Origin of the sequence: Pantoea sp. UBA7232, assembly GCF_002473195.1 — a bacterium.
Classification (GTDB): Bacteria; Pseudomonadota; Gammaproteobacteria; order Enterobacterales; family Enterobacteriaceae; genus Pantoea; species Pantoea eucrina.
In genome coordinates, this window is record NZ_DKTK01000004.1 from 1 (window position 1) to 115,343 (window position 115,343).

The following is a 115,343-nucleotide window of genomic DNA, read 5'->3' on the forward strand; positions in this document are numbered from 1 at the left end:
GGGATTCAACCCGGGCCGCATTAATGCGGCCCCTACGACAATATTCGATTCCGGCCCCTGTAGGGGGCGCATTCATGCGCCCCTGGCCGGACGCAGTGCCGGGATTCAACCCGGGCCGCATTAATGCGGCCCCTACGGCAATATTCGATTCCGTATCCCGCAACGGGATTTAACCCAGGCCGCTATCAGTAACCCGTTTTGCTGCCGCTGGTTGCGTGGCCCAGCGTGCTGAGCAGGTTTGCCAGCAGGCTGGAGGCACCAAAGCGGAAATGACGGGCGTCGGCCCAGCCCTCACCGAGGGTGTCGTCAGCCAGCTTCAGGTAAAGAGCGGCATCTTCTGCGGTGCGCACGCCGCCGGCTGGTTTAAAACCCACCTGCTGCTGCACGCCTTTATCGCGAATAACCTGCAGCATGATGGCGGCAACTTCCGGCGTGGCGTTCACCGGCACTTTACCGGTTGAGGTTTTAATAAAATCAGCGCCGGCATCAATCGCAATTTCTGATGCCGTACGGATCAGCGCCTCTTCTTTCAGCTCGCCGGTTTCGATAATCACTTTCAGCAGCACGTCCGCTGCCGCACACGCCTCTTTGCACGCTTTAACCAGCGCAAAGCCGGTATCACGATCGCCAGCCATCAGAGCGCGATAGGGAAATACCACATCCACTTCGTCAGCGCCGTAAGCGATAGCGGCGCGCGTTTCCGCCAGAGCGATCTCAATATCCGCATTACCATGCGGAAAATTGGTCACGGTCGCAATGCGCACCTCAGGCGTACCCTGTTCGCGCAGCGTTTTACGGGCGATCGGGATAAAGCGCGGATAGATGCAGATAGCGGCAGTGTTGCCCGCAGGGGATTTGGCCTGATGACACAGCGCAATGACTTTTTCATCAGTGTCATCGTCATTCAGGGTAGTGAGATCCATCAGTTGCAGCGCGCGCTGCGCAGCAGCATTAAGGTCAGTCATAACAGGCTCCGGATGTCAGGCCAGCAGCGAGCTGCCGGATAATGTGATTATTTTAACAATTGTCGGGAACTGCCATTGCGAATCAGATCACATAAAAAAGAGATAGCAGCTCGAAATTACATAGAAAATCTGCTTAAGATCTCTTTTTGACGTGAATGCATGGCTAAACAGATCGCAACGCAGATGTAATTATTATCACAAAATCGCGCGCTGAATGGTATCACTCTGATAGATCGCCGGACGGCGATCGGGAAGAAAATGCAAATATACGCAGGCTGTTCTGCCACAGCGCATCGGCAATCACGTCAGCCGGTTCAGGACGCAGCGTGCACAATACCTCAAACACATTGCGCGCCCGCTCAGGCCGGTTGGGCTCTCCCTGAAAACCCTGCAGCGGCATATCCGGTGCGTCAGTCTCCAGCAGCAGCGACGCCAGCGGCAGGCTGGCAATGGTATGGCGGGTTTTGCTGGCGCGCTCCCAGGTAATGGTGCCTCCCACGCCGATGGCATAGCCGAGCTGGATAAAGCGCTCTGCCTGCTGCTGGCTGCCGGCAAAGCCGTGCACGACGCCACACCGCGGCAGATTATGGCGTCGCAGCAGCATCGCCAGCTGATCGTGGGTGCGGCGGGAGTGCAGGATCACCGGCAGATCAAAACGTTTTGCCAGAATGAACTGCGCGTTCAGCAGTCGCGTCTGCTTGTCGAAATCGGGATCGTTCATATAGAGATCCAGTCCGATCTCACCGATCGCTACGCAGTTGCTCTCTGCCTGTGCCAGATACTGCGCGAGCAGATCCAGATGATCGTCCTGATGACGGGCAATATTGATCGGATGCAGGCCCAGCGCCGCATAGAGCGCCGTGTGATCTTTTGCCAGCTGCATAACGCGTGCAAAACGACTCGCTTCTGTCGATGGCACAATAATGCGCTCTACGCCGGCGGCGGCGGCGCGGGCAATGCTTGCGACCGCATCATCAACAAACGGCGGGAAATCAAAATGGCAGTGCGTGTCGATAAATTTCATGCCAGCGATCCTTCATCCCAGGCAGCATCGTTCCCCGCCAGCGGCGGCGTGTGTAACGGCCGCGCGTCCGGCGCGTTTGCAGCGGCGGCGGGCGGTGCAATCGGCAGCGATCGGCGTGCCGGCTCTGCATCACTCAACCACTGCCCCAGCGTAGCCAGAAAATAGCGTCCGCTGCGCCGGCCAAGATGATAATCGTGGTTTAGCGCGGCCACGCGGCTGCCGAGCGCCATGCTGGCCAGAGGACGCGGCGGGCAAATCTCCACAATGCGCAGATTACCCGGCGGCTGTTCAATAAACTGCTGGATCTCGCGATAGCTCGCTTCATGATGATGCAGGATGTTGATCATCGGCTGCAGCGCACTGTCACCCAGCCAGCGCTCCATCCGCTGGAACCATTGCGGCGTATAGAACATCTGCGAAGGCGTGGTCCGGATCACCACAATGGTATCCGCGCCGCGTCGCGCGGCTTCACGCACCGGAATGGCGTCGCTGATGCCGCCATCCAGATAGCTGACGCCATCCATCAGCACGCCGCTGCGATAAAAGCCAGGAATGGCGCTGGACGCTTTGATGATGTCATGCCAGGTCAGCTCATCAGGCCTGAAATAGCGTGCCTGATAATCGTCACTGCGGCAGGCGCACATATAAAATTCGCTGCCACCGGCAAACAGTTTCTGCGCGCTGCTGAACGCCAGAGGAAATTCACTGCGGGTAATATCGATTAGCCAGTCGAGATCGGTAAGATGTCCACCGCGTACAAAGCGCAGCGGATCGAAAAACTGCTTACTGGTGGTATAGCGGGTAATAACACGTCGGGCATAGCCCGGCTGAGCGCAGACAAAGGCGGAGAGATTTTGCGCGCCGGCGGAGGTGCCCAGCATCAGATGAAAAGGGTTAAATCCGGCCCGCTGGAATGCGTCCAGTACGCCTGCGGTGAATATTCCGCGCTGGCCGCCGCCTTCACAGACAAGTGCAATTTTACGGGATTTAAATGGCTGAAGCGCCAGCGGTTCGAAGGAACCGAGTGAGACCGGAATGCGTATACCCAATGGCGTACCCTCAGTAGTTGCTGCTCTGAGGGAGGCCAGAGCGGCATCCCGGAGAACCAGTCATTGTCATTCCCTGACCCACTGCACGGGCAGCTGCGACGGCAGACAATGCCGTCAATGACTGGCCTCCGCTTTACATCACTAGCGGGTTACTGCAATTGATGTGTCTGGTCAGAGTTTTTTGCGCCCGGTAAACAGGCTAACCAGGAACAGAATAATACCGACAATAAAGACAATTTTAGCTGCCCATGCTGCCGTACCTGCCAGACCGCCGAATCCTAAGGCTGCCGCGATCAGTGCAATGACCAGAAAGATAATACCCCAACGAAACATAAGCCTCTCCTTTACCATAGTAGAAATCGAACTGCTTATTCTTCACTTCACTGTTTTATTGCGGAACAGCATCAGAGCGATGCCGTTCCGGCTGCGTTAAGATTTCGCCTTGAGGTCATTCTTCACGCTTTTCACGCCTTCAATGGCTTTTGCGATCTTCTCAGCACGGTCAGACTGTGCCTGATTCGCAACTTCTCCTGACAGCTGAACCACGCCATCGGTGGTTTCCACCTTCACATTGCGCGATGGAACAATGTCGTCTGCTAACAGCTTAGCTTTAATTTCGCTGGTTGTGGCGGCATCACCGGCATAACCTTTCAGCGAGCCTTCTTTATTGTCTCTGACGTGTAGTTTGTCACTGACGGATTTCACTCCTTCAACTTTCTGCACCAGAGCGACAGCCTTTTCAGCCTGATCCTGCGAGGCAACGAAACCGCTTAATGTCACCACACCCTGCTGCGTTTTGACGGAGATATCCGTGCTTTTAATCGCGTCATCATCAACCAGCGCCGCTTTGGCTTTGGCCGTGATGCCGCTGTCATCCATAAAACCATCGACTTTTTTCATAGAACTATCGATTTTGGAACCCGTCGAGCTGGTATCAGCAGCAAATGCTGCACCGCTTAACAGCGCCGTACCGGCCAGTGCAGCAATCAGGGTCTTGGCAATCTTAGTCTTATTCATCGATATGATCCTTCTATCAGTTAATTCACCCGCAAGCGCGAATGCACAACAGCCAACGGCGCCGTTGCCTTGATGGACGTAACCAAACTCGCAGGCCTGTTTTTTCGTACGACAGAATAATCATAGTAGGGATTACAGCTTTTGCTGGCTTTTGTGGTTGATATCTCGCCAGAAAGTCAGAATGACAGCGTAATTAAGAGGAGTCTGTAACAAAAAAAGCAGGACCAGTAATGACTGGTCCTGATAGCGAGGCGGGATCAGTGTTCGCGGGTTTTGCGGAAAACCACGTCAGGATAGCGCTCCTGCGTAATATTCAGGTTAACCATCGTAGGCGCGATATAGGTGAGGTTATCTCCCCCATCCAGCGCCAGATTGACCTCATTTTTACGCTGGAAGTCGTCAAACTTCTTCGCGTCGCTGCACTCTACCCAGCGGGCGGTGGAGACGTTGATCGCTTCATAGATCGCTTCAACGTTGTATTCGCTCTTAAGGCGGGCGACAACCACATCAAACTGCAGCACGCCGACGGCGCCAACAATCAGATCGTTGTTATGCACCGGGCGGAATACCTGCACGGCGCCCTCTTCAGAGAGCTGAACCAGACCTTTCAGCAGCTGCTTCTGCTTAAGCGGATCGCGCAGACGGATGCGGCGGAACAGCTCTGGCGCAAAGTTCGGAATGCCGGTGAACTTCATCGCTTCACCCTGGGTAAAGGTGTCGCCAATCTGAATCGTGCCGTGGTTATGCAGGCCGATGATATCGCCCGGGAACGCCTCTTCAACGTGCGAACGATCGCCTGCCATAAAGGTCAGCGCATCGGAGATCACCACATCTTTGCCGGTACGCACCTGACGCAGTTTCATACCCTTTTCATAACGACCCGATACCACACGCATGAACGCCACGCGGTCGCGGTGTTTGGGATCCATATTCGCCTGAATCTTGAAGACAAAACCGCTGAACTTCTCTTCACGCGCTTCCACAATACGGGTATCGCTTTTACGCGGCATCGGCGCAGGTGCCCAGGAGACCAGGCCATCCAGCATATGATCGACACCAAAGTTGCCCAGCGCAGTGCCGAAGAACACCGGCGTCAGCTCGCCGTTGAGAAACAGCGACTGCTCAAATTCGTGTGAGGCGCCCTGCACCAGCTCCAGCTCATCACGTAGCTGCTGTGCCAGCTCTTCGCCCACCGCCGCGTCGAGATCGGGATTATTCAATCCTTTTACAACGCGCACGTCCTGAATAGTATGGCCTTTACCGCTCTGATAGAGATAGGTTTCATCTTTATAAAGGTGGTAAACCCCTTTAAACAGCTTGCCGCAGCCGATTGGCCAGGTAATGGGGGCGCAGGCGATCTTCAGCTCGCTCTCAACCTCATCCAGCAGCTCCATCGGATCGCGGATGTCGCGGTCCAGTTTGTTCATAAAGGTGATGATTGGCGTATCGCGCAGGCGGGTTACTTCCATCAGCTTGCGGGTACGATCCTCAACCCCTTTCGCGGCATCAATAACCATCAGACAGCAGTCAACGGCGGTCAGCGTGCGATAGGTATCTTCCGAGAAGTCTTCATGCCCCGGCGTATCCAGCAGGTTGACCAGGCTTTCACGATAGGGAAACTGCATCACCGAGGTGGTGATTGAAATACCACGCTGCTTCTCCATTTCCATCCAGTCTGATTTAGCATGCTGGCTGGAGCCGCGGCCTTTAACAGTACCGGCAGTCTGGATAGCCTGTCCGAACAGCAGGACTTTTTCGGTGATTGTGGTTTTACCAGCGTCCGGATGCGAGATAATCGCAAAGGTACGGCGGCGCGCCACTTCTTCTAAAAAGGGAGCATTAGACATGAGTGCGTTCTTCTTCAGGGCGGCGCGTCTGTAACGCGCGGCAGATAAATCGTTCCGGAACCTGTCCGGTGGGTAACAGTGCCAGTGGCAACGCCGTGGCGTCACTGCACAGCAGCGGTTCGCGGCTGCGCTGGCGGTGCTCCGGTTATCCGGTCAGCGTTGAGGCGGCATAGCATACAATATTTCAGCAGGCGGGGAAATCATGACTGTAGCGCGCAGGTAACCGCTTACGGCTCCGTCCGCATCCGGTTATGGCAGGCGAATGGCACTCAGTTAACAATGAGAATTCGTCGCATTCAGAATGTTGAATAATTCCATTTGTATTCAATGATATAAATTAAAATATTGTATAAAAAAGCCTTCACATAAAAGCGGATATTGCTGCATAATTCGCCGTAAATTTTCTGACTGCTTAATAAGGACGCAGCTATGTTAACTGCTGAAATGACCTCTCGCCTGAACGATCAGCTTAATCTGGAGTTCTTCTCTGCCAACCTCTATCTGCAGATGAGCGCCTGGTGCAGCGATAAAGGATTTGAAGGGGCCGCCTCTTTCCTGAAAATGCATTCGCGTGAAGAGATGGAGCATATGCAGCGCCTGTTTGATTATGTCAGCGACGCGGGTTCTATGCCGGTACTGGGCAGCATAGCGGCACCGGCTGTGAGCTGGAACTCTCTGAGCGACGTGCTGAGTGAAGCGCTGAAGCATGAGCAGCTGATCACGCAGAAAATCAATGAACTGGTACACACCGCGCTGACATCGCAGGACTACTCTACTTTTAATTTCCTGCAGTGGTATGTGGCAGAGCAGCATGAAGAAGAGAAATTGTTTAAAACCGTGCTCGATAAACTGGCGCTGGTGGGTAACAAAGGTGAAGGTCTGTTCCTGGTGGACAAGGACCTGGGCCGCATGAACGTGGAAGGTCACGGTCAATAATAAAAAAGATGACATACAGCAAGCAGCAGCGCCCGGTTTTGCCGGGCGTTTTTTTTATGCTGAAAGCGTGCGCTCAGAGGGCGATGAGCCTGCAGACGGCCAGGAGTGCATAAACGCGCGCCCTGCATTGTCACGTCGCCACTCACGGCGCCATCTTACTCCAGCGCTTTCAGTCGCAGCTCTGAAGGTTGCGGGCGGCCAAACAGGTAACCCTGAAACAGCGTGCAGCCCTCTTCACGCAGCTTCGCAAACTGTTCGCTGTTCTCCACGCCTTCCGCCGTGATCTGAATATCCAGGCTGCGGCTCATGCCGGTTATTGCCCGGATGATCGCCAGCGCTTCGCGGCTGTCGCCCATATCGTTGATGAAAGACTTATCGATTTTGATCTTATCGAACGGGAATGAGCGCAGATAGCTCAGCGAAGAGTAGCCGGTGCCAAAATCATCCAGCGCAATCTGTACGCCCAGCGCTTTAAGGTTCTGCAGCGTCCGGATATTGCCCAGCGTATCGTCCAGCAGCACCGACTCCGTGATCTCCATCTCCAGCCGATGCGGTGCCAGACCTGACTCCTTCAGCGCCCCCTCAACCACCGACACCAGCGAGCTGTTTTTAAACTGCAGCGGTGAGAGATTCACCGAAACGGACTGTTCGGTGTTCCAGCTCTGCGCTTCGCGGCACGCCTCATACAGCGCATAGGCACCCAGCATATGAATCAGCCCGGTCTCTTCAGCAATCGGGATGAAATCCACCGGCATGATTAAGCCTTTGACCGGATGGTGCCAGCGCATCAGCGCTTCATAACCAATAATGCCGCTCTGACTGGTAATGGGCTGATAGTAAAGTCTGAGCTGCCGCCCGGTAATCGCATCACGCAGATCGTTTTCAATGATGCGCCGGCTGCGCGCCTGGTCATCCATCTCTGGCGTAAAGTGCTCATAGCGGTTACGGCCGTTACGCTTCGCCTCGTAGAGCGCCATATCGGCGCAGCGCAGCATATGTTCCGGCGTGTTGACGGCCTGGGTGGTCAGGGCGATCCCCACGCTCAGGCCCACGGTAAGATTATGCCCTTCGACATTCATGGGCGGATGAATCGCCTCGATCAGGCGCTGCGCCACCGTGGCCGCTTCGTCAGCGTTGTGGATATCGGGCAGCACAATAGCAAATTCGTCGCCGCCGATGCGGGCCAGCGTATCACGCTCACGCAGCACGCTGCGCAGCCGCTTAGCCACCGCGCGCAGCAGATCGTCACCAATCTGGTGGCCAAGCGCATCATTCACGTTTTTGAAATTATCGAGGTCGAGACAAAGCGTGGCGCTGATCTGGTTCTGTGCCGTGTCGTTACGCAGCGCTTCGCTGAGTTTTTGCCGGAACAGAATGCGGTTAGGCAGGCTGGTCAGGTTGTCGTGATGCGCCATATGGTGAATACGCGCATCCGCTTCGCGCTGGTCAGTCACATCTTCCACGATCAGCATGACATAATTTTGCCGCATATCTTTGCCGGTGATGGTGGTGGCGCGGGTATGCAGAACCCGCTCACCGCTGGCAGTCAGCAGCAGCTGCTCGCGGGCGTGAATGCCTTCACTGCGCAGCGCAATATCCGCCAGGCTATTAAAGTAGTCGCTCAGTTCGGCAGACATGCACTCGTGCGGACGCTTATGCATGAGCAGCGATCGGCTCAGCCCAAACAGCTGCTCAGCCTTGGCATTCACCATCAGAATTTCGCGGCTGATAGCATCCTCCACAATCACGCAGGAGGGGATGTTGCTGATGATGGTGTCGAGAAAGGTCGACAGCTCCGACATTCTGCTGCTCTGCGCCTGTGCCAGATCGCGCGCGCGCAGAAGCTGCTGCTCATGTTCACGCCGCTCCGTCACGTCGCGCGTGATTTTGGCAAATCCGATCAGGCGTCCACTCTCATCATGAATCGCGTCAATTACCACGTGCGCCCAGAAAGCCGATCCATCTTTCCGGTAGCGCCATCCCTCATCTTCAAACCGCCCGGTTTTTAGCGCAATGCCGAGGTTTGCATCCGGCAGATGGAGCTGGCGCTCCTGCGCGCTGTAAAAGAGTGAGAAGTGCTGCCCCACAATCTCATCTGCGCGATATCCTTTAGCGCGCTGCGCCCCGGCGTTCCAGTTAACGACTCGCCCCTTCAGGTCCAGCATGTAGATAGCGTAATCGGTGACGCCCTCCACCAGCAGCCGAAACGTTTTTTCATGTTCGCGCTGCTGGCGCAGCAGCGCCTGCTGTTCAGTGCAGTCGCGGGTAATTTTTGCGTAGCCAATCAGTTTCCCGGCGTCGTCGCGAATTGCGTCGATGATAACGTGCGCCCAGAAAGCGGAACCATCTTTACGATAGCGCCACCCCTCATCTTCAAAACGTCCGGTTTTAAACGCGGTCGTAAGATTCTTTTCCGGTAGATGGTTCAGACGATCCTGCGCGCTGTAAAAGCGGGAGAAGTGCTGTCCGACAATTTCCTCTGCCACGTAGCCTTTTGTCCGCTGAGCCCCGGCATTCCAGTTCTCAACGTTGCCCTCCAGATCCAGCATATAAATCGCATAGTCGGTTACGCCCTCTACCAGTAAACGAAAGCGCTGCTCCTGTTCACGCTGCCTGCGCTGCTGCGCCTGCTGCTGCGTGTAGTCGCGGGTGATTTTGGCAAAACCCAGCAGCTCGCCCTGCTCATCCCGGATAGCGTCAATCACGACGTGAGCCCAGAACGCGCTGCCATCTTTGCGATAGCGCCAGCCTTCGGTTTCAAACTTACCGGTTGCGGCAGCAACAGAGAGACCGCGCTGCGGCGCGCCGTTTTTGCGCTCCTCTTCGCTATAAAACAGCGCAAAATTTTTACCAACGATCTCATCTGGCGTATACCCTTTGGCGCGCTGCGCACCGGTATTCCAGTTAGCAACGGTACCGTCAGGTTTGAGCATGTAAATGGCGTAATCTACGACGCTCTGCACCAGCAGCCGATACATTACATCAGAGTTATTGTTCATATTTTGTGCCTGTTCCGGCCTGATACAGCATCGGCTTTTCAGAAGATTCTTAATTATTTCAGACTTAAACGCAAAAGTGCAGCGCTGACAAGCGCTAATCGATTTCAGACAAAATCTGGCAGGAGTGTTATCGGCAGTGGCGAGAAAACGTTCAGAGAAATACATCATTCCTCGTGGCTACCTGCTATTTATGGCAGGTCAGTCGGGGAAGAGCATGCAGGAAAGCCGCATACCGGAGAGAGCCGGTATGGGCAGAGAGACGAGACGCTGTCGCTGGCCTATCGGGCTGCCAGCTGCTGCATAACCGGCAGCCACAGGTCGGTCATCATCCCTTTGCCGCCGGTAAGCGGGTCGCGCGGGGGCAGAGGAACGCGCTGAATTTGCTCTCTGGCTGCACGCAGCCGCGAGGGTTCATCGCGTATTGTTTCGGGCGTCATTCCTTCCGGATAAGCGCCGACCATGAAAAAATCGTCTGACGCGTAAACCTGTTTATGCCCGACGCCTGCCGGGATCAGCACGGCATCACCTTCACGCAGCACCACCATACGCCCGCTGTCGCCGCCCAGCAGGATCTCAGCCCAGCCCGCCCCGACGCCCAGCACCTCATGCGTATTCGGATGATAGTGGGTATAAGGGAATACCGGCGCGCGCCATGCGGCAGGCCAGCCGCTGGCGGTAAAGGTCGTTTCAAACCAGCGTGCGCTATCTTCCGTGTCATCCGGCACCACACGCGGCCAGATAATCAGCGGCAGCAGGCTGTTCGGCACGCCGCCGCTGGCGTGAGAGAGCCGCAGATGCTGCGGGTTAAAGGAGGCGCCTGCTGAAAAGGTGCCGGCAGCAAACGACATCGATAACAGCAGGCTGGAAGAACAGGACGCCATGAACGTGCTCCGACAAATAATGTTAATTAATTGTGGCAATTTCAGGCGGTAATGCAATGTGGCAATATCTGAAAAAATCCCTGTTAATTAGTCGCTTAGTAACTTAAGCCAAATTTTTCGTTTCGGCGTTGCCGGTTTGTGATAGCGATCGCTCTCCGGGAGAGAGGTTGCGGTGCGCGCTCAGGCGGTTTTATCCAGATCGCACTGGCTGCTGACAAAATCGGGCAGTTCATTTACGCGCTCAGGTGGCAGCGGCCTGCCGAGCAGGTATCCCTGCAGCGTGTCGCAGCCAAGGCCGGTCAGAAAAGCCTGCTGATCGGGCGTCTCCACCCCTTCCGCGACCACTTTCAGATCCAGCGACTGCGCCAGCGCGACAATAGCGGAGACGATAGTGGCGTCCTCGGAATTTGCCTGCAGCTCATTCACAAACGCGCGGTCGATCTTCAGTTCACTGGCGGGCAGTCGCTTCAGATAGAGCAGGCTGGAGTAGCCGGTTCCGAAGTCATCAATCGACGCCTTTACCCCCATGCTGGTGAGTTCAGTCAGGATACGCACGCTCTCTTCCGGATCGCGCATCGCCGTGGTCTCTGTCACCTCCAGCGTCAGCTGCTCTGCCGGGATCTGATGCGTTTTCAGCGCCTGCGTCACGGTGGTAATCAGCCCGGACTGCTCAAACTGCAGCGCAGAGAGGTTCACCGCAACTGACCAGGCGGTATGCCCCTCCTGATGCCAGCAGTGCAGCTGGCGGCACGCTTCGTTGATCACCCAGTTACCTATATTTATGATTAAACCGGTTTTTTCTGCGCCAGGCAGAAACAGATCAGGCGTAAGCAGACCGCGCTGCGGGTGCTGCCAGCGCAGCAGCGCTTCAAAACCGAGAATCGGCCCGCCGGGGGCACAATACTTCGGCTGGTAAAACAGCCGCAGTTCACGGTTATCCAGCGCCTGCCACAGATCGTTGTTAAGCTGCAGCTGCGACTGCGCCAGAACATTCATTGAGGGCTGGAAGAAGGTGTAACCGTTGCGGCCATTGTGTTTGGTGTGGTACATCGCGGCATCAGCGTTAAACATCAGCTCGCGCTCATCTCTGCCGTCGCCAGGATAGACGGCAATCCCGATACTTAAAGAGACCACCAGCTCATAACGCGATATGGCAAACGGCCGGTCAACGGCCTTCACCAGCATATCGGCCACCGAGGCGGCGTCATTGGGATCGTCAATCTCCAGCAGCAGCACAAACTCATCTCCGCCCATTCGCGCCAGCGTATAGTGCCCCTGCATCTGGCTCATCATACGTTCCGTTACGCTCACCAGCAGTTTATCGCCGATATGGTGCCCGAACGCATCGTTAACCGCTTTAAAACCATCAAGATCCATAAACATCAGTGCAAACTGCGACTTCTCGCGATTGGCTTTGTTGATCGCCTGATCGAGCCGATCCTCCAGTAAAATGCGATTGGGCAGCCGGGTCAGGTTGTCATGCAGCGCCAGCTGGGCCAGTTCACGGTTCGCCTCTGCCAGCGAGCGCGCCAGAATTGACGTGCGCGCCTGCATACGCGCATCCAGCATAGAGACCAGCAGCGTAATGCCGAGTATCGCCAGCGTCACCACGGTGACAATCATCGCCAGCCAGTCGCTGTTTACCCCGTGATGTGTGACGTGGCTGCTCGCCGGAAATCCGGCCGCCGCCATACCGGTGTAGTGCATGCCGGCAATGGCACACCCCATAACAACCGAGGCGCCAAAACGCAGCAGCGTTACCCGGCCATAGCTGTGGCGCAGGTGAAAGGCCAGCCAGAGCGCAGCCCCTGATGCGAGCAGCGCAATCAGCACCGAGACGGCGATCCAGCCCCGGTTCCAGATAATACCCGGCATAAACATCAGCGCCGCCATGCCGGTATAGTGCATAGCCACTACGCCCGACCCCAGCACCAGCGCGCCGCCAGCCAGTCGCCGCCACGGCAGCTCTCCCACGCAGACCAGCCGCAGGGCAAAAATCGAGGCGAGAATAGCAACCAGCATGGAGGCTGCAGTGAGCACCGGATCATAGCTCATCTCCATATCGAGATTCATGGAGAGCATGCCGATAAAATGCATCGCCCAGATTCCTACGCCCATGGCAAAACCGCCCCCCAGCAGCCAGATGAGCGCGACGCGACCTGACGAGGAGGCGACCCGGCCTGCCATATCCAGCGCAGTAAAGGAGGCGAGCATGGCGACAATAATTGAAACGATAACCGTGAATGAGTCGTATGACGTTACCAGCATAGGGAAGTCCGGATTAACGCTGTTTCCAGCTATAAAGTCGTGTAAACGGCATCCCTGCAGCTTTTGAACCGCTATCGCCCTTCCTGAACGAGGCAGAAATCCAGCCCTCTTCCCGCGCCAGACGACAGCAGGCTGGCAGCAAGGCCAGCCACTGTTATGACTCTATTATCGGCCTGCGGGCAAAAATAATGAGTAGAAAAAGCGTGTCAGAGATTAGACGTACTACCAGGCTGAACTATAGTAAATAAAACTGATGTAAATCATAAAGCAACCTCAGTGCTAATCTGGGGGAAGCGCCATGTATCGCCTTAATTCTCTTTGCCAGCGGCATTTTACGGGTTCGTTTTTTATTAACAGGCCAGGTGGAAAAGCATCGACTCCGGATAATCAGTAAGGAATGATTATGAAACTCAAGCTTTTTCTTATGACCGCAGGCCTGTACACAGGATTGACGTCCGTAACGGCCCTGGCAGCCACCACTACCGGGGCGATCAACGCCACGCTCACGCTGACGACCGGTTGCCTGGTCAACGGTCAGTCAGCCACCACCGGCGTCAATTTCGGTACCCTGAACTTTGGCAGCAGCGCAGCTACCTTTGATACGCTGAATGCCACGCTGGTGGGCGCGGCCGGCAGCGGTATCTATGTGCGCTGCACAACCGGACAGACCTTTAATGTACAGGTCACCAGCAGCAACGGCGCGCCGGGCACGATTTACGGCACCGTCAGCGGCCAGCCGCGCTACCTCATTCTGGGCTCGGATAATACGCGGGGCATCGCCTATACCCTCTACAGCGACGCCGCCTTTACCACCGCGATAGCGAACAACACCAACATTGCCGCCAGCGGCACCACCGATCCGACGCTGGGCACCAACTATGCCATCTATGGTCGGGTCGTCGGCGGCGGCTTCAACCCGCTTATCCCGGCGGGTACCTATACCGACACCATAAACGTGGCGGTGAATTACTGAGCGCGGGCGCGCGCAGTGAGGCTATCCCTCTCTCTCTGGCGGGCGGCGGGGCTGATAGCAGCCTTCGCCTGCCTGCCGGCAGATGCGCTGCCTGTGGCAAACTTTCAGGTCGCTGCGTCCATCGTGGCGGGCTGCGTGGTGTCGGGCAGCAATACGGGCGTGTTTGGTACGCTCAACTTTGGCTCGCACTCCGGCGTGGCTACGGGAAACTTCAGCGCAAGCTACCTGCAGAGCACAACGCTAAACCTGGCATGCACGCCAGGCACCGCCGTCAGCATGAGTATTGACGGCGGCGCTAACTACACCTCTGTCCGCAATCTCAAACACACCAGCAGCAGCAATACCGTTGCCTACCGGCTCTTCAGTAACGCTGCGCTGACTGCGCCTATACCCATTAACAGCGCTATAGCGCTGAACTATAGCAATGCGAATACGATTACGCTGCCTGTTTATGGTCAGCTGACGCTGCCTGGCACCGCGCAAGCCGGAACCTATACCGACACGCTGACCGTCACCCTGAGCTGGTGATGCTGAAAAAAAAGGATGAACCATGAGAAACCTGTGCGCGCTGCTTTTGCTGTTAATCATCCCCTCAGTCCGGGCCGCCAACTCGCTGATGATCTGGCCCATTGACCCCGCCATAGCCTCTGAAGATAAAGCCAGCGAGCTCTGGCTGGAGAACCGCGGCAGCAGCAGCACCATTATGCAGGTACGCATTTTTGCCTGGCAGCAGCGCGAGGGCCAGGAGCAGTATCAGACGCAGCAGCAGGTCGCCGCCAGTCCGCCTATGGTGCGGCTGGAGCCGGGGCAAAAACAGCTGGTACGCCTGATCAAACAGACGCCGCCCCCTGCCGGTCAGGAGAGCGCCTATCGCGTGGTACTTGATGAGATCCCGTCGCCGCGTAAGCCCGGTGATAATCAGGCCGGGCTTAACTTTCAGATGCGCTATTCCGTTCCGCTGTTTGTCTACGGCAGCGGTCTGACGCGCGACAGCGCAAAAGCGGTGCTGAGCTGGCGCGAAGTCAGCAGCGGCGGCAGGCGCTGGCTGGAGCTGACCAACAGCGGCAGCGGCCATGCGCGCCTGAGCAATGTCCGCGCCGGCGGAGCCGCCCTGGGCAACGGCCTGTTTGGCTATGTGCTGGCACACAGCAGCCAGCGCTGGCCGGTCAGCCAGCCCCTGCGCGGAGAGCTGGCAGCCGATGTCAACAACCGCGCCTGGCGCAGTACTGCCGCACGCTAATGACGCCTGCGCCCTCGCGTTATCTGCTGCTGGGCAGCGTACTGATGATCCTGCCCGCGCACGGGCGTGCGGAGAGCTGGTCTGCGCTGCCGCCTCCGCCCGCGCTGGAAAGCAGCGCACAGGGGCAGCAGCTGATGCTGGAGTTAATTATCAATCAGCGCGCGCGCGGCGAAATTGTTGCCGTTGAACATCAGCAGGATCATTTCTGGCTGCGCCGCAGCGATCTGCTGCAGGCGGGCGTGGCGGCGGAAAAGCTGCCGGATGAGCGGGTCGATCTTCGGCAGCTGCCTGGCGCGGATGTCACCTATGATGAAACCCGGCAGCGGCTGCTGCTGACGGTGCCGCCGGCCTGGCTGCCGGCGCAGCGGCTCGGGCAGGCTGAGCAGCGTCCCCGCTTTCCGGCGCGCGCCAGCAACGGGGCGCTGCTGAATTACGACGTTTATCTGACCCACACCGACCGGGCCGGCTCACGTCTCTCCTCGTGGAATGAGTTACGGCTGTTCGGCCCGGCAGGACAGTTCTCCTCTAACGGCGTCTATACGCAGCAGCTGAATGGATCGCTCAGCGGTCAGCAGGAGGGATATCTGCGTTACGACACCTGGTTCAGCAATGAGAATGAAGACGCCGCGCTCAGCTGGCGGGTGGGCGACCTTATCACTGACGCCCTGAGCTGGAGCAACAGCGTGCGGCTGGGCGGGGTGCAGATAGCGCGTGATTTCAGCGTGCGTCCCGATTTAGTAACTTATCCGCTGCCTGCCTTCAGCGGCCAGGCGGCGGTGCCCTCCTCGGTCGATCTGTTTATTAACGGCTATCGCAGTGCGCAAACGGCGGTGCAGCCCGGTCCGTGGTCGCTGACCAACATCCCCTTTGTCAATGGTGCCGGGGATGCGGTGATCACCACCACCGATGCGCTGGGGCGTCAGGTCACCACCACGCTGCCCTTTTACGTGTCGGCCAGCCTGTTAAAAAGTGGCCTGTCTGATTACGCCTTCTCTGCCGGCGCTGTCCGGCAAAATTATGGTGTGAAGAGTGCCGACTACGGCGCTGCCGCTGCCAGTGGCTCCTATCGCTACGGTATCAGCGACTGGCTGACGCTGGAGTCGCACGCTGAAGGCAGTGATGACGTTGTCATGGGCGGTGCGGGCGGCCTGCTGAAAGCGGGAAGCCTGGGCGTTATCAACGCGGCGGTGGCGCAGAGCGACGCGCAGGGCCAGAGCGGCACGCAGTACAGCTGGGGATATCAATATAACAACAGCTGGTTCAGCCTTGGCACCCAGCACATTCTGCGCGATACCACGTTCAGTAATCTGGCGCTGATCGGCAGCCGCAGTGAAAGCGCCGACAGCCGCTATTCACTCGCGCGTCGCAGCGCACAATATACGGCCAGCCTGTCGCTCAGCGACTACGGCAGTCTGGGACTCGCTTATCTCGATATCAGCGGCGGCTACGGTGAGCGCACGCGTCTGTGGAACCTGACCTGGAGCAAAAACCTGTGGGGCAACAGCAGTCTCTATATCTCAGCCAGCCGCGATCGCGACCTCGGTAGCTGGGACGGAGCGATTTCACTGGTGATCCCGTTTGGTGAACAGAGCAGCGCCTCTGTCAGCGTGGAGCGCGATCGCCAGGGGCGCAGTAACCAGCGGCTGTATGCCTCGCGGGCAATGCCCACTGAGGGGGGAATCGCCTGGGACGCCTCCTGGGCACGCCAGGGGGGAGACAGCGGCGATTATCGTCAGGGCAGCCTGCGCTATCGCAATAACCGGATCGATACGTCAGCCGGATTCTGGGGCGATGATGACAATACAACGCAATGGGCAGATCTCTCCGGTGCGCTGGTGCTGATGGATAACCGCCTCTTTGCTGCTAATGATATCAACGACGCCTTTGTGCTGGTGAAAACCCGCTATCCCGGCGTGACCGTGCGCTATGAGAACCAGACGATGGGGAAAACTGACGGCCAGGGCTATCTGCTGGTGCCAGCGGTCAGCAGCTACTACGGCGCAAAATATGATATCGATACGCTGGATCTGCCTGCCAGTGTCGCCGCGTCCCGGGTTGAGCAGCGCATTGCCGTGAAGCGTAAAAGCGGTTTTCTGCTCGACTTCCCGATTGAGCCGCTGCGCGCCGCCAGCGTTATTTTGCACGACACGCGCGGTCAGCCGCTGCCGCTTGCCAGTCAGGTGCTGCGCGCAGGTAAAGAGAGCAGCTATGTGGGCTGGGATGGCATCGTCTGGCTGGAGAATTTGCAGGCGCGTAATACGCTGCAGGTTATCACGCCCGATGGCCGTCAGTGTGAAACCACGTTCAGCGTCGCGCGCGGCGAACCAGAGGCGCTGAAGACCTATGGCCCGCTGGTCTGCGCGCTACCTCTCCCGCAGCCCGGCGCCGGTGCGCTGGCGCAGACACCCTCAGCAGGATTACAACATGATTAAGTTACTATTGATGCTGGCATTGCTGCTGCCCGGCGCCAGCTATGCGCTCTGCCCGCTCTCCGCTTCGCCGGCCAGCTTTGGCAGCCAGACCACTTTTTCTGTGCAATCTCAGGTTATCCCCACGTCCGCCAATACGAATGTCAACTGCGGCTCCGCCACGCTTAATCTGCTGGGCAACGACTACATTGCCTATGCGTTTACCGCTGCCAGCTACCTGAACGGGACCCGCGCCACGCTGAAAGCGAGCGCCGGCGGCAGCGATAACGTTCCGATCCAGCTTTGTGTCGACAGCGCCTGCGCCACCGAACTGCGTCAGGGCAACAGCTACCGCTGGAACGCCTCGGCGCTGCTGGCGCTGGGCAACAGCCTCAACTTCACTATCCCGCTCTATTTCCGCACCGTGCCGGGCCAGGTGATTGCGGCAGGCACATACACCACCACCCTGACGCTGACAGTCAGCTACAGCGTCTGTACCAGCGCCGGCGTGGCCGGAATATGTCTGGGAACCGTGCAAACCAGCAGCGGCACCGCCCTGCCGCTGACCGTGACGCTGGTGGTCACCAACGACTGCACCACCATTACCGCCCCGAACCTCAACTTTGGCAGCGCGCCGCTGGCGGGTAGCTTCTCTGCCGTTCAGCAGACCATCAGCGTGGTCTGCTCTAAAGGGAGCACCTATAGCGTTGGGCTGAGCAACGGCAATAATTTCAGCGGCACCGCGCGGCAGATGGCAAATGGAGCCAGCCGGCTGGCCTATGACATTTATAAAGACGCGGCCACGACCTCGCGCTGGGGACCCTCCGGCAGCGATCGCTGGAGCAGCACAACGTCAACCTCGCTTAATCCCGATACGGTAACGCGCAACTTTACCTACACGGCCCGGATACTGACGACGCAGGCGACGCCGGCAGCCGGAAACTACACGGATAACGTGGTGGTGGACGTGGCGTTTTAGCGGGGGAGAGAGCCGGCCGCAGGGCGCGGCCGGAAAAGCATCAGAGTGAGGCGCTGGCGGGCGTTACCGCGTGGCGCTGCTGATACTGTCTCACCATCCGGCCAATCAGCAGTGTGCCTGCCAGTCCGCAGACGGCAGCAAATGAGAGCCAGATGCCGGGCATCGCTTTATCGCCGGTGGCATGAATAAGGTAGCTGGAGATGGCTGGCGTAAAGCCGCCAAACAGTGCGGTCGCCAGGCTGTAGGCCAGGGAAAAGCCGGATGCGCGCACCTCTGCCGGCATAATCTCTGCCAGATAGACCACCATGGCACCGTTGTAGCTGGCATAGAGAAAAGAGAGCCACAGCTCCGCTTCGACCAGATGCGCAAAGCTCGCGGAACCGGTGAGCCAGTGCAGCACCGGCCAGGCCGTCAGGATCATTAGCACGGTAAAGATAATCAGCAGCGGCCGCCGTCCGACCCGATCGGAAAGTGCCCCCATAACCGGCAGCCAGAAGAGATTGGATATCCCGACAAACAGCGTGACCAGAAAGCTCTGCTTATCGCTCATCATCAGCACCGTTTTGCCAAAGGTTGGCGTGAAAGCGGTGATCATGTAGAACATAACGGTGGTGGTGACCACCATCAGCATGCCCGCCAGCACCAGCGCCCAGTTCTGTCCGACTGACCGCACAATCTGGCGCATCGAAGGATGCGTTTTACGCTGGCTGAACGCCTCTGTCTCCTCCAGCATGCGGCGGATCCAGAACAGAAACGGCACAATCATACAGCCCACCACAAACGGAATACGCCAGCCCCATTCGGTAACGGCCTCTTTTGCCAGTATATGATTCAGCCCCAGTCCCAGCAGCGCAGCGAAAATCACCGCCACCTGCTGACTGCCCGACTGCCAGCTGACCCAGAACCCTTTACGTCCTTTGGGCGCAGCTTCTGCGAGATAGACTGAGACGCCGCCGAGTTCTACCCCCGCGGAGAAGCCCTGCAGCAGGCGTCCGAGCAGGATCAAAATTGGTGCCGCAGCGCCAAGCGTGGCGTAACCCGGCACCAGCGCAATGGTCAGTGTGCCAATCGCCATCAGCCCCAGCGTCAGCAGCAGGCCTTTGCGCCGGCCGTGATGGTCGATATAGGCACCCAGCACAATGGCGCCCAGCGGACGCATAAGAAATCCGGCGCCGAAGGTCATCAGCGTCAGCATCAGAGAGGCAAAGGGATCGTCGCCGGGAAAAAAGGTTTTCGCGATGGCGGTGGCGTAGTAGCCAAAGACCATAAAATCATACATCTCAAGAAAGTTACCGCTGGTAACGCTAAAGATGGTTTTCGCCCCGCTGCGCGCAGGTTTTTGCAGAGATAACTGGCTGCTCATACTGTCCTTCCTGGTTTTTTACCCGTTGTAGCCTGCTCAGCCAGGAATGAATGTGATCTGAATCACCATTGTGCTTTACAAAGACTGACAAAAGGTAACAGGAAATTAACAATGCAGGGCGGTTCTGACAGCCGCTCTGCAGAAAGCAGATATAAAAAAAGCCGCTGTTATCAGCGGCTTTCTCTTCGGCAAAACAGTCCGGCTATTTGCCGGCCGTTTCCATTCCCATCAGGCCAATCTTCAGATAGCCCGCTGCGCGCAGCTGGTCCATCACCGCCATCAGCGTGGCATAGTCCACTGATTGATCGGCCTGGAAGAAGATAGTGGTCTGCTTATCTCCCGCGGTCTGCGCAGTCAGCGCGTTTACCAGCGTCTCTTTCGTCACCGCATCATTGCCGATATAGATCTGCTTATCCGCTTTGATTGAGAGATAGACCGGCTTCTCCGGACGCGGCTGCGGTGCGCTGGTGGACGCTGGCAGGTTAACGCGTACATCTACCGTTGCCAGCGGTGCCGCCACCATAAAGATAATCAGCAGCACCAGCATAACGTCGATAAACGGCGTGACGTTAATCTCATGCATTTCGCTGTCGCCAGCGGCCTCATCGTTTAAACGCATCGCCATAATGATTATCCTGCGCGCAGCTTATGCGTAGCGGCCGGACGGCTGGTTTCCGCCGCGACGTGCGCCGTGCCGAGATCGAGATCGCGGCTTTGCAGCAGCAGCACCTGGGCTGCGACGTCACCCAGCGACGCTTTATAATTGGCAATCATGCGCGCAAAAACGTTGTAAATAACCACGGCAGGAATAGCGGCAACCAGGCCGACTGCTGTCGCCAGCAGCGCTTCAGCAATGCCAGGCGCGACCACGGCAAGATTGGTAGTCTGCGTTTTAGCGATGCCGATAAAGCTATTCATAATGCCCCATACGGTACCGAACAGGCCGATAAAAGGCGCCACGGAACCGATGGTTGCCAGAAAACCATTGCCGCGCCCGGCATGACGACCGAACGCCCCTACCCGACGCTCAAGGCGAAAACTGGTGCGATCCTTGATGCCCGCCAGATCGTCTGTGCCCGCTGACAGCGTCAGCTCCTCGCGCGCATCGGCCAGCAGTACAGCACTGTGACTGCTGGCTTTAAAGCTCTCTGCCGTACGGTAAGCGTCAGCCAGCGAGCGTGCTGCGCCCAGCGCCTGCTGCTCTTTTTTCAGGCGACGTTTCGCGGCGCTCAGTTCAGCATATTTGCCAAAAAAGATGGCCCAGGTCACGACGGATGCCAGTAACAGGCCAATCATGACAATTTTAACCACGATGTCGGCATGCTGGTACATCCCCCAGACGGAGAGGTCTGTCTGCATTAAATCACTGGCTACCACGCTGCATCTCCAGATTCTGTTGTAGAGTTCACGACTGAAGAGACGATCATAGCAAAAAAAAGGATCTAAGTGATAGTCGTTCTCATTACTATTTACAAAGCAGCGCCTGCTGCTGCTGTGCCTGCACTGCCGGGCTGGTGCCACTCTGATAATCGGTAAACAGGCTCAACCCCTCCCCTGATTCGTGGTAACGTGAATGCTTTGTAAGATGGGTCAGGACAGGCAGTGATGGCTACGAAAAAACTGGATACCGCGCTGGTGAGCGCAGGACGTAATAAACGTTATACGCAGGGCGCGGTGAACAGCGTAATACAGCGCGCCTCATCCCTGGTTTTTGATACCGTCGCGGATAAACAGCGCGCCACCGCCGGGCGGGCTGAAGGCGAACTCTTTTATGGCCGTCGCGGCACGCTTACGCACTTTTCGCTGCAGGATGCGATGACCGAACTGGAAGGTGGCGCAGGCTGTGCACTCTATCCCTGCGGCGCAGCCGCCGTTGCCAACGCCATTCTGGCGTTTGTTGAAGCGGGCGATCACGTGCTGATGAGCGGAGCGGTCTACGAACCGACGCAGGATTTCTGCAGCAAAATCCTCACCAAAATGCAGGTCACCACCACCTGGTTTAATCACTGTATTGGCAGTGAGATCGGTGAACTGGTGCAGCCCAATACCCGCGTGGTGTTTCTTGAGTCGCCGGCGTCGGTGACGATGGAAGTGCAGGATATCCCGGCGATTGTTGCCGCCGTACGTGCCAAAGCGCCCGAGGCGATTATCATGCTGGACAATACCTGGGCGGCGGGCGTGCTGTTTAACGCGCTGTCGTTCGGGATTGATATTTCTATCCAGGCCGGCACCAAATATATCATTGGTCACAGCGACGCCATGATTGGCACCGCGGTGGCCAACGCCCGCTGCTGGCCGCAGCTGCGTGAGAACTCTTACCTGATGGGGCAGATGGTCGATGCGGATACGGCCTATATGGCGAGCCGCGGTCTGCGCACCTTAGGCACCCGCCTGCGCCAGCACGAAGAGAGCGCGCTGCAGGTGGCGGAGTGGCTGACTGGCCGGCCTGAAGTGGCGCGGGTCAATCATCCGGCGCTGGCGCAGAGCCCGGGACACCGTTTCTGGCAGCGCGACTTCAGCGGCAGCAGCGGCCTGTTTTCATTTGTGCTGCATGAGCGGCTGGATGCGCAGCAGCTGGCAAATTATCTCGATCGCTTCCATCATTTCAGCATGGCCTATTCGTGGGGCGGTTATGAGTCGCTGATTCTGGCCAGCCAGCCCGAAGAGCTGGCGGCGATTCGCCCGGCAGGCGGCGTCGACTTTACGGGCACGCTGATACGTCTGCATATCGGTCTGGAGCACGTCAGCGACCTGCTGGCCGATCTGCAGGCGGGTTTTGACCGCTTAACGAATTAAACCAACCTTCAACCATCCGTGGCTCGCCGTGTCAGATCAACGCGCCGGCGGCTGCGGAGGGCTACTATAAAAGCCTTGTAACTCGACGGGATAGCAGATGGGTGTTTTACATGAGATTGTCCAGGCGCTCTGGCATCAGGATTTTGCTGCGCTGGCCAATCCGGATGTCGTATGGATCGTCTACGGCGTGATGTTTCTGACGCTGTTTCTGGAAAATGGCTTGCTGCCGGCGTCGTTTCTGCCGGGTGACAGCCTGCTGCTGCTGGCGGGCGCCATGATTGCTAAAGGCGTAATGGACTTTGTGCCGACCATGGTGATCCTGACCACTGCCGCCAGCCTCGGCTGCTGGCTGAGCTATCTGCAGGGGCGCTGGCTGGGCAATACAAAGCTGGTCAAAAGCTGGCTGATGCATCTGCCCGCGCAGTACCATCAGCGCGCCTGGCATCTGTTTAACCGCCACGGCCTGATGGCGCTGCTGGTGGGCCGTTTCCTGGCGTTTGTGCGCACGCTGCTGCCTACCATGGCGGGTATCTCCGGACTGCGTAACAGCCGTTTTCAGCTGTTTAACTGGTTAAGCGGCGTGTTGTGGGTCGGCATTGTCGTTACGATGGGCTACGGCATCAGCCAGGTGCCGTTTATCAAGCGGCATGAAGATCAGGTTATGGCTATTCTGATGATCCTGCCGCTGGTGCTGCTGTTTACCGGGCTGGCCGGCAGCATTTTGGTGATCTGGAAAAAACGCCGTCAGAAAACCTCTTAATTATCACGCCGCGTCAAACGGCAGCGTCTGCACCGTTTGACGCGCGCGGCTGACCTCTTCACCCGGTGTTGTGCCAAACAGCCGTTTGAACTCCCGGGAAAACTGTGACGGACTCTCATACCCTACCCGCAGCGCGGCTGTACTCGCCTTTACGCCATCCTGCAGCATCATCAGCCGCGCCTGATGCAAACGATAGCGTTTGAGGTACTGCAGCGGGGACGTCTGCGTTACCGCCTTAAAGTTGTGGTGAAAAGCGGATACGCTCATGTTGACCTCGGCCGCCAGCGTCTCAACGCTCAGGCTGCCGGCAAAGTGCGTTTCTATCCGCCGCAGCGCGCGCGCAATCTGACTGAACTGCGTCTGCCGGTTAACCAGCGACAGCAGCGCCCCGCCAATCGGACCGGTGAGCACATAATAAAGGATTTCCCGTACCAGCTGCGGGCCAAGCACCCGTGCATCGCGCGGATGGCTCATCACATCCAGCAGCCGCTCTGCGGCACACAGCATCTCTTCGCTCAGCCAGGCAGAATGAATACCCGAGGTCTGCACCGCGGGCTGAAACTGCTCATCATCACCGATATCCAGCAGCAGATCCTGCAGCGAAGCGGTATCCACGCTCAGACACATGCCCGCCAGCGGCGCATCGGGCGTGGCTTCCGTTTCGCACTCAACCGGCAGCGGCACCGTCAGCATCAGATATTTACTGGCGTCATAGTGAAAGACCGTGCTGCCGAGGTAGCCGGTTTTGCGTCCCTGAAACAGGATCACAATGCCGGGCTGATACATCATCGGCGTCCGCGGCAGCGTTTCGCTGGCGTAAATGAGCCGGACATTTTTCACTGCACAGTGCGGTTTTTGCGGGTCGCACATTAGCGCGATGACCCGGCGGGCAAGCTGGCGACACAGGGCGTCATGGGACATGGCGGCTTTCCGGATAAAAAATTCAGTGTGCCGCAACGCTGCACAAAGCTCTACTCCCCTGGAGGATCAGGCAAGATTTTTGCAGAAAAGGGTCAGAGTCCGCTCTGGCAGAGCGATCCGCACTGCACGTTTGTTGTCTAGACTTAAGCACACAGTTTTTCCATTCAGCGATCGCAATGAAAAAGGAGCCCCTATGGCAGATCAACCTATTATCAAACTGCGCGACGGCAATATGATGCCGCAGCTTGGCCTCGGTGTCTGGCAGGCAAGTCAGGAAGAGGCGCATACCGCCGTACTGAAAGCGCTGGAAGTGGGTTATCGCTCTATCGATACCGCTGCCGCCTATAAAAATGAAGAGGCGATTGGCAGGGCGCTGAAGGATACGCCGGTAGCGCGCGACGATATCTTCGTCACCACCAAGCTGTGGAATGATGACCAGCAAAATGTGCAGCAGGCGATGGAGACCAGCCTGGAGAAACTGCAGCTCGACAGCGTTGATCTCTACCTGATGCACTGGCCCTGCCCGGAAAAAGATCACTACGTTGCGGCATGGGAGAAGATGATTGAGCTGCAGCAGCAGGGCCTGACCAAAAGCATCGGCGTCTGCAACTTCCATGAGGCCCACCTGAAACGCCTGATTGATGAAACCGGCGTGACGCCCGTCGTGAATCAGATTGAGCTGCATCCGATGCTGCAGCAGCGTACGCTGCACGCCTGGAACGCACTGCATCAGATCCAGACTGAGTCCTGGAGCCCGCTGGCGCAGGGCGGCGAAGGGGTGTTCGATCAGGCGATTATCCGCACGCTGGCGAAAAAGTATGGCAAGAGCGCGGCGCAGATTGTGATCCGCTGGCATCTCGACAGCGGCCTGGTGGTGATCCCGAAATCAGTGACGCCGGCACGCATTGAGGAGAACTTTAACGTCTTCGATTTCCGGCTGGAGAAAAGTGAGATCAGCGAAATCACTAAACTGGATAAGGGCCAGCGTCTGGGTCCCGATCCGGAGACGTTTAACGGCTAGAGAAGCACAATGATTGCGGCCGCCCTCACGGCGGCCTTTTTCTTTTTCAGGAAAGCGGATTAACGACCATCTGCCCTGCCGTACCGCGATCGGCCAGTTCCAGCGTCTGGCTGTAATAGACAAACGGGAAGTGATCGCTGGCGCTTTGCGGAAAACTCACCAGCAGTTCCACACTGCCGTCAACCCAGACGGTATCTTTCCAGCCGCGATCTTCGCCCATCGACTGCGCGCCGTTGACGCTTTTGATAAGGAACATGACGCCCTGAATATGCAGCGACTGCGGGCGATCGGCGTGAATAATCCAGCGCTCAAACGTTCCCTGCTGCGTTGTGGTATCGATGCGGTTCATATCCCACAGCGCGCCGTTAATGCCCGGTACGCTGTCGCCAATACGAAATTCGCGCGTCCGCACCGCCACGCCGTCGAGGATCTGATCGGCCAGCAGTCGCATCGGCAGGTTATCGGTGACCAGCGGCAGCAGCCCGGTCGGGCGCAGCGTCAGCACCAGCGTGTTGGTCAGAATGGATGAGGGTTCAAACAGGCCGCGCAGGCGATCCATAATCCCTGCCGCCGTGCCCGCCGTGATTGACACTTCATCCCCCTGCGACATATCCACCAGCACCTCACGCCGTTCGCCTGGCGCCAGAGAGAGCGTCTGCACCGCGACCGGCGAAGGCAGAAACCCCTGATCGCTGGCAATAACGGTAAAAGGGCGACCGTCTGAAAAACGCAGGTCAAAGCGGCGCGCATTGGCGGCATTCAGCAGGCGCAGGCGCACCCAGCCGCGGGAAACATCCACATAGGGATTCTGCACGCCGTTAACCAGCAGCGTATCACCAAGAAACCCGCCCTCTGATGGCGGGTTATAGACCGGGGTGGCGAAGTTATCGAGGCGCTTATCCTGAATCACCAGTGGAAAATCATCCACGCCGTAGTGCTTAGGCAGCGGCAGCGATTTGCTGACCTCATCTTCAATCAGCCACATTCCCGCCAGGCCGTTATAGACGTGCGGTGCCATATGATTCGGCGTGCTGGCGTGATACCACAGCGTCGCCGCCCCCTGCCGGATGGGCAGCACCGGCGACCAGTCAGCACCCGCTGACATCATGCGCGGCGCCCCACCCATCAGCGCGCCCGGCACCTGCAGGCCGCTGACCGTCATCGCCACCGGCTCATTAAGCCGGTTGCTGTAGATAAGCTTGACGTCATCACCGCTGTAAACCCGCACCGTCGGCCCCAGATAGAGGCCGTTAATGCCCCAGACCGGAACTTTGCTGCCGCTGCCCGTAAACGACCAGTGGCTGCGCTGCAGCGTCAGAAACAGCGGCTGTCCGCGGCGGGATTCAATCAGCGGCGGGACCGGCAGCGGGACATCGCCAGCAGGAGTAGCGGCGCGGGCTGAAAAAGTCAGTGCCGGGGAGGCCAGCGCAACGCCGGCAGAAAGCTGAATAAAGTGACGTCTGCTGCAAGACATAAAACTTCAGACCTTTTGAGCGGGGCGTAAAACGCCGTGTCCATGTTGTTGTTGTTAATTTTGCTGTGGTGCACGGGGGTGGCATCCACCACCCCCGGATAGGGCTCAGATTTTACCGTTTTTTTCGCGTTCAGCGACTTCTGCGTTTAACTCTTCCAGCTTAGCAGACATTATTTCACGGCAGTGGGTCGCCAGCTTACGCACAGAGGTGGTCTCAAACTGTGCGGTATCGACCGGTGGCAGCATCTCTACAATCACCAGGCCATTCTTCCAGCGATTCATATTAATTTTGCCATGCGTATTGGAGACGACGATCGGGATAATGGGTACGCCAGCGGCGACGGCAGCGTGAAACGCGCCGGTCTTAAACGGCAGCAGGCCACGTCCGCGGCTGCGCGTGCCTTCCGGGAACATCCAGAATGAGATACGCTTCTTTTTAAATTGCCCGACAATCTCTCCGATAGTGCCGTGCGCTTTCGCCCGGTTGTCGCGATCGATCAGCAGGTTGCCTGTCAGCCAGTAGAGCTGCCCGAAAAACGGGATCCACAACAGGCTCTTTTTGCCCACGGTAACGGTGGTCGGCTGTACGATTTTCGCCGCCGTGATCATGTCATAGTTGTTCTGATGGTTTGCAATATAGATAGCATTACCGTAATTCGCCGCCTCAGGAGGCTTACGCAGCTCAACTTTAACGCCCAGCACTCCGGAGAGCCGGCCAAAAAGATGGCCAAACGTCGCGACATGGCGCGGGTTGCGCGGCGAAAACAGGCACCAGATGCTGCCGAAGACACAGACCAGTACGGAATAGATGATAATAATTATCGCGCGTAAAATTAGTAACATAGCGTCCTCAAAAAAGTACTCCTTCGCAGATAACCCGATTACTCTGCACTTGCGTCACGCTTAGGGCGTGCCGGCGCGTTGACTTCAACGCTGTCAATACGCTGCAGGCCGCGTGATACGCTGCCGCGACGGCCGCGATCGGCACGCACTTTCTGCAGATCTTCATCGCGCAGGATCAGCTTACGTTTACCCACATAGAGGGTAAGAGTGCTGCCCGGCGTCAGAATCAGTAGCCACTGCAGCCGGTCGGCACCGGAGGCAGCATCTGCGGCAGGAATTGAGATAATTTTATTGCCTTTGCCTTTAGACATTTGCGGCAGGTCAGCCACCGGGAACATCAGCATTCTGCCCGCCTGGGTGATTGCCAGCAGCATGTCATCGCCGGAATTGACCGCCAGCGGCGTCATGACGCGCGCATTCTCCGGCAGCGTCAGCAGCGCTTTACCGGCGCGGTTGCGCGATACCAGATCGGCAAAGGTACAGATAAAGCCATAGCCGGCATCAGAGGCCATCAGCAGCTTCTGATCGTCCGCTTCCATCAGCACCTGCTCCATCACTGCGCCCGGCGGAAGCGTCAGCTTGCCGGTCAGCGGTTCCCCCTGCCCGCGCGCCGACGGCAGCGAGGTGGGATCGAGCGTATAGCTGCGGCCGGTGGAGTCAATAAATGCCACCGGCTGATTGCTCTTGCCGCGCGCCGCCGCCCGATAGCTGTCTCCCGCTTTATAGCTCAGGCCGGCAGGGTCGATATCGTGCCCTTTGGCGCTGCGCACCCAGCCCATCTGCGACAGCACAATGGTCACCGGCTCAGCGCTCACCAGCTCATTTTCACTCAGCGCTTTCGCCTCTTCGCGCTCGTGCAGCGGCGAGCGGCGCTCGTCGCCGTATGCCTGGCTGTCAGCCTGCAGCTCTTTCTTCAGCAGGCTGTTCATTTTCCGCTCAGACGCCAGCGTGGCCTGCAGCTGATCGCGCTCTTTCTCCAGTTCGGCCTGCTCGCCGCGGATCTTCATCTCTTCGAGTTTCGCAAGATGACGCAGCTTCAGCTCCAGAATCGCTTCGGCCTGCGTTTCGCTGATTGCAAAGCGCGACATCAGGACCGCTTTGGGTTCATCTTCACTGCGGATAATGTGGATCACATCATCAATGTTCAGAAACGCGACCAGCAGCCCCTCAAGGATATGCAGGCGGCGCAGCACGCGCTCCAGCCGGTAATTCAGACGGCGCGTGACCGTATCGCGCCGGTAGACCAGCCACTCAGAGAGGATCTCCAGCAGGTTTTTCACTGCCGGACGGTTATCCAGACCAATCATGTTCAGGTTAACGCGGTAGCTCTTCTCCAGATCGGTGGTGGCGAAGAGATGGTGCATGACCTGATCGAGATCGACGCGGTTAGAACGCGGCACAATCACCAGCCGCGTCGGGTTTTCGTGATCGGATTCGTCGCGCAGATCCTCAATCATCGGCAGTTTTTTGTTACGCATCTGGGCGGCGATCTGCTCCAGCACGCGCGCGCCGGAGACCTGATGCGGCAGCGCAGTGATCACTGCCTCACCCTCTTCTTTTTTCCAGACGGCGCGCTGACGTACCGATCCACGCCCGTTCTGGTAGATCTTGCGGATCTCTTCACGCGGCGTGATGATCTCTGCTTCCGTCGGATAGTCAGGACCCTGCACAATATCCAGCAGCTCATCCAGCGTGGTTTTGGGTTTGTCGATCAGCCGCACCGCGGCTTCAGCCACTTCGCGCAGATTGTGCGGCGGGATATCCGTTGCCATGCCGACGGCGATACCGGTGGTGCCGTTAAGCAGAATGTTGGGCAGCCGCGCCGGCAGCATTTTGGGTTCCTGCAGCGTGCCGTCAAAATTCGGGATGTAATCAACCGTGCCCTGGCCCAGCTCGCTGAGCAGCACTTCCGCATATTTAGAGAGGCGCGATTCGGTATAGCGCATCGCGGCAAAAGATTTGGGATCGTCCGGTGCGCCCCAGTTACCCTGACCATCAACCAGCGGATAACGATAGGAGAACGGCTGCGCCATTAATACCATCGCTTCGTAACAGGCGCTGTCGCCATGCGGATGATATTTGCCCAGCACGTCACCGACGGTGCGCGCTGACTTCTTAAATTTGGCGCTGGCGCTCAGGCCCAGCTCTGACATGGCGTAGACGATACGGCGCTGCACCGGCTTCAGACCGTCACCGATATAGGGCAGCGCGCGATCCATAATCACATACATGGAGTAGTCCAGGTACGCTTTTTCGGTAAACTTGTGCAGGGCAAGACGCTCTGCACCATCCTGCGTCATTTCGCTCATTACGTTTGCATCCTCACTTCGTGGCCCGCACCGGCGGGTCATTTGGCGAGGATAGTACCTTATTCACGCGAGTTAGTCACAGAGAAGCCGTGTCTCTGCGGCAGAAAGGTTTGCGTTAAAAAACAACAGCGCAGCAGGCGGATCCGGCCGCTTTTGCCCTTTGATAAAACCGCTGATTTTGCTGCAGAAAACCCGGTGTGACGTCATACCGCATCAGGGCACTTTACCCAGCCACGCTTGCTGGATCGCCGCATATTCGCCCGTGGCAGTCGCCAGATGCAGCCACTGATCCACGTAGAGTTTCCAGCTCATATCATCGCGCGGCAGCATGTAAGCTTTTTCACCATACTGCATCGGCTTATCCGGATTAATGGCGCATAGCGACGGATAGTGCTGCTGCTGAAACTGCGCTTCAGACGCGTCGGTGATCATCACGTCCGCTTTTTTATCCGCCAGCTGCTGAAAGATGGTCGTATTCTCTGCCAGCTGCAGCGTAGCCTGCGGCAGATGGCTGTGCACGAACGCTTCGTTAGTGCCTCCGGCAGGCTCGATGACCCGCACCTCACGCCGGTTTATCTGCGCAATGGTCTGATAGCGCGCTTTGTCCTCGCAGCGCACCAGCGGGATTTTGCCATCTGTGCCGAGCGGCCGCGCAAACCAGGCGATTTTCTGACGCTTCAGCGTGACCGATACGCCGCCCAGCGCGATATCGCACTGGCGGGCAACAAAATCGGCGCTCAGTTTTTTCCAGGTGGTCGGCACCCACGCGACTCTGGCGCCCAGGCTGGCGGCCAGCGACTCCGCCATGCTGATATCCAGCCCTTCATATTTTCCATCACTGCGCAGAAAGCTGTAGGGCTTATAGTCGCCAGTGGTACAGACGCGCAGCGTCTGCTGCTGCTGAATGAGATCGAGACGTGACTGCGCCTGAGCCGTGCCCGCTACCAGCAGCAGCGCGATAGTGATCTGTTTTTTCATAGCCTCTTCTTATTTTAATTCCGGGTTGCGCACAGAGTGTTTCACACGCCGGAGCATTATTGCTTTATAAGCAACAGTATTGTGACCCGTGGCACGTTTTTCCCCGCAACTTTCGCGCGTAGAGTGTGCCGTATCAAACTAACATTCAGGTGCAAAACAGTATGAGCAACATTCTGATCATTGACGGTGGCAAAACCTTTGCTCACTCAAAAGGCGAACTTAACCATACGCTGACCGACGTCGCGGCCAGTCAGCTGCGCTATCTGGGTCATCAGGTCTCTGTCACGCTGGCCGACAGTAACTACGACGTCGCAGAGGAGATCCAGAAGTATCTGGACAGCGATGTGGTGATCTATCAGATGCCGGGCTGGTGGATGGGCGAGCCGTGGACGGTGAAGAAATATATCGATGAGATCTTTACCGAAGGTCACGGCAAACTTTACGCCAGCGATGGCCGCTCACGCAGCGACGCCAGCAAAAAATATGGTTCCGGCGGCCTGATTCAGGGTAAAAAATATATGCTGTCGCTGACGTGGAACGCGCCGCTGGAAGCCTTTACTGAAGCCGATCAGTTCTTTGAAGGCGTGGGCGTGGATGGCCTTTATCTGCACTTCCATAAGGCCAACCAGTTCCTCGGAATGGAGGCGCTGCCCACCTTTATCTGCAACGACGTTATTAAACAGCCCGATGTGCCGCGCGATATTGCGCGTTATCGGACTCATCTCAGCGCAATCTTTGCTTAACTGTAAGCACAACGGTAAAAGAGGAAGCGCTATGTTAACAGTCGTCGCTGAAATTTGTGTTAAACCGGGCCGTCGTCAGGCGGTGCTGGATGCTATCAATGAGCTGATTCCGGCGGTACTGCAGGAAGAGGGTTGCCATCAGTATGATGCGCTGCTCGACCATCAGGCGCAGGTGCCATGGAAGCAAAACTCACCTGACTCCATCTTTATGCTGGAGCAGTGGGCCTCGCTGCGCGCGCTGGAGCAGCATCAGCAGATGCCGCATATGGATGCACATCGCGCCCGCATCAAAGACGACGTGGTGGATGTGAAAATCCTGGTGCTGGAACCGGCCAGCTGACCCTCTCCTCAGGCAACGCTCTGGCTATGCCGGAGCGTCTGCCGCCCGAATGCTTAAATCAGCTGCTGACGCTGGATTTTCTCCTGCAGGAAATCGAGAAAGCAGGTGACGCGCGAACTCAGCGTCTGGTTGCGATAGTAGACGGCGTGCACCGGCAAACGTAGCTCCCGGGTTTCGCTCGCCAGCACATCCATCAGCCGCCCCTGTTCGCGATCTTCCCGGCTGACAAAATCAGAGAGCCTGACAATACCCAGCCCCTGCAGGGCCAGCTGGCGCAGCGTTTCGCCGCTGGAGGCGGTCAGGGTGGGTTTAATACGCAGAAACTCCCCCTCCTGCTGCCAGACGGGCCAGATGTTATGGGTATCCAGCTGGCTGAACCCGATCAGCTGGTGCTGGCTCAGCGCGGCTACGCTATCGGGTATGCCATGTTTTGCCAGATAGTCCGGACTGGCTACCAGTCGCGTCGCGCTGCTGCCTAACACCCTGGCGCGCAGCGTCGAGTCGCGCAGTTCGCCAATGCGAATAGCGATATCCGTTTGCTGTTCCAGCAGATCGATAACGATGTCGTCGGTGTTGAGTTCAAGTTCAATTTGCGGATAGCGTTGCCGGAACTCCGCCAGCAGCGGCACGATGACGTGCAGCATAAAGGGGGTATTGGCGTTAATGCGCAGTCGCCCGGCAGGCGTCTCACGGCGGCGGGCTATCTGCTCTTCGGCCCGCTCAACGGAGGTGAGGATCTGGCGGGCGTGCTCAAGAAAAATCGCGCCCTCATCGGTCAGCGCCAGACGGCGCGTGGTGCGGTGCATCAGCGTGGTCTGTAACTTACTCTCCAGCCGGCTGAGCGCGCGGCTGATACCGGAGGTGGTCTGCTCCAGCTGTTCTGCAGCGGCGGTGATCGAACCGCTGTCGACCACCGCCACCCAGGCGCGCAGCTCTTCGAGAGTAATTTTCACCGTGTTATCCTCAGCGCGCGTCGCCGTCATTAAACGTCGAGATCGGCGAGATCGCCTTTCTCCTGTAGCCAGTTGCGGCGATCTTCGGAGCGTTTCTTCGCCAGCAGCATATCCATTACGCGCAGAGTCTGCTCAATATCCTCATCGGCAATGGTCAGCTGTACCAGACGCCGGGTATTTGGATCGAGCGTGGTTTCGCGCAGCTGCAGCGGGTTCATTTCACCCAGCCCTTTAAAACGCTGTACGTTCGGCTTGCCTTTTTTCCGCTTCAGCTGCTCCAGCACGCCCTCTTTTTCATCTTCATCCAGCGCATAATAGACCTCTTTACCGAGGTCGATACGATAGAGCGGCGGCATCGCAACATAGACGTGTCCCTGCTGCACCAGTGAACGGAAGTGCTTCACAAACAGCGCGCACAGCAGCGTGGCGATGTGCAGGCCATCGGAGTCCGCATCCGCCAGAATACAGATTTTGCCGTAGCGCAGCTGGCTCAGATCTTCGCTATCCGGGTCGATACCAATCGCTACGGAAATGTCATGCACCTCCTGCGACGCCAGTACCTCATCAGAAGAGACTTCCCAGGTGTTCAGGATCTTTCCCTTCAGCGGCATAATCGCCTGGTATTCGCGATCGCGCGCCTGCTTGGCTGAGCCGCCCGCTGAGTCACCCTCAACCAGGAACAGCTCGGTTTTATTCAGATCCTGGGCGGTGCAGTCTGCCAGCTTGCCGGGCAGCGCCGGCCCGCTGGTGAGTTTTTTACGCACCACCTTTTTCGCCGCACGCATACGGCGCTGCGCGCTGGAGATCGCCAGCTCAGCCAGCATTTCTGCCGCCTGCACGTTCTGATTCAGCCACAGGCTGAACGCATCTTTCACCACCGCCGACACAAAGGCCGCGCACTGGCGCGAGGAGAGACGCTCTTTGGTCTGACCGGCAAACTGCGGATCCTGCATTTTTACCGATAACACATAGGCGCAGCGATCCCAGATATCTTCCGCTGACAGCTTAACGCCGCGCGGTAAAATATTGCGGTATTCGCAGAATTCGCGCATGGCATCCAGCAGTCCCTGGCGCAGACCGTTTACGTGCGTTCCGCCCTGCATGGTCGGGATCAGGTTAACGTAGCTTTCCGTCAGCAGCTCGCCCCCTTCCGGTAACCACAGCAGCGCCCAGTCTACCGCTTCCACGTCACCGGCAAAGCTGCCCGTAAACGGCGTTTCCGGCAGCGTGGGCAGCCCATTGACCGCCTCACTCAGATAATCGGTCAGACCATCCTGATAGAGCCAGGTCTGCTCGCTGTTGTTCACCTTATCTTTAAAGACAATCTCAACGCCGGGACAGAGTACCGCTTTCGCTTTAAGCAGGTGTTTCAGGCGCGATACGGAGAAGCGCGGGCTGTCGAAGAAGCTGACGTCAGGCCAGAAATGCACGCTGGTGCCCGTGTTACGTTTGGCGACCGTACCTATCACTTTCAGGTCTTCAACCTTTTCGCCATGCTCAAAAGCGATACGATACACTTCACCATTGCGCCGTACGGTCACTTCCACCCGCGTGGAGAGCGCGTTGACAACCGAGATGCCTACGCCGTGCAGGCCACCGGAAAACTGATAGTTTTTACCGGAGAATTTACCGCCTGCGTGCAGCCGGCACAGGATCAGTTCAACGGCCGGTACGCCCTCTTCCGGATGGATATCGACCGGCATACCGCGCCCGTCGTCGATCACTTCCAGTGACTGATCGGCGTGCAGGATCACCTCGACCCGGCTGGCATGGCCCGCCAGCGCTTCATCCACGCTGTTATCGATAACTTCCTGACCCAGATGGTTTGGCCGGGTGGTATCGGTATACATCCCCGGACGGCGACGCACAGGCTCAAGGCCGGTCAGGACCTCAATCGCGTCAGCATTATAGTTTGATTGGCTCATTGTATTTGTCTGATGAACAAGAGAAAAAGGAGCCCATGACGCAGCTTAGGAGAGGGATAAACCCAGAAAATCTACTATCTGCGTAAAATGGCGTTCAAATCCGATAAAGGCGTGATTGCCACCCGCTTCAACCGTCTGCCGGCATGCGCTGTAGTAATTCAGTGCCTGGCGATAGTCGAGGATCTCATCGCCGGTCTGCTGCAATAGCCAGAGCAGATCGGGCGCATCAAGCGGGTCAATCTGCATCACTTTCAGATCGTAAATATGGCGTGACTCTAACACATATTGCTGGCCGGTGTAGGGATTACGGTTTTCGCCCAGATAATCCGTCAGCAGCTCAAACGGGCGTACCGCCGGATTCACTACCACCGCTGGCAGCATAAAACATTGCGACAGCCAGGTCGCGAAATAGCCGCCCAGCGATGAGCCAACCAGCCCCAGCGGTTCGCCGGTATGCTGCATCACCAGCTCTTCCAGCAGGCTGGCGGCCTCCTCCGGAAAAGCGGGCAGCTGAGGCACCAGAACATTTATGTGCGGCTGCGCTGCGGCGCACCACGCCTGCAGCTGCGTCGCTTTGGCTGACTGCGGCGAGCTATTAAATCCGTGCAGATAGAGCAGCGTGGCCATTAATCAGTACCCATCTGAGTCAAGGTCCGGCCGGAACATATCGCTTTGCAGGCGATTCACTTCCGTCTCCAGTGAGCCATCCGCCGCTAATGTCAGCCAGCGCCAGCCGGGGGCCAGCGTGTCGATGGTGAAACTGGTGCAGTGCGGTTTGAACTGGACGCAGGTAGAAGGCGAGGCCAGAACCCGGCGCCCCTGCCAGTGAAGATCAAGCTCCTGATGAATGTGGCCACACACCAGATGCTGCGCCTGCGGAAAAGCCTGTAACACCGCTTCCAGCTGGTGCGGGTTACGCAGGCTATGCTGATCGAGCCAGGTACAGCCGGAAGGCACCGGATGATGGTGCAGCAGGATGAGCGAGTGCCGCTCAGGAAACCGCGCAAGTGACGCTGCCAGCCACTCCAGCTGATAGTCGCTCAGCATGCCGTGTGGCACGCCAGATACCTGGCTATCGAGCAGCAGCAGCTGCCACTGCTCCCCCAGCAGAACGTGTTTATCTGCCGCTATGCCTGCTTCGGCGAGGGTATTCACCATGGCTGGCTGGAAATCGTGATTACCGGGCAGCCAGACGCATGGCTTTTGCAAGCGGGCAATACCGGCAACAAAATGCTGGTACGCTTCCACGGTATGATCCTGCGCCAGATCGCCGGTCGCGATAATCAGATCATATTCGTGCTGCTGTGCCGCGATAGCATCCAGCACCGCATCGAAGCTCGCCCAGGTGTTAACCCCCAGCAAAGATTGGTGCTTCCCCGCGAAGAGATGGGTATCAGTGATCTGCAGGATCCGGATTGCGGATCCTGGTGCCGCAGGAAAAGTGAGCAGGCTATCCAAAGCGTTTCCTTAATCTCCACGCCATCAATGCGTCAGACGCGTTTAGCAAACAGGCACGGCCAGAGCACCGTGCGCCAGGCAGTAGCGCAGCCAGTCAGCCAGAAACTGGTTAATCTGATGTTTTTCATCACGCTGATGCAATTTTTTATTAGGATAATCATAGCGTGCTTTAAAGCGATAGATCTGCTGTGTGGAACACACTTCAGCGACCATCGCATCGTGATAGAGCCGCACTGACATCGCGGGCAGACTCCAGTAGCTTACCGCCGGCGCCACCTGCCGGATTTCAACCAGCGTGGTATAACGCGTTGATTCTTCAATCGTCAGCTGATAACGGGCGCCGTTGACCTGATAGAGCACCGAGGCGCCTGCTTCATCACTGCGCGGCAGCAGGCGACGCAGCTGCGCGAAGTTCGTTTCGCACAGGCGCATCATTTCGGGAAAATCAGGGGTATAGCGCTGTTTCATTTTACCTTCCACTCACGTCGTAGTGTTTCATGGTGCAACGCCAGCCATTGCAGCGCAATGACAGAAGCTGCGTTATCAATAATCCCCTCTTCCACCCAGCGATAAGCCTGTTCGCGGCTCACCACATGTACGAGAATATCCTCATTCTCTTCCTCCAGCCCATGGTTCCCTTCTGCCAGGCTGGCATCCACTTCACCCACCAGCACCGACAACCGTTCAGAGGTGCCGCCAGGGCTGGCTAAATAACTGATAACCGGTTTCACGCGCCCGACATTCAGGCCCGCTTCTTCCTGTGCTTCGCGTCGTACGACCTCTTCCGGCGTTTCTCCGGGCTCAATGATACCTGCCACCATCTCCAGCAGCCAGGGTGTGGCGCTGGAATCAAGAGCCGGAATGCGGATCTGTTCGATTAAGACGACTTCGTCGCGCAGGGGATCATAGGGTAGCAGCACGGCGGCGTGTCCGCGCTCGAAAACTTCACGCACCACTTCACCACTCATTCCGCCATTAAAAAGGCGGTGGCGAAAGCGATAGCTGACGATGGAAAAAAAACCGTCATAACGGGTATCGCGTGCAATAATTTCTACATCGTTTTTTGTGAAAGTCACAGGGGATTTTTTTTCGCCCGCCATCGTCTGGTTCCTTATGCAGATTGGGATAGAGCATCGAAAAGCCAACCCTTGTGCTCCATCCGAGTGGTTCTTTCTGAATTATTTACGTAAATTAGGGAAAGAAGGCACGTTCAGCCAACCTATCTCTGACAGCGCCTCTGTAAAATCGGCGATTATTTTTTTGGCTTAGCAGCAGCACTTTTCGCGTCACAGGCTGCAACAAAAGGAATGCAAATGAAAAAACTGCTCCCATTTTTTATTGGACTGAGCCTGGGCGGATTCAGCCTTGCCAGCCAGGCAGAAAACCTGCTGCAGGTTTATCAGCAGGCGCGCCTGAGCAATCCCGATCTGCGTGCCTCTGCCGCCGATCGCGACGCTGCGTTTGAAAAGATCAACGAAGCGCGCAGCCCGTTGCTGCCGCAGCTGGGCCTGGGTGCAGATTACACCTATAACAACGGCTATCGTGATAACAGCGGACTGAACACCACTACCAAAAGCGCCTCGCTGCAATTAACGCAGACGATTTTTGATATGTCAAAGTGGCGCAGCCTGACGCTGCAGGAAAAAACTGCCGGCATTCAGGATGTCACCTACCAGGTCGCGCAGCAGGATCTGATCCTCAATACCGCTACCGCCTACTTCAACGTGCTGAATGCGATTGATACGCTCTCATATACCGAAGCGCAGAAACAGTCCATTTATCGCGAGCTGGATCAAACCACGCAGCGCTTTAATGTCGGCCTGGTGGCGATTACCGATGTACAGAACGCCCGCGCCCAGTATGACAGCGTGCTGGCGAACGAAGTGACGGCCCGAAACACGCTGGATAATGCGGTTGAATCGCTGCGTCAGATCACCGGGATGGACTACCTCTCCCTGGCCTCGCTGAGCATCGATCGCTTTAAAACAGCACGGCCTGATGCGGTCGCCAGCCTGTTAAAGCAGGCTGAGAGTCGCAACCTTAACCTGCTCTCTGCGCGCCTGAGCCAGGATCTGGCTCGTGAGCAGATCCGCTATGCTGAATCGGGCCATATGCCTACGCTGGATCTGACGGCATCGACCGGTCTGTCTAACAATAAATATAGCGGCAGCCGGGCGAATCAAAGCATCACCAATAACGACTCGATCTCGGGTTCAAATCAGGTCGGCCTGAGCTTCTCATTACCGCTCTACAGCGGTGGTTCAGTGACCTCGCAGGTGAAACAGGCGCAGTACAACTTTGTCGCCGCCAGCGAACAGCTGGAAGGCGCGCATCGCAGCGCGGTGCAGACCGTACGCTCCTCGTTTAACAACGTGAATGCGTCAATCAGCAGCATTGATGCGTACAAACAGGCAGTGATCTCTGCGCAAAGCTCACTCGACGCCTCTGAAGCCGGCTATCAGGTGGGTACCCGTACGATTGTTGATGTACTGGACGCGACCACTACGCTGTTTAACGCTAAACAGCAGCTCTCTAACGCGCGCTACAGCTATCTGATTAACCAGCTGAATATCAAATATGCGCTGGGTACTCTCAATGAGCAGGACCTGCAGCAGCTGAACAGCGCGCTGGGCAAAGAGGTGACGACCTCACCTGAAGTCGTCGCGCCGGAAAACAGCCAGCAGACTGCACAGGCCGACAGCGCACCGCAGGCGGCAGCTTCCGCTCCGGCGGCGTCTGTTCAGCCGGCAGCGCGCAACAGCGGCAATCCATTCAGCCGCTGACAGCAAAAGGGGCCCCTGCGGCCCCTTTCGCATTTGAACGTATAGCTACGTAAAGATCCGCGCCCTGTCAGGCTTCACGCTTTAAATCCCCCCTCGCATCACCTATCCTGACTGCAACTCTGGGTACAGGATAATCACTATGAAACGGACAAAAAATATCCGTCATGCCGCTTTTCGTAAAGGCTGGCAGGCACGTCATCTTACGCCCGTCGCGCTGGCGGTCACTGCAGTATTTATGCTGGCAGGCTGCGAACAGAGCGACGAAACAGTTTCGCTCTATCAGAATGCTGACGACTGTGCGAAAGCCAATCCGGATCAGAGCGGTCAGTGTAAAGCCGCTTATAACAATGCGCTGAAAGAGGCGGAGCGCACCGCGCCTAAATATGCCTCACGCGAAGATTGTGTGGCGGAATTTGGCGAAAATCAGTGCCAGCAGGCACCGGCTCAGGCGGGTGCGGGCACCACCGCAAACAATGCCGAAGCACAGCACAGCGGCGGCTTCTGGATGCCGCTGATGGCTGGCTACATGATGGGACGTATGATGGGCGGCGGCGCCGGTTTTGCTCAGCAGCCGCTGTTTTCCCCTAAAACGCCTGCCAGCCCGGCTAACGGACAGTTCGTAGACGCCGCCGGTAAAAACTATGGCTCAGCGACCTCTGGACGTACCATGAACGTGCCTAAAACCGCCATGGCACCTAAACCGGCCACGACCTCGACCATTACCCGAGGTGGCTTTGGTGAGACGGTCGCGAAGCAAAACAGTATGCAGCGCAGCAGCGCCAGCGGCACCAGCAGTCGCTCGCTGGGAGGCTAAGCGCCGTATGCAACGTATTGCTATCAGCGAACGCCCGGGCTGGCGCGCAAAAGCCACTGAATATGGCTTTCAGTTTCACACGATGTATGGTGAGCCCTACTGGTGTGAAGAGGCCTATTATCAGTTCACGCTGGCACAGGTAGAGACGCTGGAAAGCGTTACGGCAGAGCTGCATCAGATGTGCCTGCAGGCGGTGGAAAAAGTGGTTAACAGCGATGCGCTGCTGACCCGCTTCTGCATTCCGAAACACACATGGGAGTTTGTCCGCGAATCCTGGGCTCAGCGTCAGCCTTCGCTCTATTCCCGTCTGGATCTGGTGTGGGATGGCAGCGGTGAGATCAAGCTGCTGGAAAACAACGCCGACACGCCGACGTCACTCTATGAGGCCGCTTTTTTTCAGTGGATCTGGCTCGAAGATCAGCTCAAAGCGGGCAACCTGCCGGCGGGCAGCGATCAGTTTAACAGCCTGCAGGAGAAGCTGATTGAGCGGTTTGCGGTTCTGCAGCAGCAGCACGGCTTTAACTGGCTGCACTTTGCCTGCTGCCGTGATACGGAAGAGGACCGCGCGACGGTACAGTATCTGCAGGATTGCGCCACAGAAGCGGGACTTCCCGGCGAGTTTCTCTATATCGACGAGATTGGACTAGGGGAAAAAGGCCAGTTTACCGACCAGCACGATCGCGTCATCAGCAACCTGTTCAAGCTCTACCCCTGGGAGTTCATGCTGCGCGAGGTGTTCTCGACCAAGCTGGCCGATGCCGGCGTACGCTGGCTGGAACCCGCCTGGAAAAGCATCCTCTCCAATAAAGCCCTGCTGCCGCTGCTGTGGGAGATGTTTCCGGGCCATCCCAATCTGCTGCCCGCCTGGTTTGCAGATGACAGCCAGGCGCCGCAGATGGATAAATATGTGGTGAAGCCGCTCTTCTCCCGTGAGGGCGCCAACATCCGTATTATTGAAAACGGCAATGAAATTGCGCGCGCTGACGGTCCCTATGGCGAAGAGGGTATGATTATCCAGCAGTTCTGCGCGCTGCCCCGATTTGGCGACAGCTATACGCTGATTGGCAGCTGGCTGATAGACGATCAGCCGGCGGGGATTGGCTTACGCGAAGATCGGGCGCTGATCACCCAGGATCTGTCGCGCTTCTATCCGCATACTTTTATCGGCTAACCTGGTGGCGCATTCCGGTGCGCCCCCTTCCGGCCTGCGACGCCGCGGGCCGTTATCCCACCTGCGCTGACAGCATACTGATTGCGCCCATCTCCATGCCCTCAACCGGCACGCTGACCGCCTCACCCGCTGCGCGTGCGCCCAGAATATAGAGCAGCGGCAGATAGTGTTCAGCGGTCGGATGCGAAAGCGCCGCGCCCGGATGCTGCTGATAGTTAACCAGCGGATGATCGGCTGCCAGCGCGTCGCTGGGCAGATTATCGCGCACATACTGGTTAAACGCTTCGGCCCATGGATACGCCGGCGCACTCCCCTGCCACTGCAGCTTGCGCAGGTTATGTACCACGTTGCCGCTCGCAACCAGCAGGATCCCCTCATCGCGCAGCGCAGCCAGCTTACGTCCGGCCTCAAAATGCCATGCGGCGGGCCGGGTACTGTCCACGCTGAGCTGCACCAGCGGAATATCCGCCTCAGGATAGATTTTGGCCAGCAGGCCCCACGAGCCGTGATCGAACCCCCAGCTCTCATCTTTTTCTGCCGCCGGCAGCAGCTCCGTTACGCGCTGCGCCAGCGCAGGCGATCCGGGTGCCGGGTAGCGCACGTCAAACAGCGCCTGCGGAAATCCGCCGAAATCGTGAATAGTGCGTGGCTGTTCCATGGCGGTTACCCGCGTTCCGCGCGTGTACCAGTGCGCGGAAATCGCGAGAATAGCGCGCGGGCGCGGCAGATCTCTGCCCAGCTGCTGCCATACCCGGGTATAACGGTTCTCTTCCAGCACGTTCATCGGGCTGCCATGACCCAGAAACAGAGCAGGCATACGGCCATCACACATTTTCACACCTCATCGCTGTTGCTTTCATAAGCGTCACAATACGCGCTTGCCAGGCCACTTAAACGCGGAGAAGCGTGATAATGTCTGTCAGCAAATTTGAATAAGCGTGAACGACATAACTTTACGCTTAATAACTCGATATTTTATAAGGTTAATTATAATGTAACTGGTAATCATTATCATCATGGAGCTTGCTATGTCGGTGCCTTTACTGCTCACTATTCTGGCCGGTGGTGCCACCTTTATTGGCGCCCTGTTTGGCATTCTCGGTCAAAAGCCGTCAAACCGTCTGCTCGCCTTTGCGCTCGGCTTCGCCGCCGGCATTATGCTACTGATTTCGCTGATGGAGATGCTGCCAGCGGCGCTGCATACTGCGGGAATGTCACCGATGCTGGGATACGGTATGTTTATGCTCGGCCTGATCGGCTATTTCGCGATGGATCGCCTGCTGCCGCATCAGCATCCGCAGGATCTGATGGCCACTCAGGGTCGTCCGGTTAACCTGAAGCGAACCGCTGTGCTGCTGACGCTGGGCATCAGCCTGCACAATTTTCCTGAAGGGGTCGCCACCTTTGTTACCGCCAGCAGCGATATGGAGCTGGGGCTGGGCATCGCTTTAGCCGTGGCCATCCACAATATTCCTGAAGGACTGGCGGTTGCCGGGCCGATGTACGCGGCGACCGGTTCCAAAGCCAAAGCGCTGTTCTGGGCCTGTATTTCTGGTATGGCGGAAATTCTGGGCGGCGTCATTGCCTTTCTGCTGCTCGGTCCGGCGCTGTCGCCGGTAGTGATTGCTGCCATTATGGCCGCCGTCGCAGGGATTATGGTCGCACTTTCGGTGGATGAACTGATGCCGCTGGCGCGCGAAATCGATCCGCACAATAACCCGAGCTATGGCGTGCTGTGTGGGATGACGGTGATGGGGCTGAGTCTGACGCTGCTGCAGACCGCCGGCGCGGGCTGATTTCCCGCCCTCCGGCTGGTCTGCTTTTGTATGCCAGCTTTAGCTGGCCTGACGGGTCTCACGCTGGCGGCGGTAAGCCACCAGATCTTCAATGGTCACCACGGGCATATCATGCTGCTGCGCAAACGCGATCGCTTCAGGGGCGCGCGCCATGCTGCCATCGTCGTTAGTCAGCTCGCACAGGACGCCAGCTGGCCTGAAGCCCGCAAGCGTGACCAGATCGAGCGTGGCCTCGGTATGACCGCCGCGCGTCAGTACGCCACCTTCGCGCGCGCGCAGCGGGAAAACGTGTCCCGGACGGTGCAGGTCAGCCGGTTTAGCGTTATCAGCAATCGCGGCGCGGATAGTGGTGATGCGGTCAGCTGCAGAGACGCCGGTGGTCACCCCCGCTGCGGCTTCAATCGTAACGGTAAATCCGGTGCCGTAAGAGCTGGTGTTGTTCTCTACCATCATCGGCAGATCGAGCTGCTGGCGGCGGGCCTCATTGATGCAGAGGCAGACAATACCGCTGCCGTGGCGGATAGTCAGCGCCATCTGCTCTGTGGTCATGGTCTCGGCGGCAAAAATCATGTCGCCTTCGTTCTCGCGATCTTCATCGTCAAGAACCATCACACCGCGACCGTTACGCAGTGCGTCAAGTGCACGTTCTACACGCTGTTCCGGCGTGCCAAATTCAGAAAGAAGCGTCTGATTCATGGTAATTAACCTTAAAATATTATGAGTTACCAGAACCAGGGCGAGCTTAGGAGTGCGTGAAAAATACACATGGCAAAAACGTGACGCGGGCATAAACCCGGCTGATGTCGTTACCCTCTCCCATCCGGACTTTAACCGTCGGCCCCGGAATCACACCGGATCTGCTGTCCTTTTGCACGGTAGCAAAAGCGCTCGCGGGCTTTCAGCAGAAGCTGATTTACCGCCGGTGGGGAATTTCGCCCCGCCCTGAGAATAAGCAAAATCACTATAGCGTTATTCACCGGGACGGGCAATCGACAAAAGTGCAATTGCTTTTGCACATCATGCGTTGCGGATTTCGGGTTTAACCTTTTTGGTTCTGGCATTACACTTACTTCTTGTACCGTCGGAAAACGTGCTGCTCACAGCCACCGCAATCAGGAAATAACCATGATCGACACAAAAAAAATTGAACAACTGGCGCGCCAGGTCCATGAAGCGATGCCGAAAGGCATCCGCGACTTTGGCGACGACGTGGAGAAGAAAATCCGGCAGGTTCTGCAGGCGCAGCTGACCCGTATGGATCTGGTTAACCGTGAAGAGTTTGATGTGCAGACTCAGGTCCTGCTGCGCACCCGCGAAAAGCTGGCAGCCCTGGAGCAGCGTCTGGCTAAACTGGAGAGTGAAAGCCCGGCGGCACCGGCGCCAGCAGTGGTGACGCCCGATCCGGCCGGTAAAATCGATACGCCACAGTAAATATTATCAGCCGGGTGGCTGCTGCCCCCGGCTGTCTGCTCAGTGACTGCGGATCGTTTTAATAATGTTGGTGGTGGAGATGCCATCTTCAAAGTTAAGCACGCGTACGTCACCGCCGTTGGCCCACACTTCTTTGCTGCCTGCGATCTCTTCCGGCTTGTAATCTCCGCCTTTCACCAGCAAATCCGGCAGCACATCGGCAATCAGACGCTGCGGCGTATCTTCTTCAAACAGTACGACCCAGTCCACCGCTTCGAGTGCGCTCAGCACGATCATCCGGTTCTCCTGCGGATTAACCGGCCGGGTTTCGCCTTTAAGACGTCGGGTTGACGCGTCGCTGTTCACCGCCACAATCAGCCGATCGCCCAGCTTGCGGGCATTGGCGAGATAAGAGACGTGTCCTGCATGCAGGATGTCAAACACGCCGTTGGTCATCACCACTTTCTCGCCGCGCTGACGCGCCTGAGCCACGGCGGTTTTCAGCTCGCTCTCCGTCATCACGCCAAAGCCGCTTTCGGGACGTGCATGAATAGCGTTCTCCAGCTCCACCGTACTGACGGTGGAGGTTCCCAGCTTGCCCACCACGACGCCTGCCGCCGCGTTGGCAAGGAAACAGGCGTTTTCCAGCGTGTCACCTGCCGCAAGGACCGCGGCCAGGACGCCAATAACCGTATCGCCGGCACCGGTCACGTCATAGACTTCCTGCGCCTGCGTCGGCATATGCAGGGGCGCTTTACCCGGCTGCAGCAGCGTCATGCCGTTTTCAGAACGGGTCACCAGCAGCGCTGAGAGCGCATAGTCAGCGATCAGCTGCATTCCCCGGCTGACGATGTCCGCTTCGGTTTTACATTTGCCGGCAACGGCTTCAAATTCAGACAGGTTTGGCGTCAGCAGGGTTGCACCGCGATAGCGCTCAAAGTCGGTGCCCTTCGGGTCGATCAGTACCGGTACACCCGCTTCGCGGGCCAGCCCGATCATGGTCTGGACGCTGCTCAGGGCACCTTTAGCGTAGTCTGACAGCACCAGCGCGCCAGCCTGTGACAGCGACTGACGCATACGATCGTGGATGGGCTGCGGATCGACCTGATCAAAGCCCTCTTCAAAATCCAGCCGGATCAGCTGCTGGTTGCGCGACAGCACGCGCAGCTTGGTGATGGTGGGATGCGTTTTTAGCGCCACAAAGTCACAGCTGACGTTAACCTGCTCCAGCGTGCGGCTCAGTACCTGCGCGGCATCATCCTCACCGGTCAGCCCAATCAGACGCGATGCGGCACCCAGCGCGGCAATGTTCATTGCCACGTTGGCCGCGCCGCCCGGACGCTCCTCAATGGTATCCACTTTGACGACCGGCACCGGCGCCTCGGGTGAAATGCGGCTGGTCGGGCCATACCAGTAGCGGTCTAACATCACATCGCCAACAACCAGTACGGTGGCCTTGCCAAACGCGGGCAGTGTTACTTTCATTTCAGAGACTCCAGACTACGCTCAAAATATTGCGCGGATAATACCATATACCCGCCGCAGGGTAAGATGCCGCCGCACGCCTCAACTGTCTGGCTCAACCGTGCCCAGCCAGCGCTGCCAGCTGGCGTTGACAATGCCGCGCTCGCGGGCAAAACGATCCGGTGCCACGTGACCCGGCAACGCCTGCAGGGCCAGATGATGCAGCGCATCACGCAGCGTGACGTAAGCATGCGTCAGCGCCTGCGCTTCCTGCGCGGGCATAATATCGTGCTCCGCCATCAGAGCAAAAATGCGCACGTTATCTGACCAGCGCGTCAGGGCCGGCCGATCCGCTGCTGACGCTAAGACCAGATACTGGGCAATGAATTCAATATCGGTAATACCGCCTGCATCTGTTTTTATCTCCCAGCGCCCTTTATGTTTGTTGCTCAGGTGCGCACGCATCTTTTCGCGCATTTCACGTACCTCAGCCCGCAGCGGTGCTATTGCACGGGGCAGGCTGAGAATAGCGTGGCGGATCTGCGTAAAACGCGCCATCAGCGCCGGCTCACCAAAGACAATACGCGCACGCACCAGCGCCTGATGCTCCCAGGTCCAGGCATCATTACGCTGATACTCTTCAAAGGCGTCGAAGGTGCTGACCAGCATGCCTGCTGAGCCAGAAGGACGCAGGCGGGCATCCACCTCATACAAAATACCGGAGGCGGTGCGGGTGCTGAAGAGATGCATGATGCGCTGCGCCAGACGCAGATAAAACTGCCTTCCGTCGATGACGCGTTCACCGTCAGTCTCTGCACTCTCCGGACAATCATGCAGAAACACCAGATCGAGATCGGAGCTGTAGCCAAGCTCCCAGCCCCCCAGCTTGCCATAGCCGACCACGGCAAAGCCGCGCTCATCGTCACGCGTCAGATGTGATGGCCGCCCATAGCGCTGTACCATCATCTGCCAGGCCTGCTGCACCACCGACTCGATCATCGCCTCTGCCAGCCAGGTTAAGTGATCGCTTACTTTCATTACCGGCAGCGTTCCGGCGATATCTGCTGCGGCAATACGCAAGAGCTGCGCCTGTTTGAACTGGCGCACCGCCTCCAGCTGCTGCTCTTCATCCTCTGCCGGAATACGCAGCAGATATTGCCGCAGTTCGTCACGGTAGGCGTCAGTGGCAGTGGGCTGATACAGCGTGGCGGGGTCGAGCAGCTCATCCAGCAGCAGCGGATAGCGCGCCAGCTGGCTGGCAATCATTGGTGAGGCGGCACAGAGACGGATCAGGTGACGCAGCGCGCCGTGATACTCAGTCAGCAGCTCAAGATAGGTGCTGCGCGTCAGCACCCCCAGCAGCAGCGGCGTCAGGCGCTCCAGTACGCTGTCGGCATCCTCACGCGAAGCGATCTCCCCCAGCAGGCGCGGCATCAGCTGGTCGAGCGCCAGCCGGCCACGCGGCCCGATTGTGCGCCGGCTGGCATCCTGCCGGAAGTCATTAAGCACGTAAAAAAAACGCTGCCGCTGCGTTTCATTCAGCTGCGGCACCACCGGCGTCAGCTCATGCTCCTCCAGCGTGTCCTGCCAGAGTGCCGCAAATTCCGCCAGTTCCGGCTGGTCATCAACGTCCGGGGCATCGTCGCCAATCAGCTCATCAAACACCGCTCGTACGGCGGCCATGTGCGCCGTTAGCTGTGCCGTCAGCGCTTCCCAGTCAGCGCAGTTCATCGCCCACGCCAGACGCTCCCGGTTGAGCGCATCCTGCGGCAGCGTCTGCGTCTGCTCATCATTGATGCTCTGCAGCAAATTCTCCAGCCGGCGTAAAAAAAGGTAGGCGTCATGCAGCTGACTGACCTGCTGCGGACGCAGCAGCTCCAGCTCACCGATGGCCTGCAGCACTGGCAGCAGTGAGCGCGACTGAAGTGAGCGCTCACGTCCACCACGAATCAGCTGAAATACCTGCACAATAAATTCGATTTCGCGGATACCGCCGGCACCCAGCTTGATATTATCTTTCAGGCCGCGACGGCGCACTTCACGCGCGATCATCCCTTTCATGTTACGCAGCGACTGAATCACGCTGAAATCGATATAGCGGCGATAGACAAACGGCCGCAGCATCTGCTGCAGCGCCTGGCTCCACTCGCCGCGATCGTCGCCCATCAGACGCGCTTTGACCATGGCGTAGCGCTCCCAGTCACGCCCCTGCTCCTGATAGTAATCTTCCAGCGCCGCAAAGCTCATCACCAGCGGGCCGCTATCGCCGAACGGACGCAGTCGCATATCCACGCGGTAAACAAAACCATCGACGCCAGGCTGATCCAGCACTTTTATCAGGCGCTGCCCCATGCGGGTAAAAAACTGTGCGTTGTCCAGCTCGCGTCGCCCGCCGCGCGTGACGCCGCTCTCCGGCCAGGCAAAGATCAGATCGATATCAGAGGAGAAGTTGAGTTCTCCGCCACCCAGCTTGCCCATGCCGAGGATCAGCAGCGGCTGCGGCTCGCCCGCCTCGTTGCAGGGCGTGCCAAAATCGCGACAGCAATCCTGCCACACGCGATCGCGGGCGGCAGCGATCAGGCTTTCTGCCAGTACGCTAAGCTGCGTCAGGCTCTGTTCGGTCGTGGCGTGCTGCAGCGCCTGCATCCAGGCGATACGCACCAGCATATGCCGGCGGAACAGGCGCAGCTCACGCATCAGCGCGGCCTCGCTATCCGCATGCTGCAGCGCCTGCTGCAGCCACAGAGCATAGTGCTGCCATTCATCAGGCTGAGGAGGCTGCTGCTGCAGTTGCTGCCACCATGCTGGCTGCTGCTGCAGGTTATCTGCGATAAAGTCACTGAAGGCCAGCGCGCCAGCCTGTTCAGACGTCAGCGCCGGCAGCGACAGCTGCAGGCGTTCTGCGATGCCGGCCAGCTGCGCCTGCATCAGCGAAGGTAACGGTAACTGCATCCTCTCTCCCTGAATTTTTACATAGTGTTGTTAACGCCTGACGCCGCTGCTCAGCCAGAATGGCGGCTGGCGCATGACCATCGTAGCGAGCTGAATCAGGCCGTGCTGCTGTTTTTCCCGGATGGCGAGCTGCAGCTCCTGCCATCCCGCCATCCACTGACACACCTCTTCAGCCGGATACGCCGCCGCCAGCAGACAGACAGCCAGCAGCTGCCGCTGCAGACGCGTGGCCTTATCCTGAAACTCGCTGACCAGTTTTACATCCGTAAAGGTTTCCCGCAGATCCGCTGCCACGCGGCTTAGCATGATGTCGCAAAAGCGTTTATAAGAGCCCTGCAGCTTGATCTGGTTTTTGCTGTCGATCCACGGCTGCCACTGCGCTTCTGCCAGCCAGCACGTCAGCGCCATCTGCGCCTCGACTGAGGTGGCAGAGAAACAGAGGGTTTCCGCACTGATAGCATCATCCTGCAGCAGCTCCTCAAGACGGGTCAGCTTCTGGCGCAGCTCGCTGTTAGCCTTACGCGGCACCAGCGCACCAAACAGCGAAAACGCCTGACGCAGCGTTTCCAGCGCCTCCAGCACGGCGTGTCGCGCAGCCGGATTACCGCGCAGCCAGACCTCTTCATGATACTGCCAGTGATCCAGCGCGGCGCTGAGCGCGGCGATCATCCCCTGCTCTACTGTCGCTTTTGGCGTCACTTTCAGCAGCGGCAGCGCCCGAACCGGACGCAGCGCGTCGCCCTGCGCCAGCTGATAGCCACGCGCGGCTTTGCTCAGGCTGCCGGGACGGAGTCCGCCGCCCGCTGCCAGCGTCTGCGCGAGCCTGAGCAGATCGGCAGGCGTGCCCTGTTTAAGCTCCAGCTCAACTTCACACAGCGGTTCGCTAAGCTCGCCGGCCGCCACGCTGCCCTGATCGAAGGCAATTTCAATCGTGCTGTTACCTGCCTCTACCGTCCAGGTTTCGCGCCGGAAATGCGTGCTGAATAGTGGCTGCAGCCGCTGCTGCAGGGTGGCAATATCAGTACCCTGCGGCCAGATCTCTGCCGGCAGCCGGGCGATATCAAGCTGCGGCGCCGTTATATCCACGTTGTACTCCGGGCGCTGATGCAGACCGCCCAGCGTCTGACCCGCCGCCTTAAGCGTCATCTCATAACGCTTGTCCACACCCCGGATGCGCAGCCCCATATCCCAGCGGCGCAGCTGGTTGTCGTCCGTTTCATAATAGATATTCGTCAGCTCGCGGGCGGCTTCATGCTGATGCGGCCAGGCGGCCAGTGTCTCTGCCAGGGTGGCGGCAGCCTGCGGGGTGGCAATGAACTTTAATTCGATTTCAGTGGTCATAATTTTTTATTTACTACGCTGCTGGCACTTATACGGTTAATCTGGCGAGAGTAATGCACCACAAGCACGCTGTCTCGGCTTTCTTGTGCTTTTACGCCCCTTTTCGCGCCGGATTGAGACCAGGATAGTTCTCATTCAGATTTATGCGAGGCAACTCCAGACTGTGCCGGTAAATTTACGCCCATCAAGAAAATACGACATCGAATGAAAAAAATTACACTTGCCGCCCTTTCTTTGCTGGCTTTCAGCGCCATCACCCCCGCTCACGCTGCTGATGAAAAGCGTTATATCTCCGATGAGTTATCAACCTGGGTACGCAGCGGTCCGGGCGATCAGTATCGCCTGGTCGGTAAGCTGAACGCCGGGGAAGAAGTTACCGTACTGCAGACCAACAGCGATGCGCAGTATGCGCAAATCCGCGATGCAGAAGGCAAAACCAACTGGATCCCGCTGTCGCAGCTCAGCGCGACCCCAAGCCTGCGCACCCGCGTGCCACAGCTGGAGCAGCAGGTTAAAGATCTGACTGACAAGCTGGCTAATATCGACAACAGCTGGAATCAGCGCACGTCAGAAATGCAGAACAAAGTCGCTAACAGCGACGGCACGATTGATGGTCTGAAACAGGAAAACCAGAAGCTCAAAAATGAGCTGATTGTGGCGCAGAAAAAAGTGAGCGCAGCCAACGTACAGCTGGATGACAAACAGCGCACCATCATTATGCAGTGGTTTATGTACGGGGGCGGCGTACTGGGCGTTGGCCTGCTGCTGGGCCTGCTGCTGCCACATATGGTGCCGCGCCGTAAAAAGAAAGATCGCTGGATGAATTAATCTGCCGTACGCCAGCCGTTTGTCCGGGGGGGATCGCCAGATGCCCCCTTTCGCATGCCCGCTTTTCCACCAAAGTATGCAACAATTACGAAACAGGCGCCTGACGCGCAGTTATCTGAATACCTCTGGAGTTGTTGAGTGAAAACCTTTCTGGTCGGTGGTGCGGTGCGTGATGCCTTACTGCAGCTGCCGGTAAAAGATCGTGACTGGGTGGTGGTTGGCGCCACGCCTGATGAGATGCTGGCGCAGAACTATCAGCAGGTAGGCCGCGATTTTCCGGTCTTTTTACATCCGCACAGCCGTGAAGAGTATGCGCTGGCGCGCACTGAGCGCAAACAGGGCAGCGGCTACACCGGCTTTATCACGCACTTCGCGCCCGACGTCACGCTGGAGCAGGATCTGCAGCGGCGCGATCTGACCATTAACGCCATCGCGCAGGCGGAAGATGGCAGCCTGATCGATCCCTGCCACGGCCAGCGCGATCTTGCCAGCCGCACGCTGCGTCACGTTTCGGCAGCGTTCAGCGAAGATCCGCTGCGCGTGCTGCGCGTGGCGCGCTTTGCCGCCCGCTATGCCCACCTTGGCTTTCGCATTGCCGCTGAAACGCAGGCGCTGATGGCAGAGATGGCTGCCAGCGGCGAGCTGGCGCATCTGACGGCAGAGCGCGTCTGGAAAGAGACGGAAAATGCATTGCTGACGCGCAATCCGCAGGTCTATTTCCAGGCGCTGCGCGACTGTGGCGCACTGCAGGTGCTCTTTCCGGAGATCGATAATCTGTACGGCATTCCTGCCCCGCCGAAGTGGCACCCGGAGATCGATACCGGTGTGCATACGCTGATGACGCTGACGCTGGCGGCCGCGCTCTCTGATGAGCTTGACGTGCGCTTCGCTACGCTGTTTCACGATGTCGGCAAGGCGCTGACTCCTCCGGAGAAGTGGCCGTCGCATCACGGTCATGGCCTGGCGGGTGTCCCGCTTGTCGCCGCTCTGTGCCAGCGGCTGCGCGTCCCTAATCACGTACGCGATCTGGCGCTGATCGTGACAGAGTTCCATGACATCGTGCACACCATTGAGCGACAGTCAGCGGCGGCGCTGGTGGCGCTGTTTGATCGCATCGACGCCTGGCGTAAGCCGGAGCGGGTGGAAAAGATGGCGCTGACCAGTGAGGCGGACGCGCGCGGACGCGCCACGCTCGAGAGTATGCCCTATCCGCAGGGTAACTATCTGCGTCAGGCGTTTGCGCTCGCGCAGGCGGTACCGGTGCAGCAGGTGATTGCAGCAGGCTTTAAAGGCGCAGAGGTGCGGGAAGAGCTGGGCAGGCGCCGGATTGCGGCTATCGAAGAGACGCTGATTGGTGCGCGGCCGGCATAACCCGCCGCGCAACCGCTGTTACATAAACACGGCGTAAACCGCTGCTGCAACGATAAAGCGATAGATGGCGAACGATACAAACGAGATACGCTTGATCAGCTCAAGGAAGACTTTGATTGCCAGCAGCGCCACGATAAACGCGGTAATAAAGCCCACTGCGAACATCGGGAAATCCTGCATCGTCAGGAAGCCCATGCTTTTGTAGAGGTCCAGCACGGTCGCGCCCATCATCATCGGCACGGCGAGAATGAAAGAGAATTCCGACGCTGCGTAGCGGCTGACGCCCATCAGCATACCGCCTGAAATCGTCGCACCCGAGCGGGAAAAGCCCGGCCACAGCGCCAGGCACTGGAAGCAGCCAATCATAAACGCCTGACGATAGGTGATATCATCCACGCCCACCGCTTTTGGCTGTTTTGGCTTCAGGAACTCTGCCGCCAGCAGCAGCACACCGCCCACCACCAGGGCATACATGACGTTGATCGGATTAAACAGCGTTTTGATCTGATCGTGCAGCAGTAAACCGATCACCACCGCCGGGATCATCCCGAGCAGAATGTGGATCAGCGTCAGCTTACCGGTACCGGTGCCTTCATGACGCTCCTGACCAAAATGGATACCGATCAGGCCAAACAGACGTCGCCAGAACATTACGACCACTGCCAGAATCGATCCGAGCTGGATCACCACTTCAAACGTCTCTGCTTTATCGCCCTCAAATCCCAGCAGGTGCCCGACAATAATCATATGGCCCGTGGATGAGACCGGCAGAAACTCGGTCAGCCCCTCGACGACCCCGAGGATCGCAGCGACCCATAGCTGATGCATATCTGCCATCAAAATTTTCCCCTATCCGTTTTAAACAGTAAAAAGGCGGTCGCAAACTGCTACCGCCTGAAATTATGCCGGCGTTGATCTGAAGAAAACCTTAGAGTTTTCTGCCACTTCGTTTCGCTTAACGCAACGGCCTCAGCTAAGACACACCATAATTTGATTTGGTTTCATTGTGATGGCAATCACAGGGGGTTTATTTAGGAATTGTCCCGCGCTCAATACGCACGCCAACGCTCGCCGCCTGGGCTACTGCACCCGGCTTACCTACCCGGATACGCACGCCGGGCGTTTTGAAACGATTCATCAACAGATCGCAGATTTCTTCTGCGACGCGCTCGACCAGCGCAAACCGGTTTCCCTGCAGATGCGAGAGGATGGCGTCGGTGACATCGGCATAACTCAGACAGTCGCTGACATCGTCGCTGGCCGCGGCACGCCGGTTGTCCCAGGCCATTTCGACATCGAGCACCAGCTTCTGCTGCATGCCCTGTTCCCAGTCGTATACGCCAATGGTGGTGAACACGGTGAGTTGTTCTATAAATACGATATCCATGATGTCACTCTCTGTTTTTGGCCAGGCCGGATACCACTTCCGGCGGATTATGCGTATTATCCACGCTTACCGGCAACAAAACGACCCAAAAGGAACGGTACGACGCTATGAGTGCTATCGCGCTTGGTATGATTATTTTCGCGTATCTTTGCGGCTCGATTTCCAGTGCGATACTGGTCTGTAAACTCGCAGGCTTGCCCGATCCGCGTATCTCAGGCTCCGGTAACCCTGGCGCCACAAACGTCCTGCGCATCGGCGGCAAAGCGTCAGCAGCGGCGGTACTGATATTTGATGTGGCCAAAGGAATGGTTCCGGTCTGGATCGCCTGGATGCTGCACGTGACGCCTATGTATCTTGGCCTGACCGCGATAGCTGCCTGCCTGGGTCATATCTATCCGGTCTTTTTCCGCTTTCGCGGTGGCAAAGGCGTGGCGACAGCGTTTGGCGCGATTGCGCCGATTGGCTGGGATCTTACCGGCCTGATGACCGGGACGTGGCTGCTGACCGTGCTGCTGAGCGGCTACTCCTCGCTGGGTGCCATTGTCAGCGCGCTGATCGCCCCGTTCTACGTCTGGTGGTTCAAGCCGCAGTTTACGTTTCCGGTTTCCATGCTCTCCTGCCTGATCCTGCTGCGGCATCATGACAATATTCAGCGGCTCTGGCGCGGACAGGAAAATCGCGTCTGGAAACGGAAAAAAAAGAAAGAATAAAAAAAACCGGCTGCGCGCCGGTTTTTTATTTTCAGATAGCGGGCAGTTCCGCCAGCGGCCAGCGCGGACGGACGCTGACGCCGAGCTCACCCCGTGTGCCGCCCTTCAGACGCACCATGCCGGCATAGGCGATCATCGCGCCGTTATCGGTGCAGAACTCAGGCCTGGCATAAAACACCTCGCCGCCGCGTGCGCTCATCATCTCTGCCATTCGCGCGCGCAGCGTGCGGTTGGCGCTGACGCCACCGGCGATCACCAGCCGCGTAAAGCCGGTTTGCTCCAGCGCGCGTTTGCACTTGATCATCAGCGTATCCACGACCGCATCTTCAAATGCGCGGGCGATATCTGCCCGCGCCTGTTCGTCGCCGTCATGCTCGCGAATAGTATTTGCCGCAAAGGTTTTCAGCCCTGAAAAGCTGAAATCGAGGCCCGGGCGATCGGTCATCGGACGCGGGAAGCGGAAGCGGTTCGCAACACCCTGCTGCGCCATGCGCGACAGCATGGGGCCGCCCGGATAGTCCAGACCCAGCAGCTTGGCCGTTTTATCAAACGCCTCACCCGCCGCATCGTCAATTGACTCGCCCAGCAGCGTATATTCGCCGATACCGGTGACGCTGATAAGCTGCGTATGTCCGCCGGAGACCAGCAGCGCGACAAACGGGAACGCCGGCGGATTCTCCTCCAGCATCGGAGCCAGCAGATGGCCTTCCATATGATGTACCGGGACCGCCGGCACATTCCAGGCGAACGCCAGCGCGCGGCCAATCGTGGCGCCGACCAGCAGTGCACCCACCAGACCCGGACCGGCGGTATAGGCGACCGCATCGATATCGCTGGCCTGCAGGTTTGCCTCTTTCAGCGCGGCCTGTATCAGCGGCACCGTTTTACGTACATGGTCGCGCGATGCCAGTTCCGGCACAACGCCGCCGTAGTCAGCATGCAGCTTCACCTGGCTATACAGCTGATTCGCCAGCAGACCGGACGCATCGTCATAAATCGCGATGCCGGTTTCATCGCAGGACGTTTCAATACCCAGAACTCGCATAGCTTTATCACCCTCTTCTTGCGGCGCGCAGTGTAGCACAGGCAAATCTGCCGCCGGACTACTTTGACGGGAAAAAGTGTTTTTCTGCCGCACAAAGAGTGCGCTATACTCCACGGCCTGAAAAAACCGGCAGCCGCACAGGCAAACGCTCCTGTTGGTTCTAAATTGTCCATGGTGCTTTACAAGCCGGCCCCGGCTGGAGTAAAATGCTGCACCATTTTGAGATGTGCTGACGCCGCAGTCAGCAGCAAAAACCGAATTTTATCGAGGTGAGAGTTACATGCCGGTAATTAAAGTACGTGAAAACGAGCCATTCGACGTAGCACTGCGTCGCTTCAAGCGTTCCTGCGAGAAAGCAGGCGTTCTGGCTGAAGTTCGTCGTCGTGAGTTTTATGAAAAACCAACGACCGAGCGTAAGCGCGCTAAAGCGTCAGCAGTTAAGCGTCACGCCAAGAAACTGGCTCGCGAAAACGCACGCCGCACTCGTCTGTACTAATTTCCTTCGGAAGTTCGCTTCCGCCGCGTGTTAAACGCAGACAGAGTCAAGTAAGAGGCCGTGCTTTCCGAAAGGAAGCGCGGCTTGTTGCCGTTTAAGAGCTGAAAAAAATCGGGGCTTATGGCTGGACGAATTCCACGCGTTTTTATCAATGATTTACTTGCCCGCACGGATATCGTGGATCTTATCGATGCCCGCGTTAAGCTGAAAAAGCAGGGTAAGAACTATCACGCGTGCTGTCCATTCCATAACGAAAAAACCCCCTCTTTTACCGTCAGCGGTGAAAAGCAGTTTTACTACTGCTTTGGCTGTGGTGCCAAAGGCAACGCTATCGACTTCCTGATGAATCACGATCGTCTGGAATTTGTCGAAAGCGTTGAGGAACTCGCCACCCAGCACGGCCTTGAAGTGCCGTACGAAACAGGCAGCGGCCCCAGCCCGATTGAGCGTCATCAGCGTCAGAGTCTTTACCAGCTGCTGGAGAAACTGGATGGTTTCTATCAGCAAAGCTTCCGCAGTCCGGGAGCAGAGGCGGCCCAGCGCTATTTAGGCTCGCGCGGGCTCAGCCAGCAGGTGATCGATCACTTTGCGATTGGCTATGCGCCTGCCGGCTGGGATAACGTGCTGAAGCGTTTCGGAGAGCAGCAGGAAGACCGCGAGTCGCTGATGGAAGCGGGCATGCTGGTCACCAATGATAAAGGCCGCAGCTACGATCGCTTCCGCGATCGCGTGATGTTCCCGATCCGCGATAAGCGTGGTCGCGTGATTGGCTTTGGCGGACGCGTGCTGGGTAATGATACGCCTAAGTATCTGAACTCGCCGGAAACACCGATTTTCCATAAAGGCCGCCAGCTCTATGGCCTGTATGAAGCACAAAAAAACCATCCTCAGCCGGCGCGCCTGCTGGTGGTGGAGGGCTATATGGATGTGGTCGCCCTGGCACAGTTCGGCATCGATTATGCCGTGGCGTCGCTGGGGACCTCCACCACAGCTGAACATATTCAGCTGCTGTTCCGCTCGACTGACACGGTTATCTGCTGTTATGACGGCGACCGGGCCGGTCGCGAAGCCGCCTGGCGCGCGCTGGAAACCGCCCTGCCCTACATGAATGACGGGCGTCAGCTACGCTTTATGTTTCTGCCTGATGGCGAAGATCCCGATACGCTGGTGCGTAAAGAGGGAAAAGAAGCGTTTGAAGCACGCATGGAGCAGGCGATGCCGCTCTCGGTGTTTCTGTTTGACAGCCTGATGCCACAGGTGGATTTGAGCACCCGCGATGGTCGCACCAAGCTGGCGACGCTCGCTCTGCCGCTGATTAGTCAGATCCCGGGCGAAACGCTGCGGATCTATATGCGCCAGACGCTGGGTAATAAGCTCGGCATTCTGGACGATAACCAGTTAGACAAGCTGATGCCAAAGGCGGCAGAAAACGCGACGCCGCCCGTCGCGCCGCCGCTGAAGCGCACCACGATGCGCGTACTGATTGCGCTGCTGGTGCAGAATCCGCAGTTTGCGACGATTGTGCCCACGCTTGACGGGCTGGCGCAGTCAAAACTTGCCGGCCTGTCGCTGTTTGTTGACCTGGTCAGCCGCTGCACAGAGAATCCTGGCCTGACGACCGGACAGCTACTAGAGTTATATCGCGGGACAAATTTTAGCCAGCCCCTTGAAACACTGGCCACCTGGAACCACATGATAGTGGATGAGGAAGCCGAAGCGGTGTTTCAGGACTCGCTGGCAAGTATATATGATGCTGCGCTGGAGCAGCGCCTGGAAGCGCTGATTGCGCGTGAGCGTACCGAAGGGCTCAGTGCCGCTGAGCGGCGCGAATTCTGGGCATTAAGCCAGGCATTAGCGAAAAAATAAGATTCAGCCAGGCCAGAATGGCGGAGTATTCCCCGTTCTGGCCTGCGGCTTTCGGTTTACACGCCATATAAGCGGAACCGGAGCACAACGATTTCAGACCGAATATCAAGCGGCTTAAGTGCCGAACTAAAAGGGGCTGCAGCCCTGGCCGCGTTGAAGGCAGCGGCAAAAACATAATGCCTTCACTGTTATAGTTGGCTCGCTGCCGACCGACACCAATCTAATTAACAGAAGTGTGGATACCGTCTTATGGAGCAAAACCCGCAGTCACAGCTTAAGCTGCTTGTCACCCGTGGTAAGGAGCAGGGCTATCTGACCTATGCTGAGGTCAATGACCATCTGCCGGAAGATATCGTCGACTCCGATCAGATCGAAGACATCATCCAGATGATCAACGATATGGGTATCCAGGTGGTGGAAGAAGCCCCTGATGCCGATGATCTGATGCTGAATGAGAACAGCTCCGATACAGATGAAGATGCTGCAGAAGCGGCCGCGCAGGTCTTATCCAGCGTTGAATCTGAAATCGGGCGCACAACCGATCCGGTGCGCATGTATATGCGTGAAATGGGTACCGTAGAGCTGCTGACGCGCGAAGGCGAAATCGACATCGCCAAGCGTATCGAAGACGGTATCAACCAGGTGCAGTGCTCTGTTGCCGAATATCCGGAAGCTATTACCTACCTGCTCGATCAGTACGATCGTGTGGAAGCGGGCGAATCGCGCCTGTCCGATCTCATCACCGGCTTTGTCGATCCTAACGCTGAAGAAGATCTCGCCCCCACTGCCACCCACGTTGGTTCTGAGCTGTCTGAAGAAGATCGCAATGACGACGAAGAGGAAGATGAAGAGAGCGACGACGACGACAGCAGCGACGACGACAACTCTATCGATCCGGAACTGGCGCGCGAGAAGTTCCTTGAGCTGCGCACCCAGTATGAAGCAGCCCGCACCGTTATTAAGGCGAAAGGCCGCAGCCACGCTGATGCCGTTGCAGAAATCAACAACCTTTCTGAAGTCTTCAAGCAGTTCCGCCTGGTGCCGAAGCAGTTCGACTACCTGGTAAACAACATGCGTGAAATGATGGAGCGCGTGCGTACGCAAGAGCGCCTGATCATGAAGCTGTGTGTCGAACTGTGCAAAATGCCGAAGAAGAACTTTATTACGCTGTTCACCGGTAATGAAACCAGTGAGAGCTGGTTTAAAGCAGCCCTGGCGATGAACAAGCCGTGGTCTGAAAAGCTGAAAGATGTTGAAGAAGATGTCATGCGCTCGCTGCAGAAGCTGCTGCAGATTGAGGAAGAGACCGGCCTGACCATCGAACAGGTTAAAGACATCAACCGTCGCATGTCGATCGGCGAAGCGAAAGCGCGCCGCGCGAAGAAAGAGATGGTTGAAGCTAACCTGCGTCTGGTTATCTCTATCGCGAAAAAATATACCAACCGCGGCCTGCAGTTCCTTGACCTGATTCAGGAAGGCAACATCGGCCTGATGAAAGCGGTTGATAAGTTTGAATATCGCCGTGGCTATAAGTTCTCAACCTACGCCACCTGGTGGATCCGTCAGGCGATCACCCGCTCTATTGCCGATCAGGCGCGTACCATCCGTATTCCGGTGCATATGATTGAGACCATCAACAAGCTCAACCGTATCTCGCGCCAGATGCTGCAGGAGATGGGCCGCGAGCCGACGCCGGAAGAGCTGGCTGAGCGCATGCTGATGCCGGAAGATAAGATCCGCAAGGTGCTGAAGATCGCCAAAGAGCCTATCTCCATGGAGACGCCGATTGGTGATGACGAAGATTCGCATCTGGGCGATTTCATCGAAGATACCACGCTGGAGCTGCCGCTGGACTCTGCTACCTCTGAGAGCCTGCGTTCTGCGACCCACGACGTGCTGGCGGGCCTGACCGCGCGCGAGGCGAAAGTCCTGCGTATGCGTTTTGGTATCGATATGAACACCGACCACACGCTGGAAGAAGTGGGCAAGCAGTTTGACGTAACGCGTGAGCGTATTCGTCAGATTGAAGCCAAAGCGCTGCGCAAACTGCGTCACCCGAGCCGCTCGGAAGTGCTGCGCAGCTTCCTCGACGATTAATCGTCTGCAGGAAAACAAAAACCCCGGCACGCCGGGGTTTTTTATTGCCCGCGCTCCGGCAGACCCAGCGCATCCGCCAGCTGGCGATACGCTGCCACCATCTCCTCCAGTGAAGCGCGGTTAAGGCCGCTGGGGTTTGGCAGCACCCAGATGCGCGTCTCCATCAGCGGCTGCGGCTGCTCGCCCCACTCCACTTTACGCTGCCGGAACGCACGCTGATACGCATCCTTGCCCAGCACCGCCAGCGCCCGCGGCTGATAGCGTAAAATTTTATCCTGCAGCCGCAGCCCGCCGTCGCGCAGCTCATCGCCGCTCAGCTCGCTCGCTTGCGTGGTGGGACGCTCAACCAGCGCGGTGATACCGCAGCCGGTCTCCAGCAGCCGCCGCTCCTGCTCCGGCTTCAGCAGCTCGCGCGTAAAGCCGGCCAGATAGATCACTTTCCAGAAGCGGTTGCCGGGATGCGCGAAATGGTAACCGGTATGCGCAGATGATTTGCCGGGATTGATGCCGCAGAACAGCACCTGCAGATCGTGCGAGAGAATATCGCGAATGTCGTGGTCGGGTTGCATACGCCTCTGAATGCCTGGTAAACGTGCTTAAAGCGTAGAGTATTCAGCGGGATGGGGAAAGCGTGGCGATTGCGATAAGTGAAAACCCAGCACCCGCCGCCCGGCCAGTTAACGATTTCTTTTACCGCCTGTGCAGCAAAAAAGCGCTCAAACTGTTGTGGCAATCACTCCTGTCACAGCAGCATGCGGATTTTTTCATTAATATCAATCACTCACCATTGTGCTAATTTTCACCAACCGATCGGTGAACGCTGGATCGCCTCTGCCAGATACTTTATAATCCCCGCACTACTGGCCCCTTAGCTCAGTGGTTAGAGCAGGCGACTCATAATCGCTTGGTCGCTGGTTCAAACCCAGCAGGGGCCACCAAATAAAACAAGGAGTTAGATGAGAAATCGTCTAACTCCTTTTTCTTTTTATAGGAATCGGGTCAGGTAATGGGTCAGGTAAGGAATTGCTTCCCTGCCCTCTTCATCTCGCTGCCAGCATCCTCGGATAGTACTTCGCCACGATATTATTCATCTTTTCTGTCAGATCGTACCGCTTAAACATGATGTGTGCAGTTCCCTTCTGGAAGTAACGTATACCGAAAAAATCATCTTCGTAAACATCCTTCGAAGGGTTATCCCGAATATGCTCCATCAATCGGGTAGTAACATCGCCACGATTGTCAGGTATCGCTTTACCATCGAGCAGAAACAACATTCTTTCTAGGTCTGCCAGCTGATCTCGTCTCCAGCCCCAGTTCAAACTAAATCCCCAGCGATTGTGACTCACCAGGTTGTTGACGATGATCTTTTTACCAAAGCAGCAGGGACTATTGGTTTTGTAATCCCACGACAGCCCTTTAAAGACATTGATGATCCCTCGTTCGAAGACATCCATTTTGTTGAGATGTAATTGTTCAAAGGTGGTGAGGATATTCACTTCGCTGATGTCTGGAAGGTCGCCCACCTCAAGGTCCTTATGCCACTGGTCGCGGGCTTGGGCATCCATCAAGGCCATCATGCCGGACTTCAACATCAAGTCTCGCCAGATACTGCGGTCAATATTACGGGTAATGGCAGGTATGGCTTTATCCACCGTCTCTGTTAACCAGCAATCATAGCGGTGCCCGGATTTCATCGCCCAGTCTTGCGCGGTTCCACCGCCGATTTCAGAGGTTAATCGGGAAAGACTATCAAGTATTTCGATAATCTGTTTAATCTGACTCAGGACAGCATCACGACCGCGTACAATGCGTTCAATATTGGTTGAGCAAATCAGTTCGCGATGTTCAGTTAATACTTCAGCCTGTGTTTGCATGATATTTTACCCATAGAAAAAAAATGTCCCTGCCAATACCGGCAGGGACATTATGTAAGGAGTGAATAAGAAGATAAGGTCAGGAAGGTAAATCAGGAAGACGGCACGCAAAATTTACTGGGCAATGTGCTTAGCCTTTTTTCGCAATAACCCCGTTGCTTGCCTTGCCCGGAGAATATCAACAGCCCGCAGATAAGGTGATGGCTCATGACCAATCAATCCTTGTCTGTCGATACGTACCAGTTCGTACTTATCTACCAAGAAGTTAACCGCGTCGGTGAGAATGATACCGGCATCAATATGTTCCTGAATAACCCGATCTTCACTAAAAGGCGTGTCGTTTAATGTCAGTCCATAATGCTGTTGCAACACATGGGCCAAAAGCATTTGCCAGATAGTCAACGGAGGCAAGCAAGGCTTAGCCCCTCGGTTATTTAATAAAGGTAAGCTTTTCATAACGAACTCTCAGGTGGATGAATAGAGATTAATGTTTTGAGGAATAAATGATGGGAATAAAATTGCCAGACTGTCAGGAAGGCAATGCAGCTAATCCTATAAAAGCAATATCAATCAAATAGTTGATTACAGTCCACGCATTCATAGCGTTCGAATATGACGCCATCCAGTGCAGCCCCTGCCACAGCACCTGCGGTTGCTCCAGCGATAAATCGGCCCAATAATGCCCCCATCGCTGCACCGGCAAGGGTGCCAACAACAGGAATGGCCGAGCCAATGGCAGCCCCACTTAAAGCCCCTGATACGCCGCCAGCAACAGCGCCCCCTTTCTTGCCAGTATGACGCTCCCGAACTCGGTAGGAGTTACATACTGGGCAACGAATGTTATTTTTCATCATAATTTCCTTCTGTGTTTGGGTAAGTTCCAGCTTCGTTTTTCAAAACAACGTTTTCATCATTGAATAATGTGCTGCTCAACGTCAGTCCACAGGACTGTAACAGCAGGCTTATCAGTAACATTTGCCAGACAATCCCAGGCGGTGGATATGGCATCGCCCCCTGCGGATTGTTGCAGGTAAGATTTTCATTTTTTCTCTCGCGTGAATTAAAAAGGTTTAACGTTTCGTGGGGTAAATGACGATGTAGACGTAGCCATGCGAACCAAGAGTATCAGCTTCACATGTCAGCCCTTTCGCATACAGTGTGACGCTGTGCTGGTGGCGGGGATTAAGTTCGCCGCTGGTGAGCATTAGTTCCATCTGTTTCATCAGTACCGGAAAGCCCTGGTCCAGATGGCATAACTCTGCATCATTGAATGTCCCAGTGATGCTGGTTCGGTCAGCAAGCTAATGCAGGCTGTTGCCCTCCTGGACCAACCGTGCGCCAAAGCTCGGGGTAATATCGCGTTTCAGTCCCCACCAGGGCGCTTTCGTGTGCTGGCTTACTGGCGGTATTTTATTCGACAAGGTAGTACTCCTTAAACATGAGTTAATTCAGCGTGACGCAACGCAGGGTCACATACGGGCCGTTACGGTTCTGGCGACGTTCCGCGAAGACAGCCAGTACCCCACTGATATCCTGCACCTCGCGACCGGCGTAGTGGCAGACGCTGCCAGACCATTTATATTTCCCTGTGCAGAAACGAAATAAGCGGGACTGCGGATGCTGACGGTAGATTGTCATCGCCTGACGCTTACTGATGATTTTCATCACTATTTTCTCCTTATAGCCAGCCGCGTTCGGCAAACGAGACAATCTCTATCCCGCCCACGACCAGATGGTCCAGCAGGCGAATGTCCACTAGGGCAAGTGCCTGCATAAGGCGCTGCGTAATGGTTTTATCTGCCTGGCTGGGTGTGGGGTCACCGGAAGGATGGTTGTGGGCGACTATCACCGCCGCCGCATTGAAGTAAAGGGCGCGTTTGACCGCCTCGCGGGGATGGACTTCGGTACTGCTGATGGTGCCGGTGAATAGCGTTTCGTGGGCAATAAGACGATGCTGATTGTCGAGATACAGCACCATAAACACTTCACGCTCCAGTGTGGCGAGGTGCAGGCGCAGCCAGTCGCGGGTGGAGCTGGTGGACGTGAAAGACACACCCGGCTCGCGCAGGTGGTGCTCAAGTAAGGATAACGCTCGTTTAACCGTCCGTTGGGCGGTTAACGGTAAGGTGTTGCATGTCGGGGAAGACGATACGGACATGAGGCTCTCTCGGGGCTGTGGAGGAAGGTCAACGGGGTTCTGCGCCATCTTAACTCTCTGTAATAATTAACAAATTGAATATGAAATGATTCTAAAGAGGGGGGCACCGAATGAACTATTTTTTATTTACCACCGGAGCCAGGCCCGACGAAGCATACCGTGAAATACGGTGATAAAATACACAACCCAATGGGTGGCTGACGGGGAGCTTTTCTAACATGCAGATAACAATCTCAGGACTGAAACCCACTCAGCATCGCTTCAGTCATTACCCAAAGGGCCCGGTTGAGCTTCACATCGCCGTCGATACCACGCACAGCGCGAGTATGCATTCGTCCGCCTTTTGCGCTACGGCCACTGAGCCCGCCTTTAATCAGGTTCTCCTGAATACGCTGGTAGGTGGTCCACAAGTCATTACTTTCATCCTGCCAGCGCCGGGGAGAAAGCACCTGCTGTGCAGTCACTGGTTGGTTTTCCTCACCGAAACGGTACGACAGTGCAGCCTGTGCCAGAGCCTGTTGGGCTGGTGGCGGCAACATCAGCGACTGCATGGCATCTCTTTTTTCCTCAACACGGTCAAAAACCCCCAGCACCTCATAAGCCCCTTCAATGACCTGATTCACTACATCTCCTTTGTGAGGCACACGTACTTCGCCAAAAGACTCGCCGCAGACAAGGCCGTTCTGGCACACTGCACGGAATAATCCCGGCAACATCTGATACGAGCTGGTGCCGTCATGAGAGTTGAGCAGAATGATTTCCGGGACTTGCTTGCCGGTAATTTGCCCCTCCCGACGCAGGCGCAGCATGTGCTTTGTGTGCTCGCGGCGACCTGGGTCACGCACTCTGGTCTGACATGCAAAGAAGGGCTGAAAGCCTTCGCGCTGCAGACTGTCGAGGAGAGAAATCGTGGGTATATATGTGTACCGTTCACTGCGAGATTCGTGTTTGTCCTCGCTGAAAACACTGGGCACTACACGAAATAGCTCTTCGCGGGTTAACGGACGGTCACGACGAATAGAACAGGCATTGCCAAAACGAGAAGCTAAACGAGACATAGGGATTCTCCTCAGTAATTAAACTGATAAATGATTCGATAAATGGATTAAATGAGAGATCGCTGATGGGAGAGTGAAAAATACAACTGTGGCGGATAAATCAGTCAATCAGACGAAAGATTTGCGTCTGCTCCGGATGCTGAAGGGCATAGTCACGCAATTGGTAGAAATACTCCACCAGCACCGGGCTTTCCGTTTTAAGAGACCAGATGCTGTAGACCATAAGACAAACGGCAATACCGGCGGCCTCAGGGCTTAATCTCGCATCATTACCGTTATGGGGATTGAACATATCCAGTAAGGTTTCCGGCATATCCGGCCAGATGAAAGCACCGCCGTTGGTGAGCATACTGAACTCCCAGAAAGCCCCTTGATAAATTTCACACATTTCGTCCATTAATCCGAAGATGTGGGCTTCCATACACTCCCAGTCAGGTACAGCGCCGAAATAAAAGCGCCAGAAGGTGCTGCGTCCACTGGCATGGACAGGATTCGCTTTTACAGAATCAGACTCCGGGGTATGAATATTTAGCATGGCAGTAACCCTTTGATTTAAATTTTTTTAGTGAAAAATAAAAAAGCCCCGCACCGTAAGGTGGCAGGGCTGTGGATATGAGGCTTAACTGATGGTCTGGATACTAAGGAATCTCAGTCAGGAGATTCATAGCGGTAATATATGTCTGAAATTTTTTACAATGAAAGAACACCAGCGGTAGGCCAGAAAACATTCAGGCGGCGCAGTCCACTCCGTTGAAATATCGGTAAGTGCAAGGGGATATTCTCCCGATCTGGTAGATATGATGGGCTGGCAAACCCGCATGGGGTATAATTATTAAAGGAATTTAATACTATCCCATGCATCATTTTCGGAAAGTTAACGACAGGAACAGACATGACCGACCAAATCAGCCAGGATACCATCAACAAAGCGTTGTGGGCCGCTTGCGATACCTTCCGGGGCACCATCAGCGCCGATACCTACAAAGACTTTATCCTCACCATGCTGTTCCTGAAGTACATCTCGGATGTCTGGCAGGACCATTACGACGCTTACAAAAAACAGTATGGCGATGAACCGGAACTGATTGACGCGATGATGGCCAACGAGCGTTTTGTTTTGCCGGAAAACGCCAGTTTTTATGCCCTGTATGAGCGCCGCCATGAGCCAGGTAACGGGGAGCGTATCGACCAGTCGCTGCATGCCATTGAGGAAGCCAACGGCACCAAGCTGAAAGATGCCGGGAAAAGCGTGTTCCAGGACATATCGTTTAACACCGACCGCCTGGGGGATGAAAAGCAGAAAAACACCATCCTACGTCAGTTGCTGGAAGATTTCGCCGGTGAGGCTCTTAACCTGCGGCCGGGGCGCGTTGGTAAACTGGACGTTATCGGTAATGCCTATGAATACCTGATTAAGAACTTTGCCGCCAGCGGCGGGCAGAAAGCCGGGGAGTTCTATACCCCGCCAGAAGTCTCCGACCTGATTGCCGAACTGCTTGCTCCCCAGCCGGGAGATACCATTTGTGACCCGGCCTGCGGTTCAGGCTCGCTGCTGATGAAGTGTGGCCGTAAAATTGTCTCTGAGCATAACAGCCGCAGCTATGCCTTGTTCGGGCAGGAAGCGATTGGGTCAACCTGGTCGCTGGCAAAAATGAATATGTTCCTCCACGGTGAGGACAACCACAAAATCGAGTGGGGCGATACCATTCGCAATCCAAAATTGCTCGATAAACACGGCGATCTGATGCTGTTTGATATCGTGACCGCCAACCCACCGTTCAGCCTGGATAAATGGGGTCATGACGAGGCCGAGAACGATAAGTTTGGCCGCTTCCGCCGTGGCGTACCACCGAAAACCAAGGGGGATTACGCTTTTATCCTCCACATGATTGAAACCCTGAAGCCGGGTACCGGACGTATGGGCGTCGTGGTTCCTCACGGTGTCCTGTTCCGTGGCTCCAGTGAAGGTAAAATCCGCCAGAAACTGATTGATGAAAACCTCCTGGATGCGGTGATAGGCCTGCCCGAGAAGCTGTTCTATGGCACCGGCATTCCTGCGGCGATTCTGATTTTCAAAAAACAGAAAGTGGATGACAAGGTGCTGTTTATTGATGCCAGCCGGGAATGTAAGGCGGGTAAAAATCAGAACCAGCTCAGCGAAGAGAATATCCGCAAGATTGTTAAGACCTATCGCGAAGGCGATAACGTTGAGAAATACGCCTATCTTGCCAGCCTGAAAGAGATTCAGGATAACGACTACAACCTCAATATTCCGCGCTATGTCGATACCTTTGAGGAAGAGGACGAGATTGATTTACTTGCAGTCCGTGCTGAACGCGAGCAACTGAAAGCAGAACTCGCTAAGCTGGAAACTGAGATGGCGGGTTATCTGAAGGAGTTGGGTTATGGTGCCTAAGGGATGGATGTCTTGTTGTATTGCAGATAACGTCAGTTTCACTGGCGGGGCTCAACCACCTCGTGAGGTTTTTGTCGGTGAGCCAAAAGAGAATTATATTAGACTAGTTCAGATAAGGGATTATAAAACAGACAAATTTGCCACTTATATCCCAAGGGAGTTAGCAAAGAAGTTTTGCTTGAAGTCAGATGTGATGATTGGCCGTTACGGTCCACCAATCTTTCAGATTTTACGTGGCATTGAGGGGGCCTATAATGTTGCCCTAATTAAAGCTACCCCCAAAAAAGGGGTGGATAATGAGTATATGTATTACTTTTTGTGCAACGAGCCTTTACTTCGGGTTATAGAATCTTATTCACAAAGGACGTCGGGCCAGACAGGCATTGAAATGGATGTTCTGAATACATATCCAATGCCACTCCCTCCCCTCCACGAACAAAAAAAAATCGCCCAAATCCTGTCCACCTGGGATAGCGCGATTTTAGTGACGAAAAAGCTTCTCACCAACAGTCAGCAGCAGAAAAAATCGCTTATGCAGCAATTGCTTACAGGGAGAAGACGCTTGGGAATCCCTGCTGGTAGCTATGAGGTTAAGATCACTCGCTATGGCTCGCTCCCAAGAGATTGGGAGTATCCAGCCATAAAAGAAATATGTACTCAAATGAGCGAGAAGAATTCAGCCGGTATAGACTACCCAGTCCTCTCATGCTCCAAGTATGACGGTTTTGTCGATTCTCTGAAATATTTTAACAAGAAAGTTTACAGTGATGACTTATCTGGTTACCGATTAATCCATAAAGGTTGTTTTGGTTTTCCGTCTAACCATATAGAAGAAGGCTCGATCGGCATACAGAACCTTTATGAAACTGGCATCATTAGCCCGATTTATGTGGTTTTTCGTGCATCGCCGACTCGAGTAGACAACTCTTATTTATACGCGGTATTCAAAACGGATCACTATAAGCAAATCTTTGGTGCAGCAACCAATGCCTCTGTTGACCGCAGAGGAAGTCTTCGATGGAAAGAATTTAACCAGATTCATGTGCCCCTACCACCATTGAAAGAACAACAAAAAATCGCCGCCGTCCTCTCTGCTGCCGATGCTGAAATCTCTACGCTGGAGAAAAAACTCGCCTGCCTGGAGGAAGAGAAAAAAGCCCTGATGCAACAGTTACTCACAGGTAAGCGTCGGGTGGTTGTTGATGCGGACACTGCGTGATGAAACTGACCAAAAATGCCCCCTTGACCGATGCCGAAATTGACTGGCTGGAAGAGGTGTTGCTGAAATACGGCAATGATGACTCCGTGCTCTGTTTTTCTGAGCTGGATGGTTTCCTGACGGCGATTGTCTCTGGCCCGAACATGATTTCCCCGAATATCTGGCTCGATGCTATTTGGGGGCGGGGTGATTACCACCCTCGCTGGAGCACCGAGAAAGAGATGACACGATTTGTGAGCCTGTGTTTTCAGCATCTGAACGATATCGCGGGCTGTCTGTATGAGGCACCTGACCAGTTTCAGCCGATTTTCAATGGTCGTGAAGTGAAGGGAAAGACATATATCATCGTCGAAGAGTGGTGCTTCGGGTATATGAAAGGCCGGTCGCTTGGTGACTGGTCAGCCCTGCCGGAAGCCTTACGTCCCTCGCTGGACGCGATAGCCCTGCATGGTGTCGAAAAGAATTTCCCGGTGGTTGAGAAACTGTCGCCCGCGCAGTTTGAACAGAGTATTGCGCTTATTCAGCCTGCCGCGCTGGCTCTGTATCAGCACTGGCTGGCGCAGCGGATGCCTGCCGAGGTTGCTCGCCCGACACCCGTCAGGCGTGATGCCGGGCTGACGGGACGGAATGACCCGTGCCCGTGCGGCAGTGGTAAAAAATTTAAAAAATGCTGCCTGCACTGAATGTGCCGGGCGTGAATTGTCGCTGAAGGAAAGCGGTTGTCAGCGGTGACAAAAAGGATAAGCAATGACCCCGACCAGCACCCCGAAGTTCCAGGAAGAGTACAGCGCAAAAATCCCGGCCCTGACGTTATTGTCCGCTCTGGGGTGGACCTTTTTGTCACCGAAACAGTGTCTGGCTTACCGGGGGGGTAAGCAGGATGAGGTGGTACTACGTCCAATTCTGCGCGAAGTCTTATCTACCCGCACCTTTATCGCCGACGGCAAGGTTTGCCCGTTATCCGATAAGGCGATTGATAACCTGCTATCACAAGTCTGCTCGCCCGCCCTCAATGAAGGGCTGCTGAAAGCCAATGAGCGGATATATAACCACCTGCTTTATGGCATTGCCGTGACCGAGTTTGTTGACGGTAAAAAAGTGAACCCTACCATTGCCCTGATTGACTGGGTACATCCTGAGAACAATCAGTTCCACTTTACCGAAGAGTTTAGCGTGCTGCGCTCAGGCGGTGTCGAGACCCGTCGCCCGGATATTGTCTGCTTTGTAAATGGCATCCCGCTGGCAGTGATTGAGGCCAAGCGCCCGGACGGGCACGGCAATAAGGGCCCCACCACGGATGAGGGGATATCCCAGAGCCTGCGTAATCAGCGCAACGATGAAATCCCGCAGTTATTTGCCTACAGCCAGCTGTTGCTGTCCATCAACGGACATGATGGCCGCTACGGCACCTGCCATACCCCGATGAAGTTCTGGGCAGCCTGGCGTGAGGAAGACATTACCGATGCGCAGATGGTCACCCTACGCAATACACCACTCACTCCGGCACAAACGGAGGCCCTGTTTGCCCATCGTACCGGGGCAGACCGTCAGTGGTATCAGCAGCTGATTGCCGGGGGTGAACTGGCGGTTAGCGGGCAGGATAAGCTGCTGATTAGTTTGCTGTCCCCATCGCGCCTGCTGGAGATGACCCGGCTCTTTACTCTATTTGATACAAAAACCGGCAAAATTGTTGCCCGCTATCAGCAGGTGTTCGGTATTAAACGTCTGCTGGAGCGCATCAATACCCGCCGTCCTGACGGCGGCCGGGAAGGTGGGGTTATCTGGCATACCACCGGCTCCGGTAAATCGTACACTATGGTTTTCCTCAGCAAGGCGCTAATTCTGAACGACAGCCTGAAGCAGTGTCGTATTGTTGTCGTCACCGACAGGACTGACCTGGAAAACCAACTCAGCAAGACCTTTGCCTCCGGTGGTGAGTTATCCGGTACTGGCGACAAAAAAAAGGCCATGGCGACCTCCGGGCAGATGCTGGCGAAACAAATCGGTTCCGGCAATGAGCGTATCATCTTCACGCTTATCCAGAAATTCAACTCTGCCACAAAACTGCCGGAGTGCATAAATACCAGCTCGGATATCATTGTATTGATTGACGAGGGCCACCGCAGTCAGGGCGGGGAAAATAATGTCCGCATGCAGCTGGCGCTGCCGAATGCCGCCTTTGTGGCCTTCACCGGGACGCCGCTGCTAAAGGAAGACAAAACCACCAGCAAGTTTGGCCCGATTGTCCACGCCTACACCATGCAGCGGGCAGTGGAAGATCAGGCGGTGACGCCGCTGCTGTATGAGGAGCGCATTCCCGACCTCGAAGTCAATGACCGGGCCATCGATGCCTGGTTTGAGCGTATTACTGACGGACTGAGTGAGGCGCAAATTGCTGACCTCAAGCGCAAATATGCCCGCAAGGGGGCGGTATACAGTGCCGATGACCGTATTCGCCTGATTGCGCTGGATATCACCAGCCACTTCTCAAAAAATATTGATGAAGGTCTAAAAGGCCAGCTGGCCTGTGACAGTAAGGCCACGGCCATTCGCTATAAAAAATATCTGGATGAAGCCGGGTTATTCGAGTCGGCAGTGGTTATCAGCGCCCCGGATACCCGAGAGGGGAACACCGGTGTGGATGAGAGTCGCCAGCCGGAAGTAACAAAATGGTGGAAAGACAATGTGGGCTCGCAGGATGAGACGACATACACCCGTGACATCATCAACCGTTTTGCCACGGATGACAGCCTGAAGCTGCTGATCGTGGTGGATAAGCTGCTCACCGGGTTTGATGAGCCGAAAAACACCGTACTGTATATCGACAAGCCGCTGAAGTCCCATAACCTTATCCAGGCGATAGCGCGGGTCAACCGCTTACACCCGCTGAAGAAATTCGGTCTGCTGATTGATTATCGCGGCATTCTGGCTGAGCTGGATACCACTATCGGTCAGTATCAGGACCTGGCCTCCCGGACCCAGGGAGGCTACGACATCAGCGATATTGACGGGCTCTACAGCGCCATGAGTACGGAGTACAAACGCCTGCCACATCTCTATAACCAGCTGTGGGCCATCTTTACGGGTGTCAAAAACAAGCAGGACATAGAACAGCTACGGGCGGTGCTGGTGCCCCGAATGGAAGCGCGCGACGGTGAATTGACTGATATCCACCAGAAAACCCGGGATGACTTCTTCGAGGCGTTAACTGCCTTTGCCGGATGCCTGAAGGTGGCCCTGCAGTCTGCCACCTTCTTCGCAGATAAAAGCTTTACCGAGCAGGACCGCAATCTCTACAAGGAGACGGTGAAGCAGATGTCCAGCCTACGCCAGTGGGCGATGCAAGTCAGCGGCGAACAGGTCAACTACGACGACTACGCTGAACAGGTGAAAAAGCTGCTGGATAAGCATGTGAGCGGCGTGGAAGTGCGTGAACCCGGCGGGGCTTATGACGTTGGGCTGATGGGGAAAAGTGAACAGCCGGAAGCCTGGGAAACTGACAAGACCCGCAATGAGACCGATATCATCAAAACCCGTGTGACGAAGATGATTGAACAGGACCTGCGGGATGACCCGTACGCGCAGGAGTGTTTCTCAAAACTGTTGCGCATGGCGATTGAAGAGGCCGAGAAACTGTTCGACCATCCCCTGAAGCAGTACCTGTTGTTTCAGGAGTTTGAACAGCAGGTGCAGGCCCGCAAGCTCAGCGATATCCCGGAAGCCCTGTCAGTCAACCGACACGCTCAGGCCTACTACGGGGTGTTTAAAAAAGAACTCCCGGAGGTATTTGACCTTCATGATGCACAAGTCCAGGACCAATGGAGCAAACTGGCCTTTGAGGTGGATGACATTATTATCAGTGCCGTAGCCGAAAACTCCCTCAATCCACAGGATATTGAAAAAGTCGTGAAGACCCGATTGCTGCCATTATTGTTTGCGGCCTGCAGGGAAGCGGGTGCGGGCATGAATCAGGTGAACCGTATCACTGAATCCCTGGTCCAGATACTGCGAGTGGGTCTGAATAAATAATGCGTGAGAAAGCGCCGTCATCCTTACCGGCCCTGCAACTGGTTTATGCGGGTGAGTCGATTACCGTCCAGTGCGTCCCGCGCCGGGTGGTAAAAGGCCGGTTGCTCATCAAAGTCCACCCAGACGGACGGGTGGTGGCCTCCGTACCGCCAGATACCTCCGAACAGGTGGTAATGAGTGCGCTGAAAAAAAGAAGCCGCTGGATATACCAGCAATTACGGGACTTCAGGGCACAGCAGGCGCATGTCATTCCCCGGCAGTACGTGAGTGGCGAAAGTCACTACTATCTGGGTAAGCAGTATCAGCTGAAAGTGATTGAAGCCGCCACGCAGCCACAGAAAGTGAAAATGTTACGCGGTTGCCTGGAGGTCACGGTGAGACATAAATCAGCAGAGAAAGTGAAATCTCTGTTGGCTGACTGGTACCGGGAACGCGCCAGAGAGGTCTTTCAGCGCCGCCTCGATATCCTGGTACCCCAGACGCTTTGGATCAGCGAACGTCCGCCGGTTCGCCTGCGAGCGATGCAGACCCAGTGGGGGAATTGCTCCGCGAAAGGTTGCCTGACACTCAATCCCTGGCTTGTCAAAGCCCCTGCGGAGTGTATCGACTATGTTTTACTGCATGAGCTTTGTCATGTGGCAGAGCATAACCACAGCGACGCCTTTTACCGCCTGATGGGGCAAGTAATGCCCGGATGGGAGACAGTCAAAAAACGCCTGGACGGCATGGCAGAAATGCTGCTGTCGGGGATGTTACAGACAGAGGATGAAAGATGAAATACTCGATTATTACCCTGCTGTGCCTGATGCTCGCCCCGACCGTGCAGGCAGATACTTACCGGTACCGAAACGGCATCATGACAGGGACGACGCAGCAGAGCGATCATGACACAACTTACCGGGACCGTAACGGGGTGATGACCGGACGCGCCTCTGAAGCCTCAGGACGCACCGTCTCGCGCGACAGGAACGGTATCATAACCGGAACGTCATCAACAGACAGCTCTGGCAGAACGCAGTACCGGGATCGAAATGGGGTAATGAGCGGCAGCGCCACCACGGATAGCGGCGGAAAAACCATATACCGTGACCGCAATGGCGTGATGACCGGCACCCGACAGAAACAGAACTGACTGACACCTCGTTGTTGTTGGCTTTAATAAATCATCAAACAAACTTATAGGACTGCTACAACCTGCTACATGTAGCAGGTTGTAGCAGGGTATTGAATGCAATTTCAATTTTTACTAAAAGAATGAAGCCAAAGGAAATGCGCTAATGACTCTTTGTCATAAATTCAACCGCTATCATACAGTTAGATTGCAGCACCTCGTTCGACTGAAAAATACGACTGTTGAGCAGGCATTGTAATCATGGGACACGTAAACTATAAGGTAAAAAAAGTTGGGGACCTGCTAAAGCAGCATCTCACCATTCCTTCATACCAGCGCCCCTACAAATGGCAGCCTAAACATGTTAATCAACTGATTGATGATGTGTTAAGCCACCGGGATAAAGAATGCTATCGGCTTGGAACGGTGGTATTGCACAAAGAAGAATTTCAACCCACTCATGCCGCTGAGCTTAATATTGTTGATGGTCAGCAACGTCTTCTTACCCTGACCTTGCTTTGTTCTCTACTTGATCATAACGCTGAGTTTTCAGCCCCTCTTCTGGAAAACACTTTTGATTCAAGGGCAAGCATCAATAACCTTGAGCACAATGCCAAAGTCATTGAGAACCGTCTTGTGGGACTCAATGATAATCAGCGCAAATCACTACTTCACTTCGTGTGTGACAAATGTGAACTGATTGAAGTGACGCTCGATGATTTGAGCGAAGCCTTTCAATTTTTCGACTCGCAAAATGCCAGGGGTAAAGCCCTTGCACCTCATGATTTGCTAAAGGCATACCATTTACGCGAGATGATGGAAACAACCGGACAGGCGGAACGGTTACATCACGTTAGTTTGTGGGAGCAAGGGGTTAGTCCGGATGATGAGTCTGCCAACCTTCAACTCATTATGGGCGAGTTTTTATTCCGTCAGCGCCGTTGGCTGGATGGCGACTATGGGATTCAGTTCAGTCGTCACAATCTTGAGGTGTTCAAAGGCATCAACCTATCCACATGTGATTACCACTACCTGCAGTCTCTGCTGGCCCTGGATTTTGCCGTTGAACATTACAATAACGACCCCGCAAGGAAGTGGGATAAGCAGCATCAGTCTTATCCGTTTCAAATTAATCAGATCATCATTAACGGAAAACGCTTTTTTGAGTACATCCAGCACTACAAGTCTTTGCATCACACCCTGTTTGATGGTGAGAAAGCGTTGCTTGGCGATTTCTTAAAAAAACATACCCGTTATTCCGGCAGTTCACGTAAGGGAGATATATATATCAAAAATCTCTTTATGTGCGCGGTGATGGCCTATTACGACAAGTTTGGTGATAACGAACTAGCTCAGGCGGCAACGATCTGTTTTTGCTGGAGTTACTACTTACGACTGCAATATCAAAAAATCGGCATGGACAGTATTGATAGCTATGCGCGTGAGGCCAGAGGACTGTTAAGAGTGATGGGTAAAGCCATCCACCCACAACAAGTTCTGCGCTTCGAGCCAAAGCGATGTGAAAATATTCGCTTTCTCAATGCCAGATCCGTACAGGATTCAATCGCTCAAATGCTGGGAGATGTCGATGACAACAAGTAACGATTTAGCATTGCTGACTATCGAAAAATTATTCAGCGAAAACAGTCATTATGTTATTCCCATTTACCAGCGTAACTACGCATGGGGAGCAGCGGAGATCGAGCAGCTCATTCAGGACATTGCCGATGGTGTTCAAAACCTCAAAAAGACCGGAGAACAAAAAGAGGCTAAATACTATCTGGGCAGCCTGGTAGTGTATATCCGAGATGGTGCTGATAGCCCTCATAAAGATGCAATCGTTTATGAAACGATTGATGGACAGCAAAGACATACAACGCTGTCGATTTTGCTCGCATACTTAAAAACCGTTGTTCATAGCAGCAAACAAGCTTTATCGCACCTTGACCTCAATCTTGACTTTGACAGCCGCCCCAAATCAGCACGAACACTGCAAAATCTGTTTCAACAGGCGCAGAGGAATGATCCGGAAGAACCCTCAATCCGGGCTGCGTTTAGCCTTATAGAGCACTACTTTGAGACCCATAACATAGACACCAGCGACTTCTGCCAGTATCTGCTCAAACACGTGACTATTTTGCGTGTCCCAGTGCCCAAAGATACCGACCTCAATCACTACTTTGAAATCATGAATAACCGGGGTGAGCAACTGGAAAAACATGAGGTATTGAAAGCACATTTGATGTCAGTTTACAGCGGTGACACGGCTTCAAGAAATAGCTTTTCAGCCATATGGGATGCCTGTGCAGACATGGGGCGCTATGTGCAATTAGGCTTTAGCCCGGAGGCTCGCAAGGTTTTATTTGGCGAAAAATGGTTAGGTTTCCCAACCGATTTTGAGGCAATCAAATGCGTGACAGAAACCCATCATGGCACAGACGAAAAACCTACACTGCGGAACATTATCGGGACTCGACGCTTTCATTACACGGATAACGACAATGAAAAAGTCAAAGAGCAGCGCTTTGATTCTATTATCGATTTCTCAAACTTTCTGCTACATGTTCTGAAAGTGACTGTTGCCGATACCGTTTCTCTGGATGATAAAAAGCTGCTCCAGGCCTTTGAGATCATAAAAAATGACAGAGAAAAAATCACTCAGTTTGCATTTGATTTGTTGAAGTTTCGGGTCTTGTTTGACCGCTATATTATTAAACGCGATCAGGACGAGAAGTGGAGCTTGCTGACGCTTGAATACTATGCCAGAGACAGGAACTCGAGTTTTAGCTATAACAACTCTTTCGACCAGGATGGCTTGTCTGGAGTAAACAGAAAACTGACGATGATCTTGTCGATGTTCCATGTCTCACACCCTGCCTATGTTTACAAGCGATGGCTCAATCGCTCTCTGGTCATTCTGAATGGTCTTGCTTCGAACGAACTGGACATAAACGGAACGGCTTATCTGGAGGCGCTTGAGAAGCTCAGCAGTGAGTTTCTGGCTGAGATCTGTGGTGAAAAAGGGCAATTTAATGCTGAAGCTCTGCATCGGGGCACTGGTGTGCAGAACTATGTGTTTAATTTGCTCGATTATCGCTTGTGGCGTGATCTCACTGCGGGTCAGAGCTTCGACGGTAAAGGGGCTAATCATCCCGATATTAAGAAACACTTCGAGGATTTCCAGTTTTCACCGAGTCGAACATCGGTTGAGCACTACTTTCCCCAAACCGATCCATCTGGAGCAAATAAAATGGGGAATGATGTCCATCGTTTCGGGAATCTTTGCCTGATTTCACCAAGCAGCAACTCAAGACTCAGTAACTATTCTCCTGCGGATAAGAAAAAGTTCTATGCTGAAACAGAGCGATCTGAGAGCTTAAAACAAGCCATCATGATGAGCTATGAGGAATGGGGACCTGAGCGACAAGGTATCAAAAACATTGAAAGCCATGAAGAGGTGATGTTGGCTCTACTTAGCGAAGACTTAAGTATGTTGCTTTGACACGTTCCCCCTGATGAATCATCAATATAGCCGTGAGCCTGCGGGCATGATTTTTATCGTGAGATTCATGAATAGCCTTCTGCATCAAGCGTCGTTCGTCATGAGTTATTGGTGCTAGGATCGGCATCGCTTAATCCGGTTGGTGATTTTGGTTGCTTTAACAATTGATCAGATCGCAAAATCCCGACTAAGTTCCCTTTAAGGGATCTACTATTCCGCGCAGCTATTTAGTTAACTGAAAGAGTGGGTGATGACTATGAACTTAGGCTTTTTTTTTGGTGCAGGAGCAGAAATTGGGTATGGTTTACCAAGTGGAGGCAAATTTGCCATTGATCTTTTTAGACAAGATCCAAGTCAGTATAAAACTGAGCTCCGCCAACAACTGCGATTAGTGGATTCACGCTCACCTTACGCCAATGATTGGCTACCTCAGGGATATGCTGATAAAAGCATTTATGCTTTTGGACGTAACGAGTTTTCTAGTATTATTGAATCATCTATCGAATATAAACGTGAAGAAATAATTCGCCGTCTAAATCGTTTTGATCAAGAGTGTGATGATGCCCTATTAACTCTAGGAATTGATAAGGCCATATTAGAAAATTTATTTTCAGAGTTAACAGGACATGTCATTGGTGAGCGTCTGTATACACATGATATTCGTCTTAACGAGTTACTAGCCAGAGATGTTAGATTATTCGAGTCTGAATATTACTCCGCTATGTTGGACGTGGTGCGAGAATCAGATAACAATGATGATTTAAAAAGGTACGTCATATCATTTTTACAATTATTGGTCGGTGCACACGGTCAATCTCTTGTTCAACGCCTAAACCAAGATTTATTTGAGGCTGCACCGGATGATTTACCCATCTTCGATGATATTACCGGTATGTTCCGTCTGGAGTTTAACCGCATTGGTTCGACAGCTTTGGAACTATTGCTGGAAGAAAATAGAAATTTCAATATTGATGAGGATGCAACAGCTCTTACACTTTTCTGTGCCATAGCCCAAAAAGTATTAGAGAATCTGTTCACTACAGTACTCGACTACCAGAAATTGATAGATGACCATTTCCGATATCTCTTCTCACCTTCCACAGAATGGGCTAAATTTACTCGGATGGTTATTTTCCTCAAGATCGCACGCGATTATATTAGTGCCCAGGCACCATCTATCGAAGATCTTCCCGATCATGGCTATTATCATGACTTAGCTACATTTGATGGTGATCTAACAATTTCAGCCATTGGTACGGCTAATTATAACAGCCTTCTGGCAGAGGTCTTCCGTGGTATGAATATAGAATTACCACAAATTATTCACCTGAACGGCAGTGTACACGACTACTATAACCCTTATAAAAATTCGGTTATTACTTGTGAAAATCCAGATAACGTAGACCAAAGTCAGATTCATGTTCCATTCATGCTGACGCAAAGCGGTCTTAAGCCTTTAACATCAGTAACTATGTCAAGACGATACGTTAGTCTTTTTGATGCTTATGCTGAATCTGATGCTATTGTTGTTGTAGGTTTTGGATTTAATAAAGATGATAGCCATATTAATGGACTTTTCCGTGAACTGGTTGAGAATAAAGGACGGAAATTAATTCTTATTTCGAGGCGTGTGGATGGAAGTGTTGAAGAACAGAAACGGCGGTTGCGTAACAAATTACGTATTTCCCATGAGTTTAACCATTTGCTAATAGTAATTCCAGTAGATGATCTCACAAGGTGTCAAGATGACCGACTATGGTTAGAGCAAGTTGTTGATACTTTGAACGAGGGATAAGGCAGCCGGTGATGGTGCTATAACCATTATTGTTCCTATTGATACTCGCCAGCCCTTATCTCCCTGATAAGGGCGCTAATTAATGCCAGTTAATTATTACTACACCCAAACGACCTATAACCGTCATCAAAGTTCTTGCTTTTCACTTTGGTGAGATAATCAATTCGATTCAGTAAATCGCCGGGATAAACATCATTAAGAATATCATCACGATTCATGGTATATTTACCATTAAACGGATACTGCACCAGATGCTGTCCCTCTTCGGGAGTCAGACTTAATGCGCTGCACCATGCCGAGGTGATCATGGTTCTTAACGTATCTTCATCCAGATTGAAATCCCCCAAGTGAAAGTAAGCATCCTTATTAAGAAACAGGAAGAGATGAAAGTGGCGTTTACCATTCTGGGTAAATTCCCGTACCCACGCATATCGGAGCGTATTAGGATGTACTCGTTTACCCTCCTTGCGCTTACGCTGTTCATCTGCTACCAGTTTGGCTTTCAAGGAATTAGTAAATCTTGATATAGATCCTGAATCTGTATTAGCGTTACAGGAAATGGTATCACCATTGTCCAGAATAACCGGATCATGGAGATCAACTCGTATTGCCAGTGTACGACTATGTTCTTTAACAGATTTTTTAATAACATCGATAATCCTTTCTTTGTATGATTTAACATGACTGCCATACTCGCTATTGTAGATATTCATAATAAGTTATCCCTCGATAGATAACAGTCATCGCATTACTGGCTATGGCTTATTAGTGTGCATATATACAGATGCTGTTAACAATACAATATAATAACTATCCGACACTAAATTTCAGACAAATAGTAGCCACAGCCTACGATGACTGATTAAAAATTACTCTTTAATTAGTTGCAATGAAGAGCGGTTAATAAACAGTTATTACGTCCTATCTTTGGTCTATTCGTTATATAAGAATATCGACAGGTTGTATGAAAATGGTTTTCCCTCTTTTCTCCGCCCGTATTTTGTTTTGCGAATAAAGTGTACTGAGAAGTTCATTCGCTTTGCTCCGGTTCCTGAACCGATTCGGACCATATTGCAAGATGGTTGTCTTCCTGATATACGGCACCACACATCGGTAGCAATAATCTTTTATCCACGAATAAAGTTCATCTGCTTCTGAACTGACCAACAGCAACGTCTGGGGTTTAGAGAAAATTCTCACATACTCATCCACATACCAGGCACTTATCTCTACTGCGGCTTCTACGGCAGTAAGTGATATCTCCCCTTCATCACCATTAAATTTATGCAGCAGAGCGGCAATCCTTGCCATATTTTCCGCCATTTTAGAGGCATAATCCTTAAAGCCAGACAGGAAGCCAATCAACCCCATTTCTGACTCGACTTTGTTATAAAATTCGAGCCAGCGTTTTTCAGCTTCGGGAGAGAAATGCAGGCACTGACGCTCATTTTCATCATTTTTGGCAATGCTCTCGTTAACGATCTCCATCAATCGTTTATGAAATACCGGCAGATGCTCGCTTGAGACAACCGGGCTGGTAATTTGTCTGTAACCCTGTGTTGAACCAGGCTGGCACATCAAACATCGCGCGAAGAATCCGATCCCTTTCGCTGTATCGCCTTTACGTTCCAGATACCCTTTTTTGAACACTTCAGGCTGAACCATCAACGCCAGTGTCATTCTGGCATCTTTGATTAATTTGTCTGGCTCGCTTTTTCTTTCCACGGAAAACATTGCGCCATCCCACATTTTGTTGATGAAAGGCAATTCATTCAGCGCATAGCCGTTAAAAATGGTGCCAGCTTCATCAGACATAAGCCCGATGGACCGCCAGCGCCCACTGAGATAGTCTTTTATCGCCGCTGGTGTGGCATCGCTGAATATCTGCCTAAACCTTACCGGTGCTTTCGGGGACGCCGCCAGCAGCGCTTTCAGCCGTTCATTCGTTGTAGAGTGATCTTTGTTACGGCGAATATCTGACTTCAGTTTTGACATCAGGGCTTTCTTTTCAACATTAAAAGCCGTTTCCTCATTCCGCCAGATGATCAGATCTTGGGTATATTTTTCAACCCATTCATCTTCCATCTGATACAATGGCTTCATCAGCAGTTTGTCCACCGTACTTTTGCGTTCACCAGATTCCGCCAGTGTCAGTAAAAAAAGCGATACCGGGCTGCGCAGATTATTCAGTCGGCACACATCAATCTTGTTCTGGCAGGCAAGAGAAATAACTCCCAGTACTGATGCGGCAATCAAAGCCTGGGGGGCCTGTGTATGCTGCTCTACTTCATATACCGCATTTCTGATGATCTGTGGGAACACATGTACAGGGAAAGGACGACCACACAGCATAGATACCTCTCATTCAGTTAACGTTTAAAACGATTTTACTCATATTGCTATTCCGCTATTAATGGCAGAAATAGCAGGATAAACTTGGATCATCCAAAAAAATAAATGCAAAAAACACCTGATGTTAACGCTCACTGATCCAATAGAGCAGGTCACTTAACAGCCACCCGCAGGATTTCAGACCAATAGACTTACGCAGTGGAAACTTGCCAACCTGTTCCAGTTTCCACGCTGTAGAGCGGGAAATAGAGGTAATATATTGCCGTTCTTTCTCACGAACTAATCGGTCACAGGTTTCACCATAATCTCGTAAGACTTTGATACGTTGTTCATTAGTTAACTTAAATAGCATCATTTGAGTTTCCTTGTTGATAGCGTGAAATTATCATGCTTGAGCCAGGACACATGCACAACACTCGCGATTCTCATTAAGGAACAGGGAATTAAAAATCAAATAAAATACATTAATATCAACTGGTTACGCGATGTGCGGGCTTTCCCTTATTAAGGGAGGTTATGATATGGCAGAGGAAAATGTGTACTCAGAAAGAAAATATTACAGAAGAGATATTTGAAGGATTCATGCTGGAGAAGAGTTGAATAGTGATTACAGAAACGGCTCTCCATAAAGTTAAATTTTCGTATTATCTGAGAATTACAAGCGTATTAAGAAGTAACTCTCAGATTAAAACAGGCTACTATTTAGCGTCCATTTTTTTGAATTCTGTACACCAGGCCTCAACAGTCTTTAACTCGAAAGAGTAATCAATTTTATATAGCGATACGAGGGAATCTAATTTTTTAAGTAAATCTTTTGCAACAAACTTATCAAGTTGATAATGTTCTTTGCTGAGAAGATAAATTGCATTTACTGCTGGAGGTCTTATTTTTGTTTCACCACGATTAACTTTTGATTTTTTTTCATCATTTGATAATTCTTTTTTCAGTTCATTATTTTCACCTCTGAGCATTTCAAGATCTTTGAGAAAATTTTCTTTATCCGCAAGAAAACCTTCCGCATCTTTACGATAGCTTTTTATATCATCTAAAAGATCGTTATTTTTTCTTCTTAAATCATTATTTATTCTAAGAAGTTCTTCAAAATTCCCTCTTGTAAAATCAGGATTTTCAACCATTTTCAACCCTTATAAAATCAATAAATAGTTTACAACTGCAATAAATTAAGATAAGTCATTACTGCGTACATTCAAGAAGTAACATATCGATTAGATTAAATCTGCACAATTGCGAATTAGCTCACAAATCCCTTTGCACACCCGGATGAGGACTTTACTGGACTGACTTACCCTCTCACACCTAAAATCCTGGCAGCAACTATAAGGAAATTTTTCATGAGCAAACATACATCATCTCTAGTGAGCAAAGCAAAAATCTACCGCGCCGTTGCCAGCTCGACCGCGATAGAAACCGGTGCTTCTGTACAAAAAATTGAGCAACAACTTGAACGTAACCAAGCGCAGGCAAAAGCCGTCGGTCTCGCCCGTTAATCTGGCAACATATCGCCCACCAGTTGCATCGTAAAGCAGTAGTTCCCTGACACACCTGCCAGCATGTATTGCCTCGAAGTAAAAGACCTTGAGTTCATCCCATAAGCTGTAATCCAGCAAATCTTTCCCCACCAGAACTGACAATACATCGCAAATTAACTGTAACAAGCATCCATCATCTTCCATGAACGGACGGTCCAAAATAAACGCCACACTGCATTCAACCAGATAGCTAGCCTCTGACAAGCCAGAGATTTCAGTTCACCAAAACGAGAGAGAAACGGCTTCTCATAGCCAGTAGTTGACGATTTCATGCACTCACATGTTCAAAAAATAGCGCCGCTGACGGATGACTTTCACAACCAACTGCTCGTTAGCAGCAGAACGCAACAAGCAGCGCTGACTGTGCACTGACTGCGGTGTTACATTTTCCGAAATTTTTTTACTAAAGTGGCCAAGCCACAGGCCGATAAAACCTAAAGTTATATTTCACATGATTATCAATATGATAATTTTTCAGGGACAACACAGCCCTGGTTTAACGGAACTTAAACATCTCTCTATGAATGACGATCTTAGGTCAACGCACAGTAACAATTCAGCACCGTTTAGACAGCCGTTATCTCCACAAGATGACGACGAAAATGGTAAAAAAAATATACCGACAGACCCGAGATTTACTCTCGATAAAGATGTCATCTTATCCCTGTCCACCCGCTCCTCTCTTGATGAATGTATGGCTCGTCTGCGTTTTCATAAAACGATCTACCAGGAATGGAATTTTTCAGCCGTTGATCCTATGGGGTCGACGGCGATACTAAATTTTTATGGCCCTCCCGGCACCGGGAAAACGCTTTGCGCCGAGGCACTGGCTGGACAGTTACGGATGCCCTTTATTGCTCTTGGTATTGCAGAACTGGAAAGCAAGTTTATGGGAGAAACGGCTAAAAATATCCAGGCTGCTTTCGCGCAGGCTAAGGAAAGCGGAGCGCTGCTCTTTTTCGATGAAGCCGACACGTTACTGGGGAAACGACTCTCCTCTGTCACACAAGGTGTTGATAATGAAGTTAATGCGATGCGCTCTACGTTACTGATCGAGCTGGAGCGTTTTGACGGCATTGTAGTTTTCGCGACTAATTTCGCACGTAACTATGATGAGGCGTTCCGCAGCCGTATTGGCTATCACGTTGAATTTACGCTTCCTGATCTTACAGCCCGTTACCATCTCTGGAACAAATTCCTGGTTGCTGAAATTCCACTCGCTGAAGAAAGAGAAAGCCTTCTTACCGCCGCAAGCGAACTATCCGAAGGCCTGGCAGGACGAGAGATCCGTACCTGTATGCGTCTGGCACTGCCTAAAGTGCTGCTGGAAGCAGAACGCACCGGAGAGGCTGCACAACTTAACATCGCTCATTTACGGAGTGCGATAGAACAGGTTTTGGCCTCCCACCAGGCGATAGCCAATCATTCGGGACGTACAACCAGTGAAGTCAACACAGCAAAAAAATTATTAGGTATCCAATAAAAACAACAGGAGAAAATCATGGGGTTATGGTCAGGTTTCAGCAGTTTTTGCAGCAGCGTAGCAAGTGCAGTGACAAGCACTGCTAGCCGGGTATGGAATGGTATTAAAGAAACCGCAGCTAAAACCGTTTCCTGGATGGCAGAAAAAGCTGAGACCTTTGTGGGAAGCGTAAAGAGCGTCTGGGAAAAGGTGAAGCCATTTATCAGTAATGTGATTCGCCCTATCGTGCAAAACGCAGCAAAATTAGCTGAAAAGATGTTGCCACAATTCCCGTGGGTGGGTGGCGCTTTAAAAGCGCTGGATAAAGCGTTGGGGCTGCTGGTCGAATGGGATAAGAGTGAGCTGGCGAAACGTATTGGTAAGGCCATTGAGTGGGCAATTAATAAAGCCAAACAACTTAAAGATTTGTTTCTTACACAGGAAGAAATGGATAAGGCCAGTGAGCATGAGCAAGCACTACGCGAAGCACGTAACCAGATGCGCGGGGAAGCAGCCAGTGCTGTTGATCTGGCGAGTCTGATTACCTTATATGCCCAACTCTCAACGCGTATTAAGGACGTCCTGGATAACATACAGATCAACGATTTCGAACATTATCTGCGGTTACGCGCTTCGCAGAAGTTACTGAAAGATACTGAGCAGCATCTTACGCGTGCGCAGGACATTGATACGATAACCGATGACGACCTGTTTCTTATTGAAACTGGCAACGAATTGCTAAAACCCAACCCTCAGTTGAGCGATGACGCAACGCAACGCCTGGATCGTGTTGTGATGGCACGTTTTGGCAAGAAGCTTATCCCCTTCGTGTTCGAAGAAATGATAATGGCCTGGGGGTATAACCTGCAGGATATGGAAAATGAATGGAAATCGCTGAATGACGATCTGTCGAAAGAACAAGTACTTCTGCGACGTCTACAGATTGGCCAGCGCCTTGGTGATCTTCAGGAAGATGAAGTACCAATGCTCAACGACCTAGAAGCTCGTTTACCAGTGCAACAGGCTGAGATGGAAGCAAGACGCAAACGAACCAATGAAATGCGTAATTATGTTTTTGCAGCAGAAGGATTTCTGCAAATGCTAGAAAAAGAGCCTGAAGAATTTGCTGACCAAGAATATTTGATGGAAGACAGCAGCACGGTTGGGATGATTATTATTGAGTGTGCTCAGTTTGGTAAGCGTTGGGAAGAACTTAATACCGAGCAACAAAGCTTAATTATCGATTTTGCCAATATCTTTGAAAAAGCCAGCCGCGCACGTGCAAGCAAGCTTGTCGAGGTGGCAGCATGACGTTTCATGAATTTTTTGCCTTTATATTGCCGGAATTCGACGTCATTCAGATGCTGTTTGGCGGCACAATGCTTTTTTTGGTTTTACTGACGATTGGTTTATTGCTCTGGCAGGCAAATCAGCGCTTTTGGGACAGAAAATGGCAAGGTGATGCACTGAATAATGGGGCAGACCATCTCGATGTTGATCATGGTTCAGTCAACGAAATCAGCGCAGCAGTTGCCAGCCCCGCAGAAAAAATGGCCGATATTATGCCGGGCATTTTGTTAATTTTAGGGTTGCTAGGCACCTTTCTCGGTCTGGGAATTGCCCTTAACAAAGCATCGGATATTTTGATTGATGCTAACTCCGCAGGCATGGATAACGCCATGTCGAATCTGATGGGGATGATGGAAGGGCTGGGGACGAAATTTAAAACGTCGACATGGGGGATCATGGCGTATCTGATCCTTAAAGCCTGTGCTGCTGGGTTAGGATATGACGAGAAGCGTTTGCGCTGGTGCGCACAGCAGATGAAACAAGTGTTTGACCAGTCTCGAGAGCAAAAGCGTGCTGAACATAAAGAGACCCAGTTGCAGTATCTGGCAGCATTACAGGGTTTGAACGATAGAATGCAGGTGGAAAGCGAAGCCACACGGCAGTTGCTGAGCAAGTTCTCTTCAGGTATGGAGTCGTTTTTACAACCCCTGATTGACCAGGGCCATGCTGCCGCACAACAACGCAAAATACAGGAAACATATCTGGAACAATTGACAGATATATCCCGTAGTACTCAGCAGCAACATATCGATGGATTGCAGCACGTATGCAACAGTATTCACGAGGAAAGCGAAAATTCCCGGCAGGCTAACCATTCACACCATGCCGAGGTAGCTGCGATCTATATGAGGATCGCCGGTCAGGGTGATAACGCTGAACAACAGCGTATTAGCCAGAATGAGCAATTGGTCAAACTGCAAGACCTCTTGCATGAAATTCAAAACGATATCGTTAAGGGTACCCAAGATCAGTCTGTGCAGGGGCAACAACAGATAACAGAGTTAACGACGACCCGAGAATCGTTACAGCACTTCATTAATACCAACAGTAGTAACCTGTCCGCAATTCAACATTCAGCCGAAAAAATGTCATCTGCAGCACAAGAAATGGGTAATTCCGCAGGTGATTTGCAACAGGTTATCGGCGATTTCCGTATGGGCATTACCGATATGTTAGGCACGGTTAAAACCGACCTTGGTTCCACCATCTCCCAAATGGGCGAAAGTTTTAGCCAGAATATGGAATCGATATCCACCAGTATGGCAAATGCAACAGATGGCATTTCCAGTGCAGTTACCGACCTTTCTCAAAACGTTGGCACCACAATGAGTGAAGTTCGAATTTCCATCGATCAATCGATGAAAACTCAGCGTGATGCGCAGCGTGAATTTATGATCACCAGTGAAACTTTAAATGAAAAAGTGATCGCTATGACAAAACTGGTTGATGATTTGCGTGAGCAAATAGTTAACGGGCTAACAGCGGTATCCAGCAGCAATCGGCAAGTAGCAAGCCTGAACAACCGTTATGCGGAGATGACGACATCAGGCGAAAGAAATGCAGATGCGATTGAAACGCTGGTGAATCAACTTCAACTCATGCAGAAAGAGAGCCCTCTTCAGCCGGGAATGGACAGGGTCACTGCAGGTGTCGGTAAACTGGTGCACAGCATTGAATCATTACGTGATGAAATGCTGAGTAATACTGATGCCTCTGCTGCACTTTCTTCGCTCGATGACAGATTGATCCGTTCTCTGGAAGAGCTGGGGGGGATTCGTAAAATGCTATCACCACCAGAACGGAACCACCTGGTTCAGCAAATTGAAAAAAGCCTGACGCCACTTGCCAATACATTGCAACATATCGACCAAACGTTATCGACCATGAACATCGTTAATGATGCAGTCTGAGGTACTCACTCATGAAAGATAAACCTAATGAGTGGGTCTCGATCTCCGACCTGATGTCAGGAGTAATGGCTGTAGTTATGTTACTGCTGGTGATGTCTGTATTACAGAAAACATGGTCAGATATTAAGCATAAGCAGGAAATGGAACAGGGAATCAATGCCCAGCGAGCCCGGGTAGGGGAAATGTTGGGAAGTATTAAAACCACGCTTGATGGAACGGCAAATGAAGGCTTAGTTGCGCTGGATGTCAACTCGCAAAAAATTACGTTGCGTGATGGAGTTTTCAATCGCGGCAGCGCCTGCATTGCATCTCAGGCAAGCCAGGCATTAGCGACAATTGAAACGCAGGTCGTCAGATTTCTTACCGAATTTAGAAGCGGACAAGTTTATATTGAAGGGTATACGGATAATCTTCCGGTTACCCGTCCGGTGACTAATTTTGAAAGTTTCTGCACTGTCTATGACGATAATTTTACCTTATCGGCAGCGCGTGCAAGAGAGGCGCGTAAATTTATAGTTGGCGATCTTGCTCAGGCTTTTGCACGTCGGGTGATTGTTGCCGGATATGGTGATTCGCAGCCTATTCCCGGTGTTGCACCGGAAGATGCACGTCAGCGTCGTATTGAAGTTCGGTTCGTGTTGCCAGAAAAGTAGTATTACCTGGCGTGATATTAATCGGAGTGTCTACGTGCTAAAGGCGAGAGCCTGTGCCGCCACCAATGTACTGTCATTTATTAGACGTGACCGCTCAGGCGGTCACCGAAATAAAGAAGAAAGTCTCCTATAACCCTCCGCCAGTATCTCGGCGGCATCGCAATTTTTTGATGCCGCAGAGAACACCAGCTACACAACGTTCTTACCTGATAGCCTTGTTCAGATAAATGCTACTTCCGCCCAAACAGGTTCACAACGTTGTTTTCCTGCTGCCGCTGATAGTTGTTGACCCTGTCTTCCCAGATCTCAAGCGCCCTACGCTTTTCAGTCAGGTAATCATAACGATCATAGTGTTTCGAGCTGACGTCATTCAAAGCGTGATTCTGGATACGGTCGCGGATCTCTTTGCTGATCCCCGCCTCCCCCATCAGCGTTTTACAGGTCCGGCGTAAATCTCGCGCCGTGAAAACTTTAAACTCAGGATTAAAGGCCCGGAAATACATGATCGAACGTGCCAGACTGTCGGTGCGCACCGGTCGCTCGCCGTTGGTCGAGAGTGGGAAGATATAGGGACTGTTACTTTCCTTAGTCAGTTCTTTCACTGAGGCTAATTCCTGTAGTGCCGATTCAGTCAGCGGGATCAGGTGTTCTCGTTTGTTTTTCGATACATCGGCAATTACCAGGAGCGTCTTTTGCTGCCAGTCAATCGCACTCCACTGGCTGGCTATCATTTCAAACGGACGCTGCCCGCCAGCATAAACACAGAAGCGGATAAGGTGTTGCATCAACGGTCCAACGTTGGTGGCCTCGGCGAACTGTTCCATGACAAAACGTAGCTCCTCCAGCGTTAACCATGTATCACCCACTTTCTCCGCTGAGGATTGCTTCGGTATCGCCGATACCGGGTTAACTTCGAGCCCGAACGTAATGCCCACACTGGTATTAATGGGATCGTTATCGGCTTTAAGCCCGTAGTTAAATGCCGCCATCAGGTAGGAACGAACTCGATTCGCATGCACCACCGCATCACGCTGGATAATGCCTGACAGGATGCTTTTGATCTGCAGAGGCGTCACATCCTTGGCTTTGGTTTCGCGAGGAATAACCGAATAGCACTCTTTTTCAAGACGTTTCAGTACATCGGCCCAGGTACGCTTATTGTCGAGTTTCATCTTGTTAACGTAGCCATGCACCAGTTCTTCAAACGATCCCTGTGAACGATGGAGCTGCATGATGTGCTGTTCGGCCAGGCGTTGTTGCTCAAGCTCTTGCTGGGGTTCTTTTCCTTCGACAAGCCAGGCTCCGTACTTTTTCGCCAGCTCATTGGCCGTCACCAGTTTCATCTCAGGCCAGATGCCCAACTGGATGAACTTCTCTTTCTTGCCTTTCTCAACGTAGTAACGGAAATAAAAAACTTTGCTGCCTGAAGGCTGAACCTTAACGCCAAGCCTGCCAGTACCACGCTGAGCGCTGTTGCTCCACACGTAGTACGACGTGCTTTTTGTCTTAAATCCACGTATAGCAGTCTCGGTAAGATTAGCGGCCATGAGGTTACCTTTCTAAGGATAAGCGTTACCTGACACGATGCCCATTTTGGGTCAGGTAACGGGTCAGGTAACGATAGTACAATGGGGAGACGAGACAACCAATCAGAAACAAAAACAACATCATAACCAATTGATTATAGACAATTAAAAATACAATAAGCGTCAATAGCGAACGATTAGAAACATGCCGATTTTATGACTCATAATCGCTTGGTCGCTGGTTCAAACCCAGCAGGGGCCACCAAATTTAATGATGAAAATCATACATTTAAGCCACCTTTCAGGGTGGCTTTTTTTGTTTCCTGATTTTAGAGTGGCGGCAAAATGGCGATGGCAGGAGTCAATGCCATATCAGAACTTCCCCACTTAATGCGAGAAAAGACGATCCAGCGATTGAATTACTGTTGTGAAAATCTTTATGGCATGCTGTAAAGATTGTTCTCACCCAGGCTCTCTGTACCAGTCAGATTTATCACATCACCCGGAGAAGCACCGGACGAAATCGATAAAAATAACGATGAGCGCAGCGCTCACTGCCAGTGCAGCATGCCGGAGTAGATCATTCGGGATCACTGTCATTCACTCGCTGATAATAAGCAGATCGTCGGTTTTATTTAAGATCCGCTCTCCTGTGCCGCTGAGCCTCTCAATGCGGCTGCCCTGCGAAGGCGAATCATGTCGTATCGCGCCTGCAGTTCACTGATTGCCCGTTTAAACTGCGCTTCCCCGGCCGGAGAAGCAGAATCTTCATAGCGGCGCAGCCACTCTTCAGCGGGGATATGCAGGCTGAATGCCTGTTGTGTGGAAAATATTGCTGACTTCAGCTCGCTGACGGTCAGGTAACGCCCCCGCTTCTCATCAAGCGCATTGAGCTTTTCACTGAGCAGGCTGAGTTTTTCCATCCCCTGCTGCCAGGCACCTGCCGCTTCCGGCGAGGCTGTCATCGCCTCTCTCCTGGCGAGCGCGTCTGTCAGCAGCCGGCGCGTTAACTCTTCAGCCGGCCAGATCGAGCCTGCCAGCAGCGCAACGTCGGCGCTGTAGCTCCCCGCCCTGCCGATACCGGCGGCATCAAGCCGTTCAGCCTGTGTTTTGATCGTATTGATCCACTCTGCGGCGTTGATACGCCGATCCTGCCGGATGCCTGCCCGCTGCTCTTCCGTCAGCGGATGAGGAAGCGCAGGTACGGCAGCAGAGAGCATACGCGTATTTTCACCGGGCTGGCGGGCATAAAGCCAGCCGCCTGCGCCTGTTGCGACAACCACCAGCATAGCGGCCATGCCGGCGATAAAAGGCCTGATATAACGGCCTGATGATGTCTGTTCAGGCGCTGATTCGGGATGAATAATAAAGGTCGGAGGCGTTGCCGTTACCGGAGCCGGGTCGGAAAGCGCCTCGCGCGGGCGGCTTCTGCGTACAGTCGTCATGTCGCTTTGGCCCGGTGACGGCTCTGCGTTTTCGGCTGCTGTTCTGACTTTATCACACAGCTGGCGGATACCGCTCGCGGCGTTGAGGCCCGCCTGCGCCAGATGCTGCTCAATCAGATCCAGATATGTGGCGCACGCCTTCAGCGCGATCTGCGTATCAGGCTTCTCCGCCAGCCAGGTGCGTAACAGAAACTGCAGGCGCTGAAAGTGCATTCTCAGGATCGCTATCCGGTCTGCAGGCTGGTGGGGCCAGAGCGTCTGCCAGCGTGAGCACATCAGTGCCTCCGTGACCCTGAGCCCCTCCTGCATCCCCTTAGCGCCGTCAAGATGAGAAAGCGCCAGCGTAAACCAGCAAACAGACTGCAGATCTGCTCCAGCCTGTCCGAAAAGCCGGGTGCAGCTCTCCATCACCTGCAGCCAGTTAATATCGGGCCGGGCGGGATGGCTGAGCTTCCTGATTTCGTTTTGCAGACAAATAAATTCGGGATGCAGGCGAGGGTCTCCGCCGGTCATCAGCACGTGCGGTTTCTGAGATGAAAAGGTCATAGTTATCCGCAGACCTGCCGGAAGCAGGTCCGTTATCAGAGTGTTAGCGGGAAGGTAAAGGCGAAGCGCCAGGCCGGCGATCTTATCTGGCTGGTGGCTATGGCTTAACGCATCACGTTCTGCTGGCGCAGATGCCGCAGCAGTACCTTTCCTCCCGGCATAAAGTCAGTGCCATAGCGCACCCTACCTACGACGTCCAGCCCGGCATCAATGGCATAACGCAGCTCACCGGGCTGCGTCTGTTCCAGCATCACCACATCAACCTGTTTCAGCCGGGGCTCATACTTCAGTAATACGTCAGAAAGAATATGTACCAGCTGATGTACGGTGCCGGGCAGCCCCTGCAGGATGAGCGTCATATCCGGCAGGCCATAATCGGGCAGATGAGCCAGGGCGCCGGCGCGGGTGTTCAGAATGCGCTGCAGGTTATCCAGCACCGACAAAATCACCTGTTCCCGTTCGCTCACCGCATCCAGATCCAGGCCGCCGCTGAAATTGCCGTAAAGCATGTCGTAAAGTGAAGGCTGCATCAGGGTCTTTCCCCTTTTTCCGCTACCAGCGTCAGCGTGCCGTCACCCAGCTCAATCACCCTGGCTTTGTCCGGGTGGAGGTCTGCGCGGGTCAGCAGTAGTCGCCACGTCTCATCCTGAGTATCTGGCGACAGAAACATTCCGGCCACCGCCACAAACCCGGTTCTCTCCTCCATGGGTACATCAATACTGACCGATTCGCCGGGACGCACCCGGATAGCCTTTTGCGCCAGCAGATCCGCTTTCAGAACCTGACTGCCAGCCGCTAACAGTGAAGGGTAGTCGGAGGCGTCAAAGGCCTGACGGTCGCTGAGTTGCCAGATGCGCACCACGGTTGAGAGCGCAGCGCCCTGCGCGTTGCGGTTGGCGCCTTCGCGGGCGCGGAAGTCGAGGTGCAGGGTGCGTATTTGTTTGTAAAAAAGAGATTTTGTGACGGACGCGGTGCCTTCGGATACTTTCTGCGTCAGGCCGCAGCCGCTGGCACTCAGCGCCAGCATCAGAGGAATAACTATTTTACCAGCGGTAGTCGCCCTGCTCATCTGTTTTAGTCCCTGAAGGTTGTTCCCGGACACGCTGATAACGCCCGAGCGGTATAGTGAGTAAATCGGGTTTATGCGAGGCGTTAAGGTTCCGCTGAGGCAGCACCGCGGTGCGGCCCAGCTGCTGTGCCGCTTCCCTCCGGCAGCTCAGCTGCGCATCCGGCAGCAGGGCGCGGTCAACGCACAGCTCCAGCCGTGCATCCAGCTTTGCTCCCAGATAGACGTGGAGCAGCGCCATCAGATCGCCGTGTAACTGTCCGCCGGGCAGCCAGCCGCGCATCTCCTCCGGGTTATCGGTGAGCAGTCGCAGTAGTACCTGTCCGTTAACGTCGGTGGCATGCGTTCCCATGACCGGACGACGCATCAGGCTGACCGGCTGTTGCGTGCTCAGACGTAAACGGCAGGACTGGGGAATACGACGCGGATCCCACGGCACTATCTGCGCGCGCGTATCCGGTGCCAGCAGCGCTACCAGCGAGGAGAGCCCCTCAGCGGTCCGGCCAGGCAGCAGCATGACCGGCAGCAGCGCCAGAAAGCGCGAAACCGGCGTGGCGATGTTTTGCGCACAGCCGTCTATTCCCAGGCCAGCCAGCCCCAGCAGATACTGAGAGGTTTCATCGGTGCCGCCGGCGGCGAACGTGGCCGGATAGGTGTATTTGCGCCAGATACGGTAAAACTGCGTAGTCAGCCGGTGGCTGAAGATATCCAGAAAATCCTGCAGCGCCTCGTGTCCTTCACGCTGCCGGGCGATATCGTCGATATAGTGCGTCGGCAGCGGAGATGCCGTGCCATACAGCCCCATAAAATTGATGCGTACCGTGGGCGGAAGGTGCGGATCCCCGGCGGTTTCAGCCGCGCGAATTTCGCCGGCCGGAAATCCCATGCCCGGATGCGGCCTGAACCGTACCGGCTCGTGTCGCACCTGCCAGACGCTGCCCGGAACCGGCGCTTCAGGATCGCACCTCTCCAGCAGCTGGCAAAAACGGTAAAAATTTATATGGGAAAGCTGGTCGCCCAGCCGTGCGATCAGCCGGGCAGACACTGACTGTGATTCTCTTTCCATCGGATACATTTTCCTTCAGGCCGGACTATCAGCGAAAGCTGAATGAACTGATTCATGTCCGCATACAGTGACAGAAAGCGGTTAAGCATTTCACCAAACAGGTGGACATCGCCGTCACCGGTAAAACCGCTGCTGTCGAGCGTCACTTCAACATCGAGACCGCGCAGCAGATAACCCGACTCAAACCGCTGCAGACGATGCTGCTGCACGTCAAGGATCGCCTCCAGCCTGCGGTTACAGCGTTCATCATCCTGCCAGTTATAGAGCGCCAGCGTGCCGCGCAGCACCTCTGCGCTGTTCATCATGTTGATAAAGCCAGAGCCGAGATGGCTGAGCACCCGCCAGTGAAAGCGGTCCTCAGCGGGTGGATAAGCAGGCAGCGTCGGGCGGGTAAGATTGCGCACCGTCACCGGCGTCTGCAGCATCTGTTCGCAGCGATCCAGCAGCGTGCTCTGCAGCGCGCGACGCGGAAGCTGGCCGTTGGTACCGGTAATGCGCAGCGAGAGCGTGTCGCGGGAAAGCAGATCGTCTTTCTCCCACTGCTGACCGCCGAGGATCAGCCAGGTGTCATGCAGGCCGGTGACGCCCCGGCGCACGCGGGTATGAAAGTAACGTTCCGGAGCAAGACGACGCATCATACCGCCCCGGTGCCGGAAGCTGGTGAACGGAACATACTCAGCCGCACCGGTCAGTCCTGAACCGCTGACCGTATCCACCGAGTAAATTTCCGTGTGCCCATCCTGCAGGCGCTTTGCGCGCAGCAGATACTCGCTCTCCAGTCCGTTCACAATCAGCGGATCGGCTTCCAGTGCAAACAGGTTAATCACCGGCACGCAGTGCAGGCGCAGAGAGCTCTCTTTGACCGGTAGATCACTCTGCCACGGCTCGCTGAAGACCACCTCGATATCGACGTATGCCAGCCCGGGCGGAAGCGCGAGCGTCTCCAGCCCATTCAGATTCACAAAACGGAATTTCTCAGGAAAGGTGAAGTACTCCAGCAGCAGCTGATAGCCGCTGAAAGCGCTCTCCCCCTTTGGCCAGAGCCGGTCACCCTCGTCAAATCCGCCGGGGCTGAACCAGCCGTCAAAGGCCCTGCGCTCCGGCTGCCCCGCCTCGCGAATGTACAGCGCCGCCTGGCAGCGGGTCAGCCTCTGATGCAGTGCCGTCGCCACGGGCAGATCTTCTCCCAGCCACAGGCTCAGCTGGCGCAGGTCACACTGGCTCCAGTCCGCCTGCCCGCTGCTGGTCAGGCGCAGGCGCAGCACAGAGCGCCCATCCGGCTCAGTGCCCATAGCAACCCCGGTGACCACCAGCGGGTTAAGCGTGACCGGCTTCGTGGTGCGATAGCGGCACACGGTATTTTTAGGCCCCACGGGACGGGAAAAGATCTCCAGTCCTGCAGGCGCCGTCTCTGCCATCTTCATTTTCGGCAGGTCCGGCGTCAGCGCCACTACTGCGAGCGATGGAATGGTGCGCAGATAGTGCGGCCAGAGCATGCTGACCAGGCCTTCGGTCAGCTCCGGCAGGTCATCATCGATCTTCTGACGCAGCCGTCCTACCGAGAAGGCAAAGCCCTCCAGCAGGCGCTCCACAAACGGATCCGGCGTTCCGGCACGATCCAGGTTGAGCATCGCGGCGCGGTCAGGGTGCGTTTCGGCAAACTCTTTTGCGGCGTCGCGCAGATAGCGCATTTCAATATCGTAATAGCGCAGCGTTAAGTCTTTCATATTCTGACGAGCCTCTCTTATTTGAACGCACCCAGACCAGTCATAAACCGGAGAAACGTCAGCGATATCGGAAAGAAAATAATGTCCGCTGCAGCCGCAACCGGGGTAAGAACCACATTAGTCAGAATATTACCGGCATGAATATTGATGACCTGTTTATCGGTCCACAATTCAATTTCGTACTGACTGGCAGTTTTACTCAGCTGAGCGCTTTTTAAATTGACGAGCTCTGCGTGATTGATGACGCCTTTTATTTCTTCCCTGCTGACAAACGTATTATCAAAATAATTAAAGCCTGTCGGCTGCATATTCTGTATTTCTGTTAATGTCATCATTCCTTTGAACCATTTATATTTAAATTAAAGAAAGAGGTCAGACCGCATTAAGAAAAGAGTACTGACGCTCGCGCCGCATCGATAGTCACCAGCCCGGCCAGCAGCTGTTCCATGTCAGACTGCAGGCGGGCTTTATCTTTTTCACTCCGGCCTGCGCGGGCACGCAGTAACTTCAGCCGGCGGGACTTGACTTCAAATAACAGCGCTGGCTCCCACTCCGCCAGCGTCATACTCTCTGCGCCAGCATCGAGCGCGCCCAGCAGCTGCAGTGCCAGTTCCTGCCGACCAGACTGCTCAGCAATCCGTGCCATCAGCAGGCGAAGGAGCCACTGCTGGCGCGGAGAGTGGATACCGGGTCGCTGCTGCAGCCAGGTCAGCGCAGCGGTAATGCCCTCTCTGTCTGCCAGCTCAGTCGCCTCGCTCTCCAGCAACAGCACCTCATCTTCCGGCATGCTCGCCGCAGCGGCGGGATCGGGTCCGAACGCACTCTCCGTTATCATGACCTGCTGCCGGATCCAGCTCAGCGTCACCTCATCCGCAAACGGCATGCCGTCGCTGAAGGCCAGCGTTTCCAGTCCGCGCAGGCGGGAGAGCAGCCCTTTCAGATCGTCCTGAACAATAGCCGCAAACTCCGCATGCCCCGATCGCAGCTGCGCCTGGTGCTGATACCACTGCAGGTCAAGCCAGAAATGGTTTGTTCCCCGACTGAACAGACTGTCCGCCTGCTCAGCCAGCTCGGCCCAGCTCTGCTGAAGCCAGAGGCGTTTAAGCAGCGCGCGCTGGTCAGATTTTGGTGGCGTCACACAACTGTTGCCGTTACCTGACAGCAGCGGCAGCTGACTGAGCGTGTCATAGCGGATGGTTTTCATCAGCCGGTGTGCGGCCAGCGCGCCATTTGGCTGCTCGCGCAGATAAGCTGCCAGCGTTCGCGCCTGTTCCATCAGCTCCCGCCCGGAGCTGATGGCAGCCAGCGCTGGCGCAGCTGAGGCTGAAGACGCGTCTGGTTGCAGGCTGTCTGCTGCCGTCAGCGGCACTATCGCATCAGGACCACCGGCGTTAAGCAGCCGGGACTCCAGCGCGCTGTAAAGCCCTGCGGAATGGGTGCCGCCCTGCGCCCTGCAGATGTCATCAATAGCCAGCAGCGCCGCCACGGTGCGCTGCGCCGTGGCGGTCGTCACCTCCGGATAGAGCGTCAGCGTATCCAGCACGCGCGCGCTGGATATAAAATTCAGCGCCGCCTCGCGACTGCGCGTCCGCTGCGGATGCAGGTTGTCACCAAAGCGCTGCAGCAGGCCCGCCAGTAAGGCAAGTCCCTCAGCAAACCCCTCTTCGCCATCCTGCTGCAGGCGGGCCACGCAGTACCAGACCGCTACGCGGATATCTTTCGCTTCCGAAGTCAGTATCTGCTCCGCCAGCGAACAGATCAGTGCCATATCCGTGCCAGACAGGCGGTTCATCTCCTCCTGCATCCGCTGAAACGTATCGGTATAGGTCGGGTCTTCACCGGCAGGATGGCTGGTGCTTACAGGCTGCAACCAGTGCTCCCATAAGAGAATATGCTCAGCAGCCTGCGCGCGGAGCGGTTCCGCATCCATGCCGCAGGCGCTAATCAGAGATTGCAGAGGCATCACTCCTCCTCAATGAATTCAGCGTTACCAGGCGGGTTCTGGGTGCTGCTGGTGAGAAAAATATCGGACGGGAGCGTAAAGTTGCGCAGCTTCAGCAGCGCCAGCGGCCCCTCGCCGGCTTCGGTACGCAGGATGTAGTTTAACGGCCGCCCGTCGGGGGCATGCCAGGTCAGCTGCCAGCTGCTGCCCAGCCCTGGTCTGGCGCTGACGTGCGCCTTTTCCAGCAGGCGGATCAACCCCCAGCTGCCCGGCATCTCACCGTACAGACGAGTGCCTGCTTTGGTGCTGATCCAGCTCAGCGATGCGCCTGGCGCGTCGGTGTCAGCAGGCCAGATAAAGCGCCGCCAGACCGGCTGCTGATTCATATAGGTCAGCTTCTGGCTGTCGATTATCAGGTCAGTCTGCATTACGTCTGCTGCCGTTCCCGGACGCAGCTCAAAATGCAGGCCGGCATGACCGCTGGCAAATACCACGTCAGCAATCTGACTGAGCTGATTAAGCGCCCGCAGAAAAGCGGGATTAAATGTCAGTCCGCGGGCGTTAATGCGGTCCGGTACCCAGCGGGTCCCTTCGCGATGGAGTACGCCACTCAGACGAGCATGCAGAAAGCGGGTAAGGCGTCCGGTGTCCGCATTCAGATATTTCGCCAGCAGCGGCAGTGATACCTCGCTGCTGACATTTTTGAACGGGTAGCGGCCGCCGAATGCGCGGTTCCACTCATTCACTACGGCCTGCTGCCACTGTGCGTTGAAGCTGCCTGCAGCCGGCATCAGCACCTGCTGCCACGCCTGTTCTATCGGGCGCACAAACACCGTCTGCCCGAACCCGCTCCACTCCTGCCCCAGTCCGGCGGCGACCAGGCTGCCGTAGTCGCGTGTCTCCGTCAGGTCAACGCTCTTTCCCTGAAATACCGTCCGGGCCAGCGCCTGCGTCATCGCCTGCGGATCTGCCGCGCTGGTGACCTGCTGCAGGCGCAGGCGCACCTGCGTTACGCGCGTCAGGAAGGTGCGCAGGTTCATCGTGCTGCTGCTCTGATTATCGGTCAGCGCCAGCAGCGGGCCGAACGTGGCATCAAGCGGCCCCTGCGGGCCGCTGCGCTGATCAATCACCGGGCGCTTCTCCCGGTTAAAGAGGTTTTGTGCAGATTTCACCAGCGAGTCGCTCATCGCGCCGCCGCTCTGTGCGGTACGCCCCTGCACATTGAGCGTGTTCATTAACGCCACCAGCGGCGACTGCCTGACGTCCGCTATCAGCGTGAGCTGGTCAATCGCATCGGAGAGCGTCGGCGCGGGCTGCAGGCGCAGACTATTAAGGAAGTGCAGCCAGGCCGCACTGTAATCGGCAAAGTAGCGGCTGGCGAGCCTCGCTTCCAGCGCCTCAGGCGAAGCCGCCTCACCTGCAGGCGGCGGTGCATCACTCAGTACCCAGTCCATCTCTTCACGCCGCTCACGCGCCACTTTTTCAATGGCAGGTTTAACGCCCTCTTCCCACGCCTGACGGGTGAACATGCCGGGCACAATTTCATCAGTGATAAAGAGGCGAGCGGCATCCGTATCGCCGGTCATATCGGCCAGCCGCATATCGGCGTACTGGCGTTTTACTTTGGAGATCACCCGCTGATACTGCCGCGATTCACTGTTGGTTACCCCCATCTGACGCACCAGCAGGGTGCGTACCTGCCCGACCAGATCCGGGTCTGCTTTCAGCGCCCATTCGGGGTGAGTGATCAGATGCTCTGCATAGAAGGCCAGCAGCGTCTCCCCGGCTCCCTGCCAGTAAGCCTCATCCAGCCCCTGCCGCTGTGTCCGGTTCTGCATCAGCGTCTGGCTGAACCAGCTGGCGTCCATACGTTCAGGACGCGTCAGCATCAGATAGAGTCTGAGATGCACATAGGCCTGCTTTGACTGCGTTTCACGCAGCGGGCTGTCAGGCGGGAGTGCGGCATAAGTCTGCAATGCACCGGTGAGCCAGGCTGCGGCAGCGTCGCGCAGGAGGGGCTGTGCTGCTTCAAGGTAGCGAGGCCACAGAGCAGAACGCAGTTTTTCGTTCTGACTAAGCCCGGCGCGCTGATACCATGGCACGCCATGTTCTGAGCGATGCTCCAGGCGAGCCAGCGTGTGCTGAAATTCAGTTAGCGCTTTCATACGTTGTTCAGGCGACTGATTCAGCCTGACGGCAAGCGCGGCCTGGGCATTTACGTCAGCTACCTGTCTGTAATTAGCTATATATGCAATACATATCCACGCAGCCCAGCCCACCATTGTCAGAGAAGCACAAGACGCCATTATCTTTTGCCATGGAATGCCCGGCTTACGTGGACGAAGATCTGCAGGAAGCATCTGGACTGACGCAGGCAGAACATCCCAGCATTTATCCATGCGCCAGTGGTGCATAGCAGCTTGCCTGGTACCCGCAGAAGGCTGGCTGAACACCAGCCCCGCGAGCGATAGTGGGCTGGACGAATTGAGCATCACTGAGAGGAGCGCGGTCACGTTCGCCGATCTGCGGCTGAGCTGGTCAGCGAGCGTCAAAAGAAAGTGATGGTTTATATCACTACAGGTTTGCTGCAGCCCCTGCGAGATGAGGACCGGCGTCAGGGCAGTCAGCGTTTCTGTTAAAGCCTCATTATGACAGCCGGCAGGTAGCAGACAGCCAGTGGCCTGCGTGATGCGACCTTCCGGCTTACCGGCGCACGTATGCAGGGACCAGACATATAGCGGAAGCTTCCAGCCCAGCGCATCCATCCGGGCGCGAATGGCATGAAACGGGGGATCCATGATGCTCTCAGAAGGCAGCGACAGCCGCTGCTCCAGTCCCGGCGCTGATAACTGATCGAATGCCCGGGTCACCCATACTACTCCATCAACCGGACGGCGGCGCAATTTGCGTAACGCTGTCAGCCAGGCAATGTCAGCAGGTGAGTTGAGATCGCCCCCCCACAATAGCAGCGTGCCACGGTCTTCCTGCCAGAGCTGATCCGGCAGGCCAGGGGTTAATTGTTCCACTTCATCAACTGCGCCGGTTATCAGCAGGATGCGCGTTTTACGTGCCCAGCAGCGACCGTGAAGATTGCGCAGGGTGAGGCGGATAGCATCAACGGTGACGGTGCGTGGTGCGGTCTGTGCAACACGGCTTTCATCAGCAGGCAGGGCATTCTTTCGCTTAGCCTCTAAGCGATGCCAGCTCTGCTGAATAACCAGACTCATTGTTTTGCTATGACGAAGCATCATCAACAGAAATAACGCACCGGCAAGTACCAGACTTTTCATAAGCGTAGTATGTAGCCCAATCCTGTCGCCAAAGTGCCATATCAGCCAGACAATCCCTCCTGCAATAAGGGCGGAGAATCCCAGCCGGCCCCATTCTCCACGCCATAAAGAGTCACCTGTTTTCATTAGTTATATTCCCTGTTTGCACCGTATTAATAAATTTCTGCTCATCATCCTTTGAGAGCATCAGGCAGTCCGCTTTTTGTATATTGACGATATCGCTGGCTACAGCAGCCAGTATCCATGGAGAGAAGGGGCCACTTATTCCGGCATATTTTTCCAGCCAGTGAAGCTGTTCAGGTTTCCAGTAACCGCCATATTCTCTGGCTGAATTGAGCAAACGAAAAAATGCATTACCCCAATCCACTTTGTCACCAACGATACTGACCGTTGAACAGGCCTGCGTTTGCGTTGAGAAAAACGTATCCAGCGACGTTTCTGATATTTCCCTGTCAAGTGCCATTGGACGCAAAATACGGGCGTTGAAAGAGAGGTTGAATTTTGTGACCACATCATCGGAGGTCATCATAAGAAGAGCCAGCGCATCACTATACGCATCTCCTCCCTGAGTCTGATGAATCAGGATTATTTCCACATCCAGCGCAGGCGCGCGAATTCGCTCATCCAGTGAAAGGAAGGACTTCGACTTAAGAATGGTCAACCGGGGTCCCGGGCGATCGGGAATATCTCTCTGCCAGGCATTCATAAATGCAGCCTGCAACGCAGGCAAATCATCAGAAAAATCGGTCAGCAATGTAACGACAGGTACGATACCTGAAGGCAACGTTGCCAAAGCCTGATTTACCCCTGCTAGCAAAACAGAAAAGTGCGCCTCAGGAGTGCGCAGAGCGATTCGTCGGGATAAAAATGTGCTTTGCTCCAGTGTTGGCGGAGAAGCCAAAAGAATTTTAGATGTCAGATTTGCAGGCAATATAACACCGCTGTGCAGGACTGCGATGTTGCGGCCAGCCCACTCTTCCCACTGCTGTTGTGCAAATTCTGCTTCATTTAATTCAAATTCATGTCTGTTAAACGCGTTGTTGTAGAGCCAACTGCGCAGGCAGAGAAAGAATATCCAGATAACAGCAGGAAATGAGGTGGCAGCCCAAAGATTATATGCTTTAAGTACTCCTGCCAGTTTATTAGCATGCAGGACAAATAATAGTATGCACCCGACCAGTGCCAGAACCCCTGCCATTATCCACAGGGTGAATGAAGGCTCTTAGGGCTTAGCTGATATTATTGATTTTTGACGCTCCCAACTCATTATTTATCCTATTGCGCAATCCGGCGCACTGGAAATAACCTGACAGCCACATTCGCAGTGGCAACCATTAACAACCACGGCTTTACCATCTGATATCCATTCTGGCGAGCCATCGATAATAGCATTAATGCCATGGCCATTTATCGGGCAACTTATTTTATCGCCAACAAGGGCAACACTCTTTCCATTAATTACCATTGTTGATGAGACGGAAATGACCTGTCCACCATGTGTGGTTTTATCACCCAGCAACACAAAACCTTTCGACATATTGAGACCCATCTTTAATTTCGCATATAAATTTCATTATGCATGTAATTTTATTAGTTCTTTTGCTTAATATCTTTTAACTTATCACACACATTGTAATCACCTTTAGAGCAACTATTTTTGAAAAGTTCGACGGCCAGCTCCTTGTTTTCAGCAACTCCATTGCCATCAAAGTACATCGTGCCCAGGTGATACATCGCCGAAGGCTGGCCTTGTTTTACTGCAATCTCAAGCCAGTTTCTGGCTTTGGCATAGTTCATTTCAGCTCCCTTACCATTGAGGTATGCATAGCCTAAATTCATCTGGGCAGTGGCATTGCCATTTTTCGCTGCTTTCTCATACCAGTAATTCGCCTTTTCGTAGCTTTGCGCGGTTTCTTTTCCGTAATAATAGATATCCCCTAAATCAACCTGAGCATCCGTGTTTCCGAGTTCAGCAGCGATCTGGTAGAACTCGAAGGCTTTTTTCATATCCCGCGGAACCCCCATACCTAAATGATACATATTAGCTATTTTATTTGCATCGTCCGCCCTGGTTGTTGATATGGTATCGGCAATGGTTGTTGCAGAAAATAAACAAGCAGAGATAAAAATAAAAAATAAGCTATTCGATGGCTTCATGAAAAATCCATTTAGATGAGAGGGAGGTTGTTTTGCTAATTTTACTTTAAATATAGTTACTTACCAGATTCCATAAGGATACTTTTTATCTTTAATAAAATCAGGAGTATCTCCATAGTATACATATCCATCTGGATGTCCTGTGACACCTTTGCACATATCGAGTTCTTTACCTGAAACAGTTATTATTTCTGTATCGATTAATGGGATATCTGAATGACCATATTGCCTCAGCCAGACGCGGACTTTCCCCTCAGGCGCCAGACCTATCAGCATCGTCTGCCGGTATGCATTTTTTCCTGGTTTCAGAACGTCATGGTAAGGGCTAATCATCTTTTCCCATGTATCCTGAGTGAAAAACAGAGTGGATTGGTAAGTTTTCTTATCAATTATTGAATCCCAGCAAAATATCATTATTTGCGGCAATCTGTCGGCTTGGTTAAATTGCGTATTTCCTGCTGAATTCTTTTCACTCCAGCGTCCTGTGCTGATACCCCGAGGTTGATCAATAGTCCGATATGTAGATGCATAGCCATCTATGTCCAGCAGCCTTAACAATGTTACCTGTGCCGGCAAAGATTTAGGCGTGGTAAAAGCAAAGTACCACCTCTCCCAGGGAGTTTTGAGACTGTCAGGCTGATCGCTGGTACAGGCGGTAACAGTACACACAAGCAATAAAAGCTGAATTGGTCTGGTGATTAACCTCATGATTTTCCTCCCTGCATATTCCACACAGCGCGAACCCAGCCGGGATTCGGACGATTGATATAAAAAAACAAATCAGATGATTTGACAGCGCCATAGATTGTTTTTACTTCCTTCCCGTCCAGCCAGACATCTTTAACAACTACAGGGTTCCAGTGAGCGGAGCAGTGAATATATTTCCCGATAGTTTCTAATTCAGATGAGGCAAACGGTGTCATCACACCACCATTTCTTACTATTTTTCCCTGGTCAATTGCTTTTTGGCACAACTGCTCAAGCTCAGTAGGAAGTTTCATATCTGGTGATAGTGGGTCGTAAGCCTTGAAAATGCCTCCAGCCTCCTGGGCAGCATCCAGCATTACCCGTAAACTCACTTTGCTCCAGTCATTAGTCACTACCCTCTCAATAGTTATTGCCGCCCCAACACGTTTTTGTAGGGTGCCACCACGTTTTTTATCCTCGTTGACCAGATAGTCATACCAGGTCTCTGTCTTTACCTCACCGCTCGGAATAATTGCACTTAGCCCTGGATTACTATTGAGATCGGATATTTCTGCCACTGAACGCCGATAGACATTGGTCATTTCAGAAGAAATACCTTCATTAACAGTTTCGTTCCGGGGTTCGGTCAGGTAAAGATATTCTTTTTCCCTCGGGTTATAGCCACCGCCGATATCTGAATGCACGCCTGGCAGGGCCAGTTCCGGCCACGATTCCCTGATGCTGTTAAGACTAAAGTTGTAGCGGCACTCATGCATCGCCGTAATTTGAAAGACTTTCTGTGCAATACCCGGAGGTAAATCCAGCTCAACGCCAGGGTTCACACCATTATGTACATCAAATAAATTACTTACCGTACCTACCGCGCACACAGTATCAAATAACCCCAGAAAGCGGGTTTCTCCTGCAGGTTTACCATGGTGATTTCGACCGCCCAGCCCTTTAGCTATTGCCAGCCGTATGGCTTTATCGTCGTTTCTTACACGGTTTACAAAGTGGCGGGCTGCTGCTGCTCCACGACTAAATCCAAAAACATCGAACTGAATTTTCTCAATTGCAAAATTTACTTCCTGGTTAAGCTCCAGGAATTTCGAAATTTGCTCAGTGATAAGAGCGACGCCTTCATCAGATTTATCAACTACGCCATAAAACCAGCCGCCTGTCGCCATACTTATCGAGCTATCGCTACTACCTCTGACAGTACCAATGCCCTGTACATAGACTGCTCGTTGATAAACTGCCTGCCCCTCAATCACTTCGTCATCGGTAGCGTAAAGCGTATTCAGCCAGTGGATATTAGAATAATACCCAATATAACTTCCGGCACTGCTGACATTCCAGCCCAGTTTCCTGGCGCAAGCTTTTGCATCTTCTGCCTTCATTCCAACATCAAGATGAGAACATGACTCCAGAATGCGGTTCTGAGTGTTAAATGTGTTGTTTCCCGTACCATCAAAGAAAACCCCAATAATAATTGTTATTCCTGGAACAGGCTTACGCTTACAGACAACTTTTTTCTCTGAAATGTTTACATCAGTAAAATGCTCGCATTCAGTGGCTTCCCATGCATGATAATCAGGCATAGTTATTTACTCCCTGCTACTGAATTGCCAGTGCCAAGGATCTCAATTTTTAATTTCCCAGGCATTGCGGTATATATCGGCAACGTCTTTCCGCTGTCATCTGACACTCCATGGAATACCTGCCCATCAGCAGTTGTTACCCTATATTCAGTCCGGGGGATAATATTGCCTGCTTCGTCAGTCAGGGAGTAAACACCGCCATAGCCTTTTTGAAATTCAGGAGCAGGAGTGTCTACAGAAGCTGCTCCCATTTTCTGCACATTGGCACATTTCAGCAGAATATTTCCCGGGCAGCCCAGTTCAATATTTCCGTCACTTAACCTGATGTAAGCACCGCCGCAGTTAATGACCAGTTCCGTTGTTGCTGTAATATTAATTTTACCTTCGGTGGTGGTTACGGTGACATCTTTCTTCGCTATAACGTCCAGCGCATCATCCTGCGCCTGGATTTCAACTTTTCCTTTCGCCGCAAATAGTTTCATACCAGCCTGACGTGCCAGCATACTGATGGCTTCACCTGCCGCTACCGTAAAGCGCTTTATCACGCTGATATCAGCATTTTTTTGCGCTACGATCCCTACGCTGGCGCTTCCCGAGGAGACGCGTACGCCTTCCGGACTGCTGATACTTATTCCCTGCGGTGCATTCAATACCATCCCTGGCTGTACCAGTTCTGTCAGTGCGTCTGTCATTAATTTCTGGCTTTGAATATCCGCTGGATATGCCTGTGCACCTTCTGCCGCACCTGACAGGCTTCTGGCAATACTCAACGCATGTTCAAGCTGTGCCTCAGCTTCTTTCATGGAGAGCATTTTATTGCTGCCATATGGCTGGCTGTCTGCACTGATGAATACACCGGCTCCGCCACGAACGGTTACCCACTTATCCGTCCGCAGTTCAGCCCCTTCACCACGAAGAACCCTGCTCGCGTCAACGTTATGCCCCAGATTCAGCTGCGTCTTCCCGCCATACTCCGTGCTGAGCTTGATGTGCTCCTCACCGCGCTTATCCTCCATGCGCAGCTTGTTAAGGCCCGCCGTACGGATAACATTGCGCGTGCTGTTTTTTTCAGTGACGTGATCGACATGCCTTGAATCGTGTAACGCATGCGCGATATAAGGCTGGTCCGGATCGCCTTCGCGGAACGCTATCGCTACCTCGGTGCCCTGTATCAGCGGGAAGTGGAAGCCGTACATATCGCCGCCGTACGGTTTCGCCAGGCGCACCGGCATGCTCTCCAGACCGCGCTCCCGGCTCTCCTCGTCGGCGTCAAATACCACGCGGTATAATCCCGCGGCATCCTGCCAGGCGTAGATATCGTTATCTTTTGCGCTGGTCACGCGCGCCGTCATGGTGCCGCTGACTTTTGGACGTTCAGGTAAATCGGGACGCCAGCAGAGAGTTTCACTATAGGGAACGGCGCTAAGCGTTACGCGCATTGCTGACTTTCTGCTGGCAACAAACCCCAGTCTGACCATAACAAGTGGATTGAGAAGCTGTTCCGGCAAAGAAGGGGGAATATTATTATCGGTTACAGTAATAACCTGCCCTGCAGCAAGGCCAGGATCGCTGCTTGTACCCACGATAACAGACTGAGCAGCCAGAAACCGTTCGTGATCGAGTTGCGCATAGAAGTTGGCGGTTTCTGCGGAGGGAAACATTTTATCGCCTGCCTGAAGATGTCGGGCGCGATAATGATAAGCCTTCCCGTAATTTATTTTGTCGCCATCCCCCCGCATCATATCTGCTTCTTCAGAACGCAAAATATACTGAGCTGTGCGATGATTATAATCTTTCGTCGTCACGCTTTTTTGTACAATATGATGCTGCTGGTTTAAGCCCCAGACTGAGTCGATGCCTCCATCCTCCATGCCTGAGGGTGTGGTGAACAGTAATACTTTTCCCGCTTCAAATGCTGCCTGACTATCGCCAAAATGAATAACCTCAGTACATACTTCTTCCTGCAACCGGAAATAGTAGAAAATTCCGACCTCAGCTAATATCCGCTGGATAAAAGCAAGGTCGCTTTCCTGATACTGATTAATTTGTTCACGCCTCGGATAATCCCGCTTCAGGCTGAATTGATATTGCCAGCTCTCCAGTCCATGCTCTGCTAATATCTGAGAAACGACTTCAGTAACGGATTTATTAACAAAAAAACGATGAGTGCGAAAGTTTTTATCAAGTAATGCAATGAAGGGTTTTATCTCCACTTCATACAAAACCTGATCGACGGAGCTTTGCAGGCGTCGAAAACCTGTGACAATGCCATGCACAGTTTTTCGCGTTTTCAAAGGCAGCATTTTATCCCGCGCACCTGGCATGTCGTACATATACAGCCAGATATGTTTACGTAGCACTTTCTGAGAAGGAATATTTGATTTGTCACTGGTAAACCTGATTGTATAGCGATAGATTTCACTCAACCCCTCCTGAGCATCAAATTCTTCGACATCCATTTGAAAGAGGCAATCAGGAATTTCCAGATGAAATCGATTGAGTGAAAGCGGAGAAGATTTAATGAGATTATTATAAGGGACCATTTATCCTCCATGATAAGATCAATTCCCACCGGGGGTGCCTGTGTGCTTTCATAGCCAGTGGAAAAACGCAGGTCAGCTAAAGTGTTTAAATAATTAAATTCCCGCATGAGAAAAAATTAATAGTGAATATCAAATTCATTATGCATTTTTTCAAAGCTATATTTAATCAATCTATAACCTGCGCATACCAGCGAAAATGAAATAACAATTATGACATAGCGATAATCGCTAGTTGAAAAGAAAACATACCAGATTGACATAACCAAACCTGTCGCCATGAGCATTGAGCCTATTGCCCTGACAACGAGTGATGCCAAAGTTAAGCCTATGCGTTTTATCAAAGAATTTTTCATGACTCCTCTTACCATACTCTCAGGCAGATAAAATTAACCTTTTAAACCATTAAAAAAATGTCTACATAACTCGTCAAACTCAGGAGGGTTTTCTTTATGTATATTGCAGGCTCTTTCAAAGGGAGCAACAGTATCTTTAACAATAAAATAGAGTAAATCCAGATTACCCATGCGTCTTAGTCTGGAGTAAATGACCGGATTAGCTGACTCAAGATTTCTTGATGTATAAATTGCTCTCGATGCTTCGCTACCAAGGTATAATAGTGAGCCAATTATCGTGCCAGCGAATATAGCATTTGTAGCATTAGCTGTCAGAGCACGTCCCAGATTGACACCTGTCAGATGGGAGAGAGACAATCGGCCCATAATATTAACGCCAGTTTTGTCTGCAACATCCCTTACCTTTTCAAAATTAATTCTTGAAGTAAAATCATCAATAAAAACGCTGACGATTTTCTCAACAACCTCTTTCCTGAAAACGCCCCGCTTAACTAACTCTGCTATCCGATATTTATCGTTACTGTTATTTCTGCGATGTTCAGTATCTATGTAATCATAACTCAGGTAAGCCATGCTTACCGAAAAAGAAATAAATCCTTTGTTGAAATTCACCAATAGTCCTGAGTCATCAAGATTAATCGCATCAAGCATATCTCTGGCAATCTTTTTTGTACTGTCCATAAGTTACTATTCTCTAAACACCAGCACGAAACCTTCATCTTCTGTCCACGTCATAGATAGCTGCTGCGGACAAGAGCCCGCCGCCTGCCAGGCGAGGATTTGCCTGCTCACAACCGGCAAAATCTGCTGGCTGAGCAGGCTGTCAACGTTGCGCGCGCCGGTATCCGGCAGCAGGCAGGCGGCGGTGAGGGCATCACAGAGCGCGTCTGTGATATCCGTATGCAGGCCGTAGTGACGCTGCAGGCGCTCTCTGACCTTCTCAAGCTTCGTTTCAACGATGATACGCATCGTGTCACGGCTCAGCGGGCGGTAAATTACCGTCTGGAAGCGTGCCAGCAGTGCCGGCTGGAAATGGTCGCGGATAATCGGGCGCAGCAGTTGCTGCAGATCCGCCTCGCTGGCGTCCGGCTGTTCACTGAGCAACCGCATTAGCGCGTCGCTGCCGAGATTGGAGGTCATCAGGATAACCGTATTGCGGAAATCAATTTCCCGTCCCTCGCCGTCGCGCATAAAGCCCCGGTCAAATACCTGATAAAACAGGTTAACCACGTCGCGGTGCGCTTTCTCCACCTCATCAAGCAGGATCACACTATACGGGTGCTGGCGCACTGCTTCGGTCAGTACGCCGCCCTGACCATAGCCCACGTAGCCCGGCGGTGAGCCCTTGAGCTGGCTCACCGTATGCGCCTCCTGGTACTCGGAGAGATTAATGGTGATCAGCGACTTTTCGCCGCCGTACAGCGTGTCAGCCAGCGCCAGCGCCGTCTCTGTCTTACCAGTTCCGCTGGTGCCCACCAGCAGAAACACGCCCAGCGGGCCGTTCTCAGCGGTCAGCCCGGTTTTCGACGCCCGCAGTCGCTGTGCGATGGCATTCAGCGCTGCCGGCTGGCCTGCCACGCGGGTTTCCAGCGTCTTTTCCAGTGTCAGCAGCGCCGTCTGCTCATTCTTCATTAAGGAAGAGATCGGTACGCCGGTCCAGTCGGCAATGACGCCCGCTACCGTACGCGCGTCTACGTCCAGCGTGATCAGCGGCTCACCCTGCTGCAGCGTCTGCAGGGCAGAGTGTAACGTGCCACGCCTGACGTTCTGCGTCGCGTCCTGACGACAGGCCAGCAGCGTCTCCATCATTTCGCGCTCGGCCTGGTAACGCAGCTCCAGCTGTTCAAGGCGTTCCTCAGCGCGGGCCAGCTCGCTTAGAATGTCATGCATGCGCCCTGCCTGGACGGGACCGCCCAGCGCTTCATCATCCAGAATGGCGCGTTTTTCAACGTTCAGCGCGTCCGTGCGGGCACGTAACCGCGTGATGGCTTCCGGCACCGTATCCTGACTCATACGTACGCGGGCGCTCGCGGTATCCAGCAGGTCTACTGCCTTATCAGGCAGCTGTCGTCCGGTCAGGTAACGCCGGGAAAGCGTAACGGCCGCGCGGACGGCGGCATCGCTAATATGTACGTCATGATGCTCTGCGTAACGCGATTTCAGGCCTCTGAGCATCAGGCAGGCGGTTTCATCATCCGGTTCATCAACTTTTACCCTCTGAAAACGACGTTCCAGCGCGGCGTCCTTTTCGAAGTACTGCTTGTACTCGCTCCAGGTGGTAGCCGCGATGGTACGTAGCTCGCCACGCGCCAGCGCGGGTTTGAGCAGGTTAGCCGCATCTGCGCCACCGGCCTGATTACCGGCACCGATGAGGGTGTGCGCTTCGTCAATGAATAGCAGCACCGGTTGCTCCGTCTGCTGTATCTCAGTAATGATGGTTTTGAGGCGCTGCTCAAACTCGCCCTTTACGCCCGCCCCCGCCTGCAGCATACCGAGGTCAAGCGTGCGCACGCTGACCCTGCTAAGACTCTCCGGCACGTTGCCTTCGGCAATGCGCAGCGCCAGTCCTTCCACCAGCGCAGTTTTGCCCACGCCCGGCTCGCCCACCAGAATCGGGTTGTTCTTGCGGCGGCGGGAGAGAATATCCACCATCTGGCGGATTTCATTATCGCGCCCGTATACCGGGTCGATCTTGCCGTCGCGCGCATCAGCAGTCATGTCGCGGGTAAAGCGGAGCAGCGCCTCTGAGACAGCGGATTTTTTTTCTCCGGTAAGATCGGACGGCTGAACGGTGATATCCGGTATACGCTGAGGCTCCGCCTGGCTTTCATCCGATTGCGCATCCAGCAGCGGGCGCAGCGACGTTATCCGGGGCCGATCCAGGGTAAGAACCGGCCAGAGTGCAGCACAGCACATCAGCCCGTGATGATCGGCCATGGCGAGCAGCAGGTGCAGGCTGCGGATACGCTCCTCCCCGGCCATCGAGGCAGCCAGCCAGGCCTCCTTCAGCAGATGGTGCAGGCGGGCCGACAGCGCTGGCCGGCCACACACCTGACGTGGCCGATCGTTGAGAAAGCTCAGCAGATCCTGCCAGACGTCATCCATGTCCCACTCGTAGCGACGTGCGATGACCGTGATGTCCCCTTCTCCCTGCTCCAGCAGTTTAAGCAGCCAGTGCTCAGGTAATATTTCTGCATGTGCGCGGATCTGGCACAGTGAGGCAGCGGCCTCCAGCGCACGCGCGCAGAAAGGGTTAAGCCGGCGCAGCAGCGCTGCAGACGCATGTTCCATATATTTTCTCTCCGTTTCAGGCACGCTACCGCCCCTGGCCGTTCACCGAGGCCCATAAGGCTTAAAAACAGGATTGGCTGAGCGCTGGTGTAAAAACGCTCACTGAACGTGGCGACAGGTGTCGCCACAGGGGGGTTAAAAACTGTGGCCGGGGTGCTCTCTTTTATTGATATCAATTGGCCGGGTGACGCTGTTATCCAGAATGACGTGCCAGCAGGAGCTGCCCGTATCCGGTTGCAGTGTCATATGCCAGCGGGCATCACCGCCGCCATTTGGCCCCGCTTTCCGGTGTGGTCCGGCAATCACCTTGAGCGTACCGCTGCAATAAGCATCATTAGCTGGGAATCGATGGCACACGCTTTTTCAATCAGGCGTTCCGTATAGTTCTTGCTGAAACGCGGATCCTTCTGCCAGTTGGTTGCCCAGTTAGCGAGATGCGACATAACGCCTCCATTTGCAGGTGCTCAGAGCACAACGCCCTGAGCAGAGTGAATCAGTTACGCGGTAGCGCGTTCGTTCCAGGAATCGGAGTGGATGATGTTGCCTTCTTTATAGGTCCAGGTGATCTTTTCGTAGCGCAGCTCAACGTGCTCCAGATGGTTGTGCTTCTCCTTTGCCGGATCTTTGGTGTCGTGCATCACCGGATTCACCTTCACCACCTTCACGTTCTCAAGCTTTGTGTTGAAGTACTCAACTTCCTGACCCGCGTCGTTGATGCGATACCATTTGAACTCCGCCGATTTCAGAGTCTGTCCGGTGGTTACCGCTTTATAGAGATACGGGCTTGACGCGTCGATTTCTTTAGTGAGCAGAAAGGGCGTATGAATACGGGTGCCGGTCAGCTTGCCGGTATTGTTGTCGGTAGGGATGTACAGGTTATGCTCCTGCGCCACCACCTCAATGCTGCCCTCGCGACTCTTCACATCTACAGACCCTTTGATGTCCGCTCCGCCATCATTCTTCAGCCACAGATAAACCGGAATTGCCATGGTATTGCTCCTTTTCAGATTGAGAATGGCCATCATCCTGCGATGACCGGGTGGGTCCGTCCGCTACGTGACAGGCGTCAGCCTGCGGTACCAGACTGATTTCGACGCGACGGTTACGCGTGCGCCCCGCCGCCGTGTTGTTGGCGGCAAGCGGGCGGTCATGACCGTAGCCCTGCACCGCAAAACAGCTCTCCGGCACGTCGCCGGTATCGCGCATCCAGTTGCGTACGGCTTCGGCGCGTCTCAGTGAAAGCAGCTGATTACCCTGTGCACTGCCGGTGCTGTCGGTGTGACCGGCTATCACAATCAGCCAGCCGGGCCGGGCCTTAATATTCACCAGCGCATTGATCAGCACCTTGCCGGAACCCGCTTTTAGCGTTGCCCTGCCCGATTCAAATAGCGACAGGCTGTCAAGGCGCACCGTTTCTGGCCCCTGTACGACCTGCCGGATAACCGGGGCCGGCGGCGGGGGCGGTGCCCAGCGGTGTATGGCCGCATTCACCGGTGCGGTCAGCCGCATGCCCTGATAGAGCCCCATACCAAACCGCATCGGCTCACCGCTGCGCTGCCACTCATCCAGCAGCGCGCGATCGCGGATAAGCGCATTGCGCGCAAGGGTTTTCGCCGCCATGGCGTCATCAGGCAGGCTGCGCCACAGGTCAAGGTGATCGGTCACGCTGCGTATGAGGCGCTGGTTGTGAATGAAAGAAAAAAGCATGGCGAGTGCCAGAAACAGACCCAGCATCAGGCCAGCTATGCGCAATTTGCGTAGCCAGCGGCTGATACCCGGCCGCCGCGCCAGGCCGGACAGAAGGCGATCCGGCAGCGGTAGTGAAAGCGGGGATTCGTTGTTTTCAGATGAAAGCGTGGTCAGCCCGGCAACATGCTGCTGCCACAGGTTGTCCGCCAGCGCCGGCGATGGCGTCAGGCAGAGACCGATCTGGCAGGGGCGCGCTGAGTGCGAAGCGGCAAGCTGCCCCGCATACCACTGCATCACGCTTTGCAGCCTGAGCGCGTGGTGAACAGAGTGCGCATCCTGTGCTGCCCATTCACTCAGTGAAAGGCGGGCACGTTTGTCCGGATGAAACTGCAGCTCTGGATGGTCGGCCGTCAGGCTGAACCAGTATGTGCCGCTATCCCCGGACGAATTCCATATCACCGTCCGGAGCGGCGGCAGTCCGTTCAGCACGCGGCGGCACTGCAGAAATGCCCGCAGCCACGCGCACTGCTGCTGTGTAAATATCTCTGCGGAGGTGTGCAGTCCGGGGACGATTGCCAGCATTACTGACAGCTGCGGCATCAGTGACGGAGAGTGAAGAGCCAGCCGTTCCGCCAGCGCGGATAGCTCACCGGGCTGGCGAACGTTCAGATACCATCCCTGCCCGCTCTCATGGTGGTCCCGATCGCCAAACAGCAGCGCGGTGTCTCCTGTCACGAGGATCACCGGCCGGCGCCAGGTGTCAGGTGGCAGGCTGGCATCTGCAGCAGAGTGACTGTCAGAGGTGGACCGCTGCAACCGCCACAGAATAAACGCAGATACCAGCAGTATCAGTCCGCAGAACATCGCCCTGTTCAGCGGCTTCAGACCCCAGTACTCCACTACCAGCAGCAGGGCAAGTCCGCTCCCCAGCAGCACCAGGCCCTGACGTGAATCGGGTCGGAACATTACTGAGCCCCTGCAATGTGCGAGACCATATCTGCCAGCGCTGACTCCAGCACGAACCAGAGTCCGGCGAGCAGCATTACGGCCACTCCCCAGCTCAGCCAGTAAACGCGGCGTCCGGTGCGCAGACCTGCGGGCCGGATAACCAGCGGTGCATCTTCCGGCAGCGTAAACGGCGGCACCCGCGCAGCCAGCGCATTCACCACATCCTCACGGCGTTCATCATCCTGAGCGCGATAGTGCCCGACGAAACCCAGCTGCAGCGTGCGGTAAAAGCAGGTCAGAACAGCGATCTCCGGCGCTGGCTCATGCAGCACGGTACGGATGCGATCCCATAACGCTTCCCCGCCGTTCAGGGAGCCAAAAAAACGCACCTGCAGCGGGTCACGGCTCCAGCGAGCCCAGCCATCATCCTGAACTCCCCGGTTCAGTACCGCCTCATCCAGCAACACGCAGAAGGCATATAACATATGGTCGCAGCTGGCCTCGCTGACTCCGGCCTCTGACAGCGCTTCACGGGCTGACTTTACCCAGTTAACCGCCTCGCGATAGAGCGCGTCCCCGTTTTCAATTTGCTGCCCGCCTCGCAGCTGGCTCACCATCAGCCAGCCCTGAAAAAAGCGTTGCTCCGTCAGCCTGTTAAGATTATTCATGAGCGCAGCACCGCGTAGAGTTCCAGCTTCAGCTCACCCAGCGACTCCGGGGTATAAAAAGTACAGCCGCCGGAGGCAAGCATCGCCTTCGCCGCATCCGTTGAAAGATCCAGCGCAAAGTACTGGTTCTCAAGGCGCAGCGGAATAGCTGCAGGCACATGGGGTAGCGGCCGGATGGTCATACCGCTCAGGGCAATATTCACCACTTCAGAAACGTCAGCGTGGCTGCCAGCCTTGCACAGCAGCGGAAAACGCGCCTGAAGTTCGTGATTTGGCAGAGATGATCGAACAGAGAGATAAAAATCTGCCCCTTCGCGCAAACGGGCATCGTGCAGCTTTCCTTTCCACAGTACGCCCT

The 115,343-nt window shown here is 54.3% G+C and carries 102 protein-coding genes, 1 tRNA gene, 3 pseudogenes and 1 riboswitch (1 of these 107 running past the window's edge); of the genes and pseudogenes, 37 read left to right on the forward strand and 69 right to left on the reverse strand.

Features of this window, described 5'->3' with window-relative positions:
* Window positions 1-185 precede the first annotated feature (185 nt).
* The 6 genes from deoC to prfC form a co-directional block, all read right to left on the reverse strand.
* Window positions 186-965 (reverse strand): deoxyribose-phosphate aldolase, encoded by a 780-nt coding sequence (gene deoC / locus B4056_RS01205; RefSeq protein ID WP_039380141.1) that lies wholly within the window; start codon window positions 963-965, stop codon window positions 186-188.
* A 220-nt stretch (window positions 966-1,185) separates the two neighbouring features.
* Window positions 1,186-1,989, reverse strand: coding sequence for a TatD family hydrolase (locus tag B4056_RS01210; RefSeq protein ID WP_288653540.1), 804 nt, complete (start codon window positions 1,987-1,989; stop codon window positions 1,186-1,188).
* The gene (locus B4056_RS01215; protein WP_288653542.1) at window positions 1,986-3,038 is read right to left on the reverse strand and encodes a patatin-like phospholipase family protein; all 1,053 of its coding nucleotides are present in this window, start codon (window positions 3,036-3,038) and stop codon (window positions 1,986-1,988) included. The genes B4056_RS01210 and B4056_RS01215 overlap by 4 nt, the downstream gene beginning before the upstream one ends.
* A 171-nt stretch (window positions 3,039-3,209) precedes the next feature.
* Window positions 3,210-3,371 carry a DUF1328 domain-containing protein gene (locus B4056_RS01220; protein WP_065648197.1) on the reverse strand — a complete coding sequence of 54 codons (162 nt, stop codon included), beginning with the start codon at window positions 3,369-3,371 and terminating at the stop codon, window positions 3,210-3,212.
* Window positions 3,372-3,467: 96 nt separating this feature from the next.
* Entirely contained in the window at window positions 3,468-4,055 is a 588-nt protein-coding gene (osmY, locus tag B4056_RS01225; RefSeq protein ID WP_288653544.1) for a molecular chaperone OsmY, read from the reverse strand.
* A gap of 257 nt (window positions 4,056-4,312) precedes the next feature.
* Window positions 4,313-5,902 (reverse strand): peptide chain release factor 3, encoded by a 1,590-nt coding sequence (gene prfC / locus B4056_RS01230; RefSeq protein ID WP_039380149.1) that lies wholly within the window; start codon window positions 5,900-5,902, stop codon window positions 4,313-4,315.
* Window positions 5,903-6,331: 429 nt separating this feature from the next.
* Here prfC and ftnA point away from each other — a divergent pair, with 429 nt between their 5' ends.
* Entirely contained in the window at window positions 6,332-6,838 is a 507-nt protein-coding gene (gene ftnA, locus B4056_RS01235) for a non-heme ferritin (protein ID WP_039380152.1), read from the forward strand.
* 155 nt (window positions 6,839-6,993) lie between these two features.
* On the opposite strand, the gene B4056_RS01240 is transcribed toward ftnA, so the two are convergent.
* The 3 genes from B4056_RS01240 to B4056_RS01250 all read right to left on the reverse strand — a co-directional run bounded on the left by B4056_RS01240 (window position 6,994) and on the right by B4056_RS01250 (window position 12,986).
* Window positions 6,994-9,837, reverse strand: coding sequence for a sensor domain-containing protein (locus B4056_RS01240; protein ID WP_094110962.1), 2,844 nt, complete (start codon window positions 9,835-9,837; stop codon window positions 6,994-6,996).
* A gap of 278 nt (window positions 9,838-10,115) precedes the next feature.
* A complete protein-coding gene (locus B4056_RS01245) occupies window positions 10,116-10,718 on the reverse strand; it encodes a hypothetical protein (RefSeq protein WP_094110963.1) in 603 nt (200 codons plus the stop codon).
* Between the two features lie 180 nt (window positions 10,719-10,898).
* Window positions 10,899-12,986, reverse strand: a complete 2,088-nt coding sequence (locus B4056_RS01250) for a putative bifunctional diguanylate cyclase/phosphodiesterase (RefSeq protein WP_288653549.1) — start codon at window positions 12,984-12,986, stop codon at window positions 10,899-10,901.
* Window positions 12,987-13,389: 403 nt separating this feature from the next.
* Between B4056_RS01250 and B4056_RS01255 the strand changes: the two genes are divergently transcribed.
* From B4056_RS01255 to B4056_RS01275, 5 genes are read left to right on the forward strand one after another with little or no spacing between them, the layout of a single operon-like run.
* The gene (locus B4056_RS01255) at window positions 13,390-13,959 is read left to right on the forward strand and encodes a spore coat protein U domain-containing protein (protein WP_039380159.1); all 570 of its coding nucleotides are present in this window, start codon (window positions 13,390-13,392) and stop codon (window positions 13,957-13,959) included.
* A 51-nt stretch (window positions 13,960-14,010) separates the two neighbouring features.
* Window positions 14,011-14,487 carry a Csu type fimbrial protein gene (locus B4056_RS01260; protein WP_039385638.1) on the forward strand — a complete coding sequence of 159 codons (477 nt, stop codon included), beginning with the start codon at window positions 14,011-14,013 and terminating at the stop codon, window positions 14,485-14,487.
* Between the two features lie 22 nt (window positions 14,488-14,509).
* Window positions 14,510-15,199, forward strand: coding sequence for a fimbrial biogenesis chaperone (locus tag B4056_RS01265; protein WP_071669240.1), 690 nt, complete (start codon window positions 14,510-14,512; stop codon window positions 15,197-15,199).
* A complete protein-coding gene (locus tag B4056_RS01270; protein WP_150034622.1) occupies window positions 15,199-17,631 on the forward strand; it encodes a fimbria/pilus outer membrane usher protein in 2,433 nt (810 codons plus the stop codon). The genes B4056_RS01265 and B4056_RS01270 overlap by 1 nt, the downstream gene beginning before the upstream one ends.
* Complete coding sequence (locus B4056_RS01275) at window positions 17,624-18,586, forward strand: Csu type fimbrial protein (protein WP_113655798.1); 963 nt, start codon at window positions 17,624-17,626, stop codon at window positions 18,584-18,586. Before B4056_RS01270 ends, B4056_RS01275 begins: the two co-directional genes overlap by 8 nt.
* Window positions 18,587-18,626: 40 nt before the next feature.
* Here the strand turns inward: B4056_RS01275 and B4056_RS01280 are convergent, their stop codons facing one another.
* The 3 genes from B4056_RS01280 to exbB all read right to left on the reverse strand — a co-directional run bounded on the left by B4056_RS01280 (window position 18,627) and on the right by exbB (window position 21,308).
* Window positions 18,627-19,949: an MFS transporter gene (locus B4056_RS01280; protein WP_094110967.1), complete on the reverse strand. Its 1,323-nt coding sequence runs from the start codon at window positions 19,947-19,949 to the stop codon at window positions 18,627-18,629.
* A 202-nt stretch (window positions 19,950-20,151) separates the two neighbouring features.
* Entirely contained in the window at window positions 20,152-20,574 is a 423-nt protein-coding gene (gene exbD / locus B4056_RS01285; RefSeq protein ID WP_039380171.1) for a TonB system transport protein ExbD, read from the reverse strand.
* A gap of 5 nt (window positions 20,575-20,579) precedes the next feature.
* Window positions 20,580-21,308: a tol-pal system-associated acyl-CoA thioesterase gene (exbB, locus tag B4056_RS01290; protein WP_186368988.1), complete on the reverse strand. Its 729-nt coding sequence runs from the start codon at window positions 21,306-21,308 to the stop codon at window positions 20,580-20,582.
* 246 nt (window positions 21,309-21,554) lie between these two features.
* On the opposite strand from exbB, the gene metC reads away from it, so the two are divergent.
* On the forward strand, window positions 21,555-22,745 hold the full coding sequence (gene metC / locus B4056_RS01295; protein ID WP_104085429.1) for a cystathionine beta-lyase: 1,191 nt from the start codon (window positions 21,555-21,557) through the stop codon (window positions 22,743-22,745).
* Window positions 22,746-22,842: 97 nt separating this feature from the next.
* A complete protein-coding gene (locus tag B4056_RS01300) occupies window positions 22,843-23,505 on the forward strand; it encodes a DedA family protein (protein ID WP_288653554.1) in 663 nt (220 codons plus the stop codon).
* 3 nt (window positions 23,506-23,508) lie between these two features.
* Here B4056_RS01300 and B4056_RS01305 read toward each other — a convergent pair whose 3' ends face one another.
* Window positions 23,509-24,426 carry an AraC family transcriptional regulator gene (locus tag B4056_RS01305; protein WP_094110970.1) on the reverse strand — a complete coding sequence of 306 codons (918 nt, stop codon included), beginning with the start codon at window positions 24,424-24,426 and terminating at the stop codon, window positions 23,509-23,511.
* 193 nt (window positions 24,427-24,619) lie between these two features.
* Here B4056_RS01305 and dkgA point away from each other — a divergent pair, with 193 nt between their 5' ends.
* Window positions 24,620-25,447 (forward strand): 2,5-didehydrogluconate reductase DkgA, encoded by an 828-nt coding sequence (dkgA, locus tag B4056_RS01310; protein ID WP_039380182.1) that lies wholly within the window; start codon window positions 24,620-24,622, stop codon window positions 25,445-25,447.
* 46 nt (window positions 25,448-25,493) lie between these two features.
* Here dkgA and ftsP read toward each other — a convergent pair whose 3' ends face one another.
* From ftsP to B4056_RS01330, 4 genes are all read right to left on the reverse strand, one after another.
* Window positions 25,494-26,921, reverse strand: a complete 1,428-nt coding sequence (gene ftsP, locus B4056_RS01315; protein WP_071669236.1) for a cell division protein FtsP — start codon at window positions 26,919-26,921, stop codon at window positions 25,494-25,496.
* Between the two features lie 105 nt (window positions 26,922-27,026).
* A complete protein-coding gene (locus B4056_RS01320) occupies window positions 27,027-27,764 on the reverse strand; it encodes a 1-acylglycerol-3-phosphate O-acyltransferase (RefSeq protein ID WP_039380186.1) in 738 nt (245 codons plus the stop codon).
* 38 nt (window positions 27,765-27,802) lie between these two features.
* Complete coding sequence (gene parC / locus B4056_RS01325; protein WP_113655799.1) at window positions 27,803-30,073, reverse strand: DNA topoisomerase IV subunit A; 2,271 nt, start codon at window positions 30,071-30,073, stop codon at window positions 27,803-27,805.
* A 213-nt stretch (window positions 30,074-30,286) separates the two neighbouring features.
* The gene (locus B4056_RS01330) at window positions 30,287-31,051 is read right to left on the reverse strand and encodes a transporter substrate-binding domain-containing protein (RefSeq protein ID WP_094110971.1); all 765 of its coding nucleotides are present in this window, start codon (window positions 31,049-31,051) and stop codon (window positions 30,287-30,289) included.
* A gap of 161 nt (window positions 31,052-31,212) precedes the next feature.
* On the opposite strand from B4056_RS01330, the gene B4056_RS01335 reads away from it, so the two are divergent.
* Window positions 31,213-31,794: an NAD(P)H-dependent oxidoreductase gene (locus B4056_RS01335; RefSeq protein WP_288653561.1), complete on the forward strand. Its 582-nt coding sequence runs from the start codon at window positions 31,213-31,215 to the stop codon at window positions 31,792-31,794.
* A gap of 31 nt (window positions 31,795-31,825) precedes the next feature.
* Window positions 31,826-32,134: a putative quinol monooxygenase gene (locus B4056_RS01340; RefSeq protein ID WP_039380197.1), complete on the forward strand. Its 309-nt coding sequence runs from the start codon at window positions 31,826-31,828 to the stop codon at window positions 32,132-32,134.
* Between the two features lie 53 nt (window positions 32,135-32,187).
* Here B4056_RS01340 and B4056_RS01345 read toward each other — a convergent pair whose 3' ends face one another.
* From B4056_RS01345 to nudF, 6 genes are read right to left on the reverse strand one after another with little or no spacing between them, the layout of a single operon-like run.
* On the reverse strand, window positions 32,188-33,087 hold the full coding sequence (locus B4056_RS01345; RefSeq protein WP_039385639.1) for a LysR substrate-binding domain-containing protein: 900 nt from the start codon (window positions 33,085-33,087) through the stop codon (window positions 32,188-32,190).
* 29 nt (window positions 33,088-33,116) lie between these two features.
* Complete coding sequence (gene parE / locus B4056_RS01350; protein ID WP_039380200.1) at window positions 33,117-35,012, reverse strand: DNA topoisomerase IV subunit B; 1,896 nt, start codon at window positions 35,010-35,012, stop codon at window positions 33,117-33,119.
* Between the two features lie 45 nt (window positions 35,013-35,057).
* Window positions 35,058-35,639 (reverse strand): esterase YqiA, encoded by a 582-nt coding sequence (gene yqiA / locus B4056_RS01355; protein WP_039380202.1) that lies wholly within the window; start codon window positions 35,637-35,639, stop codon window positions 35,058-35,060.
* A 3-nt stretch (window positions 35,640-35,642) separates the two neighbouring features.
* Window positions 35,643-36,470 (reverse strand): 3',5'-cyclic-AMP phosphodiesterase, encoded by an 828-nt coding sequence (gene cpdA, locus B4056_RS01360; protein WP_094110972.1) that lies wholly within the window; start codon window positions 36,468-36,470, stop codon window positions 35,643-35,645.
* A gap of 42 nt (window positions 36,471-36,512) precedes the next feature.
* Window positions 36,513-36,938: a DUF1249 family protein gene (locus tag B4056_RS01365; RefSeq protein WP_039380208.1), complete on the reverse strand. Its 426-nt coding sequence runs from the start codon at window positions 36,936-36,938 to the stop codon at window positions 36,513-36,515.
* Window positions 36,935-37,570: an ADP-ribose diphosphatase gene (gene nudF / locus B4056_RS01370; protein ID WP_039380210.1), complete on the reverse strand. Its 636-nt coding sequence runs from the start codon at window positions 37,568-37,570 to the stop codon at window positions 36,935-36,937. The genes B4056_RS01365 and nudF overlap by 4 nt, the downstream gene beginning before the upstream one ends.
* Window positions 37,571-37,783: 213 nt before the next feature.
* Here nudF and tolC point away from each other — a divergent pair, with 213 nt between their 5' ends.
* From tolC to B4056_RS01385, 3 genes are all read left to right on the forward strand, one after another.
* The gene (tolC, locus tag B4056_RS01375) at window positions 37,784-39,253 is read left to right on the forward strand and encodes an outer membrane channel protein TolC (protein WP_039380213.1); all 1,470 of its coding nucleotides are present in this window, start codon (window positions 37,784-37,786) and stop codon (window positions 39,251-39,253) included.
* A 139-nt stretch (window positions 39,254-39,392) separates the two neighbouring features.
* Entirely contained in the window at window positions 39,393-40,067 is a 675-nt protein-coding gene (locus B4056_RS01380) for a DUF1190 family protein (RefSeq protein WP_039380215.1), read from the forward strand.
* 7 nt (window positions 40,068-40,074) lie between these two features.
* Window positions 40,075-41,238 (forward strand): glutathionylspermidine synthase family protein, encoded by a 1,164-nt coding sequence (locus B4056_RS01385; RefSeq protein ID WP_288653566.1) that lies wholly within the window; start codon window positions 40,075-40,077, stop codon window positions 41,236-41,238.
* Between the two features lie 52 nt (window positions 41,239-41,290).
* On the opposite strand, the gene ygiD is transcribed toward B4056_RS01385, so the two are convergent.
* Window positions 41,291-42,070, reverse strand: coding sequence for a 4,5-DOPA dioxygenase extradiol (gene ygiD, locus B4056_RS01390; protein ID WP_288653567.1), 780 nt, complete (start codon window positions 42,068-42,070; stop codon window positions 41,291-41,293).
* 196 nt (window positions 42,071-42,266) lie between these two features.
* Here ygiD and zupT point away from each other — a divergent pair, with 196 nt between their 5' ends.
* Window positions 42,267-43,034, forward strand: a complete 768-nt coding sequence (zupT, locus tag B4056_RS01395; protein WP_039380219.1) for a zinc transporter ZupT — start codon at window positions 42,267-42,269, stop codon at window positions 43,032-43,034.
* Window positions 43,035-43,073: 39 nt separating this feature from the next.
* On the opposite strand, the gene ribB is transcribed toward zupT, so the two are convergent.
* Complete coding sequence (gene ribB, locus B4056_RS01400; protein WP_039380221.1) at window positions 43,074-43,730, reverse strand: 3,4-dihydroxy-2-butanone-4-phosphate synthase; 657 nt, start codon at window positions 43,728-43,730, stop codon at window positions 43,074-43,076.
* Window positions 43,731-43,838: 108 nt separating this feature from the next.
* Window positions 43,839-43,988, reverse strand: a riboswitch (FMN riboswitch).
* A gap of 171 nt (window positions 43,989-44,159) precedes the next feature.
* Between ribB and ubiK the strand changes: the two genes are divergently transcribed.
* On the forward strand, window positions 44,160-44,465 hold the full coding sequence (gene ubiK / locus B4056_RS01405; RefSeq protein ID WP_034828368.1) for a ubiquinone biosynthesis accessory factor UbiK: 306 nt from the start codon (window positions 44,160-44,162) through the stop codon (window positions 44,463-44,465).
* Between the two features lie 39 nt (window positions 44,466-44,504).
* On the opposite strand, the gene hldE is transcribed toward ubiK, so the two are convergent.
* The 3 genes from hldE to B4056_RS01420 form a co-directional block, all read right to left on the reverse strand.
* The gene (gene hldE, locus B4056_RS01410) at window positions 44,505-45,929 is read right to left on the reverse strand and encodes a bifunctional D-glycero-beta-D-manno-heptose-7-phosphate kinase/D-glycero-beta-D-manno-heptose 1-phosphate adenylyltransferase HldE (RefSeq protein ID WP_039380223.1); all 1,425 of its coding nucleotides are present in this window, start codon (window positions 45,927-45,929) and stop codon (window positions 44,505-44,507) included.
* A gap of 81 nt (window positions 45,930-46,010) precedes the next feature.
* On the reverse strand, window positions 46,011-48,860 hold the full coding sequence (gene glnE, locus B4056_RS01415) for a bifunctional [glutamate--ammonia ligase]-adenylyl-L-tyrosine phosphorylase/[glutamate--ammonia-ligase] adenylyltransferase (RefSeq protein ID WP_288653571.1): 2,850 nt from the start codon (window positions 48,858-48,860) through the stop codon (window positions 46,011-46,013).
* Window positions 48,861-48,890: 30 nt separating this feature from the next.
* Complete coding sequence (locus tag B4056_RS01420; protein WP_288653573.1) at window positions 48,891-50,201, reverse strand: inorganic triphosphatase; 1,311 nt, start codon at window positions 50,199-50,201, stop codon at window positions 48,891-48,893.
* A 204-nt stretch (window positions 50,202-50,405) separates the two neighbouring features.
* Between B4056_RS01420 and B4056_RS01425 the strand changes: the two genes are divergently transcribed.
* Window positions 50,406-51,029 carry a TIGR04211 family SH3 domain-containing protein gene (locus B4056_RS01425; protein ID WP_094110976.1) on the forward strand — a complete coding sequence of 208 codons (624 nt, stop codon included), beginning with the start codon at window positions 50,406-50,408 and terminating at the stop codon, window positions 51,027-51,029.
* Between the two features lie 138 nt (window positions 51,030-51,167).
* Window positions 51,168-52,400: a multifunctional CCA addition/repair protein gene (locus tag B4056_RS01430; protein ID WP_094110977.1), complete on the forward strand. Its 1,233-nt coding sequence runs from the start codon at window positions 51,168-51,170 to the stop codon at window positions 52,398-52,400.
* Between the two features lie 18 nt (window positions 52,401-52,418).
* Here B4056_RS01430 and bacA read toward each other — a convergent pair whose 3' ends face one another.
* Complete coding sequence (gene bacA, locus B4056_RS01435) at window positions 52,419-53,237, reverse strand: undecaprenyl-diphosphate phosphatase (RefSeq protein ID WP_039380233.1); 819 nt, start codon at window positions 53,235-53,237, stop codon at window positions 52,419-52,421.
* A gap of 190 nt (window positions 53,238-53,427) precedes the next feature.
* On the reverse strand, window positions 53,428-53,787 hold the full coding sequence (gene folB, locus B4056_RS01440; RefSeq protein WP_039380236.1) for a bifunctional dihydroneopterin aldolase/7,8-dihydroneopterin epimerase: 360 nt from the start codon (window positions 53,785-53,787) through the stop codon (window positions 53,428-53,430).
* A gap of 107 nt (window positions 53,788-53,894) precedes the next feature.
* On the opposite strand from folB, the gene plsY reads away from it, so the two are divergent.
* Window positions 53,895-54,497, forward strand: a complete 603-nt coding sequence (gene plsY, locus B4056_RS01445; RefSeq protein WP_039380238.1) for a glycerol-3-phosphate 1-O-acyltransferase PlsY — start codon at window positions 53,895-53,897, stop codon at window positions 54,495-54,497.
* Window positions 54,498-54,528: 31 nt separating this feature from the next.
* On the opposite strand, the gene tsaD is transcribed toward plsY, so the two are convergent.
* Window positions 54,529-55,542, reverse strand: a complete 1,014-nt coding sequence (gene tsaD, locus B4056_RS01450) for a tRNA (adenosine(37)-N6)-threonylcarbamoyltransferase complex transferase subunit TsaD (RefSeq protein WP_094111032.1) — start codon at window positions 55,540-55,542, stop codon at window positions 54,529-54,531.
* Between the two features lie 280 nt (window positions 55,543-55,822).
* Here tsaD and rpsU point away from each other — a divergent pair, with 280 nt between their 5' ends.
* The 3 genes from rpsU to rpoD all read left to right on the forward strand — a co-directional run bounded on the left by rpsU (window position 55,823) and on the right by rpoD (window position 60,001).
* A complete protein-coding gene (gene rpsU, locus B4056_RS01455) occupies window positions 55,823-56,038 on the forward strand; it encodes a 30S ribosomal protein S21 (RefSeq protein WP_001144069.1) in 216 nt (71 codons plus the stop codon).
* 120 nt (window positions 56,039-56,158) lie between these two features.
* A complete protein-coding gene (gene dnaG, locus B4056_RS01460) occupies window positions 56,159-57,904 on the forward strand; it encodes a DNA primase (protein ID WP_039380239.1) in 1,746 nt (581 codons plus the stop codon).
* Window positions 57,905-58,153: 249 nt separating this feature from the next.
* Window positions 58,154-60,001, forward strand: a complete 1,848-nt coding sequence (gene rpoD / locus B4056_RS01465; protein ID WP_039380242.1) for an RNA polymerase sigma factor RpoD — start codon at window positions 58,154-58,156, stop codon at window positions 59,999-60,001.
* Window positions 60,002-60,042: 41 nt separating this feature from the next.
* On the opposite strand, the gene mug is transcribed toward rpoD, so the two are convergent.
* Window positions 60,043-60,570 carry a G/U mismatch-specific DNA glycosylase gene (gene mug, locus B4056_RS01470; protein WP_039380244.1) on the reverse strand — a complete coding sequence of 176 codons (528 nt, stop codon included), beginning with the start codon at window positions 60,568-60,570 and terminating at the stop codon, window positions 60,043-60,045.
* A gap of 293 nt (window positions 60,571-60,863) precedes the next feature.
* Here mug and B4056_RS01475 point away from each other — a divergent pair.
* Window positions 60,864-60,939, forward strand: a tRNA-Ile gene (locus B4056_RS01475).
* A gap of 102 nt (window positions 60,940-61,041) precedes the next feature.
* On the opposite strand, the gene B4056_RS01480 is transcribed toward B4056_RS01475, so the two are convergent.
* The 9 genes and pseudogenes from B4056_RS01480 to B4056_RS01520 form a co-directional block, all read right to left on the reverse strand.
* Complete coding sequence (locus tag B4056_RS01480; protein WP_288653586.1) at window positions 61,042-61,875, reverse strand: DUF4942 domain-containing protein; 834 nt, start codon at window positions 61,873-61,875, stop codon at window positions 61,042-61,044.
* A 114-nt stretch (window positions 61,876-61,989) separates the two neighbouring features.
* On the reverse strand, window positions 61,990-62,331 hold the full coding sequence (locus tag B4056_RS01485) for a TA system toxin CbtA family protein (RefSeq protein ID WP_288653587.1): 342 nt from the start codon (window positions 62,329-62,331) through the stop codon (window positions 61,990-61,992).
* A 110-nt stretch (window positions 62,332-62,441) separates the two neighbouring features.
* Window positions 62,442-62,729, reverse strand: coding sequence for a hypothetical protein (locus B4056_RS01490; RefSeq protein WP_288653590.1), 288 nt, complete (start codon window positions 62,727-62,729; stop codon window positions 62,442-62,444).
* Complete coding sequence (locus B4056_RS01495) at window positions 62,716-62,883, reverse strand: TA system toxin CbtA family protein (protein ID WP_288653593.1); 168 nt, start codon at window positions 62,881-62,883, stop codon at window positions 62,716-62,718. The genes B4056_RS01490 and B4056_RS01495 overlap by 14 nt, the downstream gene beginning before the upstream one ends.
* Window positions 62,884-62,945: 62 nt before the next feature.
* Window positions 62,946-63,296, reverse strand: a pseudogene (locus B4056_RS01500) (type IV toxin-antitoxin system YeeU family antitoxin).
* A 22-nt stretch (window positions 63,297-63,318) separates the two neighbouring features.
* A complete protein-coding gene (locus tag B4056_RS01505) occupies window positions 63,319-63,540 on the reverse strand; it encodes a DUF987 domain-containing protein (RefSeq protein ID WP_288653595.1) in 222 nt (73 codons plus the stop codon).
* A gap of 13 nt (window positions 63,541-63,553) precedes the next feature.
* Window positions 63,554-64,033, reverse strand: coding sequence for a RadC family protein (gene radC, locus B4056_RS01510; protein ID WP_288653598.1), 480 nt, complete (start codon window positions 64,031-64,033; stop codon window positions 63,554-63,556).
* Window positions 64,034-64,266: 233 nt separating this feature from the next.
* A complete protein-coding gene (locus B4056_RS01515) occupies window positions 64,267-65,091 on the reverse strand; it encodes a DUF932 domain-containing protein (RefSeq protein ID WP_288653601.1) in 825 nt (274 codons plus the stop codon).
* Between the two features lie 100 nt (window positions 65,092-65,191).
* A complete protein-coding gene (locus B4056_RS01520; protein WP_288653602.1) occupies window positions 65,192-65,626 on the reverse strand; it encodes an antirestriction protein in 435 nt (144 codons plus the stop codon).
* Between the two features lie 357 nt (window positions 65,627-65,983).
* On the opposite strand from B4056_RS01520, the gene B4056_RS01525 reads away from it, so the two are divergent.
* The 8 genes from B4056_RS01525 (at window position 65,984) to B4056_RS01560 (ending at window position 77,368) form a co-directional block, all read left to right on the forward strand.
* Window positions 65,984-67,507, forward strand: a complete 1,524-nt coding sequence (locus tag B4056_RS01525; RefSeq protein WP_288653604.1) for a type I restriction-modification system subunit M — start codon at window positions 65,984-65,986, stop codon at window positions 67,505-67,507.
* On the forward strand, window positions 67,497-68,726 hold the full coding sequence (locus B4056_RS01530) for a restriction endonuclease subunit S (RefSeq protein ID WP_288653606.1): 1,230 nt from the start codon (window positions 67,497-67,499) through the stop codon (window positions 68,724-68,726). The genes B4056_RS01525 and B4056_RS01530 overlap by 11 nt, the downstream gene beginning before the upstream one ends.
* The gene (locus B4056_RS01535) at window positions 68,726-69,409 is read left to right on the forward strand and encodes a YecA family protein (protein WP_288653608.1); all 684 of its coding nucleotides are present in this window, start codon (window positions 68,726-68,728) and stop codon (window positions 69,407-69,409) included. Before B4056_RS01530 ends, B4056_RS01535 begins: the two co-directional genes overlap by 1 nt.
* A gap of 64 nt (window positions 69,410-69,473) precedes the next feature.
* A complete protein-coding gene (locus B4056_RS01540) occupies window positions 69,474-72,755 on the forward strand; it encodes a type I restriction endonuclease subunit R (RefSeq protein WP_288653610.1) in 3,282 nt (1,093 codons plus the stop codon).
* Complete coding sequence (locus B4056_RS01545; RefSeq protein ID WP_288653613.1) at window positions 72,755-73,531, forward strand: M48 family metallopeptidase; 777 nt, start codon at window positions 72,755-72,757, stop codon at window positions 73,529-73,531. Before B4056_RS01540 ends, B4056_RS01545 begins: the two co-directional genes overlap by 1 nt.
* Window positions 73,528-73,887 carry a hypothetical protein gene (locus B4056_RS01550; protein WP_288653615.1) on the forward strand — a complete coding sequence of 120 codons (360 nt, stop codon included), beginning with the start codon at window positions 73,528-73,530 and terminating at the stop codon, window positions 73,885-73,887. The genes B4056_RS01545 and B4056_RS01550 overlap by 4 nt, the downstream gene beginning before the upstream one ends.
* Before the next feature lie 240 nt (window positions 73,888-74,127).
* Window positions 74,128-75,468 carry a DUF262 domain-containing protein gene (locus B4056_RS01555; RefSeq protein ID WP_288653618.1) on the forward strand — a complete coding sequence of 447 codons (1,341 nt, stop codon included), beginning with the start codon at window positions 74,128-74,130 and terminating at the stop codon, window positions 75,466-75,468.
* On the forward strand, window positions 75,455-77,368 hold the full coding sequence (locus B4056_RS01560) for a GmrSD restriction endonuclease domain-containing protein (RefSeq protein WP_376780629.1): 1,914 nt from the start codon (window positions 75,455-75,457) through the stop codon (window positions 77,366-77,368). Before B4056_RS01555 ends, B4056_RS01560 begins: the two co-directional genes overlap by 14 nt.
* Here B4056_RS01560 and B4056_RS01565 read toward each other — a convergent pair.
* A pseudogene (locus B4056_RS01565) lies at window positions 77,367-77,495 on the reverse strand (IS630 family transposase); the annotation flags it as partial. The gene B4056_RS01560 and the pseudogene B4056_RS01565 overlap by 2 nt on opposite strands.
* 123 nt (window positions 77,496-77,618) lie before the next feature.
* Here B4056_RS01565 and B4056_RS01570 point away from each other — a divergent pair.
* Window positions 77,619-79,163: a hypothetical protein gene (locus tag B4056_RS01570; protein WP_288653621.1), complete on the forward strand. Its 1,545-nt coding sequence runs from the start codon at window positions 77,619-77,621 to the stop codon at window positions 79,161-79,163.
* 89 nt (window positions 79,164-79,252) lie between these two features.
* On the opposite strand, the gene B4056_RS01575 is transcribed toward B4056_RS01570, so the two are convergent.
* From B4056_RS01575 to B4056_RS01590, 4 genes are all read right to left on the reverse strand, one after another.
* Window positions 79,253-79,876 carry an inovirus Gp2 family protein gene (locus B4056_RS01575; protein WP_288653622.1) on the reverse strand — a complete coding sequence of 208 codons (624 nt, stop codon included), beginning with the start codon at window positions 79,874-79,876 and terminating at the stop codon, window positions 79,253-79,255.
* Window positions 79,877-80,102: 226 nt separating this feature from the next.
* On the reverse strand, window positions 80,103-81,515 hold the full coding sequence (locus B4056_RS01580; protein WP_288653623.1) for a YfjI family protein: 1,413 nt from the start codon (window positions 81,513-81,515) through the stop codon (window positions 80,103-80,105).
* Between the two features lie 124 nt (window positions 81,516-81,639).
* Window positions 81,640-81,870, reverse strand: coding sequence for a helix-turn-helix transcriptional regulator (locus B4056_RS01585; protein ID WP_103821863.1), 231 nt, complete (start codon window positions 81,868-81,870; stop codon window positions 81,640-81,642).
* A 343-nt stretch (window positions 81,871-82,213) separates the two neighbouring features.
* On the reverse strand, window positions 82,214-82,651 hold the full coding sequence (locus B4056_RS01590) for a hypothetical protein (protein ID WP_288653625.1): 438 nt from the start codon (window positions 82,649-82,651) through the stop codon (window positions 82,214-82,216).
* A gap of 216 nt (window positions 82,652-82,867) precedes the next feature.
* On the opposite strand from B4056_RS01590, the gene B4056_RS01595 reads away from it, so the two are divergent.
* The gene (locus B4056_RS01595; protein WP_103821861.1) at window positions 82,868-83,023 is read left to right on the forward strand and encodes a hypothetical protein; all 156 of its coding nucleotides are present in this window, start codon (window positions 82,868-82,870) and stop codon (window positions 83,021-83,023) included.
* On the opposite strand, the pseudogene B4056_RS01600 reads toward B4056_RS01595, so the two are convergent.
* A pseudogene (locus tag B4056_RS01600) lies at window positions 83,020-83,319 on the reverse strand (hypothetical protein); the annotation flags it as partial. The gene B4056_RS01595 and the pseudogene B4056_RS01600 sit on opposite strands and share 4 nt — an antisense overlap.
* A 197-nt stretch (window positions 83,320-83,516) precedes the next feature.
* Between B4056_RS01600 and B4056_RS01605 the strand changes: the two are divergent.
* Genes B4056_RS01605 through B4056_RS01620 form a run of 4 tightly spaced genes read left to right on the forward strand, consistent with a single transcriptional unit; the run spans window position 83,517 to window position 88,440 of the window.
* Window positions 83,517-84,548 (forward strand): ATP-binding protein, encoded by a 1,032-nt coding sequence (locus B4056_RS01605; RefSeq protein WP_288653627.1) that lies wholly within the window; start codon window positions 83,517-83,519, stop codon window positions 84,546-84,548.
* Window positions 84,549-84,566: 18 nt separating this feature from the next.
* A complete protein-coding gene (locus B4056_RS01610; RefSeq protein ID WP_288653628.1) occupies window positions 84,567-85,838 on the forward strand; it encodes a hypothetical protein in 1,272 nt (423 codons plus the stop codon).
* Window positions 85,835-87,787, forward strand: coding sequence for a hypothetical protein (locus B4056_RS01615; RefSeq protein ID WP_288653629.1), 1,953 nt, complete (start codon window positions 85,835-85,837; stop codon window positions 87,785-87,787). Before B4056_RS01610 ends, B4056_RS01615 begins: the two co-directional genes overlap by 4 nt.
* Before the next feature lie 11 nt (window positions 87,788-87,798).
* A complete protein-coding gene (locus B4056_RS01620) occupies window positions 87,799-88,440 on the forward strand; it encodes an OmpA/MotB family protein (protein WP_103821272.1) in 642 nt (213 codons plus the stop codon).
* 230 nt (window positions 88,441-88,670) lie between these two features.
* Here the strand turns inward: B4056_RS01620 and B4056_RS01625 are convergent, their stop codons facing one another.
* From B4056_RS01625 to tssK, 22 genes are all read right to left on the reverse strand, one after another.
* A complete protein-coding gene (locus tag B4056_RS01625; protein ID WP_288653631.1) occupies window positions 88,671-89,987 on the reverse strand; it encodes a tyrosine-type recombinase/integrase in 1,317 nt (438 codons plus the stop codon).
* A gap of 614 nt (window positions 89,988-90,601) precedes the next feature.
* Window positions 90,602-91,957, reverse strand: coding sequence for a VasL domain-containing protein (locus B4056_RS01630; protein ID WP_288653632.1), 1,356 nt, complete (start codon window positions 91,955-91,957; stop codon window positions 90,602-90,604).
* A gap of 104 nt (window positions 91,958-92,061) precedes the next feature.
* Window positions 92,062-92,487: a type VI secretion system baseplate subunit TssE gene (tssE, locus tag B4056_RS01635; RefSeq protein WP_288653634.1), complete on the reverse strand. Its 426-nt coding sequence runs from the start codon at window positions 92,485-92,487 to the stop codon at window positions 92,062-92,064.
* On the reverse strand, window positions 92,487-93,026 hold the full coding sequence (gene tssJ, locus B4056_RS01640; RefSeq protein WP_288653636.1) for a type VI secretion system lipoprotein TssJ: 540 nt from the start codon (window positions 93,024-93,026) through the stop codon (window positions 92,487-92,489). The genes tssE and tssJ overlap by 1 nt, the downstream gene beginning before the upstream one ends.
* Window positions 93,001-94,098 carry a type VI secretion system baseplate subunit TssG gene (gene tssG / locus B4056_RS01645; protein ID WP_288653637.1) on the reverse strand — a complete coding sequence of 366 codons (1,098 nt, stop codon included), beginning with the start codon at window positions 94,096-94,098 and terminating at the stop codon, window positions 93,001-93,003. Before tssG ends, tssJ begins: the two co-directional genes overlap by 26 nt.
* Window positions 94,053-95,816: a type VI secretion system baseplate subunit TssF gene (gene tssF, locus B4056_RS01650; RefSeq protein ID WP_288653638.1), complete on the reverse strand. Its 1,764-nt coding sequence runs from the start codon at window positions 95,814-95,816 to the stop codon at window positions 94,053-94,055. Before tssF ends, tssG begins: the two co-directional genes overlap by 46 nt.
* 17 nt (window positions 95,817-95,833) lie before the next feature.
* Window positions 95,834-96,151 carry a hypothetical protein gene (locus B4056_RS01655; protein WP_150034692.1) on the reverse strand — a complete coding sequence of 106 codons (318 nt, stop codon included), beginning with the start codon at window positions 96,149-96,151 and terminating at the stop codon, window positions 95,834-95,836.
* A 47-nt stretch (window positions 96,152-96,198) separates the two neighbouring features.
* The gene (gene tssA / locus B4056_RS01660) at window positions 96,199-97,782 is read right to left on the reverse strand and encodes a type VI secretion system protein TssA (protein WP_288653641.1); all 1,584 of its coding nucleotides are present in this window, start codon (window positions 97,780-97,782) and stop codon (window positions 96,199-96,201) included.
* Window positions 97,779-101,174: an ImcF-related family protein gene (locus B4056_RS01665; RefSeq protein ID WP_288653643.1), complete on the reverse strand. Its 3,396-nt coding sequence runs from the start codon at window positions 101,172-101,174 to the stop codon at window positions 97,779-97,781. The genes tssA and B4056_RS01665 overlap by 4 nt, the downstream gene beginning before the upstream one ends.
* On the reverse strand, window positions 101,161-102,246 hold the full coding sequence (locus B4056_RS01670; protein ID WP_313110036.1) for a hypothetical protein: 1,086 nt from the start codon (window positions 102,244-102,246) through the stop codon (window positions 101,161-101,163). The genes B4056_RS01665 and B4056_RS01670 overlap by 14 nt, the downstream gene beginning before the upstream one ends.
* A gap of 72 nt (window positions 102,247-102,318) precedes the next feature.
* The gene (locus tag B4056_RS01675; RefSeq protein WP_288653644.1) at window positions 102,319-102,585 is read right to left on the reverse strand and encodes a PAAR domain-containing protein; all 267 of its coding nucleotides are present in this window, start codon (window positions 102,583-102,585) and stop codon (window positions 102,319-102,321) included.
* A gap of 53 nt (window positions 102,586-102,638) precedes the next feature.
* Entirely contained in the window at window positions 102,639-103,205 is a 567-nt protein-coding gene (locus B4056_RS01680; protein WP_288653647.1) for a tetratricopeptide repeat protein, read from the reverse strand.
* Window positions 103,206-103,265: 60 nt separating this feature from the next.
* Complete coding sequence (locus tag B4056_RS01685; RefSeq protein ID WP_288653648.1) at window positions 103,266-103,913, reverse strand: DUF2931 family protein; 648 nt, start codon at window positions 103,911-103,913, stop codon at window positions 103,266-103,268.
* Window positions 103,910-105,493: a T6SS phospholipase effector Tle1-like catalytic domain-containing protein gene (locus B4056_RS01690; RefSeq protein ID WP_288653649.1), complete on the reverse strand. Its 1,584-nt coding sequence runs from the start codon at window positions 105,491-105,493 to the stop codon at window positions 103,910-103,912. Before B4056_RS01690 ends, B4056_RS01685 begins: the two co-directional genes overlap by 4 nt.
* 2 nt (window positions 105,494-105,495) lie before the next feature.
* A complete protein-coding gene (locus B4056_RS01695) occupies window positions 105,496-108,036 on the reverse strand; it encodes a type VI secretion system Vgr family protein (RefSeq protein ID WP_288653650.1) in 2,541 nt (846 codons plus the stop codon).
* 386 nt (window positions 108,037-108,422) lie between these two features.
* A complete protein-coding gene (locus B4056_RS01700; protein WP_288653653.1) occupies window positions 108,423-109,070 on the reverse strand; it encodes a hypothetical protein in 648 nt (215 codons plus the stop codon).
* Window positions 109,071-109,076: 6 nt separating this feature from the next.
* Window positions 109,077-111,680 (reverse strand): type VI secretion system ATPase TssH, encoded by a 2,604-nt coding sequence (tssH, locus tag B4056_RS01705; RefSeq protein WP_150034706.1) that lies wholly within the window; start codon window positions 111,678-111,680, stop codon window positions 109,077-109,079.
* A 302-nt stretch (window positions 111,681-111,982) separates the two neighbouring features.
* Window positions 111,983-112,123, reverse strand: coding sequence for a hypothetical protein (locus B4056_RS01710; RefSeq protein WP_158086428.1), 141 nt, complete (start codon window positions 112,121-112,123; stop codon window positions 111,983-111,985).
* Between the two features lie 54 nt (window positions 112,124-112,177).
* Entirely contained in the window at window positions 112,178-112,669 is a 492-nt protein-coding gene (locus tag B4056_RS01715; protein WP_113655529.1) for an Hcp family type VI secretion system effector, read from the reverse strand.
* The gene (locus B4056_RS01720; protein ID WP_190289155.1) at window positions 112,635-114,335 is read right to left on the reverse strand and encodes an OmpA family protein; all 1,701 of its coding nucleotides are present in this window, start codon (window positions 114,333-114,335) and stop codon (window positions 112,635-112,637) included. Before B4056_RS01720 ends, B4056_RS01715 begins: the two co-directional genes overlap by 35 nt.
* Window positions 114,335-114,985 (reverse strand): type VI secretion system protein TssL, short form, encoded by a 651-nt coding sequence (tssL, locus tag B4056_RS01725; RefSeq protein ID WP_094111007.1) that lies wholly within the window; start codon window positions 114,983-114,985, stop codon window positions 114,335-114,337. Before tssL ends, B4056_RS01720 begins: the two co-directional genes overlap by 1 nt.
* Window positions 114,982-115,343, reverse strand: the end of a protein-coding gene (gene tssK / locus B4056_RS01730) for a type VI secretion system baseplate subunit TssK (RefSeq protein WP_094111008.1). It continues 976 nt past the right edge of the window; the window shows 362 of its 1,338 coding nt (coding positions 977-1,338); its start codon lies off the right edge, out of view; the stop codon is at window positions 114,982-114,984. The genes tssL and tssK overlap by 4 nt, the downstream gene beginning before the upstream one ends.

Bases quoted from the DNA above. Each gene is read 5' to 3' on its own strand.
- B4056_RS01480 (WP_288653586.1), bottom strand. From the start codon at position 61,875: ATGCAAACACAGGCTGAAGTATTAACTGAACATCGCGAACTGATTTGC.
- B4056_RS01590 (WP_288653625.1), bottom strand. From the start codon at position 82,651: ATGGTTGAAAATCCTGATTTTACAAGAGGGAATTTTGAAGAACTTCTT.
- B4056_RS01570 (WP_288653621.1), top strand. From the start codon at position 77,619: ATGACTATGAACTTAGGCTTTTTTTTTGGTGCAGGAGCAGAAATTGGG.
- tssL (WP_094111007.1), bottom strand. From the start codon at position 114,985: ATGAATAATCTTAACAGGCTGACGGAGCAACGCTTTTTTCAGGGCTGG.
- ftnA (WP_039380152.1), top strand. From the start codon at position 6,332: ATGTTAACTGCTGAAATGACCTCTCGCCTGAACGATCAGCTTAATCTG.
- hldE (WP_039380223.1), bottom strand. From the start codon at position 45,929: ATGAAAGTAACACTGCCCGCGTTTGGCAAGGCCACCGTACTGGTTGTT.
- rpsU (WP_001144069.1), top strand. From the start codon at position 55,823: ATGCCGGTAATTAAAGTACGTGAAAACGAGCCATTCGACGTAGCACTG.
- mug (WP_039380244.1), bottom strand. From the start codon at position 60,570: ATGCAACCCGACCACGACATTCGCGATATTCTCTCGCACGATCTGCAG.
- plsY (WP_039380238.1), top strand. From the start codon at position 53,895: ATGAGTGCTATCGCGCTTGGTATGATTATTTTCGCGTATCTTTGCGGC.
- B4056_RS01720 (WP_190289155.1), bottom strand. From the start codon at position 114,335: ATGTTCCGACCCGATTCACGTCAGGGCCTGGTGCTGCTGGGGAGCGGA.
- B4056_RS01690 (WP_288653649.1), bottom strand. From the start codon at position 105,493: ATGCCTGATTATCATGCATGGGAAGCCACTGAATGCGAGCATTTTACT.
- tssJ (WP_288653636.1), bottom strand. From the start codon at position 93,026: ATGAGCAGGGCGACTACCGCTGGTAAAATAGTTATTCCTCTGATGCTG.
- B4056_RS01520 (WP_288653602.1), bottom strand. From the start codon at position 65,626: ATGCTAAATATTCATACCCCGGAGTCTGATTCTGTAAAAGCGAATCCT.
- dkgA (WP_039380182.1), top strand. From the start codon at position 24,620: ATGGCAGATCAACCTATTATCAAACTGCGCGACGGCAATATGATGCCG.
- B4056_RS01715 (WP_113655529.1), bottom strand. From the start codon at position 112,669: ATGGCAATTCCGGTTTATCTGTGGCTGAAGAATGATGGCGGAGCGGAC.
- prfC (WP_039380149.1), bottom strand. From the start codon at position 5,902: ATGTCTAATGCTCCCTTTTTAGAAGAAGTGGCGCGCCGCCGTACCTTT.
- B4056_RS01560 (WP_376780629.1), top strand. From the start codon at position 75,455: ATGACAACAAGTAACGATTTAGCATTGCTGACTATCGAAAAATTATTC.
- parE (WP_039380200.1), bottom strand. From the start codon at position 35,012: ATGAGCCAATCAAACTATAATGCTGACGCGATTGAGGTCCTGACCGGC.
- B4056_RS01245 (WP_094110963.1), bottom strand. From the start codon at position 10,718: ATGGCGTCCTGTTCTTCCAGCCTGCTGTTATCGATGTCGTTTGCTGCC.
- ribB (WP_039380221.1), bottom strand. From the start codon at position 43,730: ATGAATCAGACGCTTCTTTCTGAATTTGGCACGCCGGAACAGCGTGTA.
- radC (WP_288653598.1), bottom strand. From the start codon at position 64,033: ATGTCCGTATCGTCTTCCCCGACATGCAACACCTTACCGTTAACCGCC.
- B4056_RS01680 (WP_288653647.1), bottom strand. From the start codon at position 103,205: ATGAAGCCATCGAATAGCTTATTTTTTATTTTTATCTCTGCTTGTTTA.
- ygiD (WP_288653567.1), bottom strand. From the start codon at position 42,070: ATGTGTGATGGCCGTATGCCTGCTCTGTTTCTGGGTCATGGCAGCCCG.
- B4056_RS01335 (WP_288653561.1), top strand. From the start codon at position 31,213: ATGAGCAACATTCTGATCATTGACGGTGGCAAAACCTTTGCTCACTCA.
- B4056_RS01250 (WP_288653549.1), bottom strand. From the start codon at position 12,986: ATGCTGGTAACGTCATACGACTCATTCACGGTTATCGTTTCAATTATT.
- parC (WP_113655799.1), bottom strand. From the start codon at position 30,073: ATGAGCGAAATGACGCAGGATGGTGCAGAGCGTCTTGCCCTGCACAAG.
- folB (WP_039380236.1), bottom strand. From the start codon at position 53,787: ATGGATATCGTATTTATAGAACAACTCACCGTGTTCACCACCATTGGC.
- B4056_RS01675 (WP_288653644.1), bottom strand. From the start codon at position 102,585: ATGTCGAAAGGTTTTGTGTTGCTGGGTGATAAAACCACACATGGTGGA.
- ubiK (WP_034828368.1), top strand. From the start codon at position 44,160: ATGATCGACACAAAAAAAATTGAACAACTGGCGCGCCAGGTCCATGAA.
- B4056_RS01525 (WP_288653604.1), top strand. From the start codon at position 65,984: ATGACCGACCAAATCAGCCAGGATACCATCAACAAAGCGTTGTGGGCC.
- B4056_RS01655 (WP_150034692.1), bottom strand. From the start codon at position 96,151: ATGATGACATTAACAGAAATACAGAATATGCAGCCGACAGGCTTTAAT.
- tssH (WP_150034706.1), bottom strand. From the start codon at position 111,680: ATGGAACATGCGTCTGCAGCGCTGCTGCGCCGGCTTAACCCTTTCTGC.
- B4056_RS01550 (WP_288653615.1), top strand. From the start codon at position 73,528: ATGAAATACTCGATTATTACCCTGCTGTGCCTGATGCTCGCCCCGACC.
- B4056_RS01240 (WP_094110962.1), bottom strand. From the start codon at position 9,837: ATGAACAATAACTCTGATGTAATGTATCGGCTGCTGGTGCAGAGCGTC.
- B4056_RS01595 (WP_103821861.1), top strand. From the start codon at position 82,868: ATGAGCAAACATACATCATCTCTAGTGAGCAAAGCAAAAATCTACCGC.
- deoC (WP_039380141.1), bottom strand. From the start codon at position 965: ATGACTGACCTTAATGCTGCTGCGCAGCGCGCGCTGCAACTGATGGAT.
- B4056_RS01280 (WP_094110967.1), bottom strand. From the start codon at position 19,949: ATGAGCAGCCAGTTATCTCTGCAAAAACCTGCGCGCAGCGGGGCGAAA.
- B4056_RS01305 (WP_094110970.1), bottom strand. From the start codon at position 24,426: ATGTCCCATGACGCCCTGTGTCGCCAGCTTGCCCGCCGGGTCATCGCG.
- B4056_RS01695 (WP_288653650.1), bottom strand. From the start codon at position 108,036: ATGGTCCCTTATAATAATCTCATTAAATCTTCTCCGCTTTCACTCAAT.
- B4056_RS01685 (WP_288653648.1), bottom strand. From the start codon at position 103,913: ATGAGGTTAATCACCAGACCAATTCAGCTTTTATTGCTTGTGTGTACT.
- B4056_RS01630 (WP_288653632.1), bottom strand. From the start codon at position 91,957: ATGACCTTTTCATCTCAGAAACCGCACGTGCTGATGACCGGCGGAGAC.
- tssF (WP_288653638.1), bottom strand. From the start codon at position 95,816: ATGAAAGACTTAACGCTGCGCTATTACGATATTGAAATGCGCTATCTG.
- B4056_RS01300 (WP_288653554.1), top strand. From the start codon at position 22,843: ATGGGTGTTTTACATGAGATTGTCCAGGCGCTCTGGCATCAGGATTTT.
- B4056_RS01555 (WP_288653618.1), top strand. From the start codon at position 74,128: ATGGGACACGTAAACTATAAGGTAAAAAAAGTTGGGGACCTGCTAAAG.
- B4056_RS01535 (WP_288653608.1), top strand. From the start codon at position 68,726: ATGAAACTGACCAAAAATGCCCCCTTGACCGATGCCGAAATTGACTGG.
- B4056_RS01620 (WP_103821272.1), top strand. From the start codon at position 87,799: ATGAAAGATAAACCTAATGAGTGGGTCTCGATCTCCGACCTGATGTCA.
- rpoD (WP_039380242.1), top strand. From the start codon at position 58,154: ATGGAGCAAAACCCGCAGTCACAGCTTAAGCTGCTTGTCACCCGTGGT.
- B4056_RS01365 (WP_039380208.1), bottom strand. From the start codon at position 36,938: ATGAAACAGCGCTATACCCCTGATTTTCCCGAAATGATGCGCCTGTGC.
- B4056_RS01530 (WP_288653606.1), top strand. From the start codon at position 67,497: ATGGTGCCTAAGGGATGGATGTCTTGTTGTATTGCAGATAACGTCAGT.
- B4056_RS01580 (WP_288653623.1), bottom strand. From the start codon at position 81,515: ATGCTGTGTGGTCGTCCTTTCCCTGTACATGTGTTCCCACAGATCATC.
- B4056_RS01615 (WP_288653629.1), top strand. From the start codon at position 85,835: ATGACGTTTCATGAATTTTTTGCCTTTATATTGCCGGAATTCGACGTC.
- B4056_RS01340 (WP_039380197.1), top strand. From the start codon at position 31,826: ATGTTAACAGTCGTCGCTGAAATTTGTGTTAAACCGGGCCGTCGTCAG.
- tolC (WP_039380213.1), top strand. From the start codon at position 37,784: ATGAAAAAACTGCTCCCATTTTTTATTGGACTGAGCCTGGGCGGATTC.
- B4056_RS01255 (WP_039380159.1), top strand. From the start codon at position 13,390: ATGAAACTCAAGCTTTTTCTTATGACCGCAGGCCTGTACACAGGATTG.
- B4056_RS01425 (WP_094110976.1), top strand. From the start codon at position 50,406: ATGAAAAAAATTACACTTGCCGCCCTTTCTTTGCTGGCTTTCAGCGCC.
- tsaD (WP_094111032.1), bottom strand. From the start codon at position 55,542: ATGCGAGTTCTGGGTATTGAAACGTCCTGCGATGAAACCGGCATCGCG.
- B4056_RS01665 (WP_288653643.1), bottom strand. From the start codon at position 101,174: ATGAAAACAGGTGACTCTTTATGGCGTGGAGAATGGGGCCGGCTGGGA.
- B4056_RS01670 (WP_313110036.1), bottom strand. From the start codon at position 102,246: ATGGCAGGGGTTCTGGCACTGGTCGGGTGCATACTATTATTTGTCCTG.
- B4056_RS01505 (WP_288653595.1), bottom strand. From the start codon at position 63,540: ATGAAAATCATCAGTAAGCGTCAGGCGATGACAATCTACCGTCAGCAT.
- dnaG (WP_039380239.1), top strand. From the start codon at position 56,159: ATGGCTGGACGAATTCCACGCGTTTTTATCAATGATTTACTTGCCCGC.
- B4056_RS01495 (WP_288653593.1), bottom strand. From the start codon at position 62,883: ATGCCATATCCACCGCCTGGGATTGTCTGGCAAATGTTACTGATAAGC.
- exbB (WP_186368988.1), bottom strand. From the start codon at position 21,308: ATGCAGACAGACCTCTCCGTCTGGGGGATGTACCAGCATGCCGACATC.
- B4056_RS01585 (WP_103821863.1), bottom strand. From the start codon at position 81,870: ATGATGCTATTTAAGTTAACTAATGAACAACGTATCAAAGTCTTACGA.
- glnE (WP_288653571.1), bottom strand. From the start codon at position 48,860: ATGCAGTTACCGTTACCTTCGCTGATGCAGGCGCAGCTGGCCGGCATC.
- B4056_RS01270 (WP_150034622.1), top strand. From the start codon at position 15,199: ATGACGCCTGCGCCCTCGCGTTATCTGCTGCTGGGCAGCGTACTGATG.
- B4056_RS01320 (WP_039380186.1), bottom strand. From the start codon at position 27,764: ATGTTACTAATTTTACGCGCGATAATTATTATCATCTATTCCGTACTG.
- B4056_RS01490 (WP_288653590.1), bottom strand. From the start codon at position 62,729: ATGATGAAAAATAACATTCGTTGCCCAGTATGTAACTCCTACCGAGTT.
- B4056_RS01210 (WP_288653540.1), bottom strand. From the start codon at position 1,989: ATGAAATTTATCGACACGCACTGCCATTTTGATTTCCCGCCGTTTGTT.
- B4056_RS01380 (WP_039380215.1), top strand. From the start codon at position 39,393: ATGAAACGGACAAAAAATATCCGTCATGCCGCTTTTCGTAAAGGCTGG.
- B4056_RS01605 (WP_288653627.1), top strand. From the start codon at position 83,517: ATGATTATCAATATGATAATTTTTCAGGGACAACACAGCCCTGGTTTA.
- B4056_RS01700 (WP_288653653.1), bottom strand. From the start codon at position 109,070: ATGGACAGTACAAAAAAGATTGCCAGAGATATGCTTGATGCGATTAAT.
- B4056_RS01485 (WP_288653587.1), bottom strand. From the start codon at position 62,331: ATGAAAAGCTTACCTTTATTAAATAACCGAGGGGCTAAGCCTTGCTTG.
- bacA (WP_039380233.1), bottom strand. From the start codon at position 53,237: ATGGCAGATATGCATCAGCTATGGGTCGCTGCGATCCTCGGGGTCGTC.
- osmY (WP_288653544.1), bottom strand. From the start codon at position 4,055: ATGAATAAGACTAAGATTGCCAAGACCCTGATTGCTGCACTGGCCGGT.
- B4056_RS01220 (WP_065648197.1), bottom strand. From the start codon at position 3,371: ATGTTTCGTTGGGGTATTATCTTTCTGGTCATTGCACTGATCGCGGCA.
- B4056_RS01710 (WP_158086428.1), bottom strand. From the start codon at position 112,123: ATGTCGCATCTCGCTAACTGGGCAACCAACTGGCAGAAGGATCCGCGT.
- B4056_RS01625 (WP_288653631.1), bottom strand. From the start codon at position 89,987: ATGGCCGCTAATCTTACCGAGACTGCTATACGTGGATTTAAGACAAAA.
- B4056_RS01275 (WP_113655798.1), top strand. From the start codon at position 17,624: ATGATTAAGTTACTATTGATGCTGGCATTGCTGCTGCCCGGCGCCAGC.
- metC (WP_104085429.1), top strand. From the start codon at position 21,555: ATGGCTACGAAAAAACTGGATACCGCGCTGGTGAGCGCAGGACGTAAT.
- exbD (WP_039380171.1), bottom strand. From the start codon at position 20,574: ATGGCGATGCGTTTAAACGATGAGGCCGCTGGCGACAGCGAAATGCAT.
- B4056_RS01515 (WP_288653601.1), bottom strand. From the start codon at position 65,091: ATGTCTCGTTTAGCTTCTCGTTTTGGCAATGCCTGTTCTATTCGTCGT.
- tssE (WP_288653634.1), bottom strand. From the start codon at position 92,487: ATGCAGCCTTCACTTTACGACATGCTTTACGGCAATTTCAGCGGCGGC.
- yqiA (WP_039380202.1), bottom strand. From the start codon at position 35,639: ATGGCCACGCTGCTCTATCTGCACGGATTTAATAGCTCGCCGCAGTCA.
- zupT (WP_039380219.1), top strand. From the start codon at position 42,267: ATGTCGGTGCCTTTACTGCTCACTATTCTGGCCGGTGGTGCCACCTTT.
- B4056_RS01545 (WP_288653613.1), top strand. From the start codon at position 72,755: ATGCGTGAGAAAGCGCCGTCATCCTTACCGGCCCTGCAACTGGTTTAT.
- B4056_RS01610 (WP_288653628.1), top strand. From the start codon at position 84,567: ATGGGGTTATGGTCAGGTTTCAGCAGTTTTTGCAGCAGCGTAGCAAGT.
- ftsP (WP_071669236.1), bottom strand. From the start codon at position 26,921: ATGTCTTGCAGCAGACGTCACTTTATTCAGCTTTCTGCCGGCGTTGCG.
- nudF (WP_039380210.1), bottom strand. From the start codon at position 37,570: ATGGCGGGCGAAAAAAAATCCCCTGTGACTTTCACAAAAAACGATGTA.
- B4056_RS01330 (WP_094110971.1), bottom strand. From the start codon at position 31,051: ATGAAAAAACAGATCACTATCGCGCTGCTGCTGGTAGCGGGCACGGCT.
- B4056_RS01540 (WP_288653610.1), top strand. From the start codon at position 69,474: ATGACCCCGACCAGCACCCCGAAGTTCCAGGAAGAGTACAGCGCAAAA.
- B4056_RS01575 (WP_288653622.1), bottom strand. From the start codon at position 79,876: ATGAATATCTACAATAGCGAGTATGGCAGTCATGTTAAATCATACAAA.
- tssG (WP_288653637.1), bottom strand. From the start codon at position 94,098: ATGTATCCGATGGAAAGAGAATCACAGTCAGTGTCTGCCCGGCTGATC.
- B4056_RS01420 (WP_288653573.1), bottom strand. From the start codon at position 50,201: ATGACCACTGAAATCGAATTAAAGTTCATTGCCACCCCGCAGGCTGCC.
- B4056_RS01385 (WP_288653566.1), top strand. From the start codon at position 40,075: ATGCAACGTATTGCTATCAGCGAACGCCCGGGCTGGCGCGCAAAAGCC.
- B4056_RS01265 (WP_071669240.1), top strand. From the start codon at position 14,510: ATGAGAAACCTGTGCGCGCTGCTTTTGCTGTTAATCATCCCCTCAGTC.